This is a genomic window from Microbacterium sp. LWO14-1.2 (assembly GCF_038397715.1).
In the GTDB taxonomy this organism is placed as follows: Bacteria; Actinomycetota; Actinomycetes; order Actinomycetales; family Microbacteriaceae; genus Microbacterium.
Genome location: NZ_CP151633.1, coordinates 841,584 through 955,207, shown reverse-complemented (window position 1 = coordinate 955,207; position 113,624 = coordinate 841,584). Strand labels below are relative to the sequence as shown.

Annotated in this window: 104 protein-coding genes and 2 tRNA genes (2 of these 106 cut by a window edge); 80 read left to right on the top strand and 26 right to left on the bottom strand. The window is 69.8% G+C overall.

The annotated features are described in order from the left end of the window. The 5 genes from MRBLWO14_RS04575 to dinB form a co-directional block, all read left to right on the top strand. Positions 1–279 carry the final stretch of a M23 family metallopeptidase gene (locus MRBLWO14_RS04575; protein WP_341935273.1) on the top strand. It extends 939 nt beyond the left edge of the window, so only the last 279 of its 1,218 coding nucleotides appear in the window; its start codon lies off the left edge, out of view; it ends in the stop codon at positions 277–279. A 69-nt stretch (positions 280–348) separates the two neighbouring features. After that, positions 349–420, top strand: a tRNA-Thr gene (locus tag MRBLWO14_RS04570). Between the two features lie 34 nt (positions 421–454). Beyond that, positions 455–528, top strand: a tRNA-Met gene (locus tag MRBLWO14_RS04565). A 271-nt stretch (positions 529–799) separates the two neighbouring features. Further along, positions 800–2,911, top strand: a complete 2,112-nt coding sequence (locus MRBLWO14_RS04560; protein ID WP_341935272.1) for an endonuclease/exonuclease/phosphatase family protein — start codon at positions 800–802, stop codon at positions 2,909–2,911. Between the two features lie 124 nt (positions 2,912–3,035). After that, complete coding sequence (gene dinB / locus MRBLWO14_RS04555) at positions 3,036–4,232, top strand: DNA polymerase IV (protein WP_341936163.1); 1,197 nt, start codon at positions 3,036–3,038, stop codon at positions 4,230–4,232. Between the two features lie 25 nt (positions 4,233–4,257). Here the strand turns inward: dinB and MRBLWO14_RS04550 are convergent, their stop codons facing one another. Next, positions 4,258–4,749 carry a MarR family winged helix-turn-helix transcriptional regulator gene (locus tag MRBLWO14_RS04550; protein ID WP_341935271.1) on the bottom strand — a complete coding sequence of 164 codons (492 nt, stop codon included), beginning with the start codon at positions 4,747–4,749 and terminating at the stop codon, positions 4,258–4,260. A gap of 103 nt (positions 4,750–4,852) precedes the next feature. Between MRBLWO14_RS04550 and MRBLWO14_RS04545 the strand changes: the two genes are divergently transcribed. The 4 genes from MRBLWO14_RS04545 to MRBLWO14_RS04530 all read left to right on the top strand — a co-directional run bounded on the left by MRBLWO14_RS04545 (position 4,853) and on the right by MRBLWO14_RS04530 (position 7,602). Next, positions 4,853–5,644 (top strand): SDR family NAD(P)-dependent oxidoreductase, encoded by a 792-nt coding sequence (locus MRBLWO14_RS04545; protein ID WP_341935270.1) that lies wholly within the window; start codon positions 4,853–4,855, stop codon positions 5,642–5,644. 78 nt (positions 5,645–5,722) lie between these two features. Beyond that, positions 5,723–5,890, top strand: a complete 168-nt coding sequence (locus tag MRBLWO14_RS04540) for a hypothetical protein (protein WP_251586343.1) — start codon at positions 5,723–5,725, stop codon at positions 5,888–5,890. Positions 5,891–6,043: 153 nt separating this feature from the next. Next, positions 6,044–7,108, top strand: a complete 1,065-nt coding sequence (locus tag MRBLWO14_RS04535; protein WP_341935268.1) for a nucleotidyltransferase domain-containing protein — start codon at positions 6,044–6,046, stop codon at positions 7,106–7,108. A 2-nt stretch (positions 7,109–7,110) separates the two neighbouring features. Then, positions 7,111–7,602 carry a hypothetical protein gene (locus MRBLWO14_RS04530; RefSeq protein WP_341935267.1) on the top strand — a complete coding sequence of 164 codons (492 nt, stop codon included), beginning with the start codon at positions 7,111–7,113 and terminating at the stop codon, positions 7,600–7,602. Between the two features lie 49 nt (positions 7,603–7,651). On the opposite strand, the gene MRBLWO14_RS04525 is transcribed toward MRBLWO14_RS04530, so the two are convergent. Together MRBLWO14_RS04525 and MRBLWO14_RS04520 are read right to left on the bottom strand one after the other, a co-directional pair. Next, the gene (locus MRBLWO14_RS04525; protein WP_341935266.1) at positions 7,652–9,298 is read right to left on the bottom strand and encodes an MDR family MFS transporter; all 1,647 of its coding nucleotides are present in this window, start codon (positions 9,296–9,298) and stop codon (positions 7,652–7,654) included. Then, positions 9,298–9,903, bottom strand: coding sequence for a helix-turn-helix domain-containing protein (locus MRBLWO14_RS04520; protein ID WP_341935265.1), 606 nt, complete (start codon positions 9,901–9,903; stop codon positions 9,298–9,300). The genes MRBLWO14_RS04525 and MRBLWO14_RS04520 overlap by 1 nt, the downstream gene beginning before the upstream one ends. A gap of 290 nt (positions 9,904–10,193) precedes the next feature. On the opposite strand from MRBLWO14_RS04520, the gene MRBLWO14_RS04515 reads away from it, so the two are divergent. From MRBLWO14_RS04515 to MRBLWO14_RS04505, 3 genes are read left to right on the top strand one after another with little or no spacing between them, the layout of a single operon-like run. Then, positions 10,194–10,760: an RNA polymerase sigma factor gene (locus MRBLWO14_RS04515; RefSeq protein ID WP_341935264.1), complete on the top strand. Its 567-nt coding sequence runs from the start codon at positions 10,194–10,196 to the stop codon at positions 10,758–10,760. Further along, positions 10,757–11,380 carry an Asp23/Gls24 family envelope stress response protein gene (locus MRBLWO14_RS04510; RefSeq protein ID WP_341935263.1) on the top strand — a complete coding sequence of 208 codons (624 nt, stop codon included), beginning with the start codon at positions 10,757–10,759 and terminating at the stop codon, positions 11,378–11,380. The genes MRBLWO14_RS04515 and MRBLWO14_RS04510 overlap by 4 nt, the downstream gene beginning before the upstream one ends. Continuing rightward, positions 11,377–11,745, top strand: coding sequence for a hypothetical protein (locus MRBLWO14_RS04505; RefSeq protein WP_341935262.1), 369 nt, complete (start codon positions 11,377–11,379; stop codon positions 11,743–11,745). Before MRBLWO14_RS04510 ends, MRBLWO14_RS04505 begins: the two co-directional genes overlap by 4 nt. Positions 11,746–11,804: 59 nt before the next feature. On the opposite strand, the gene MRBLWO14_RS04500 is transcribed toward MRBLWO14_RS04505, so the two are convergent. Further along, positions 11,805–12,650: an SDR family oxidoreductase gene (locus MRBLWO14_RS04500; protein WP_341935261.1), complete on the bottom strand. Its 846-nt coding sequence runs from the start codon at positions 12,648–12,650 to the stop codon at positions 11,805–11,807. A 94-nt stretch (positions 12,651–12,744) separates the two neighbouring features. On the opposite strand from MRBLWO14_RS04500, the gene MRBLWO14_RS04495 reads away from it, so the two are divergent. The 10 genes from MRBLWO14_RS04495 to glmM all read left to right on the top strand — a co-directional run bounded on the left by MRBLWO14_RS04495 (position 12,745) and on the right by glmM (position 22,037). Beyond that, positions 12,745–13,110 carry a helix-turn-helix domain-containing protein gene (locus tag MRBLWO14_RS04495; RefSeq protein ID WP_096714321.1) on the top strand — a complete coding sequence of 122 codons (366 nt, stop codon included), beginning with the start codon at positions 12,745–12,747 and terminating at the stop codon, positions 13,108–13,110. 99 nt (positions 13,111–13,209) lie between these two features. Beyond that, positions 13,210–14,751, top strand: coding sequence for an APC family permease (locus tag MRBLWO14_RS04490; RefSeq protein WP_341935260.1), 1,542 nt, complete (start codon positions 13,210–13,212; stop codon positions 14,749–14,751). A 23-nt stretch (positions 14,752–14,774) separates the two neighbouring features. Next, positions 14,775–15,623: a tRNA pseudouridine(38-40) synthase TruA gene (truA, locus tag MRBLWO14_RS04485; protein ID WP_341935259.1), complete on the top strand. Its 849-nt coding sequence runs from the start codon at positions 14,775–14,777 to the stop codon at positions 15,621–15,623. Further along, positions 15,620–16,921: a hypothetical protein gene (locus MRBLWO14_RS04480; RefSeq protein ID WP_341935258.1), complete on the top strand. Its 1,302-nt coding sequence runs from the start codon at positions 15,620–15,622 to the stop codon at positions 16,919–16,921. Before truA ends, MRBLWO14_RS04480 begins: the two co-directional genes overlap by 4 nt. A 187-nt stretch (positions 16,922–17,108) precedes the next feature. Next, on the top strand, positions 17,109–18,002 hold the full coding sequence (locus tag MRBLWO14_RS04475; protein WP_341935257.1) for a hypothetical protein: 894 nt from the start codon (positions 17,109–17,111) through the stop codon (positions 18,000–18,002). Between the two features lie 43 nt (positions 18,003–18,045). Then, the gene (locus tag MRBLWO14_RS04470) at positions 18,046–18,714 is read left to right on the top strand and encodes an endonuclease/exonuclease/phosphatase family protein (RefSeq protein WP_341935256.1); all 669 of its coding nucleotides are present in this window, start codon (positions 18,046–18,048) and stop codon (positions 18,712–18,714) included. Positions 18,715–18,773: 59 nt separating this feature from the next. Continuing rightward, entirely contained in the window at positions 18,774–19,523 is a 750-nt protein-coding gene (locus MRBLWO14_RS04465) for an MBL fold metallo-hydrolase (protein WP_341935255.1), read from the top strand. 182 nt (positions 19,524–19,705) lie between these two features. Continuing rightward, complete coding sequence (gene rplM / locus MRBLWO14_RS04460; protein ID WP_096714317.1) at positions 19,706–20,152, top strand: 50S ribosomal protein L13; 447 nt, start codon at positions 19,706–19,708, stop codon at positions 20,150–20,152. Between the two features lie 26 nt (positions 20,153–20,178). Further along, positions 20,179–20,664: a 30S ribosomal protein S9 gene (gene rpsI / locus MRBLWO14_RS04455; protein WP_096714316.1), complete on the top strand. Its 486-nt coding sequence runs from the start codon at positions 20,179–20,181 to the stop codon at positions 20,662–20,664. A gap of 14 nt (positions 20,665–20,678) precedes the next feature. Continuing rightward, on the top strand, positions 20,679–22,037 hold the full coding sequence (gene glmM, locus MRBLWO14_RS04450; protein ID WP_341935254.1) for a phosphoglucosamine mutase: 1,359 nt from the start codon (positions 20,679–20,681) through the stop codon (positions 22,035–22,037). 23 nt (positions 22,038–22,060) lie between these two features. Here glmM and MRBLWO14_RS04445 read toward each other — a convergent pair whose 3' ends face one another. Next, complete coding sequence (locus MRBLWO14_RS04445) at positions 22,061–22,999, bottom strand: Ppx/GppA family phosphatase (protein ID WP_341935253.1); 939 nt, start codon at positions 22,997–22,999, stop codon at positions 22,061–22,063. 36 nt (positions 23,000–23,035) lie between these two features. Between MRBLWO14_RS04445 and coaA the strand changes: the two genes are divergently transcribed. The 11 genes from coaA to MRBLWO14_RS04390 all read left to right on the top strand — a co-directional run bounded on the left by coaA (position 23,036) and on the right by MRBLWO14_RS04390 (position 33,100). Next, the gene (gene coaA, locus MRBLWO14_RS04440; RefSeq protein ID WP_341935252.1) at positions 23,036–23,980 is read left to right on the top strand and encodes a type I pantothenate kinase; all 945 of its coding nucleotides are present in this window, start codon (positions 23,036–23,038) and stop codon (positions 23,978–23,980) included. A 79-nt stretch (positions 23,981–24,059) separates the two neighbouring features. After that, on the top strand, positions 24,060–25,907 hold the full coding sequence (glmS, locus tag MRBLWO14_RS04435) for a glutamine--fructose-6-phosphate transaminase (isomerizing) (protein WP_341935251.1): 1,848 nt from the start codon (positions 24,060–24,062) through the stop codon (positions 25,905–25,907). 124 nt (positions 25,908–26,031) lie between these two features. Continuing rightward, on the top strand, positions 26,032–26,391 hold the full coding sequence (locus tag MRBLWO14_RS04430; protein WP_341935250.1) for a holo-ACP synthase: 360 nt from the start codon (positions 26,032–26,034) through the stop codon (positions 26,389–26,391). Beyond that, the gene (gene alr / locus MRBLWO14_RS04425) at positions 26,388–27,494 is read left to right on the top strand and encodes an alanine racemase (protein ID WP_341935249.1); all 1,107 of its coding nucleotides are present in this window, start codon (positions 26,388–26,390) and stop codon (positions 27,492–27,494) included. The genes MRBLWO14_RS04430 and alr overlap by 4 nt, the downstream gene beginning before the upstream one ends. Positions 27,495–27,544: 50 nt before the next feature. Continuing rightward, positions 27,545–28,018 carry a tRNA (adenosine(37)-N6)-threonylcarbamoyltransferase complex ATPase subunit type 1 TsaE gene (tsaE, locus tag MRBLWO14_RS04420; protein ID WP_341936162.1) on the top strand — a complete coding sequence of 158 codons (474 nt, stop codon included), beginning with the start codon at positions 27,545–27,547 and terminating at the stop codon, positions 28,016–28,018. Continuing rightward, a complete protein-coding gene (gene tsaB / locus MRBLWO14_RS04415) occupies positions 28,015–28,635 on the top strand; it encodes a tRNA (adenosine(37)-N6)-threonylcarbamoyltransferase complex dimerization subunit type 1 TsaB (RefSeq protein ID WP_341935248.1) in 621 nt (206 codons plus the stop codon). The genes tsaE and tsaB overlap by 4 nt, the downstream gene beginning before the upstream one ends. After that, positions 28,632–29,123, top strand: a complete 492-nt coding sequence (gene rimI, locus MRBLWO14_RS04410; protein WP_341935247.1) for a ribosomal protein S18-alanine N-acetyltransferase — start codon at positions 28,632–28,634, stop codon at positions 29,121–29,123. The genes tsaB and rimI overlap by 4 nt, the downstream gene beginning before the upstream one ends. Beyond that, the gene (gene tsaD, locus MRBLWO14_RS04405; RefSeq protein WP_341935246.1) at positions 29,120–30,193 is read left to right on the top strand and encodes a tRNA (adenosine(37)-N6)-threonylcarbamoyltransferase complex transferase subunit TsaD; all 1,074 of its coding nucleotides are present in this window, start codon (positions 29,120–29,122) and stop codon (positions 30,191–30,193) included. The genes rimI and tsaD overlap by 4 nt, the downstream gene beginning before the upstream one ends. Further along, positions 30,190–30,699 (top strand): hypothetical protein, encoded by a 510-nt coding sequence (locus tag MRBLWO14_RS04400; RefSeq protein WP_341935245.1) that lies wholly within the window; start codon positions 30,190–30,192, stop codon positions 30,697–30,699. Before tsaD ends, MRBLWO14_RS04400 begins: the two co-directional genes overlap by 4 nt. Positions 30,700–30,702: 3 nt before the next feature. Beyond that, complete coding sequence (locus MRBLWO14_RS04395) at positions 30,703–31,797, top strand: hypothetical protein (protein ID WP_341935244.1); 1,095 nt, start codon at positions 30,703–30,705, stop codon at positions 31,795–31,797. Continuing rightward, positions 31,784–33,100, top strand: a complete 1,317-nt coding sequence (locus MRBLWO14_RS04390; protein ID WP_341935243.1) for a hypothetical protein — start codon at positions 31,784–31,786, stop codon at positions 33,098–33,100. The genes MRBLWO14_RS04395 and MRBLWO14_RS04390 overlap by 14 nt, the downstream gene beginning before the upstream one ends. Here the strand turns inward: MRBLWO14_RS04390 and MRBLWO14_RS04385 are convergent, their stop codons facing one another. Next, entirely contained in the window at positions 33,101–34,306 is a 1,206-nt protein-coding gene (locus MRBLWO14_RS04385; protein WP_341935242.1) for a class I SAM-dependent methyltransferase, read from the bottom strand. Positions 34,307–34,465: 159 nt separating this feature from the next. Between MRBLWO14_RS04385 and groES the strand changes: the two genes are divergently transcribed. The 3 genes from groES to MRBLWO14_RS04370 all read left to right on the top strand — a co-directional run bounded on the left by groES (position 34,466) and on the right by MRBLWO14_RS04370 (position 37,259). After that, complete coding sequence (gene groES / locus MRBLWO14_RS04380) at positions 34,466–34,762, top strand: co-chaperone GroES (RefSeq protein WP_017203655.1); 297 nt, start codon at positions 34,466–34,468, stop codon at positions 34,760–34,762. Between the two features lie 144 nt (positions 34,763–34,906). Beyond that, positions 34,907–35,842 (top strand): EamA family transporter RarD, encoded by a 936-nt coding sequence (rarD, locus tag MRBLWO14_RS04375; protein WP_341935241.1) that lies wholly within the window; start codon positions 34,907–34,909, stop codon positions 35,840–35,842. A gap of 157 nt (positions 35,843–35,999) precedes the next feature. After that, entirely contained in the window at positions 36,000–37,259 is a 1,260-nt protein-coding gene (locus tag MRBLWO14_RS04370) for an ABC transporter substrate-binding protein (RefSeq protein ID WP_341935240.1), read from the top strand. Between the two features lie 300 nt (positions 37,260–37,559). Here the strand turns inward: MRBLWO14_RS04370 and MRBLWO14_RS04365 are convergent, their stop codons facing one another. From MRBLWO14_RS04365 to MRBLWO14_RS04350, 4 genes are read right to left on the bottom strand one after another with little or no spacing between them, the layout of a single operon-like run. Continuing rightward, positions 37,560–38,330 carry an ABC transporter ATP-binding protein gene (locus MRBLWO14_RS04365; RefSeq protein WP_341935239.1) on the bottom strand — a complete coding sequence of 257 codons (771 nt, stop codon included), beginning with the start codon at positions 38,328–38,330 and terminating at the stop codon, positions 37,560–37,562. Next, positions 38,327–39,337, bottom strand: a complete 1,011-nt coding sequence (locus tag MRBLWO14_RS04360) for an ABC transporter ATP-binding protein (protein WP_341935238.1) — start codon at positions 39,335–39,337, stop codon at positions 38,327–38,329. The genes MRBLWO14_RS04365 and MRBLWO14_RS04360 overlap by 4 nt, the downstream gene beginning before the upstream one ends. Next, positions 39,327–40,304 (bottom strand): branched-chain amino acid ABC transporter permease, encoded by a 978-nt coding sequence (locus tag MRBLWO14_RS04355; protein WP_096714299.1) that lies wholly within the window; start codon positions 40,302–40,304, stop codon positions 39,327–39,329. The genes MRBLWO14_RS04360 and MRBLWO14_RS04355 overlap by 11 nt, the downstream gene beginning before the upstream one ends. 2 nt (positions 40,305–40,306) lie before the next feature. Continuing rightward, positions 40,307–41,656, bottom strand: coding sequence for a branched-chain amino acid ABC transporter permease (locus tag MRBLWO14_RS04350; RefSeq protein WP_341935237.1), 1,350 nt, complete (start codon positions 41,654–41,656; stop codon positions 40,307–40,309). Between the two features lie 264 nt (positions 41,657–41,920). Between MRBLWO14_RS04350 and guaB the strand changes: the two genes are divergently transcribed. The 13 genes from guaB to MRBLWO14_RS04285 all read left to right on the top strand — a co-directional run bounded on the left by guaB (position 41,921) and on the right by MRBLWO14_RS04285 (position 59,125). After that, a complete protein-coding gene (gene guaB, locus MRBLWO14_RS04345; RefSeq protein ID WP_341935236.1) occupies positions 41,921–43,423 on the top strand; it encodes an IMP dehydrogenase in 1,503 nt (500 codons plus the stop codon). Between the two features lie 88 nt (positions 43,424–43,511). After that, complete coding sequence (locus MRBLWO14_RS04340) at positions 43,512–43,826, top strand: DUF2277 domain-containing protein (RefSeq protein ID WP_341935235.1); 315 nt, start codon at positions 43,512–43,514, stop codon at positions 43,824–43,826. 171 nt (positions 43,827–43,997) lie between these two features. Continuing rightward, the gene (locus MRBLWO14_RS04335) at positions 43,998–45,041 is read left to right on the top strand and encodes a response regulator (RefSeq protein ID WP_341935234.1); all 1,044 of its coding nucleotides are present in this window, start codon (positions 43,998–44,000) and stop codon (positions 45,039–45,041) included. Then, a complete protein-coding gene (locus MRBLWO14_RS04330; RefSeq protein ID WP_341935233.1) occupies positions 45,041–46,030 on the top strand; it encodes an ATP-grasp domain-containing protein in 990 nt (329 codons plus the stop codon). The genes MRBLWO14_RS04335 and MRBLWO14_RS04330 overlap by 1 nt, the downstream gene beginning before the upstream one ends. After that, entirely contained in the window at positions 46,027–46,737 is a 711-nt protein-coding gene (locus MRBLWO14_RS04325; RefSeq protein ID WP_341935232.1) for a PHP domain-containing protein, read from the top strand. The genes MRBLWO14_RS04330 and MRBLWO14_RS04325 overlap by 4 nt, the downstream gene beginning before the upstream one ends. Beyond that, positions 46,737–48,224: a glycosyltransferase family 2 protein gene (locus MRBLWO14_RS04320; RefSeq protein ID WP_341935231.1), complete on the top strand. Its 1,488-nt coding sequence runs from the start codon at positions 46,737–46,739 to the stop codon at positions 48,222–48,224. The genes MRBLWO14_RS04325 and MRBLWO14_RS04320 overlap by 1 nt, the downstream gene beginning before the upstream one ends. After that, the gene (locus tag MRBLWO14_RS04315) at positions 48,221–48,361 is read left to right on the top strand and encodes a hypothetical protein (RefSeq protein ID WP_341935230.1); all 141 of its coding nucleotides are present in this window, start codon (positions 48,221–48,223) and stop codon (positions 48,359–48,361) included. Before MRBLWO14_RS04320 ends, MRBLWO14_RS04315 begins: the two co-directional genes overlap by 4 nt. Then, complete coding sequence (locus MRBLWO14_RS04310; protein WP_341935229.1) at positions 48,361–48,708, top strand: response regulator; 348 nt, start codon at positions 48,361–48,363, stop codon at positions 48,706–48,708. Before MRBLWO14_RS04315 ends, MRBLWO14_RS04310 begins: the two co-directional genes overlap by 1 nt. Beyond that, positions 48,705–50,486, top strand: a complete 1,782-nt coding sequence (locus MRBLWO14_RS04305; RefSeq protein WP_341935228.1) for an ATP-binding protein — start codon at positions 48,705–48,707, stop codon at positions 50,484–50,486. The genes MRBLWO14_RS04310 and MRBLWO14_RS04305 overlap by 4 nt, the downstream gene beginning before the upstream one ends. A 67-nt stretch (positions 50,487–50,553) precedes the next feature. Beyond that, complete coding sequence (locus MRBLWO14_RS04300; RefSeq protein ID WP_341935227.1) at positions 50,554–52,242, top strand: ATP-binding cassette domain-containing protein; 1,689 nt, start codon at positions 50,554–50,556, stop codon at positions 52,240–52,242. 62 nt (positions 52,243–52,304) lie between these two features. Continuing rightward, positions 52,305–53,420: a GuaB3 family IMP dehydrogenase-related protein gene (locus MRBLWO14_RS04295; RefSeq protein WP_341936161.1), complete on the top strand. Its 1,116-nt coding sequence runs from the start codon at positions 52,305–52,307 to the stop codon at positions 53,418–53,420. A gap of 58 nt (positions 53,421–53,478) precedes the next feature. Further along, positions 53,479–54,237: an SURF1 family cytochrome oxidase biogenesis protein gene (locus tag MRBLWO14_RS04290; protein ID WP_341936160.1), complete on the top strand. Its 759-nt coding sequence runs from the start codon at positions 53,479–53,481 to the stop codon at positions 54,235–54,237. A gap of 235 nt (positions 54,238–54,472) precedes the next feature. Beyond that, complete coding sequence (locus MRBLWO14_RS04285; protein WP_341935226.1) at positions 54,473–59,125, top strand: ExeM/NucH family extracellular endonuclease; 4,653 nt, start codon at positions 54,473–54,475, stop codon at positions 59,123–59,125. Positions 59,126–59,198: 73 nt separating this feature from the next. Here the strand turns inward: MRBLWO14_RS04285 and MRBLWO14_RS04280 are convergent, their stop codons facing one another. Further along, positions 59,199–59,999: a DeoR/GlpR family DNA-binding transcription regulator gene (locus MRBLWO14_RS04280; protein ID WP_341935225.1), complete on the bottom strand. Its 801-nt coding sequence runs from the start codon at positions 59,997–59,999 to the stop codon at positions 59,199–59,201. 228 nt (positions 60,000–60,227) lie between these two features. On the opposite strand from MRBLWO14_RS04280, the gene MRBLWO14_RS04275 reads away from it, so the two are divergent. From MRBLWO14_RS04275 to MRBLWO14_RS04250, 6 genes are all read left to right on the top strand, one after another. Continuing rightward, positions 60,228–61,520 carry a sugar ABC transporter substrate-binding protein gene (locus MRBLWO14_RS04275; RefSeq protein ID WP_341935224.1) on the top strand — a complete coding sequence of 431 codons (1,293 nt, stop codon included), beginning with the start codon at positions 60,228–60,230 and terminating at the stop codon, positions 61,518–61,520. Between the two features lie 83 nt (positions 61,521–61,603). Continuing rightward, entirely contained in the window at positions 61,604–62,527 is a 924-nt protein-coding gene (locus tag MRBLWO14_RS04270) for a sugar ABC transporter permease (protein ID WP_341935223.1), read from the top strand. A 2-nt stretch (positions 62,528–62,529) separates the two neighbouring features. After that, on the top strand, positions 62,530–63,393 hold the full coding sequence (locus MRBLWO14_RS04265) for a carbohydrate ABC transporter permease (protein WP_341935222.1): 864 nt from the start codon (positions 62,530–62,532) through the stop codon (positions 63,391–63,393). A 46-nt stretch (positions 63,394–63,439) separates the two neighbouring features. Beyond that, on the top strand, positions 63,440–64,303 hold the full coding sequence (locus MRBLWO14_RS04260) for a ketose-bisphosphate aldolase (protein WP_341935221.1): 864 nt from the start codon (positions 63,440–63,442) through the stop codon (positions 64,301–64,303). A 26-nt stretch (positions 64,304–64,329) separates the two neighbouring features. Next, on the top strand, positions 64,330–65,595 hold the full coding sequence (locus MRBLWO14_RS04255) for an ADP-dependent glucokinase/phosphofructokinase (protein WP_341935220.1): 1,266 nt from the start codon (positions 64,330–64,332) through the stop codon (positions 65,593–65,595). Continuing rightward, complete coding sequence (locus MRBLWO14_RS04250; RefSeq protein ID WP_341935219.1) at positions 65,592–66,575, top strand: class I mannose-6-phosphate isomerase; 984 nt, start codon at positions 65,592–65,594, stop codon at positions 66,573–66,575. The genes MRBLWO14_RS04255 and MRBLWO14_RS04250 overlap by 4 nt, the downstream gene beginning before the upstream one ends. 9 nt (positions 66,576–66,584) lie before the next feature. On the opposite strand, the gene MRBLWO14_RS04245 is transcribed toward MRBLWO14_RS04250, so the two are convergent. Together MRBLWO14_RS04245 and MRBLWO14_RS04240 are read right to left on the bottom strand one after the other, a co-directional pair. Beyond that, entirely contained in the window at positions 66,585–66,980 is a 396-nt protein-coding gene (locus MRBLWO14_RS04245) for a type II toxin-antitoxin system VapC family toxin (protein ID WP_341935218.1), read from the bottom strand. Then, the gene (locus tag MRBLWO14_RS04240) at positions 66,977–67,252 is read right to left on the bottom strand and encodes a type II toxin-antitoxin system prevent-host-death family antitoxin (RefSeq protein WP_341935217.1); all 276 of its coding nucleotides are present in this window, start codon (positions 67,250–67,252) and stop codon (positions 66,977–66,979) included. Before MRBLWO14_RS04240 ends, MRBLWO14_RS04245 begins: the two co-directional genes overlap by 4 nt. 89 nt (positions 67,253–67,341) lie before the next feature. Between MRBLWO14_RS04240 and MRBLWO14_RS04235 the strand changes: the two genes are divergently transcribed. From MRBLWO14_RS04235 to MRBLWO14_RS04215, 5 genes are all read left to right on the top strand, one after another. Then, entirely contained in the window at positions 67,342–67,812 is a 471-nt protein-coding gene (locus tag MRBLWO14_RS04235) for a DUF3817 domain-containing protein (RefSeq protein WP_341935216.1), read from the top strand. Continuing rightward, complete coding sequence (guaA, locus tag MRBLWO14_RS04230; RefSeq protein ID WP_341935215.1) at positions 67,809–69,395, top strand: glutamine-hydrolyzing GMP synthase; 1,587 nt, start codon at positions 67,809–67,811, stop codon at positions 69,393–69,395. The genes MRBLWO14_RS04235 and guaA overlap by 4 nt, the downstream gene beginning before the upstream one ends. A 155-nt stretch (positions 69,396–69,550) precedes the next feature. After that, a complete protein-coding gene (locus MRBLWO14_RS04225) occupies positions 69,551–70,489 on the top strand; it encodes an L-lactate dehydrogenase (protein ID WP_341935214.1) in 939 nt (312 codons plus the stop codon). Between the two features lie 112 nt (positions 70,490–70,601). Continuing rightward, entirely contained in the window at positions 70,602–71,027 is a 426-nt protein-coding gene (locus MRBLWO14_RS04220) for a YciI family protein (protein ID WP_341935213.1), read from the top strand. 1 nt (position 71,028) lies between these two features. Continuing rightward, positions 71,029–72,321 (top strand): RNA polymerase sigma factor, encoded by a 1,293-nt coding sequence (locus MRBLWO14_RS04215; protein WP_341935212.1) that lies wholly within the window; start codon positions 71,029–71,031, stop codon positions 72,319–72,321. Between the two features lie 65 nt (positions 72,322–72,386). Here the strand turns inward: MRBLWO14_RS04215 and MRBLWO14_RS04210 are convergent, their stop codons facing one another. Together MRBLWO14_RS04210 and MRBLWO14_RS04205 are read right to left on the bottom strand one after the other, a co-directional pair. Beyond that, positions 72,387–72,659, bottom strand: a complete 273-nt coding sequence (locus MRBLWO14_RS04210) for a GlsB/YeaQ/YmgE family stress response membrane protein (RefSeq protein ID WP_341935211.1) — start codon at positions 72,657–72,659, stop codon at positions 72,387–72,389. Between the two features lie 158 nt (positions 72,660–72,817). Beyond that, the gene (locus MRBLWO14_RS04205) at positions 72,818–73,747 is read right to left on the bottom strand and encodes a Bax inhibitor-1/YccA family protein (protein ID WP_341935210.1); all 930 of its coding nucleotides are present in this window, start codon (positions 73,745–73,747) and stop codon (positions 72,818–72,820) included. An 87-nt stretch (positions 73,748–73,834) separates the two neighbouring features. Here MRBLWO14_RS04205 and MRBLWO14_RS04200 point away from each other — a divergent pair, with 87 nt between their 5' ends. The 7 genes from MRBLWO14_RS04200 to ligD all read left to right on the top strand — a co-directional run bounded on the left by MRBLWO14_RS04200 (position 73,835) and on the right by ligD (position 85,387). Then, the gene (locus MRBLWO14_RS04200) at positions 73,835–74,821 is read left to right on the top strand and encodes a glycerophosphodiester phosphodiesterase family protein (RefSeq protein ID WP_341935209.1); all 987 of its coding nucleotides are present in this window, start codon (positions 73,835–73,837) and stop codon (positions 74,819–74,821) included. A gap of 186 nt (positions 74,822–75,007) precedes the next feature. Beyond that, entirely contained in the window at positions 75,008–76,021 is a 1,014-nt protein-coding gene (locus MRBLWO14_RS04195) for an ABC transporter ATP-binding protein (protein WP_341935208.1), read from the top strand. Further along, positions 76,018–77,043 (top strand): ABC transporter permease, encoded by a 1,026-nt coding sequence (locus MRBLWO14_RS04190; RefSeq protein ID WP_341935207.1) that lies wholly within the window; start codon positions 76,018–76,020, stop codon positions 77,041–77,043. Before MRBLWO14_RS04195 ends, MRBLWO14_RS04190 begins: the two co-directional genes overlap by 4 nt. Positions 77,044–77,180: 137 nt before the next feature. Beyond that, complete coding sequence (locus MRBLWO14_RS04185; RefSeq protein WP_341935206.1) at positions 77,181–80,279, top strand: lamin tail domain-containing protein; 3,099 nt, start codon at positions 77,181–77,183, stop codon at positions 80,277–80,279. Positions 80,280–80,367: 88 nt separating this feature from the next. Then, the gene (locus tag MRBLWO14_RS04180; protein WP_341935205.1) at positions 80,368–82,818 is read left to right on the top strand and encodes a UvrD-helicase domain-containing protein; all 2,451 of its coding nucleotides are present in this window, start codon (positions 80,368–80,370) and stop codon (positions 82,816–82,818) included. A gap of 26 nt (positions 82,819–82,844) precedes the next feature. After that, positions 82,845–84,158 (top strand): SseB family protein, encoded by a 1,314-nt coding sequence (locus MRBLWO14_RS04175; protein WP_341935204.1) that lies wholly within the window; start codon positions 82,845–82,847, stop codon positions 84,156–84,158. A 176-nt stretch (positions 84,159–84,334) separates the two neighbouring features. Then, entirely contained in the window at positions 84,335–85,387 is a 1,053-nt protein-coding gene (gene ligD, locus MRBLWO14_RS04170; RefSeq protein WP_341935203.1) for a non-homologous end-joining DNA ligase, read from the top strand. A gap of 24 nt (positions 85,388–85,411) precedes the next feature. Here the strand turns inward: ligD and MRBLWO14_RS04165 are convergent, their stop codons facing one another. Both MRBLWO14_RS04165 and MRBLWO14_RS04160 read right to left on the bottom strand, forming a co-directional pair. After that, positions 85,412–86,455, bottom strand: a complete 1,044-nt coding sequence (locus MRBLWO14_RS04165) for an ATP-dependent DNA ligase (RefSeq protein WP_341935202.1) — start codon at positions 86,453–86,455, stop codon at positions 85,412–85,414. 59 nt (positions 86,456–86,514) lie between these two features. Further along, on the bottom strand, positions 86,515–87,963 hold the full coding sequence (locus MRBLWO14_RS04160) for an NAD(P)/FAD-dependent oxidoreductase (RefSeq protein WP_341935201.1): 1,449 nt from the start codon (positions 87,961–87,963) through the stop codon (positions 86,515–86,517). 41 nt (positions 87,964–88,004) lie between these two features. Between MRBLWO14_RS04160 and MRBLWO14_RS04155 the strand changes: the two genes are divergently transcribed. Continuing rightward, entirely contained in the window at positions 88,005–88,490 is a 486-nt protein-coding gene (locus tag MRBLWO14_RS04155) for a hypothetical protein (protein ID WP_341935200.1), read from the top strand. A gap of 52 nt (positions 88,491–88,542) precedes the next feature. Here MRBLWO14_RS04155 and MRBLWO14_RS04150 read toward each other — a convergent pair whose 3' ends face one another. Together MRBLWO14_RS04150 and MRBLWO14_RS04145 are read right to left on the bottom strand one after the other, a co-directional pair. Beyond that, complete coding sequence (locus tag MRBLWO14_RS04150) at positions 88,543–89,778, bottom strand: acyl-CoA dehydrogenase family protein (RefSeq protein WP_341935199.1); 1,236 nt, start codon at positions 89,776–89,778, stop codon at positions 88,543–88,545. A gap of 94 nt (positions 89,779–89,872) precedes the next feature. Beyond that, a complete protein-coding gene (locus MRBLWO14_RS04145) occupies positions 89,873–90,535 on the bottom strand; it encodes a TetR family transcriptional regulator (RefSeq protein WP_341935198.1) in 663 nt (220 codons plus the stop codon). A 142-nt stretch (positions 90,536–90,677) separates the two neighbouring features. On the opposite strand from MRBLWO14_RS04145, the gene sucC reads away from it, so the two are divergent. Together sucC and sucD are read left to right on the top strand one after the other, a co-directional pair. Further along, entirely contained in the window at positions 90,678–91,844 is a 1,167-nt protein-coding gene (gene sucC / locus MRBLWO14_RS04140; protein ID WP_096714262.1) for an ADP-forming succinate--CoA ligase subunit beta, read from the top strand. Between the two features lie 18 nt (positions 91,845–91,862). After that, positions 91,863–92,765: a succinate--CoA ligase subunit alpha gene (sucD, locus tag MRBLWO14_RS04135; RefSeq protein ID WP_096714261.1), complete on the top strand. Its 903-nt coding sequence runs from the start codon at positions 91,863–91,865 to the stop codon at positions 92,763–92,765. A gap of 142 nt (positions 92,766–92,907) precedes the next feature. On the opposite strand, the gene MRBLWO14_RS04130 is transcribed toward sucD, so the two are convergent. After that, the gene (locus MRBLWO14_RS04130; protein WP_341936159.1) at positions 92,908–94,365 is read right to left on the bottom strand and encodes an NCS2 family permease; all 1,458 of its coding nucleotides are present in this window, start codon (positions 94,363–94,365) and stop codon (positions 92,908–92,910) included. 91 nt (positions 94,366–94,456) lie between these two features. Between MRBLWO14_RS04130 and MRBLWO14_RS04125 the strand changes: the two genes are divergently transcribed. The 3 genes from MRBLWO14_RS04125 to purH all read left to right on the top strand — a co-directional run bounded on the left by MRBLWO14_RS04125 (position 94,457) and on the right by purH (position 98,174). Next, positions 94,457–95,866, top strand: a complete 1,410-nt coding sequence (locus tag MRBLWO14_RS04125; protein WP_341935197.1) for a DUF6350 family protein — start codon at positions 94,457–94,459, stop codon at positions 95,864–95,866. Between the two features lie 43 nt (positions 95,867–95,909). Further along, positions 95,910–96,491, top strand: coding sequence for a phosphoribosylglycinamide formyltransferase (purN, locus tag MRBLWO14_RS04120; protein ID WP_341935196.1), 582 nt, complete (start codon positions 95,910–95,912; stop codon positions 96,489–96,491). Positions 96,492–96,566: 75 nt separating this feature from the next. Further along, a complete protein-coding gene (gene purH / locus MRBLWO14_RS04115; RefSeq protein WP_341935195.1) occupies positions 96,567–98,174 on the top strand; it encodes a bifunctional phosphoribosylaminoimidazolecarboxamide formyltransferase/IMP cyclohydrolase in 1,608 nt (535 codons plus the stop codon). A gap of 68 nt (positions 98,175–98,242) precedes the next feature. Here the strand turns inward: purH and MRBLWO14_RS04110 are convergent, their stop codons facing one another. From MRBLWO14_RS04110 to MRBLWO14_RS04090, 5 genes are all read right to left on the bottom strand, one after another. Beyond that, positions 98,243–99,010 carry an SDR family oxidoreductase gene (locus MRBLWO14_RS04110; RefSeq protein WP_341935194.1) on the bottom strand — a complete coding sequence of 256 codons (768 nt, stop codon included), beginning with the start codon at positions 99,008–99,010 and terminating at the stop codon, positions 98,243–98,245. A 79-nt stretch (positions 99,011–99,089) separates the two neighbouring features. Then, complete coding sequence (locus MRBLWO14_RS04105; protein ID WP_341935193.1) at positions 99,090–99,791, bottom strand: triose-phosphate isomerase; 702 nt, start codon at positions 99,789–99,791, stop codon at positions 99,090–99,092. After that, complete coding sequence (locus tag MRBLWO14_RS04100; protein ID WP_341935192.1) at positions 99,788–100,651, bottom strand: sugar phosphate isomerase/epimerase family protein; 864 nt, start codon at positions 100,649–100,651, stop codon at positions 99,788–99,790. The genes MRBLWO14_RS04105 and MRBLWO14_RS04100 overlap by 4 nt, the downstream gene beginning before the upstream one ends. Beyond that, positions 100,648–102,099, bottom strand: a complete 1,452-nt coding sequence (locus tag MRBLWO14_RS04095) for an FGGY family carbohydrate kinase (RefSeq protein WP_341935191.1) — start codon at positions 102,097–102,099, stop codon at positions 100,648–100,650. The genes MRBLWO14_RS04100 and MRBLWO14_RS04095 overlap by 4 nt, the downstream gene beginning before the upstream one ends. A gap of 1 nt (position 102,100) precedes the next feature. Continuing rightward, the gene (locus MRBLWO14_RS04090; RefSeq protein ID WP_341935190.1) at positions 102,101–102,598 is read right to left on the bottom strand and encodes a YjbQ family protein; all 498 of its coding nucleotides are present in this window, start codon (positions 102,596–102,598) and stop codon (positions 102,101–102,103) included. 118 nt (positions 102,599–102,716) lie between these two features. Between MRBLWO14_RS04090 and MRBLWO14_RS04085 the strand changes: the two genes are divergently transcribed. The 6 genes from MRBLWO14_RS04085 (at position 102,717) to MRBLWO14_RS04060 (ending at position 111,573) form a co-directional block, all read left to right on the top strand. Next, positions 102,717–103,625: a LysR family transcriptional regulator gene (locus MRBLWO14_RS04085; protein WP_341935189.1), complete on the top strand. Its 909-nt coding sequence runs from the start codon at positions 102,717–102,719 to the stop codon at positions 103,623–103,625. Between the two features lie 118 nt (positions 103,626–103,743). Then, positions 103,744–105,294: an amino acid permease gene (locus tag MRBLWO14_RS04080; RefSeq protein WP_341935188.1), complete on the top strand. Its 1,551-nt coding sequence runs from the start codon at positions 103,744–103,746 to the stop codon at positions 105,292–105,294. Positions 105,295–105,446: 152 nt separating this feature from the next. Further along, positions 105,447–107,015 (top strand): Ada metal-binding domain-containing protein, encoded by a 1,569-nt coding sequence (locus tag MRBLWO14_RS04075; protein ID WP_341935187.1) that lies wholly within the window; start codon positions 105,447–105,449, stop codon positions 107,013–107,015. Beyond that, a complete protein-coding gene (locus MRBLWO14_RS04070) occupies positions 107,012–107,506 on the top strand; it encodes a methylated-DNA--[protein]-cysteine S-methyltransferase (protein ID WP_341935186.1) in 495 nt (164 codons plus the stop codon). Before MRBLWO14_RS04075 ends, MRBLWO14_RS04070 begins: the two co-directional genes overlap by 4 nt. Before the next feature lie 321 nt (positions 107,507–107,827). Further along, positions 107,828–109,762, top strand: a complete 1,935-nt coding sequence (locus tag MRBLWO14_RS04065) for an ABC transporter ATP-binding protein (protein WP_341935185.1) — start codon at positions 107,828–107,830, stop codon at positions 109,760–109,762. Then, on the top strand, positions 109,759–111,573 hold the full coding sequence (locus tag MRBLWO14_RS04060) for an ABC transporter ATP-binding protein (protein ID WP_341935184.1): 1,815 nt from the start codon (positions 109,759–109,761) through the stop codon (positions 111,571–111,573). The genes MRBLWO14_RS04065 and MRBLWO14_RS04060 overlap by 4 nt, the downstream gene beginning before the upstream one ends. A gap of 120 nt (positions 111,574–111,693) precedes the next feature. Here MRBLWO14_RS04060 and MRBLWO14_RS04055 read toward each other — a convergent pair whose 3' ends face one another. Continuing rightward, a complete protein-coding gene (locus tag MRBLWO14_RS04055) occupies positions 111,694–112,542 on the bottom strand; it encodes a type IV toxin-antitoxin system AbiEi family antitoxin domain-containing protein (RefSeq protein ID WP_341935183.1) in 849 nt (282 codons plus the stop codon). 319 nt (positions 112,543–112,861) lie between these two features. Between MRBLWO14_RS04055 and MRBLWO14_RS04050 the strand changes: the two genes are divergently transcribed. Beyond that, positions 112,862–113,624 carry the 5' portion of a hypothetical protein gene (locus MRBLWO14_RS04050; protein ID WP_341935182.1) on the top strand. Its footprint extends 41 nt past the window's final position, so the window shows 763 of its 804 coding nt (coding positions 1–763); the start codon lies at positions 112,862–112,864; its stop codon lies beyond the right edge, outside the window.

Below are 113,624 nucleotides of genomic sequence, written 5' to 3'. Positions count from 1 at the left end.
GTGCGCATCGCGACCGAGCAGGGCGGCGCCTACGGCGTGACCGTCTACATCGACCACGTCATCGACGGTCAGGTCGTCACGAGCCACTACTCGCACATGCAGTACGGCTCGCTGCAGGTCAAGCCCGGCCAGACCGTGAAGGTCGGCGACGTCGTCGGCCACACCGGCAACACCGGCCGCTCCTACGGCGCCCACCTGCACTTCGAGATCATCATCAACGGCTCCACGATCGATCCGCTCCCGTGGCTCCGTGAGAACGCGGGTCGGTACTCGTACTGACCCGCCTCGATTTCATGAGGACGCCACAGTGATGGTATTCTCGTGTGGTTGCCCCGCGAGGGGCAGCACGCCCCGATAGCTCAGTGGCAGAGCACTTCCATGGTAAGGAAGGGGTCGTCAGTTCAATCCTGACTCGGGGCTCGCAGTATTCGCATCTGCAGTGCGGATGCCGTGCGGCAGGGTAGCTCAGTTGGTGAGAGCGCACGACTCATAATCGTGAGGTCGCGGGTTCAAGCCCCGCTCCTGCTACAGAACGAAAGCCCCGGATGATCCGGGGCTTTTGGCGTATCCGGGGGCGTTGTGCGCGGCGCCGGCCGCACCACCCGCTTCCGGTTCTGAACAGGTGCGCATCGTGGGCGCTCGACTTCGGTTCCTCCCGCGCGCATGTCCTCGTCCGGTCCCTTCGCGTTCACCGGTCGGTCACCTCGCGACGGTTCTCTCGCGTCGAGGGAGGTCATCCGAGCCTTCCGCCGGCTCCCGATGGGATGCCGATCGCGTCTCTGGAAGGAACATCGCAGACATGTCCTCGTCTCCCGCCCCCGGATCGCGCCGACGCCGGCGCATCCCACTGCTCGCGGCAGTCCTCGCCGCAGGCGTGCTCCTCGCCTCACCGCTGCTGGGTGCTGCTCCGGCCGCGGCCGCTGCGGCATCCGAGATCACCCTCTCGACGACCGAGGTGGCGCCGGGCGGCCCGATCTCCGTCGCCTTCACGACCGACCGACCGAGTGCGAAGAACTGGGTCGCGATCTACCCGGTATCCAAGCCGGAGCCGTGCGACGCCTGCGGCATGGCGTGGGCGTACGCGCCCGGCGCGTCGGGCTCCGTGCAGCTGCCGGCGAAGGACCGATCGGGCAACCCGCTCCCGGCGGGAGATTACCGCGTCGAGTACCTGTACGACGACGGCTACACACGGGTGAGCGAGCCCGTCGCATTCACGGTCGCCGAGGCGCCCTACGAGGGTCCCGCCGTCGACCCGACGAAGCCGATCGCGCTGTCGGTCGTGCAGCTCAACCTGTGGGGCAAGACCACCGACGCGACGATGCTCACCGAGATCGGCGCCGACCTGATCTTCGTGGAGGAGGCCCAGAGCGGCGCCGCGGCCATCGCGCGCGATCTCGGATTCGACTATCACTCGACGGGCGGCAGCGCCGGCGTCATCTCGCGCTACCCGATCGTCGACGCGGGCGTCGTGACCGTACCCGGCACTCAGGGCGGATGGATGAAGGCGATCGTCCAGGTCGGCGACACGCAGATCGCCGCCTACGGCGGCCACCTCGAGTACCGGTACTACGCGACGTACCTGCCCCGCGGCTACGCGGGCGATGTGCTCGCGGCCGGCTTCCCGACCGAATGGCGCGGCTGGAACAAGCTCAGCGCTCCGGTGACCGACGTCCCGCAGATCCTGGCAGCCAACGAGGCCTCCGGCCGCCCCGCCGCTGCGAGCGCACTGACCGCGGACATGGCGAGCGAGCGTGCAGCAGGACGCCTCACCATGATGGGCGCCGACATGAACGAGCCGTCGGCGCTCGATTGGACCGAGGCGACCGCGAACCTCTACGACCACAACGGCGTCGTCGCGCCGTGGCAGACCACCAGCATCCTGCGCGACGGCGGTCTCGTCGACGCGTACCGGGCGAAGTATCCCGATCCCGTCACCCACCCCGGGTTCACGTGGCCCGCGGACACGCCGAACGTCAGCGTCTCCCAGCTGGCCTGGGCTCCCGAGGCCGACGAGCGCGACCGGATCGACTACATCTTCTTCGCGCCGGACGAGCGTCTGACGCTGGAGAGCACGAGGATCGTCGGACCGAAGGGCGACATCGTGCGTGGCGCGCGTGCGCTGCCGGTCTCGGACGAGGAGATCTTCACCCCGCAGACGCTGTGGACCAGCGACCACAAGGGACTGCAGGCCGAGTTCGTGGTCTGCGGCGAGGCTTGCCTGGCCGCCGCTGAGCCGGGTGACCTCGTCGTCGGCACGCCGTCGATCGCCGGAGCCGCGACGGTCGGAGCGACGGTCGCCGCGCAGCCGGGGGAGTGGACGACGGGCACCGCGTTCACCTACCAGTGGCTGGTCGACGGCGAGGCCGTCGACGGCGCGACCTCTGCGGAGTTCACGATCCCGGCCGCTCTGGCCGGGCGCGCGCTCTCCGTCCGGGTCAGCGGCTCGCTCGACGGTTACCTGCCGGCGCAGGCGACGAGCGCCGCGGTGACGATCGCCGCGAGCGAGCCCGAGACGGGCAATCCGACGGTCGTGCTCGGCTCGCAGACGGTCGCGGCAGGTGGGTCGCTCCGTGTCTCGGGCACCGGCTTCGCCGCGGGCGCCCAGCTGCGGCTCGAGCTCCACTCGACGCCCGTGAGCCTGGGCGCGGTGACCGTCTCGGCTGCGGGTGGGTTCGCGACCACCGTGCGGATCCCGGCATCCGTCTCGGCGGGCGCGCATACGCTCGTCGTGATCCTCCCCGACGGCTCGCAGGTGCAAGCGGCCGTGACGGTGACCGCCGCCCAGGGCGCAGCGACCGACGGCCTCGCGCAGACCGGTGGTGAGCTGCCGCTCGTGACCATCTGGGTCGCCCTCGCGGCTCTCGGGCTCGGCGCGGTGCTGCTCGTGCGACGCCGTCTGCGCCGGCAGTAGCGGCAGGATCCTCGTCGTGGCCGCCCCGATCTCGATCGGGGCGGCCACGTCTGCATCTCCTCGGCGCGCGGATGTCGGGGGTCGGTGCGACGATTCTCCCGATCGGATGCCGAAGGGAGGCGTGATGCGCGATGAGGCGACCGTGCTGCACGCCGATCTGGACGCGTTCTACGCCTCGGTCGAGCAGCGTGACGCGCCCGCGCTCCGCGGGCGACCGGTGATCGTCGGCGGAGGGGTCGTGCTGGCGGCGAGCTACGAGGCCAAGGCCCGCGGAGTCCGGACGGCGATGGGCGGGCGTCAGGCTCGCGAGCTGTGCCCGGAGGCCGTCGTCGTGCCGCCTCGGATGGACGTCTACTCCCGGGCGAGCCGCGACGTCTTCGCGATCTTCCGTGACACCACTCCTCTCGTCGAGGGCATCTCGATCGACGAGGCGTTCCTCGAGGTGGGCGGTCTCCGCCGCCTCGCAGGCAGCCCGGAGCAAGTCGCGGTGCGTCTGCGCGAGCGCGTGCGAGCCGAGGTGGGCCTCGCGATCTCGGTCGGGGTCGCCCGCACGAAGTTCCTCGCCAAGGTCGCGAGTGCCGTGAGCAAACCCGACGGTCTGCTGATCGTGGAACCGGAGCGGGAGCACGCGTTCCTCCTCCCGCTCCCGGTCGAGCGACTCTGGGGTGTCGGAGCGGCGACCGCCGAGAAGCTCCACGGTCTCGGCATCCACACGGTGGGCGAGCTCGCCGAGCTCGAGGAGGCGACGGCCGAGCGGCTGCTCGGAAAGGCGAGCGGGGCGCACCTGCATGCACTGGCGCGGCTGCGCGACCCGCGGCCGGTCGACACGGCACGCCGGCGGGCATCGATCGGCTCCCAGCGGGCCCTGGGCTCACGTCCCCGGTCGGAGGAGGAGCTCGACGTCATCCTGACGCAGATCGTCGACGGTCTCGCGAGGCGGCTGCGCGAGCGGGATCGCGTCTGCCGCACAGTGGTGCTCCGCCTGCGGTACGGCGATTTCGCGAAGGCGACGCGGTCGAGGACTCTGCGCACGCCGACGGGCCGGACGTCGGTGCTGCTGGCATTGGCCCGCGGACTCCTCGTCGCGGCGCACGCGGAGATCTCGCAGCGGGGCATCACGCTCATCGGCATCTCGCTCTCTCAGCTCGCCAGTGCAGACCACGCACCGGCGGAACTCCCGTTCGACGACGAGGGAGGGCAGCGGCTAGACACGGTGCTCGACGCGGTGCGCGAGCGCTTCGGGTCGGCGTCGCTCTCGCGGGCGACCCAGGTCGGGCGGGATCCCGGATGGTCGACGCCCGTGCTGCCCGAGCACGAGTGAGACCTCGGAGGGCAGGCCGCGGACGTCAGGCGGCAGGCGGTGGGCTCCACGGCTCGCCGGGGCCGACGGCGGTCGCGATGCGGCGGCTGATCTCGCCGAGCTGACGCGTCTGTGCGGCCGTCAGCGCATCGAAGACGAGCTCGCGCACGAGCGCCTGGTGGCCGGGCGTGGAGGCGACGACCGCGCGATGACCGGCATCCGTGAGCACTCCGAGCGTGAAGCGTCCGTCTGTCGGATCGACCCGGCGCTGCACCCATCCCTTCTTCTCGAGACGGGAGACCGCACGGGACAGCCGCGACAGGGTGCAGCTCGCATAGGCGGCGATCGTGCTCAGGCGCAGAGTGCGCTCGGGTGCCAGATCGAGCGCCTGCAGGATGCCCTGCTCGAAGTGCGTCAGCCCGCTGTCCCGTTGCAACTGCGCGTCGAGCGCGGCCGGCAGACGCTCCAGCATCGATGCCAGTGGCGCCCAGATCGCGAGTTCGTCGGGAGTCAGCGCGGATCTCTGCGGGTCGGTCATGGTGACAGCGTAAGCGTGATGACTTGCTTGAGCAAGTAAAGGCGCGTAGCGTCACTTGCTCAAGCAAGTCATCACGGCGCGAACGCGTCCGGAAGGGAATGAGATGGATCTGCGACTGCAGGGCAAGAGGGCGTTCATCAGCGGATCGGGCCAGGGGATCGGCTTCGCCGTCGCGACAGCCCTCGCGGCGGAGGGAGCGGAGGTGGTGCTCAACGGGCGCGACGCGGGACGACTCGACGGGGCCGTGCAGCGGCTCCGGGGCGAGTGTCCCGGTGCGACGGTGTCGGGGCTCGCGGCGGACTTCGCCGATGCCGAGGCGGTCGCGCGTCTGATCGACGATCTCGGAGATGTCGACATCCTCGTCAACAACGTCGGACTGTTCGGCCTCGCCGAGTTCGCAACCATCGACGACGAGGAGTGGTCCCGGTACCTGGAGGTGAACCTGATGAGCGGCGTCCGCCTGTCGCGCGCGCTGCTGGACGGGATGCTGCGGCGGGGGTGGGGCCGCATCGTGTTCATCAGCAGCGAGTCCGGCGTGAACGTCCCCGGCGACATGGTGCACTACGGGGTGACGAAGGCGGCGGTGCTCGCGCTCGCCAACGGCCTTGCGAAGCTCACGCGCGGCACCGCCGTCACCGTCAACACGGTGCTCGGCGGCCCGACCTACTCCGAGGGCGTCGCCGCCTCGGTCGAGGCGATCGCCCAGGCCAGCGGCACGTCCGAGAGCGAGATGCGCGAGGCGATCATCGGTCAGAACCGCACCACCCTGCTGGAGCGCTTCATCGATCCCGGCGAGATCGCGAACCTCGTGACGTACCTCGCGAGCCCCGTCGCATCCGCCACCAACGGTGCAGCGCTGCGAGCGGACGGCGGCGTGCTCACCGGCATCCTCTGACCGGCTGTCAAGGGGTCGCCCGGATCCTCTGTCGCGACGAGACTGGAGTTCCTGTCCGCAGCAGAGATCGGAGTGATCATGTCAGACCCTCAGATGCCACCAGGTGACGAGGCCGAGATCGACGCGACCGGCGTGGACGCCGACTTCGTGACGAACGACCGTGATCCGGAGCCGGACGAGGCGACGCCCGGGGAGGGGCAGACCTCCGGCGACGACGACGAGGTCGACGTGGCCGACTTGCCCTGACAGGCGACCGGATGACAGAAGGGCCCGGGACTCCGAGGAGTCCCGGGCCCTTCTGCGTCCTCACCGGCCGCTGGGTGTGCGATACCGGTATTCCGCTCACAGCCCCGCCGCTGCAGCGGGCGCGCGAGCTACCCTGAATCGAGTCCGCTGGGGGTGACGCTGTTGGGATTGAAGCTCGACGAGGCCGACCGTGCGCAGTGGCGCGATGAGGTCTTCCGCGATCTGCGAGTGGATGACGCGACCCGAGCGCCGCTCGAGCGGGCCATGCAGCGGTCGCGCACGGCGATCCTCGAGGCGCGCCGGACGTTGGATGACGACGGAAGACTGCCCGACGGGCACGACATCGTCGCCTTCGGGTCGCTCGCGCGCTTCGAACTCACTCCACAATCCGATCTCGACTGGCTGGTCGTGACGTCGGAGCCCAGCTCGCTCGACGTGACGCCGCTCATCGAGAGCCTCAGATCGAAGCTCGTCGACGGAGTCACGCTCAGCGAACCGGGAGACAGCAGGCTCTTCGGTGAGACGATCGCCGTAGCGGACCTCGTGACCAATATCGGTCTGCAGGAAGACACGAACCATACGACCACACGGCGCATCCTGTTCCTCGAGGAATCGGTCTCCCTGGCGCGGCCCGAGATCCACATGAACGCCCTGAGGAGTGTCCTCGACGCATATGTGAAGGCCAAGGACGGGTCGGATCAGATACCCCGCTACCTCCTGAACGACATCATCCGATACTGGCGCACCATCGCGGTCGACTATCAGGCGAAAGCCACGCAGAAGAACCCCAAGGCGCTGCGGTATCTCAAGCTGCTGATACCCCGCAAGCTCTGCTACGTCGCCTCGATCGCCCCGCTGTACCTCCTGCACCGCAGCGACACGGGCTGCGACGACCAGCTCGAGTACCTGCTCGATCAGTACTCGACGCCGGCGCTCGAGCGTCTGCTCGGTCTGCTCGCTCACGTGGCGAGCGGCGGTGACGAGGCGGTGCGGGAGCGGTGCCGGCGCGTCGTGACCGCGTCGAGTCGGTTCATCGAGAGCTCAGGGCGTGCCGAGTGGCGCGCGACGATCGAGGCGGACTTCGTCGGCGACGACAGGAAGGAGTCCGAAGGCTTCGGGTCCATGCGTACACTGGGCAAAGAACTCCACGAGGATCTGTGCGGGATCTTCCACGCAGAACCCTTCGCCTCCTTCTCCCGCGAGTACATGGTGATCTGAAGATGTCTTCACTGACGAGCGCACTCGAGACAGACACGCCCTGCATGACGTGCGGGTTCGAGCTCTGGGAGCCGATCGCGACCTCGACGCACGGCAAGCTGGGGCTCTACAACGACGATCGCTTTCCCGGCCGGTGCATCCTCGCGTTCCCGCAGCATGCGGATTCCCTGGAGTCTCTGCCGATGGACTCCATGATGGGGTTCCTTCGCGACATCCAGATCGCCATGAGGGCGATCAGATTGGCGACCGGAGCTCGCCGTGTGAACGTCTCCATCCTCGGCAATCGCGATCCGCATCTGCATGCTCATCTCGTGCCGAGGTGGCCCGACCGCGAGGAGTTCCCCGACTGCTCGCCCTGGAACGATCGCCGCGAGAAGGGGCAGCTTCCGGCCGGTCGCGTTCGAGAACTCAAGGCCGACATCCTCGCCACGATGAGAAGTATCGACACGCGGACGACGCGATTCGCGACGCCGACGCCGATGTTCGAGACGTGAACGACAGAAGGGCCCGGGACTCGGAGGAGTCCCGGGCCCTTCTGCGTCGTCACCGGCCGCTGGTATCCCCGCCGTCGGTGCGGGCGGATGACCCGGAGAGTCCTCGCTGCTCGGCCTCGAGGCGCTCCGCCTCCTCGCCGCTGATCGCCTCGCCGCGCGCGACGAGCCCGGCCTGATCGGAGAGCGGGATCTGCTTCAGGAGGAGCGAGAGCAGGAGCGCCACCGCGATGAACGGCACGAGGTACCAGAAGACCGGCGCGAGAGCATCCGCATACGCCGTGACGATGCCGTCGCGCACCTCGTCGGGGAGGGCGCTGAGGGTCGCGGGGTCGATGGTCGACGCGGCTTGCGCGGCCTCCTCGGGCGAGGCGCCGGCTCCGCCGAAGACGCCCAGCAGATTCTCGGTGAGCCGCGTCGTGAAGAGCGTGCCGAACACGGCGGTGCCGAGCGAGGCACCCACCTCGCGGAAGTAGTTGTTCGTGCTCGTCGCCGTGCCGATCTCGCCGGCGGGCACGGCGTTCTGCACGACGAGCACCACGACCTGCATGATGAGACCGAGTCCTGCGCCGAAGAAGAACAGGAACACGCAGATCAGCCAGATCGGGGTCGACGCCGAGAGCGTCGTGAACGCCACCATCGCGAGTCCCGTGATGATCGTCCCGACGATCGGGTAGACCTTGTACTTCCCGGTCTCGGAGATCGCGATCCCCGAGAAGATCGACGTGCCCATGAGCCCGACCATCATCGGGATCATCAGCAGCCCGGATGCCGCCGCCGACGTGCCGGACGACATCTGCAGGAAGGTGGGGACGAAGCCGATCGCCGCGAACATGCCGATGCCGAGCACGAGGCCGATCGCCGTCGCGTTCACGAAGATCGGGTTGCGGAACAGGCTCAGCGGGATGATCGGGTCCTGCACGCGCGACTCGGTGACGATGAACGCCGCGGCGGCGACCACGAGCCCGGCACCCCACGCCCAGGTCGCGGCGGAGTCCCAGCCGAACTCGGCGTCGCCGCCGAAATCGGTGAAGAAGATCAGGCAGGTGGTGGCGATCGACAGGAAGATGACGCCGAAGACGTCGATCGGCTTCTCCGCCTTCTTGCTCGGCAGCTGCAGTGCGACGACGGCGATGATGAACGCCGCGATGCCCACAGGGATGTTGATGTAGAACGCCCACTGCCAGGTGAGGTGGTCCACGAAGAACCCGCCGAGCAGAGGGCCGGCGACGGCCGACAGCCCGAACACCGCGCCGAGCGGTCCCATGTATTTGCCGCGCTCGTTGGCGGGCACGATGTCCGCGATGATCGCCTGCGAGAGGATCATCAAGCCGCCGCCGCCGAGACCCTGCAGCGCGCGGAACACGACGAACTGCCAGAAGTCCGTGGCGAACGCGCACCCCACCGACGCGAGGGTGAAGAGGGCGATGGCGACGAGGAAGAGGTTGCGTCGCCCGAGCACGTCGCCGAACTTGCCGTAGATCGGCATCACGATCGTGGTGGCGAGCAGGTACGCGGTCGTGATCCAGACCTGGTGGTCGACGCCGCCCAGCTGCCCGACGATCGTCGGCATCGCCGTGGACACGATCGTCTGGTCGAGGCTGGCGAGCAGCATGCCCGCGATGAGGGCGCTGAAGATGATCCAGATGCGCCGCTTGGTGAGCAGGAACGGCGCGTCCTTGGTGGCGGTGGCGGACATCAGTCGGCTTTCTGTGCGAAGACGGTGCGGGCGGTGTCGAGACGGCGGGCGATGAGGTCGCCGAACGGCTCGGTGGACTGGTGGTGCAGCAGCTGATCCATGCTCAGACGCACGAGGGCTCCGACGGTGTGGACCATGACCTCGGCCTGCAGCGCGGCGCCCTCCGAGTCGCCGGTGCGCTCGAGGATGAGGTCCATGTCGCGCCGCTCGTTCTTGGCGAGCTGTTCGAACGCGGCCTTGAGCAGGCGCGGCTCCTGCTCGATCACCGTGAACATCGCCGGCGCGTCGTCCAGGGGGTTCAGCAGTGCGAAACGATCCACCGTGAGGCGGAGGAAGTCGTCGAGCAGATCGCCGTCGGCGCCGACGAACGCTCTCTCGAGAGTCTCCTGACGCGGATCGACCGCGGTGACGCCGAACACAGCGTTCTCCTTGCTCTCGAAGTAGTTGAAGAACGTGCGGCGCGAGACCCCCGCCTCGGTGCAGAGCTGCTCGACCGTGAACCCGGCGAATCCGTGCTCGACGGTCAGTCGTCGTGCGGCGTCGGTGAGGGCGCGGGCGGTTTCGCGCTTGCGCTGCTCGCGGGTTGATTCTGCACTCTCATCCATAGAGTGCAAGTATGCACCATCTCCCTGAAAGTGCAACTTTCGAGAATTCTCGAGAACTTTGTGACGTTTCGGAGGTGGGGTGCGTCTTACAGATGTCGCGACACTGCGACCCGTGCTGAGGGTTGTCGTGGGGACGACGACCCTCAGCGCGTTCGCGGTGCTGAGGCAGGGACTCCGCCGAAAGGCGGGAAGGGATTCACGATGGGCAGCGCAGGCGATCGGGTGAAGGCCGATCCGTTGCGCATTCTGCTCCGAATCCCCACTGGGGGAACGAACGAGGGGATGGACACATGGCGACGGGCCCTTTTCGCGGAGCTCTCGAACTCGCCGACGATCGGATCGTCGCAGGTCGAGCGATCGACGGGGATGTCGCTGCCTTCGCCGTACTCGTCCGGCGGTACACGCCGATGATGCGCGCGTACACGCAGCGGATGCTGAACGCCTCGGCCGATGTCGACGACATCGTGCAGGAGACCTTCGTCACGGCGTGGCAGCGGTTCTCCGAGCTCGAGGACCCCGGGAAGGTCAAGAGCTGGCTGATGCGGATCGTGAGCCGGAAGGCGGTCGACCGCATCCGAGCACTCCGTCCGACGGTCGACGTCGACGAGATCGAGCAGCCGGCGCCGTTCCACGCCGGGCCCGACCACGTGGTCGAGGCCCGGGCCGGCATCGCCGCACTGGGGGCGGCGCTGCAAGAGCTGCCGGCCGCGCAGCGGGAGTGCTGGGTGCTCCGCGAGATGGGCGGCTACTCGTACGACGAGATCGCCGAGGAGCTCGACATCCCGGTGTCAACGGCGCGCGGCCTTCTCTCGCGCGCGAGGAAGTACATGATCGTTCGAATGGAGGAGTGGCGATGAGCGACGATCAGGGAGCGCCCGAGGTGCGCCGGCTCGGACTCGAACCGGGCGACCTCGACGGGCACACGCTCGACGAGCTCGCCGACTATCTCGAGGCGGGCAGGACTCCGCGCGACCCTTCCATCGAGGGATCGCCCGGCTGTCAGCTCGCCCTCGACGCGCTCGCGCGGCTGCAGGGGCTCGGCGGGCAGCTCATCGACGCGGACGCTGCGGCGATGCCGCCGGTCGAGGACAGCTGGGTCGACCGCATTCTGAGCGGCATCGCTCTGGATGCTCGGGCCGGCCGCCGCGTACCTCTCGACGGGCAGGAGCCCGGTGTCGACTTCGGCATCACCGAGGGCGCCCTGCGCGGGCTCATCCGCTCGGCGGAGAATGCGGTCCCCGGCGTCCTGGTGGGGCGCACAGCGCTCGACGGCGACGTGACGACCGTCGGCACGCCCGTGGTGATCGGCATCGAGGTGAGCATGCTCTACGGCGAGCCCATCCCCGAGGCGGTGTCGCAGCTGCGGACGGAGGTCGCCGATCGCGTGCGGAGACACACCGACCTGCATGTGGCGTCCATCGATGTGACCGTCCGGGACATCCAGAGGGTCGAGAACTGGACGGAGGGGCGATCATGACCGACGTCACCCCGATGCTGACGGAGCGCATCGACGCCGCGGTGCGCGCAACCCCCGGCGTCCGCGACCTCTACCGTTCCGGATCCCTCGTGTCGAACATCGTCGGCGCGGGCGCTGCCGCGCTGGGACTGCGAGACGGCGCCGAACCGGTCGTCGCGGTGTCCTCCGAGGGATCGGGCGTGCGCGTCGAGGCCACCCTCGGCATCGACTTCCTGCCCGGTGCGCACGAGACCCTGCACGCAGTACGAGCCGCTGTCGGCGAGGTGCTGGAGGCGGAAGGGGTCTCGCTGTCATCCCTCGCCCTCACGGTCGCCTACGTGCACTCGCGGGAGAACTACGTGCGCTCGCGGGAGAACCTGGCCTGAGACCCCGGGTGCTGTGACGGAAGGGAGGGCGTCGGCTCCTCCGGCGCCCTCCCTCCCGCTCAGACGGTCGCGCGGAGACCGTCGACGAGCGGCGTCGTCGGGCGGCCGATCAGCCGGGCCAGCGTCCCGTCGGTGTCGGCGAGTGCGCCCCCGGCGATGCCCGCGTCCAGCGCGACGACGAAGCCGACGGTCCCCTCATCGAGGCCGGCCGCGCGCAGCGCCTCCGCCTGCTCGTCCGGGGTGAGGCGTCGGTACTCGACCTCGCGACCGGAGATCTCCGCGATGGCAGCGGCGAGATCGTCGTAGGTCCACGCGACATCTCCGCCGAGCTCGTAGATCTGGCCGATGTGACCGTCTTCGAGGAGCACGGCCGCCGCCGCATCCGCGAAGTCCTTGCGGCTCGCCGACGCGACGCGCCCGTCGCCGGCGCCGGCGGCGACGACGCCTGTGTCGGCCGCGCGTGCGAGATCGGCGGCGTAGTTCTCGGTGTACCAGTTGTTGCGGAGGATCACGGCCGGGAGGCCGGCTTCGGCGATCGCCTCCTCCGTCGCCTTGTGCTCGGGTGCGAGGACGAGGTCGCTCGTCGTCGCCTTCGGAGCGCTCGTGTAGACGAACTTCGACACACCGGCATCCTTCGCGGCGTCGATGACCGCCCGGTGCTGGGGGACACGCTGGCCGACCTCAGAGCCCGAGATGAGGAGCACCGAGTCGACGCCGTCGAGTGCTGCGGCGATCGAGCGGGGGTCTGTGTAGTCGAGGTGGGCGACGCGCACGCCCAGGTCGGCGGCCTTCGCGGTGTCGCGTGCGCCCGCGACGATCGACTGCGGGTCGGCGCCGCGCTCGAGCAGGCTCTGAACGACGAGGCGGCCGAGCTGGCCGGTGGCGCCGGTGACGAGGATGGTCATGGGGTGTCCTTTCGTTGCTGACATCTCGCTCAACCCGTCGCGCGTCCGCGAACATTCCGGATCGGGGGTACCCACTTTGAAGTAAGGTACCTACATGACGGTGAGTTATGCGCAGATCCGCGAGTCGATCCCACAGGTCTTCGAACCGGGATGCAGCACGCGCGTGATCCTCGACCACGTCATGAGCAAGTGGGGCGTGCTCGTGCTGTCGAGCCTGTCCGACGGCACCCGACGCTGGGGAGAGCTGCGCCGCGAGGTCGGCGGCATCAGCGAGAAGATGCTCGCGTCGACCCTGCGCACTCTCGCCGACGACGGGCTCGTGCATCGCGAATCGTTCCCGACGGTCCCGCCCCACGTCGAGTACAGCCTCACTCCGCTCGGACGCGATCTCATGCAGCGCATGCTGCCCCTGGTCGCGTGGGTCGCCGACCACGCGGACGGAATGCTCGACCGCGACTGACGCGACGGATTCCGTCGTCACTACGCCGATTCTGCCGCGAAATCCCTCGGTGCAAGAAAACGATTGACGCGATATGCGTTGAAGCCGTATCTTCTGAACATGTCAGCAACGACGCCCATCCACCTCGAACGCCCCGACGGCAAGGGGCTCGCCAGCGGCTCGCTGGGGCTCTGGGGATCGACTGTCATCGGTCTAGCCTCCACCGCCCCCGTGTACTCGCTCGTCGCGACCCTCGGATTCGTCGTGCTCGCCGTCGGCGCCCAGGCCCCGATCGCGTTCATCATCGCGTTCATCCCGATGCTGCTCATCGCCTTCGCGTATCGCGAGCTGAACAACGCGGTGCCCGACTGCGGCACCACCTTCACGTGGGGCACCAAGGCGTTCGGCCCCTGGGTGGGCTGGATGGGCGGCTGGGGCGTGGCGGTCGCCGGGATGGTCGTGCTCGCGAACCTCGCCCAGATCGCCTCTGTCTACTTCTGGTCGCTGATCGGCTTCGACCTCGAGAACAACGACTGGCGCATCATCCTCGTGGCCGTGTTCTTCATCGCGTCCATGACGTGGGTGAGCTGGCGAGGCGTCGAGATCGGCGAGCGCATCCAGAACATCCTGCTGGCGATCCAGTACCTCGCCCTCGCGATCTTCATCGTCGCGGCGCTCTGGCAGTTCTTCGCCGGTACCGCGCCGAACCCGACGCCGTTCGACATCGCCTGGCTGAACCCCTTCGCCTTCACGGACTACTCCGGGTTCATCGAGGCGATCCTGCTCGCGCTCTTCATCTACTGGGGATGGGACACCTGCCTCGCGCTCAACGAGGAGACGAAGGACCCGAAGCGCATCCCCGGCCGCGCCGCCCTGCTGACCACGATCATCCTCCTGTTCACGTACGTCGCCGTCACGATCGCCGCGATGATGTACGCGGGCCTGGGGGAGGACGGCACGGGTCTCGGCAACGAAGCGAACGCCGACGACTTCTTCCTCGCGATCAAGGACGGCCTGCTCGGCCCGTTCGGCTGGGTGCTGGTGGTCTCGGTGATCATCTCCGCGATCTCGTCCACGCAGACGACGATCCTGCCGACAGCCCGCGGCACTCTGGCGATGGGCGTGTACCGCGCCCTTCCGGCGAAGTTCAAGGACGTGCACCCCACGTACAAGACGCCCTCGTTCTCGACCATCGTGATGGGTGTCGTCGCCTCGGTCTACTACGTCGGCATGACGCTGATCAGCGACAACATCCTGCAGGACTCGATCCTGTCGCTCGGGCTCGCGATCGCCTTCTACTACGCGATCACGGGGTTCGCGTGCGTCTGGTACTTCCGGAAGGACCTCCGCAACTCCGCTCGCGACTTCTTCTTCAAGGGACTCTTCCCGCTCCTCGGCGGACTCATGCTCACCTACGCGTTCGTGCAGTCGGCGATCGACATGTGGGACGTCGACTACGGGTACACGGTGCTCTTCGGCATCGGCGGCACGTTCGTGATCGGCATCGGCTCGCTCGCGTTCGGACTGGTGCTGATGTTCCTCTGGTACCTGTTCCCGCGGTCGAAGCGGTTCTTCCGCGGCGAGAGCCTGAACCGCGACACCGAGGTCATGGTGCCCGACGAGCCCGGCGACCTCATCCGCTCGATCGACGGGGGCATCTGACCCGACGCCCGTAGGCTGGACGGGTGCGCATCCGGCTCGACATCGCCTACGACGGCACCCACTTCCGCGGGTGGGCGAAACAGCCCGCCCTCCGCACCGTGCAGGGCACGCTCGAGGCGGCGCTGGCCCGCATCGTCGGCTCAGACGTGCAGTTCGTCGTGGCGGGGAGGACGGATGCCGGGGTGCACGCCGCCGGACAGGTGGCGCACGTCGACCTCGACGACGAGCAGTGGGCGCGTGTGGAGTCGCGCCACGGCCGCGCCGCGCACGACCCTGCCGGCTCCATCGCCGGTCGCATGCGCGGGGTCCTCGGCGCCTACCCCGATGTGACGGTCACGCGCTCGTCGGTCGCCCCGCAGGGCTTCGACGCGCGATTCTCGGCCGTCTGGCGCCGATACCGCTACCGGCTCGCAGACGAGGCGTCGGGATACGATCCGCTGCGCAGGCTCGACACGACGACGCACCGCGGCACGCTGGACGACCGGGCGATGGATGCCGCGGCCCGCACTCTCATCGGACTCCACGACTTCGCGGCCTACTGCAAGCCTCGCGAGGAGGCGACGACGATCCGCACCCTGCTCGACTACCGGTGGTCGAGAGACGACGAGGGGGTGCTCGTCGCGGAGGTCAAGGCCGACGCCTTCTGCCACAGCATGGTTCGTGCCCTCGTGGGTGCGTGCGCGGCGGTCGGCGAGGGGCGGCTCGGGATCGACGACCTCGTCGTGCTCCGCGACGCCCTCACTCGCACGAGCGAGTTCAAGGTGCTCGCCGCCCGTGGCCTCACGCTCACCGAGGTCGGGTATCCCGCCGATGAGCTGCTGTCGACGCGCGCCGAGCAGACCAGGGCGCGGCGTCGGGTCGGGGAGGAATGATGAGGGAGTCGGATGCCGTCTTCGTCGAGGTGCGCTCTCCGGGGTGGGCCTTCTGGCGGGCGCTGCTCGACACCGGCGTCGGGCTGATCGTCGGTCTCCTGTACGCGTTCCTCGCCCTCCTCGTGTGCGGGATCGTGGGAGAGGAGGCCCTGACGACGCTGTACTCGCAGATCGACCTCGACCCGCTCCTCCGCGCCTGCATGGGCGTGATCCTGCTCATCGCCGCCGTCCTCGCGGTGACCGTGCCCTTCGTGCTCGTCGCCGAGCGCGCGGCTGCGCTGCGGCTCGTCGACAGGCTCGGGGAGGAGAACCCGTCGGCCGTACCCCCGCAGCGCATCCGCGCGGAGCTCGCGACGTCGCCCGGGCAGTACCTGCGACGCACGGGGCTCGCGGTCTTCTGGTCGATCGTCGGCATCGGGGGTCTGTTCGCGCTGATGGTGGTGTTCACGGACGAGTTCCGCGAGGACCCCGTGATGTGGGGTGCTCTGGGAGTCGTCGCGGTGCTCGCGCTCGCCGCCTCGCTCGTGGTCGGCGCCGGCGGACGCCTCATGCGCCGCGATGCGCCGCGGGTCGCCGCTCTGCAGGCGCGGTGGAAGGCGCAGGTGCCGCGGGCGGAAGACGCCGACCGACGCCGGCGGGAGGCCGCGCCACGGGCCGTGCTCCCTCGCTGGCTCGTCGTGCCGTCCGCCCGCGTCATCGCCCGGATCGCCGCCGTCCTCACGGTCGCGACGCTCGTGTCGCTCGGCGCCTTCATGCTCTCCGTCTACATGCGGCAGCAGTGTCGCACCTGCGACCCCGTGTACTGGGACGAGCCGATCGAGAACGGCATCGACGTGCTGAGCCTCGGCAGCGGTGCGGCCATCGCGCTCTGCGCGGCCCTCGGTATCGTGGCCTGGACCGGCGGGGTGGTGCTCCAGGCGGCGCGGGAGGTCGCGCTGACGCGATGGGTCGCGACAGGCGAGGTCAGGGCGGTCGCCCCCGAGTTCATCGCGCCCCTGCTCTCGGGCAATCGAGCGCTGGTGCGTCTGCAGCTGGGCCTCAGCACGCTGGGCGCGGGCGGGGTGATCTTCGCGACCGGCGCCGCCTGGGCGGAGTGGACCGTCCTCGACGTCGGCCCCGTGCTCGGGACGGCGCTCGTCCTCATCCTCGGGGGGATCGTGCTGGGCTTGATCGATTCGCCGCGCGCCCGGCGGGAGCGCCAGGCCGTGCGCGATGCGCTGCACCCCGGAGAAGCCGTGCCCCGACCGACCCCTCTGAAGACCGCGAGGGCAGCCGCCGCGAGCGGCTCCGACGACTGACGCGACCGAGAGGCTGCCGCTTCGTGGTCGCCCGCTACCCCCAGGGGGCGACCACGACGCGGATGCCGTCGCGGAGGCGCCCATCCCATCCGGGTCCGCGACGGCGACTGCCGCAGCCGAGGGGTGGTTTCTGCGGAGCCGTACACTGAGGCTACGAGACGCTTCTTCACATGACGGCGAGGGGACTGTGACGGAACGCAACGACGACCACGGTGGCGCGTTCGCCGCTGCCCTGCGCGCGGCGATCTCCGAACGCGGCATCACTCTCGCACGTCTCCAGCGCCGGCTCGTCGACGACGGCAACCCCGTGTCGATGGCCACTCTCAGCTATTGGCGGTCCGGCGCGCGCCAACCCGAGGGCGCGCAGTCGCTGAGCGTGGTCGAGGGACTGGAGGACCACCTCGGCATGAACCGCGGGCAGCTGACCAGCCTGCTCGGCCCGTCGGCGCGGCTGGGACCTCTGGCACCGCCGCGCCTGCCGTTCGACGAGGTGCGCGAGCTGCGCGAGACCGCCGAGACCCTGACAGCGCTGCGCGCGGCGACGCAGGATGCGCTCCGGGACCTCTCCACGCAGGTGACCGCGTTCGTCGGGAGGGACGGTGCGGTCGAGAGCATCACGATGCGCTCTCTCGTGCAGGCGACCAAAGGCGCGATCGCCGAGATCCCGCTGATCGACGTCGCGCCCGTCGAGACCGACGTGATGTCGGAGATCTCCGATGTGATCGGCGGTCGCGTCGACCGCGAGTACCTGCATCCCGGCGGTCTGCTCTCCGGTGTCGTCATCGCGCTCGACGAGCCGATCACGACCGGTGCGACGACGCTCTTCGAGTTCACCGAGAGGTTTCCGGCGGGCTATCCGCCGCGCCAGTCCGTCTGGCACGCGACGTCGCGGCCGGCGCGCGAGACGCTGATCTGGGTGCGGTTCCATCCGGATGCCCCTCCGACCTGGTGCGAGGAGTACTGCGAGACGTCCGACGAGTACGTGACGGCGATGCGGTCGGTCGCGCACGGGGCGGTCCACGTCGCGAAGCACGGGTTCGGCCCTGGCGTGCTGGGCATCCGCTGGGGATACGACGAGTGAACGGAGCCGGGGCACAGCCGCGGACGGTAACGTTGCCGAGGTCATGAAGGTCATCTCGTACAACCTGCGCAAGCACCGCGCTGCCGGTGAGCTCGCGGCGATCGCCGCGGCCCACGACCCCGACATCCTGTGCCTGCAGGAGTGCGACGTCGTGCACCTGCCGGAGCGGATCGGCGATCTGGCTCTCGCCGACGCCACGCAGGGCAACCGGCTCGGACTCGCGATGTTCTACCGCGAGAGCGCGTTCCGGCTGCAGGGCATCCGCACGATCGAGCTGAAGAAGTCGCTGCACGACCGCATCGCGAAGCCCGCGCACGAGCGGGTGCTCGGCGCTCGTCTGCGCGACATCGACGCGGGCCGCGAATTCATCGCCGCGTCGTTCCACGCCGCGCCGCTGACCGCCTTGAACTCGCTGCGGCGGCACCAGATCCGCGCCGCGCTCACCGAGCTCGCGACCCTCGGTGAGGGGCTGCCGCAGCTCATGGTGGGGGACTACAACTACCCGGTGTTCAAGGAGAACCTCGGCCACGCGGTGCGCGAGCAGGGCTACGCGCTCAGCCTGAGCGACGACCACACCTACACCCGGTACCGCGTGTTCCGCGGGCACTACGACTTCGCGACCTCCGCCGGCTTCGAGATCGAGCGCGTGACCACGCTCCCGCAGGGATCGAGCGACCACCGCCCGATCCTCGTCACGGCGCGTCTCGACTGACCGCCCGCTGTGCCGGCGCGCGCCTGGACCCCGACGAGCGGATACCGGAGACTGGTCGGATGACGATCTCCGCGCTGCTCGTGGGCGGCCCCACCCTGCACTTCTCCTACGCCGGGCTCTCGATCCTCACGGACCCCACGTTCGACGCGCCGGGGGAGTACCCGGGCGGCACCACGCTCTACAAGCTCACGGGTCCGGCCGTCCCCGCCTCCGCGCTCGGAGACATCGACGTCGTCCTGCTCTCGCACGACCAGCATCCCGACAACCTCGACGGCGCCGGGCGTGACGTGCTGGCGACCGCCGACCTCGTGCTGGGGACACCGGAGTCCGCTGACCGCATCCCGCACGTCACCGGCCTCGCACCCTGGGAGCGCCGTGACGTGGCATCCGTCGCTGTCACCGCCGTCCCCGCGCTGCACGGACCGGAGGGAGCCGAGGCGCAATCGGGCACCGTGACGGGTTTCGTGCTCGAATCCGAGGGCTGGCCGACCGTGTACGTGTCGGGCGACAACGCCTCGGTCGACGTCGTGCGCGAGGTCGTGTCGCGCTTTCCCCTGATCGACGTGGCCGTCCTGTTCGCCGGAGCCGCGAACGTCGGACGCTTCGGCGACGCCGACCTCACCCTCAACGCCAGGACCGCGCTCGAGGCGTCCGAGGTGCTCGGCGATGCGCTCGTGGTCCCCGTCCACACCGAGGGGTGGTTCCACTTCTCCGAGACCACCGAGCGGCTCGTCGGGATGTTCGCGCATGCGGGCCGCGACGACCGTCTGCGCGTGCTCGTGCCGGGGGAGCGCACCGTCATCGCCTGAAGCCCGGTTTGGGGGAACGGCCCGGATGACGTAAGCTGTCTCTTTGGTACTCGACTGCCGGGTGCCGCGAACGTGAGCCCTCCACTGGCGTGTTCCCCCTCCTGCGCATCGCGCGACAGGTCGGAACCACCCCGGAGTGGGATTCACGAACCTCTCCGTTCGAACAAGAAAGCAGCACTATCGTGACGCGCACTTTCACTCCCAAGGCTGGCGAAGTCCAGCGCGACTGGGTCGTCATCGACGCCACCGACGTCGTTCTCGGCCGCCTGGCCTCGCACGCCGCAGCGCTCCTGCGCGGCAAGCACAAGCCGACCTTCGCCAACCACATCGACTCGGGTGACTTCGTCATCATCGTGAACGCCGACAAGGTCGCGCTCACCGGTCAGAAGCTCCAGAAGAAGATCGCCTACCGTCACTCGGGCTACCCGGGTGGTCTCAAGGCCGTCAACTACGCCGAGCTGCTCGAGAAGAACCCGGTCCGCGCTGTGGAGAAGGCCATCCGTGGCATGCTCCCCAAGAACAGCCTCGGCCGTCAGCAGCTGTCGAAGCTCAAGGTGTACACGGGTGGCGAGCACCCGCACGCCGCGCAGCAGCCCCAGCCGTACACCCTCGACCAGGTCGCCCAGTAAGCGCCGTACAGACTAAGGACATACTCGTGGCTGACATCCAGGACTCCACCGAAAACCTCCAGAACTTCTCGACCTCGACCCCCGAGAGCGACGCTGTCGAGGCGGCCCCCCGCCCCGTGCTCAGCGTCCCGGGTGCCGCTGTCGGCCGTCGCAAGCAGGCCATCGCCCGCGTGCGCCTCGTCCCCGGTTCGGGAACGATCACGGTCAACGGCCGTACGCTCGAGGACTACTTCCCGAACAAGCTGCACCAGCAGCTGATCAACGACCCGTTCACGGTCCTCAACCTCGCGGGCGGCTACGACGTCATCGCGCGCATCTCCGGTGGTGGCCCCTCGGGTCAGGCCGGCGCGCTGCGTCTCGGCATCGCTCGTGCCCTCAACGGCATCGACGTCGAGAACAACCGTCCGACCCTGAAGAAGGCCGGCTTCCTGTCGCGCGACGCTCGCGTCAAGGAGCGCAAGAAGGCCGGACTCAAGAAGGCCCGTAAGGCGCCTCAGTACTCCAAGCGTTAAGGTCCACTGCTCCGATGCCGATCTTTGGCACGGACGGCGTGCGAGGACTTGCCAACGGCATCCTCACCGCCGACCTGGCGCTCACCCTGGCCCAGGCGACTGCTGTCGTCCTGGGCCAGGGCCGTACTGCGGAGGCTCGCAAAGCCGAAGGCAAGCGACTCACCGCAGTGGTCGCCCGCGACCCTCGGGTCTCTGGCCACTTCCTCGAGGCCGCGGTGTCCGCGGGTCTCGCGTCCTCCGGTGTCGACGTGCTCGAGGCCGGAGTCATCCCGACCCCCGCGCTCGCGTTCCTCGTCGCCGATCGTGACGCCGATTTCGGTGTGATGATCTCGGCGTCGCACAACGCCGCGCCCGACAACGGCATCAAGATCTTCGCCCGCGGCGGACGCAAGCTGCCCGACGAGGTCGAGCAGCGCATCGAGGCGGCGATGGCCGGCGAGATGCTGCGACCGACCGGCGCCGGCGTCGGCCGGATCATCCGATTCTCCGACGCCGAGGACCGTTACGTCGTGCACCTGCTCGGGTCGCTGCCGAACCGCCTGAACGGCATCAAGGTCGTGCTCGACTGCGCCCACGGCGCGGCCTCCGGCGTCTCGCCGGAGACGTTCCGCGATGCCGGAGCCGAGGTCACCGTCATCGGCGCCGACCCCGACGGCTGGAACATCAACGACGGCGTCGGTTCGACCCACCTCGACAACCTGGCAGAGGCCGTCGTCCGGCTCGGAGCCGACATCGGCATCGCGCACGACGGAGACGCCGATCGCTGCCTCGCCGTCGACGCGCAGGGCAACGTCATCGACGGCGATCAGATCATGGCGATCCTCGCCGTGTCGATGAAGGAGCGCGGCCACCTGACCGACGACACCCTCGTCGCGACGGTCATGAGCAACCTCGGTCTGCACCTCGCCATGCGCGAGCACGGCATCACCGTGCGTCAGACGGCGGTGGGCGACCGCTATGTGCTCGAGGACATGAACGAGGGCGGCTACGCGCTCGGCGGCGAACAGTCCGGGCACGTCATCATGAGCGACTTCGCGACGACAGGCGACGGCCTGCTCACCGGTCTGCACCTCGTGGCCGAGATGGCCCGCCAGAACAAGTCCATCGCGGAACTGGCGAGCGTCATGACCGTGTACCCGCAGGTGCTCATCAACGTGCGCGACGTCGACAAGGACGCGGTCGGCTCCGACGACGTCGTTCAGGCGGCGATCCGCGAGGTCGAAGCCGAGCTCGGCGACACCGGACGCGTCCTGCTGCGCAAGTCGGGTACCGAGCCTCTCGTGCGCGTCATGGTCGAAGCAGCCGACCCCGAATCGGCGCAGTCCTACGCCGATCGTCTCGCCGACGTGGTGCGCGAACGCCTCGCACTCTGACCTCAGGTCAGAGAGCAGCTGGGTCAGGGCCGGCCCTGACCCAGCTGCTCGATGTAGCGCAGCAGCACGCCCTCGCGGAGCGCCCACGGCGACACCTCGAGCTCGTCGACGTCGAGCGCCGACATCGCCGCGTGCAGCGCCACGGCCGCCGCGACGATCTGGAAGGTGCGATCCGCGGTGATGCCCGGCAGTTCCTGGCGGGCGGACGCGGGAAGGCGCGCGAGCCGGGGGATCCACGAGCCGAGCGCGGCGCGGGGGAGCAGCATCCGCTCCGACCCCGACCATCCAGGGACCGGGTAGCCGACGAGCTTCGCGAGCGAGCGGATCGCCTTCGACGAGCCGACCACGTGGTCGGGTCGGGGCAGCGCCGCGAATCGGGGGAGCACGGCATCCACCGTTGCTGCGGCATGCGTGCGCAGACGTTCGACATCGTCCTCGCCCGGCGGATCGCTCGGCAGGAACTGGACGGTCATGCGGCCCGCCCCCAGCGGGACGGATGCCGCGGCATCCGGCAGTTCCTCCCCGCCCGCGGCGATCTCGAGCGACCCGCCGCCGATGTCGAGCAGCAGGATCTGGCCGGCCGACCACCCGAACCAACGACGTACGGCGAGGAAGGTCAGCTCGGCCTCGGTCTCGCCGTCGAGGACCTGCAGCGGCTGACCCAGCGCGTCCTCGATGCGGGCGATCACCTCGGCGCCGTTCGTCGCGTCCCGCACCGCGCTCGTGGCGGTCGCGAGCAGTTCGTCGACGCGCTCCTCCTCGGCGACGCGGCGGGCGCGGCGCACCGCGTCGACGAGCGCTCGGACACCGTCGTCTGAGATCGCTCCGTCGTCGGTGAGATAGCGCATGAGGCGCAGCACCGTCCTGTCGCTGGTCGTCGCGAGCGGGCGTCCGCCCGCGCGCACGTCGGCCGCCAGCATGTGGACGGTGTTGGATCCGATGTCGAGGACTCCCAGGCGCACGGGAAGAGACTACCCGCGCCCCGATACGATGGTGCGGTGACCACCGTCGACCCCGCGCTGCCGCTGTCTCCGTACCGCGAGATCGGGCGCCAGGAGTGGGCGAGGCTCGCCGCAGGCCTCGATCAGCCGCTCACCGAGACCGAGGTCGTCGAGCTTCGCGGCATCGGCGACCGACTCGACCTCACCGAGGTCAGCGAGGTGTACCTGCCGCTGAGCCGTCTGCTCAGCCTCTACGCCACGGCCACCAAGCGCCTCGGCGCCGCGACGAGCGACTTCCTGCAGGAGGACGACTCGACCACGCCGTTCGTCGTCGGCGTCGCGGGATCGGTCGCGGTGGGCAAATCGACCATCGCGCGCCTGCTGCGCGAGCTGATGAGCCGGTGGCCGGGGACGCCTCGGGTGGAACTCGTCACCACCGACGGCTTCCTCTATCCCAACGCCGAACTCGAGCGGCGCGGTCTCATGGAGCGCAAGGGCTTCCCGGAGTCGTACGATCGCCGCTCGCTCATCGAGTTCCTCACCGAGGTCAAGAGCGGGGCTGCCGAGGTCCGTGCCCCGTTCTACTCGCACATGCGATACGACATCGTGCCGGACGCCCACGTCGTCGTGCGCCGCCCGGACGTCGTCATCGTCGAGGGGCTCAACGTGCTGCAGCCGCCGCCCGCCCCGAACGACGTCGCGGTGAGCGACCTGTTCGACTTCTCGATCTTCGTCGACGCCGACACCTCGCACATCGAGAAGTGGTACGTGGACCGGTTCCTCGCCCTGCGCCAGGGAGCGTTCTCGAACCCCTCGTCATACTTCAACGTCTTCGCGCACCTCACCGACGACGAGGCGATCACGACGGCTCTGGGCTACTGGAACGAGATCAACATGCCGAACCTCGTGGAGAACGTCATGCCGACCAAGCACCGGGCCCGCCTCGTGCTGAACAAGGGTGCGGACCACAGCGTCGAGAGCGTGCTCCTCCGCAAGCTCTGATCGTCGGCTTCCGCGTGGTGGCGCGGGTGCGTGGGTTCGTTCGGAACCTTCGCAAAATGCGGCGCTTACTCTGTATCTCATGTGTGGAATCGTCGGATACGTGGGCCCGCGGCCCAGCCAGGACATCCTTCTCGCGGGCCTCGCCCGCCTCGAGTACCGCGGCTACGACTCGGCCGGCGTCGCCGTCATCGATGAGGACGGTTCGCTCGGCATGCGCAAGAAGGCCGGCAAGCTGTCGGCGCTGCGCGACTCGCTCGCCGACGCCGCGCTGCCCGACGGCAGCACCGGCATCGGTCACACCCGCTGGGCGACCCACGGCGGCCCGACCGATGTCAACGCCCACCCGCACCTCGCGGACGACGACCGCCTCGCCCTGATCCACAACGGGATCATCGAGAACTTCGCGACCCTGCGCGACGAGCTCGCGGCCGACGGGGTGTCGTTCCGCAGCGAGACCGACACCGAGGTGGCCGCGGCCCTGCTCGGCCGTGAGTACCGCAGCAATGGCGGCGACCTGCAGCTCGCCTTCCGCTCCGTGGTGAACCGCCTCGAGGGTGCGTTCACCCTGCTCGCGATGCACCAGGACCACCCCGGACTCGTCGTCGGCGCTCGGCGCAACTCGCCGCTCGTGATCGGCCTCGGGGAGGGCGAGAACTTCCTCGGCTCCGACGTCGCCGCGTTCGTCGAGCACACCCGCAAGGCACTCGCGATCGGCCAGGACCAGATCGTCTCGATCACGCCGGACGCGGTGACCGTCACCGACTTCGCCGGAACGCCGGTCGAGGCGGAGCCCTTCGACGTGTCGTGGGATGCCGCAGCCGCCGAGAAGGGCGGATGGTCGAGCTTCATGGCCAAGGAGGTCGCCGAGCAGCCCGAGGCCGTCGCGAACACCATCCGCGGCCGCATCCAGGGCGATCAGGTGGTCATCCCGGAGCTCGACGGACTCGACGACCTGTTCACCGGCATCAACCGCGTGATCATCACCGCGTGCGGCACCGCCTCGTACGCGGCGCTCGTCGGCAAGTACGCGATCGAGCAGTGGGCGCGCGTGCCTGTCGACGTCGAGCTCGCGCACGAGTTCCGTTACCGCGACCCGGTGATCGGCGACGACACGCTCGTCGTGTCGATCAGCCAGTCGGGCGAGACCATGGACACGCTCATGGCCGTGAAGTACGCGCGCGAGCGGGGCGCCCGCACGCTGTCGGTCTGCAACACCCAGGGCGCGACGATTCCGCGGGAGTCGGACGCCGTGGTCTACACGCACGCCGGTCCCGAGGTCGCCGTCGCCTCGACCAAGGCGTTCTCCGCGCAGATCACCGCTCTGCTGCTGCTCGGGCTGCACATGGGTCGTGTCCGCGGTTCGGTCACCGATGCGTCGGTCGACGTCGCGGAGCTCGCCGCCCTGCCGGAGAAGATCGCCAAGGTGCTCGAGACCGAGAACGACCACGTCTCGCAGCTGGCCGGCTGGATGGCCGACACCCGCTCGGTGCTGTTCCTCGGTCGTCACGTCGGCTACCCGATCGCCCTCGAGGGTGCGCTCAAGCTCAAGGAGATCTCCTACATCCACGCCGAGGGCTTCGCCGCCGGCGAGCTCAAGCACGGGCCGATCGCGCTGATCGAGCCTGGGCAGCCCGTCTTCGTGCTCGTGCCGTCGCCGCGGCACTCCGCCCTGGTGCACTCCAAGGTCGTGTCGAACATCCAGGAGATCCGCGCCCGCGGTGCCCGGGTCATCGTGGTGGCCGAAGAGGGCGACGCCGCCGTGCTGCCGTTCGCCGACGAGGTCATCCACATCCCGCTCGCCGGTCCGATGTTCGAGCCGCTGCTCGCCGTCGTGCCGCTGCAGATCTTCGCGATGGCTCTCGCCACCGCGAAGGGTCTCGACGTCGACCAGCCCCGCAACCTCGCGAAGTCCGTCACGGTCGAGTAGCCCTCCGCGCGCGACCGGCTGACGACCTCCGATCCGGCTGGCTGGACCTGACCATCCGGCCAGCCGCGCGGAGAACGTCGGCCGCGCGGGCGGCGCCGGGGCGGCCCGCGACTAGGCTGAACAGGTGATCATCGGGACCGGCATCGACCTCGTCGACATCCCGCGGTTCGAGCGCACTCTCGAGCGCACTCCGCGGCTGCGCGAGCGGCTGTTCGCCCCCGCCGAGCGCCCCTTGCGCCTGCCGTCACTGGCCGCGCGCTTCGCCGCGAAAGAGGCGCTGATCAAAACGCTGGGCGGGTCGGACGGTGTGCACTGGACCGAGATCGAGATCGCCTCGGAGGCGTCCGGGCGCCCGCATTTCGTACTCTCCGGCACCACGGCCGAGGTCGTCGCCGAGCGCGGCATCAGCCGTCTGCACCTGACCCTCACCCACGACGCGGGACTCGCCGCGGCGTTCGTCGTCGCGGAAGGAGACCCCCTGTGAGCGCACCGTTCCGCGAGGCCAGGATCGAACTGGATGCCATCAGCGACAACGTCCGGCACTTCCGCCGTCTCACGGGGGTGCAGGTCATCGCGGTCGTCAAGGCGAACGCCTACGGGCACGGTGCGGCGGCCGCCGCCGTCGCCGCCCTCGCCGGTGGGGCGACGCGTCTCGGCGTGGCCGAGATCCCCGAGGCGCTGGAACTGCGGCGCCAGGGCATCACGGCCCCCATCATGGCGTGGCTGCACGCGCCGGGGGAGCGGTTCGAGCACGCTGCCGAGCATGACATCGAGCTCGGTATCTCGTCGTTCGACCAGCTCGAGGCCGCAGGCACGGCGGCGAGCGTCGACCGTCCGGTCGGCGTGCACCTGAAGTTCGAGACCGGCCTCTCGCGCAACGGCATCGCTCCGGCCGACTGGCGCCGCGTGCTCGCCGAGGCCGCGCGGCTCGAGCGCATCGGGCGACTGCGCATCGTCGGGCTTTTCAGCCACCTCTCCAACACCTCCCCGCAGGACGACCGGGAAGCACTCGCGCGCTTCGAGGAGGGCGTCGCCCTCGCCGCGTCGTTCGGCATCCACCCCGAGATCCGTCACATCGCCGCGACCGCGGCGGCCATCGACCTGCCCGAGATGCGACTCGATGCCGTGCGCGTCGGTGTCGGCATCTACGGGCTCTCGCCCTTCGAGGACCGGTCGTCGGCGGAGCTCGGCCTCCGTCCCGCGATGACCCTGCGCGGCGCGGTCGCGGCCGTCCGACGGGTACCAGCGGGAGCCGGGGTCTCCTACGGCTACGACCACCGCGCTCCGCACGACACGACTCTCGTGCTCGTGCCCCTCGGGTATGCCGACGGGGTGCCGCGGCACGCGTCGGGGCGCCTGCCGGTGTCGATCAACGGACGCCGCTACACGAACGTCGGCCGCATCGCGATGGACCAGTTCGTCGTCGACGTCGGCGACGCGGCGGTGTCGATCGGCGACGAGGTCGTGCTGTTCGGCGATCCGACCCTGGGGGTGCCGTCGGCTGCGGAGTGGGCGAACGCGGCCTCCACCATCAACTACGAGATCGTCACCCGCATCGGCGCCCGCGTGCCGCGGAGGTCGTCGTGAGCGTCGATCCGGCGCTCCTCGGACGCCACGACATCGAGACCTCCGACGCGATGGAGCAGCTCGGCCACCGTATCGGCGAGAAGCTGGAGGCCGGCGACCTGCTGATCCTCACCGGCCCGCTGGGCGCGGGCAAGACGACGTTCACCCGAGGCCTCGCCGAGGGGCTGGGGGTGCGGGGGCCGGTGCAGAGCCCGACCTTCGTCATCGCGCGCACGCATCCGTCCCTCGTCGGTCGCGCGCCGCTCGTGCACGTCGACGCGTACCGGCTCGGCTCGGGCGCGGAGCTGGAGGACCTCGACCTGGACCTCACCCGCTCCGTCGTCGTCATCGAGTGGGGTCGGGGAATGGCCGAGGAGCTCGCGGACAGCTGGTGGGACATCGAGCTCGAGCGGCCGGTCGGTGCCGACGGCGAAGACGACCTCGACCCGTCGGAGCTCGATGCCGACGCCCCGCGACACGTGACGATCACCCGCGCGTCGCGCTCAGGGACCGTCGACGGAGGGGCGACTACCCTGGAGGGGTGATCCTCGCCGTCGACACCTCCCTGGGTACTGCCGTCGCGGTCGTCGGCGACGACGGCGTCCGCTCCGAGGCGTCGACCGCCGATCCGCTCGGCCACGCCGAGGTCATCGGCGACCTGCTGCACCGCGTGATCGACGACACGGGCGCGGCTCCCGTGACCCACGTCGTCGCCGGCATGGGGCCGGGACCGTTCACGGGCCTCCGCATCGGCATCGCCGCCGCGCGCACGTTCGCACTGGGCCGCGGCATCCCGGTCGCACCCATCCCGAGTCACTTCGCCCCGGCTCTGCGCTCGATCGAGACGGATGCGGTGACCGGCCCCTTCGCGATCGTGACCGACGCGCGGCGCCGCGAGGTGGCCGTGACGGTCTTCGACGGGACGGATGCCGACGGCATCCCGCGAATCACCGCCGACACCGTTCTGGTGCCGCGCGTCGAGCTCGACTCCGTGCTCGACGGGGTGCGCGCGATGGAGGTGGCGACGCTGTCGGCCGCCGACCTCGCCGTCGTCGGGGCGCGAGCTCTGCGCGCCGGACGCACTCTCGCGGGCGACGAGCCGCTGTACATGCGGCATCCCGATGTCACGATGCCCGGCGCGCCGAAGAAGGTCGGACTGTGACCCTGCGCGCGGCGACGGCCGACGACCTGGATGCCATCATGACCATAGAGCACCGCTCGTTCCCGACCGATGCCTGGAGCCAGGAGGCCATGGCGCTCGAGCTGTCGAGTCCGCACGGGCTCTATCTGGTCGACGAGCACGAGGGCACGGTGATCGGATACGGCGGGGTGCGGGCGCTGCGCGGCTCGGCCGATGCCGACATCCAGACCATCGCGTTCGACGCCGAGTTCCGGGGTGCCGGTCGCGGTCGTGCACTGCTGCGGGCTCTGCTCGACACGGCCGCCGAACGGGGAGCCCGCGAGGTGTTCCTCGAAGTCCGCGCCGACAACCCCGGCGCCGAGGGGCTCTACCGGTCCGAGGGGTTCGAGGAGATCGGCCGGCGCCCCCGCTACTACCAGCCGGATGACGTGGATGCGATCGTGATGCGTCTCGTGCTGCAGCACGCGCGAGGCGCGGCGACGGATGCCGCAGAGGAGGCCACCGCATGACCGAGCCCCTGGTGCTGGGCATCGAGACCAGCTGCGATGAGACCGGGATCGGGATCGTCCGCGGTCGGACGCTGCTGTCGAACACGATCGCGTCGAGCATGGACGAGCACGCCCGCTACGGCGGCGTCGTGCCGGAGGTCGCCGCGCGGGCACACCTCGAGGCGCTGCAGCCGTCGATCGATGCGGCCCTCGCCGAGGCCGGGGTCTCGCTGCACGACCTCGACGCCGTCGCTGTGACGAGCGGTCCGGGGCTCGCGGGTGCGCTGATGGTCGGGGTCGGCGCGGCGAAGGGACTGGCGGTGTCGCTCGACAAGCCGCTGTACGCCGTGAACCACCTCGTCGGGCACATCGCCGCCGACATCCTCACCCCGGAGTCCGAGCCGCTCGAGTACCCGACCATCGCGCTGCTCGTGTCGGGCGGGCACACCTCGCTCCTGCACGTGCGCGACCTCACGACCGACGTCGAGATGCTGGGCGAGACCATGGACGATGCCGCGGGGGAGGCGTTCGACAAGGTCGCCCGGCTCCTGTCGCTCCCGTACCCCGGTGGTCCGGAGATCGACCGGGCGGCCGTGGACGGCGACCCCGACGCGATCCGCTTCCCGCGCGGGCTCTCGCGGGCGTCCGACATGGCGAAGCACCGCTACGACTTCTCGTTCTCCGGGCTGAAGACCGCGGTCGCGCGGTGGGTCGAACGGTGCGAGGCCGAGGGCACCGCGGTTCCCGTCGCGGATGTCGCGGCGAGCTTCCGGGAAGCAGTCGTCGACGTGCTCGTCACGAAGGCCCTCGCGGCCTGCGCCGACCTCGGGGTCCCGCGACTGCTGCTCGGCGGCGGCGTGATCGCCAACCGACGGCTGCGCGAGGTCGCTCTGGCGCGCGCCGAGGCCGCAGGCGTGACGGTGCGCATCCCCCCGCTGTCGCTGTGCACCGACAACGGAGCCATGATCGCAGCGCTCGCCGCGGAGCTGATCTCGTCGGGTCGTCGTCCGTCGACGCTCGCCTTCGGTGCGGACTCGACACTGCCCGTCACCGAGATCCAGGTGGCCGAGCGCGTGCCGGTGCCGTCATGACCGACGCCTCCCTGCCGCCCCGCAGCGGGCCCTCGGACGGGACGTCGGGTGAACGGCCCGTCCCGCGCACGACGGTCGAGGGGCCGAGTGGCGAGGTCGAACGTCCGGCGGGTTCGGCCCGGCTGCCGGGAGCGCGCCGCGACGGCTACGCGAAGCTGCCCACCGGACCGGTGAGCGTGGAACCTGTGGTCGCGACGGGTCCGATCGCCGATGACCCCCGACACGACGACGACTGGCAGCCGTCGACGGGCACCGCACCCGCCGACGACACCCGCCTCGCGCCGTGGGCGCTCACGGCGGCGATCGTCGCGCTGGGGGCGTCGTTCTTCGTGGGGTGGGGCATCCCGATCGCCGTGGTCGCGGTCATCGCCGCGATCATGTCGCTGCGTCGTCCCGTCGAGAGCCGCGCGATCGCCCGGTGGGCGCTCGTGCTGGGCCTCGCCGCCACGGTCTACAGCCTCGCGTGGCTGGTCTGGGCGGGCATGCAGTTCGAGCGGCTCGGATAGCGGATGCTGCACGCCGACGAGATCGAGGAGCTGCGCGCCCTGCAGGCGCGCGCCTACGGTCGCGGCGGCGGGCTCACCGATGCTGACGCCGACCGCCTTCGACATCTCGAGGACACACGGGCACCGGTGGCCCAGCCCGAGGCGGAGGCAGCGAGCGAACGGGACGTCGGCCCTGAGCCCCTCATCGACGCGGTGCCGCTGCGCACCACGCCGCCCGACGATCTCCGCACCGAGCCCGACGGGACGGCGCCGCCGCGCGACGCCGTCGCACCGGCATCCGACCGTCCGACGCGCCCCGACACCGTCCGGAGCGCGCTGCGCCGTCGCTGGCCGGTCGTCGCGGCCTCGGTCGCGGCGCTCGTCTGCCTCGGGGTGCTCATCGGCTGGCTCGTGTTCGCCGACCGGGGCCCCGAGCCGATCGCCCTCACGGCGGAGCAGCAGCAGTGGCAGAGCGAACTCGTGGCGACCGGCGTCTACGACCCCGGGTCGCTGCGCGCTCTTCGCGAGGAGGAGGGCGTGGTGATCTGGTTCGCCACGCAGAAGGGCGGCGAGAACGTCTGTCTCGTGCTCGCTGACGGGCAGAGCTCCGCGCCGGTGTGCTCGACGGAGGAACAGGTGCGCGCACAGGGGCTGTACGCGTCGATCACGTCGCCCGGAGAGGGCGAGCTGCAGAACGTCGTGGACGCGCAGATGTACCTCGCCGTCGACGGCGACCCCGCCGTCATCTCCTACAACTACATCACCTCCTCGCAGTCCAGCGGTGTGCAGTTCGCGTCGCCGGTCGAGGCGGAGATCGCCGTGCGGCTCGGCGACTCCGGATTCGATGAGCGCTCCCTCACGGTGGTCGGGTACGACGGCGAGGTTCCCGTCTGGTTCGCCACGGAGAAGAACACCCAGCGCGCCTGCCTGATCTACGACGGGTCGCAGCCCGATCCGCTTCAGGCGTGCGTGGACGGGCTCTGGAGCGCACCGGAGGGACTCGCGCTGGTGCTGGACCGCGTCGCGGACGACGGATCCACGACCAGATTCGAGTACCACCTCGGCATGGGCCGCCAGTACCTCACGATCTCGAAAGGCGCGGACGATGCGTCCGGATGACGAGTCGGAGCGGCGAGCCCTTCTCGCGCGGGCCTACGGCCGCGGAGGCGGGCTGACGGATGCCGATGCGCGGCGACTGACCGAGCTGGAGACGCTGCGGAAAGCCGCGCTCGCAGCCGCGGATCCTCGCGCTCAGACGACGCCCGACTCCGAGACCGCCGATTCCGACACGGTGGCCTCGGACGCGAGCGCCTCAGACACAGGCGCCACAGACCCGAGCGCCTCAGACACAGGCGCCTCAGACACAGGCGCCACAGACACAGGCGCCTCCGGCACAGGCGACTCCGGCACTGGCGCCCCCGAGATGACGGATGCCGCGCCCGGCAGCCGCGAGTCCGCGGGCGACGTCCCCGGTCCCTCCTCGGACGGGCCCGAGGAGCCGCGCGGGACGGATGCCCCCGTGCTCTCGGGGCTCGGCGCGGCGGTGCGTTCGCATGCGAAGGCCGCGGTCGCGGCATCCGCTGCACTGCTCCTCATCGGGGTGGCCGCAGGGTGGGCCCTGTTCGGTGCCAGGGGCGCGGAGTCGGCGCTCACCGCGGGACAGCAGGAGCGACGCCTCGAGCTGCAGGCCGAGGGGAAGTACGACGACGGCTCCGTACGCCTCGTCACCGAGGACGACGATGCGGTCGTCTGGTACGCGACCCGCGACGGCGCCGACGAGACGTGCGTGGTCCTCGACGTCCGAGAGGCCTCTGCGGAGCAGTGCCGGCCGACCGACGGCGTCGACGACATGGCGCTGAGCGTGTCGCTGTCGGTACCCGTCGACGATCCCGACGATCCCGCGGACGCGTACGGCGCGTCGGTGTCGGCGGTGCTCGCCCGTGCCACCACGGGCGAGCCGCTGGCGTGGGTGCAGCGATGGCGGCCGCAGGACTCGATGCTCGACCAGTTCGACGGCCAGGACCGCGAGCGTGCGGAAGAGCTCGTCGACCAGGGGTACCTCCCCGGCCTGTCGATCGTGGGGTACTTCCACGACCGGCCGGTCTGGATCGCCGAGAAGCCCGCCGACGGCACGCAGAGCGGCGGGATGCTGCGCTGCATGATCGTCGACGCCGCCGATGAGGCCGGCGCCTGTCAGGCGTCGCAGGACAGCGCCGCCGACATCCGGGTGCTGAGCGTCGAGACGGCCGCCGACGGCACCACCGTGACGTGGTCGCTGCACGTGCGGTTCACGAACTGGATGAATCCGTATCTGACCATCGAGCAGGGGGTGCCCGCCGACGCGGAGGGCGTGTCGATCGAGCTCGGCGGCGAGTACGGGGATCCGATCCTCGTCGAGATCCCCGCGGAGGGGGACGGCTGACTACTCCGCAAGGGGTACGCGGTCGGCGAGGATCGCGCGGCGGTGGTCGCCGATGCGCGTGAGGATGAGCGTCGCCGAGGCGTCTCCGCGCAGCGTGAGCTTCTTGCGGAAGGCGGCCGGGTCGACGTCCATGCCGCGCTTCTTGATCTCGACGGTGCCGATGCCGTGCGCGCGGAGGACGGCGCTGATCGCCTTGGGATTCGCGGGCATCGTCTCGCGCACCCGGAACGACTGCACGAACGGGCTGGTCAGGGCGGCGTCGGAGGTCAGGTAGGCGATGCGCTGATCGAGCATCCCGGCCTCGAGGCTCCGCGCGACGTCGCCGATCAGGCGGGCGCGGATGACGGCGCCGTCCGGCTCGTGCAGGAACGCGCCGAGCTCGCGTTCGGGGGCGTCCTCGGCATCCGCTCCGGCGGTCAGCTCGTGCGAGCGCTCGCCGCGGATGACGAGCGCGGCGCGGCGCACGCCCTCGCGAGCGAGGGCGCCGGTCCAGAGCACGAGCTCCACCACGCTGCCGTCGGCGCTGACCCACTGCGCCTCGGCGTCGGCGGGCAGCGCGTCGCGGTCGTGGCCGGGGCCGAGCTTGATGCCGGTGGGGCGCTCGGCCGCGACCGCGAACGCCCAGTCGAGCGAGGGCGAGTAGTCGTCGGCGGTCACCCGCCTGGTCTCGCTGTGGCCGGAGGTGCGCCGGGCGGGATCCATCCAGACGGCGAGTCCGTCGGCCGCCTGCGGCAGGTGCGCCTCCGCTGTTCCGTGCTGCACGCGCGCGGACTCGCCGAAAGGGGCGAGGTTGTAGGCGGCGATCGCGGCGGTGACCTCGTCGGCGTCGACGGCCTGGACGTCGAGGCCCGCGCCGGCGAACGCGAGCGCGTCGCCGCCGATGCCGCAGCCGAGGTCGGCCACGGACGTCATCCCCGCGCGGCGGAGTCGCTGCGCGTGCCGCGCGGCGACGCCGAGGCGCGTCGCCTGCTCCAGCCCGGCGCGCGTGAACAGCATCCGGTCGGCGAAGTCGCCGAACTTGGCGTGCGCCCTGGCGCGCAGCCGCACCTGTCCGACGACGGCCGAGACGAGATCGGGGGAGTGGCCGGCCGCTCGCAGGCGCGAGACGGTCCGCGCGACGTCGGCCACCTGGTCCACGGGGCCCAGATCGTCGAGGAGCCCGAGCCCTTCCGGGGTGAGCAGTGCACGCAACTCCGACATCTCCACGCCCTCAGCTTAGGCGGCCGACCGACGCGGGTCAGGCGGCCGTCGCTGGCACTCGCATTGCATGAGTGCCAGCCGACCGCCTACACTTGCAGTTAGCACTCTCGGGTTGAGAGTGCGAACAAGTCTTTCGTGTCAGCGTCAAGAAAGAAGAGGTAGACCGTGTCGGTTTCCATCAAGCCGCTCGAGGACCGCATCGTCATCAAGCAGGTCGAGGCCGAGCAGACCACCGCGAGTGGCCTGGTCATCCCCGACACCGCCAAGGAGAAGCCCCAGGAGGGCGAGGTCGTGGCGGTCGGCCCCGGCCGCATCGACGACAACGGCAACCGCGTTCCGCTCGACGTCGCCGTCGGCGACCGCGTGCTCTACAGCAAGTACGGCGGCACCGAGGTGAAGTTCGGCGCGGACGAGTTCCTCGTCCTGTCGGCTCGCGACGTCCTCGCGGTCGTCGTCCGCTGAGACAGCGTCTCTCGGAAGGGCCCGGATGCATCATGCATCCGGGCCCTTCCTGCATTCGGCCACAGCGCGTCCGAATCCTGCCATTCTCGTGAGGGGGCCGAGCAACGAGCAGGCGGCCCGCTCGGCCGGGACTAGGGTTGTGCGGTGACCTCGACGACCACCGCCCCGCGATCCAGCCAGACGGCGGGGGTCGCGTACGCAGGCGGCGCGTATCTCCTCTGGGGCGTGCTGCCGCTCTACTTCCTGCTGCTGACACCGACCGGTCCGTGGGAGGTCGTCGCCTGGCGGGTGCTGCTGTCGCTCGTCTTCTGTGTGATCCTGCTGACGGTGACGCGCGGGTGGCGGGCGTTCGGGGCGATTCTGCGCCAGCCTCGACTGCTCGGCTGGACGGCGCTCGCCGGACTCCTGATCTACGTCAACTGGCAGGTGTTCCTCATCGGCACGCTGTCGGACAATGTCATCGAGACGAGCCTCGGCTACTTCATCAACCCGATCACGACCGTCCTGCTCGGGGTGTTCGTGCTGAAGGAGCGCATCCGACGCCTGCAGTGGACCGCGATCGGCATCGCGGCGGTCGCGGTCGTCGTGATCATCGTCCTCTACGGCCACTTCCCCTGGATCGCGCTCTCGCTCACCGCCTCCTTCGGGCTGTACGGCCTCATCAAGAAGAAGATCGGGCCGGCGGTGGATGCCGTGAGCGGCCTCACCCTCGAGTCGTTCTGGCTGATCCCCATCGCCGTCGTGCAGCTCGTGCTCGTCGCGACGACCCCCGAGGGGCTCACCTTCGGCCAGAACGGCGCCTGGCACGCCGTCCTTCTCGCGTTCGCCGGAGTCGCGACCGCCGTGCCGCTGCTGCTGTTCGCCGCGGGAGCGCGGCGCATCGACCTCGCCGTGATCGGCATGATCCAGTTCATCACCCCGGTGATGCAGTTCGTCATCGGCGCCGTCGTGCTGGGCGAGCCGATGCCCATCGAACGCTGGATCGGATTCGTGCTCGTCTGGGTCGCGATCACGGTGTTCGTGATCGACCTGCTGCTGGCCGCCCGGCGTGGACGCCGCACGGCCGTCGCGCCGGTCTGAGAACGCCGGACCGACCCCGCTGCGCGCCTCGGAAGCGCGCGAGCGGATCGTTAACGCACCGAAACACTACCGACCCCTCCCGGAAGCGTTCTGCACCTAATGTGTAGATCATCCGACCGTGGTCCACAGTCCACGGCCAGTCACGCAAGGGAGCATCATGACCGTATTCACGCGCTCGCGCAGCGCCAAGATCATCGCAGGGGTCGCGCTCGTCAGCGCCTCCGCGCTGATCATCTCGGGCTGCAGCAGCTCGCCGTCGGAGGAGTCTTCGGGCGGGGGCGACAAGCCGGCCCAGGACCTCACCCTCAAGCTCGGCTCGCTGCTGCCGCAGACCGGATCGCTCGCGTTCCTCGGCCCGCCCATGGAGTCGGGCGTCGGCCTGGCCGTGAAAGAGATCAACGACGCGGACGCCGGTATCACCATCGACCTCACCGCCGAGGACGAGGGCGACACCGACACCAAGGCGTACGAGACCTCGATCACCAAGCTCCAGAGCGCGGGTGTCTCCGCGATCGTCGGCGCCGCGGCCTCGGGCGTCTCGAAGCTCATCCTCGACGGAAACGTCAGCGCCGGCATCCTGCAGATCTCCGCCTCGAACACGTCGCCGGACTTCACCACGTGGGACGACGACGGCCTCTACTTCCGCACCGCCCCGAGCGACCTGCTCCAGGGCGAGGTGCTCGGCAACCTGATCGCCGAGGACGGTGCGAAGTCGCTGGGCATCATCTACCAGAACGACGCCTACGGCACCGGCCTCGACGCCGCGATCAAGGAGACGTTCGAGGGCACCGGCGGCGAGGTCGTCGCCGAGGCGTCCTTCAACGTCGGCGACGCGCAGTTCGACGCGCAGGTCGAGACGATCAAGGCACAGAACCCCGACGCCGTCGCGATCGTGTCGTTCGACCAGTTCAAGACGATCGCGCCGCTGCTGGTGAACGCCGGCATCTCGGCCGACAAGTTCTACATGGTCGACGGCAACCTCTCCGACTACGGCGACGAGATCCCGGTCTCGCTCGAGGGCGCTCAGGGCACCAAGGCCGGACCCGCACTCGAGGACGACTTCACCGACCGCCTCCAGACGTACTGGACCGGTGAGGGCAACCCCGAGGTGAAGGACTTCACCTACGCGGCAGAGGCATACGACGCCGTCGTGCTCGTGGCTCTCGCTTCGCTCGCGGCCGGTTCCACCGAGGGTGCGGACATCGCGGCCAAGATGGAGGAGATCTCGGGCGGCTCGGGCGACGGTGAGAAGTGCACCACGTTCGCGGACTGCGCCAAGATCATCAACGACGGCGGCACGGCCGACTACGACGGCTACTCCGGCGAGGTCACGTTCGACGAGAACGGCGACCCGCAGGGCGCCACGATCGGCATCTACAAGTACAACGCCGAGAACACCATCGAGCGCACCAACTGATCGCACCAGCTCACGCTGACTGATCGCACGAAGGCCCCGGATGCAGCATCCGGGGCCTTCGTCATGCGCGCGGCGTGCGGAGGGGAGTGCGGCGCGTTTCGTCTCGCTTCGCTCGCTCAACGACCCGGGGGATGGCGCTCGCTCAACGACCCGGGGGATGGCGCTCGCTCAACGACCCGGGGGATGGCGCGCGCTCAACGACCCGGGGGATGGCGCTCGCTCAACGACCAGGGGGACGGCGCGCTCGGGCACGAGAGAGGGGCGGATGCCGCAGCATCCGCCCCTCTCGTCTCTGAGCCGTCAGGCGGCGTCCGTGCCCAGGGTGCCCAGGTACAGGCCGATGACCTTCGGGTCGTTCAGCAGGTCGCGTCCGGTGCCCTCGTACGCGTCGCGGCCCTGATCGAGCACGTAGCCGCGGTCGCAGATCTGCAGACAACGGCGGGCGTTCTGCTCGACCATGATGGTCGTGACGCCTGCCTTGTTGATGTCGGAGACGCGGATGAACGCGTCGTCCTGACGCACGGGGGAGAGGCCGGCCGACGGCTCGTCGAGCAGCAGCACCGACGGGTCCATCATGAGCGCGCGTGACATCGCGACCATCTGGCGCTCACCGCCGGAGAGCGATCCGGCTCGCTGCTTGAGGCGCTTGCCCAGCTCGGCGAAGATGCCCGTGACGAACTCCAGCCGCTCGGCGTACGCCTTGGGGTTCTGGTAGAGCCCCATCTGCAGGTTCTCCTCGATCGACAGCGAGGGGAAGACGTTGTTCGTCTGCGGTACGAACGCCACACCGCGCTTGACGAGCTTGTCGGCCTTGAGGCCGACGATGCTCTCGCCCTTCACGGTGATGTCGCCGTCTCGCACGTTCACGAGTCCGAAGATCGCCTTGAGCAGCGTCGACTTCCCGGCGCCGTTCGGTCCGATGATGCCGATCAGCTCGCCCTGCCTGGCGACGAGGTTCGCGCCGTTGAGGATGTTCACGCCGGGCAGGTAGCCGGCGTGCACGTCCTTCAGCTCGACGACCACGTCATCGTTCGCCGGGGCCGTTCCGTTCACGGATGCCGCATCGCTCATGCGCGTCCCTCCTCTGCCTCTTCGGCGGCCAGTTCCGCGTCGGCCTCCGCCTCGATCTGCTCGCGCAGCTTCACGGCCGCGGTGTCGGCCAGTACCGGGATGCGGCCGGTCACGGCGCCGAGATCGACGTCCTGATGCGCACCGAGGTACGCGTCGACGACAGCCGGATCCTCCATGACCTCCTCGGGCGGCCCCTCGGCGACGACGCGCCCCTCCGCCATCACGACCACCCAGTCGGCGATGTGCCGCACCATGTGCATGTCGTGCTCGACGAACAGCACGGTCATGCCCTGCTCCTTGAGGTCGAGGATGTGATCGAGCAGCGACTGCGTGAGCGCCGGGTTCACGCCGGCCATCGGCTCGTCGAGCATCACCAGCGTCGGGTCGCTCATGAGCGCCCTGGCCATCTCGAGGAGCTTGCGCTGACCGCCCGAGAGCGCTGCCGCGAAGTCCTTCTCCTTGGCGTCGAGCTTGAAGCGCCTGAGCAGCTCGCGCGCCTTGACCTCGATCTCCTTGTCCTGCTTGCGCCACAGGAACGGGAAGAGGCTCGACCAGAAGCCCTCGCCCCGCTGACCCGGGGCGCCGAGCTTCATGTTCTCGAGCACCGTGAGCAGCGACAGGGACTTCGTGAGCTGGAACGTGCGCACCTGGCCCATGCGGGCGACCTTGAACGACGGCACGCCGGACAGGTTCTTGCCGTCGAACGACCACGAACCGCTGTTGGGCTTGTCGAAGCCGCAGAGCAGGTTGAACAGCGTCGTCTTGCCGGCGCCGTTCGGGCCGATCAGCGCGGTGATGGCTCCGCGCGGGACCTCCAGGTGATCGACGTCGACCGCGGTGAGGCCGCCGAAGCGGCGCTGCACGGCATCCACCACGAGGATGGGGTCGACCTTGGCGACGCCGGGGGCGGCCGGGCCCTTCGTGAGGCCGGTCGTCTTCGGACGTCGGACGCTTCCCGTCGCGGGGGCCGATTCGGCGCCGGCGTCGGGGGTCAGTTCATTTGACAAAGGTCATCTCCCTCTTGTCTCCGAGGATGCCCTGCGGGCGGAAGATCACGAGCAGCATGAGGGCGATGCCGACGAAGATGAACACCAGCGTCGACGCCTGGCTGTCGGACATGGGCAGGAGGTCCGCCTTGGCCATGGCCGGGAGCAGGTTCGCGAGGAAGGCGAACACGACCCAGAACAGGATGGCGCCCAGCGTCGGCCCGAAGACCGTCGCGGCACCGCCGAGCAGGAGCACCGTCCACAGGAAGAAGGTGAGCGAGGTCGTGTAGCTGCCCGGCACCACGGCGGAGGGAAGGACGAACACGATGCCGCCCGCCGCGCCGATGATGCCGCCGACCACCAGGGCCTGCATCTTGTAGGCGAACACGTTCTTGCCGAGCGACCGCACGGCGTCCTCGTCCTCGCGGATGCCCTTGAGCACGCGGCCCCACGGGCTGCGCATGAGCGCCCAGACGACGAGCACGGCGAGAGCCAGCACGATCACGCCGAACACGCGGTTCCACAGGTCGTTCGCCGTGTAGGTCCACGGTCCGAAGCCGTACGTTCCGGTGGGGAAGGGGTTCGCGTCGCGGAACCCGCCGTTGTACTGGGCGAGGCCGTCGGCCGAGTTGGTGAACTCGTCGAACAGCTGCGTCGTGAACAGCAGACGCACGATCTCACCCGCCGCGATGGTCGCGATGGCGAGGTAGTCGGCTCTCAGTCGCAGCGTCGGGATGCCCAGGAGCACCGCGAACAGCGCTCCGCCGCCGAGCCCGATGAGCATTCCGACCCACCACGGGAGGCCGAAGGAGAGCACGGAGATCGCGTAGCCGTAGCCGCCGACCGCCATGAACGCCGCCATGCCGAAGTTCAGCAGACCGGCGTAGCCGAAGTGCACCGCGAGGCCGGTCGCCGCGAGCGCGTAGGCGATCGTGACCGGGCTGAAGAGGTAGACCGCGGTGTTGGAGAAGATGCTTCCGAAGTCCATCGTCAGCCCAACCTTTCCTTGCGTCCGAGCAGACCCTGCGGCCTCACCAGGAGGATGACGATGAGGACGACCAGCGCGCTGGCGTACTTGAGGTCCGACGGGATCCACAGGGTCGAGACCTCGACCGCGATCCCGACGATGAGCGATCCGACGAGAGCGCCGAAGGCGGTGCCGAGACCGCCGAGCGTGATGGCGGCGAAGATGAGCAGCAGCATCTGCATGCCCATGTCCCACTTCACGCCGGGGCGGAAGTACGCCCAGAGGATGCCGGAGATCGCCGCGAGCACACCCGCGAGGATCCACACGATGCGGATCACGCGGTCGACGTCGATTCCGGATGCCGCGGCGAGCTGCGGGTTGTCGGAGATGGCGCGTGTGGCCTTGCCGATGCGGGTGCGGGTGAGGAACCACGCGACCCCGAGGATCACGACGATGCTCACCGACATCGCGATCATGTCGATGTACGACAGCGAGATCGGCCCGAACTGGATCGGCGTGGGGCTCGCCCCGGGCAGCTGCCGCGTGCCGCCGCCGATGAAGTACTGGAAGACGTAGCGGAGGGCGAGCGAGAGTCCGATGCTGACGATCATGAGCTGCACGACGCCGAGTCCACGTCGTCGCAGCGGACGCCACAGCCCGGCATCCATCGCCCAGCCGAAGAGACCTCCTCCGATCACCGCCGCCGCGATGCCGAGCCACAGCGGCAGGTGCCAGAAGCTCGTGGTGACCAGGGCGACCAGGCCGCCCCACGTGACCATCTCGGCGTGCGCGAAGTTCGACAGGCGGGTGGTGCCGTAGATCAGGGCCGCACCCATCGACGCGAGTGCGAGCAGGAGGCCGAAGTTGAGCCCGCCGACGAGGCGGGAGAGGAGCTGGTCGATGAAGGTGACGGTGACCCGCTGCCCCTCGCCGAGGAAGAGGTTCGTGATCTTCGTGCCGGTGAGGCCGAACTCGACCTCGAACGACGCGGTCGTGCCCGCGATGGGCTGCGTGCCCTCCGGCAGCTGGGCCGCGTCGACGATCACCCCGTCGGGGAGCGTGTCCTCGTCGACCGTGAGCGTGTACTTCTCCTTCTCGGGGACGTACAGGCGCCACTTGCCCTCGGCGTCGGTCTCGGTCTCGCCTTCGAAGCCCTTGCCCTCGATCGTCATGACCACGCCCTCCACGGGCTGGTCATCGAACGTGATCACGCCGGCGAAGTAGAAATCGGTGATCTCCTGACCGTCGTCGGTCTCCTCCGCGGAGGCCGAGGCGGGTGGCTGCAGCCACAGGAATGCAAGGGCGAGGAGCGACGCGAGAAGGGGGATGACCCATCGCGTTCCGCTTCGCTTCGCCGAGATCGTCGGACTCACAGAACCTCCCAGTCCAGTACACAGACCAAGACAGGGTGTTCATCGGCCTTGATGTACGACGGTATGAGCGTAATGTGTCGGCTCTGTTTCGACCAAGGCACGATCTGCTCACGGTGAGCACGATCTCATCACGAAGGTGCATGCCCGACGACCGCCACGAGCGGCCGGATGACCCTCGTCGCCGCCGTCACCGGGAATTTCTCCAGCCGTCCGACGCTTAGAATTGGTACCACTCTCGCCAGTCAGCGCCCAGGAGGAGCATCCATGGATCAGCACGACCCCTTCGGATTCGTCGGACTCACTTACGACGATGTGCTGCTCCTCCCGGGGCACACCGACGTCATCCCCAGCGAGGCGGACACCTCGTCGCGGATCACGCGCCGGATCTCGGTCGCCACCCCGCTGCTCTCCAGCGCCATGGACACCGTCACCGAGTCGCGCATGGCCATCGCCATGGCGCGCGAGGGCGGCATCGGCATCCTGCACCGCAACCTCTCGATCGCCGACCAGGCCGCGCACGTCGACCGCGTGAAGCGCAGCGAGTCCGGCATGATCACCGACCCGATCACGACCACCGCCGACGCCACGGTCGAAGAGGTCGACGCGCTGTGCGCCAAGTACCGCATCTCCGGCCTGCCCGTGGTCGACGAGGACGGCCGTCTGGTGGGCATCGTCACCAACCGCGACATGCGCTTCGTCTCGGGCTTCGAGCGCCAGACGACGTTCGTGAAGGACGTCATGACCTCCGAGGGCCTCGTGACGGCCCGCGTCGGCGTCGCGGCGGGCGAGGTCATCGCGCTGTTCGCGAAGCACCGCGTCGAGAAGCTCCCCCTCATCGACGACGACGGCAAGCTCGCCGGACTCATCACCATCAAGGACTTCGACAAGAGCGAGAAGTACCCGCTCGCCACCAAGGACGACCAGGGGCGTCTGCGCGTCGGCGCGGCCATCGGCTTCTTCGGCGACGCGTGGGAGCGCGCCGAGGCACTGCGCGACGCCGGTGTCGACGTGCTCGTCGTCGACACCGCCAACGGTCAGTCGCAGGGTGTGATCGATCTCGTGAAGCGCCTCAAGGCCGACGAGAGCTTCGCCCACATCGACGTGATCGGCGGCAACGTCGCGACCCGCGAGGGCGCGCAGGCGCTCGTCGACGCGGGCGTGGATGCCGTCAAGGTCGGCGTCGGCCCCGGTTCGATCTGCACCACGCGCGTCGTCGCGGGCGTCGGCGTTCCGCAGGTCACCGCGGTGTACGAGGCGTCGCTGGCGGCCGGCCCCGCCGGCATCCCGGTCATCGCCGACGGCGGCCTGCAGTACTCGGGCGACATCGCAAAGGCCCTCGTCGCCGGTGCCGACGCCGTGATGCTCGGCTCCCTGCTGGCCGGCACCGACGAGTCGCCGGGCGAGATCGTGTTCCAGTCGGGCAAGCAGTTCAAGCAGTACCGCGGCATGGGGTCGCTGGGCGCGATGCAGACCCGCGGCAAGCAGACCTCGTACTCGAAGGACCGATACTTCCAGGCCGACGTGCCGAGCGACGACAAGCTGATCCCCGAGGGCATCGAGGGCCAGGTGCCCTACCGCGGCCCGGTCTCGGCCGTGGCGTACCAGCTGGTCGGCGGCCTGCGGCAGTCGATGTTCTACGTCGGCGCCCGCACGATCGAGGAGCTCAAGCAGCGCGGACGCTTCGTGCGCATCACCGCCGCCGGACTCAAGGAATCGCACCCGCACGACGTGCAGATCGTCGTCGAGGCGCCGAACTACAAGCGCTGAGCGCGCACCGACGACGGTTCATCGGAAGGGGCGGATGCTGCGGCATCCGCCCCTTCCGCATGTCGGCGGCGCGGCGTACCGTGCCGGTATGTGCCGCAACATCGTTCCGCTGAACAACCTCGAACCGGCCGCCACCGACGACGAGTGCCATGACGCCGCGCTGCAGTTCGTCCGCAAGGTCTCGGGGTCGAACGCCCCGTCCCGGGCCAACCGGGAGGTGTTCGATCGTGCGGTGGAGGAGATCGCCCGCGCGACGAGGGAGCTCATCGACGGTCTCGTGACTCCGGCCCCTCCCAAGAACCGCGAGCAGGAGGCGGACAAGCGCCGCGCGCGGTCCGCGGAGCGGTACGAGGCGATCCGGGTCTACCAGCAGGAGAAGCGCGCTGCGCGAGCGGCATCCTGATCCCTCCTCGAACGGAGCAGCACGCGGCGATGCGGTAGCGCTCCCACGTCTGCCATATGCCAATATTTAGGGATACTCGCTCGACTTCCCTCGGGCTCCCGGTGGAGAAGGCCTCCGGTGGCGCATCGCCGGTCCCCGCCGGCAGGGGGACATCCCCATGGAGAGCCGCATATGTCTGACGATGCACCCCGCGTCCTCGTCGTCGACGACGACCCCGACGTCGCCCTGCTGGTCAAGACCGTGCTCGAACGCCGGGCGGGCTGCGTCGTGCTCACCGCCGGCGACGGGCTGACCGCCGTCGAGCGCATCGCCGAGTTCGAACCCGACGTGGTCGTCACCGACATCGAGATGCCCGGCCTCGACGGCCTCGAACTCGTCGCGGAGCTGCGTCGCCGTGACCCCGTCGTGCCCGTGGTCGTGATGACCGCCCACGTCTCGGTCGAGTACGCCGTCTCGGCGCTCCGCGCCCAGGCCGACGAGTTCCTCACCAAGCCCCTCGACAACGTGCGGCTCGTGGAGGCCGTCACCCGTCTCGCTGCGGAGGGTCGCGCTCGACGGACCGCCAGCCGTGCGAAGCAGGTCGTGCTGGCGATCGGCGCGCACCCCGACGACGTCGAGATCGGGGTCGGCGGGATCCTCGCCGCGCACTCCCGCGCCGGCGACTCGGTCACGATCCTCACGCTGTCGCGCGGCTCGCGCGGAGGAGACGCCGACAGTCGGCAGCACGAGTCGCTCGCCTCGGCCGATCGGCTCGGCGCCCGCCTGTTCCTCAAGGACCTCATCGACACCGAGATCTCCGGCGGCGGGACGACCGTGCGCCTGATCGAGGAAGTGGTCAACGAGATCCAGCCGACCATCGTCTACACGCACTCCGAGCACGACCGTCACCAGGACCACCGTGCCGTGAGCGAGGCGACGCTCGTCGCGACCCGCAAGGTCGGCACGGTCGCGTGCTACCAGAGCCCGTCCGCCACCATCGACTTCCGTCCGACCCGGTTCGTGCGCATCGACGACTACCTCGGCGAGAAGCTGCAGCTGCTCGAGTGCTTCGCCTCGCAGACCGCGACGCGCGACTACCTCGACCCCGGCTTCGTCACCGCGACGGCACGGTACTGGTCGCGCTTCGGCGGGGGAGCGGCCGTCGAGCCGCTCGAAGTCGTGCGTGAGACCGCCGAGTTCATCGGCGCCCACGAGCTCACCAGGCAGGAGGGCTGATGGCCGCCCGCATCCTCGTCACCGGCGCCGGCGGTCCCGCCGGCGTCGCCGTGATCCGCTCGCTGCTGCGCCGCGACGACCTCACGGTGTTCGCCGCCGACATGGACGGCTGGGCCAGCGGCATCTATCTCGTCCCACCCGAGCAGCGACGGCTCGTGCCGCCCGGCCGGGCCGACGACTTCGTCCCGGCGATCGCGCAGATGGTGCGCGACGATCGGCTCGACCTCGTGGTCTCCACGGTCGACGTCGAGCTCGTGGCGCTCGCCGGGCGCCGGGACGAGCTCGCCCCGGCGGTGCTCGCCGCGCCCTCGGAGGACACGCTGCACGCCGCGCTCGACAAGTACGTCCTCGCGGAGCGGTGCGCATCGACCGGACGCAGCCCGCGGACGCTCCTCGCAGGGCCCGAGGCGCTGGCCGCCGAGTGGGAGTTCCCGGTGTTCGCCAAACCTCGCCAGGGGGCGGGGAGCCGCGGCATCCGTCTCGTCCCCGACCGCGCGGCGCTCGAAGCGCTGCCGGTCGACGAGGGGCTGATCGTGCAGGAGTTCCTCCCCGGCGAGGAGTACTCGGTGGATGTGCTCGCCGACGCCTCGGGCCGCGTGGTGGCCGCTGTACCGCGCACCCGCGCTCGCGTGGACTCGGGTGTCGCCATCGCCGGCCGCACGGTGCACGACGAGGAGCTGGAGCAGACCGCCGCGGCCGTCGCATCGGCGATCGGACTCGTCGGCGTCGCGAACGTGCAGCTGCGGCGCGACCGTTCCGGGCGCGCGATGCTGCTCGAGGTGAATCCGCGGTTCCCCGGTGCCCTGCCGCTCACGATCGCGGCGGGCGTCGACATCCCCTCGCTCGTGGCCGATCTGTTCCTCGGCGTCGACATCCCCGCATCCGTGCCGTTCCGCGAACTCGCCTCGGTGCGCTTCCTCGAAGACATCATCGTCGAGGTCGACGAGGTGCTCGTCTCCGAGCACGCCGGTCATCAGGACGAACTGTGAGCCACGACCTGCTGCGCGGCGACCACCACGTGCACTCCACGTTCTCCGACGACGCCGTGTCGACCCTCGAGGAGAACGTCGCGGCGGGTGCCGAACGGGGGCTGACGACGCTCCGGCTCGTCGACCACGTGCGCAGCGACACCGCCTGGGTCCCCGAGTACCTCGCGGCCGTGCGAGGGCTGCAGGTGCCGGACGGGCTCACGGTGCTCACCGGCGTGGAGGCGAAGATCCTCGACGTCTCTGGCGAGCTCGACATCCCCGTGCTCCCGCCAGGGATCGACCGCATCCTCATCGCCGACCACCAGTTCCCGGGAGACGACGGCCCGCTCGGACCGACCGCGGTGCGCGAGCGGATCGCCGCCGGATGGGCGACGGACGACGTCCTCGACCAGCTGGTGACCGCGCTGAACGCCTCGATGACGCGGTATCCGGGCAATCAGCTCGCGCACTGCTTCTCGATCCTGCCGAAGATCGGCCTGGTCGAGGACGACCTCGGCCCCGAGCGGATCGCCAGCTGGGCCCGCACCGCAGCCGAGACGGACACGCTCGTCGAGGTCAACGAGAAGTGGGGCTGCCCGGGCGGCGCGCTGCTCGATGCGCTGCGGGATGCCGGAGCCGTCGTCGTCGCGTCGACCGACAGCCATGAGGCCTCGGACGTCGGCCGCTACGACCGCGTCGTCGCCCTTCTCGACGGTCGGAGCCTCTGATGCCCGTGCTCACCGGTGCCGAGACCGCGCTGGTCGTCGTGCTCATCCTGTGCGTCCTGGTCGGGACGCTGCCCGTGATCAACACCGGGCTGCAGTTCCTGCTCCTGCCCGTGCACGCGTTCCGCAACCACTACGGCAAGGCCGCTCCGCACCATCCGCGCATCGCCGTCCTGATCCCCGCCTGGAACGAGGCGCTCGTGCTCGGCCCCGCGATCGAGAGGCTCCTGCAGCTCGAATACCCCGCCGACCGCCTCCGGGTCTTCGTGATCGACGACGCCTCGACCGACGACACCCCCGCGGTCGTGGCGGCCAAGATCGAGGCGCACCCCGGACGCGTGGTGCACCTGCGGCGCGAGCAGGGCGGGCAGGGCAAGGCGCACACGCTCAACCACGGGCTCGACGTCGTGCTCGCGGACGAGTGGACCGAGGCCGTGCTCATCATGGACGCCGACGTGATCTTCGCACGCGACTCGCTGCGCAAGCTCAGTCGCCACCTCGCCGACGAGAAGGTCGGCGCGGTCACCGCGTACATCGCCGAGGGCAGTCGCGACCGCAACTACCTCACCCGGTTCATCGCGATCGAGTACGTCATCGGGCAGCTGTCGGCACGCCGCACGCAGAACGTCGGGGGCGCGATCGCGTGCCTCGCCGGGGGAGCGCAGCTGCACTCTCGGGCGAACCTCGAGGCCATCGGCGGGCGCATCCCCACCGGCACGCTCGCCGAAGACACCATGACGACGTTCGAGGGGCAGCTCAAAGGACGCCGCATGGTGTTCGAGCCGCACGCTGTCGTGCTCGCGGAGGAACCGCGCACGATCGACTCGCTCTGGAAGCAGCGCCTGCGGTGGGCGCGGGGGAACGTGCAGCTCACGTCGATCTACAAGAGGCTCTGGTTCCGTCCCAGCGATCAGCACAACCTCGGCAGCTTCGCGTTCGGCCTCGCCTGGTTCACGATCCTGCTCCTGCCGGCCTTCATGCTCCTCGCAGCGGCCGGAATGCTCGCCCTGCTGCTCCTGCACAGCGACATCGCGGAGTTCGTGTTCCGCTTCATGTGGATCTCCGCCGCGTGCATCTACCTGTTCTCGATGCTCTTCGCCGTGCAGCTCGATCCGCGGATCGGCCGCCAGTCGTGGCGCGAGGCGCTCATGTTCCCCGGGCTCGGGGCCCTGCTCCTCATGGCGATCGCCCTGTTCCCGCAACTCTTCGAGGACGGGCTCGCCGCCCTCGGACTGCCGCTTAACGACGAGACGCGCATCCTCTGGGCGATCGGCTTCTATCTGTGGGGGCCGATCTCGATGCTCGGCATCTGGCTCGCCCGCGTGGTCGAGAAGCTTCCCGGCGGGCGCTTCTTCGCCGGCCTCCTGCTCTACGTCTGCGGGTACGGCTCCCTGCTGTGCGCCATCACCGTGGACTCCTACATCAAGGAGTGGCGTCGCGCCGACGCCGCCTGGATCAAGACCGAGAAGGTCGGACGGGTCGAGTCATGAGCGAAGCACTGCCGCGCGCCGACGAGGAACAGGAGATCGCGACGGATGCCCGGCGCGAGCGACGCCTCGTCTGGCAGGCGCTCCTCTCGCTGGCCGTCGTCGTGGTCGTCGTGATCGTGCGAGAGCTGCTCCTGTGATGAGCGGGCGGCCGCTCGCGCTCGTGGTCGAGGACAGCGCCGACCAGACGGAACTCCTGCGCCGCCACCTCGACCGGGAGGGATTCGACGTCTTCGCCGCGGCGGATGCCGAGAGCGCGATCAGCGCGTTCGACGGCATCTCGCCCGTCGTCGCCGTCGTCGATCTGCTCCTTCCCGGCATCACGGGCACCGAGTGCGCGCGACTCGTGCGCACGCGGTTCCCCGACTGCTTCCTCATCGTGAGCTCGGTGCTCGACGCGACGGACTACCCGGAGGCGGATGCTGCGCTGCCGAAGCCGATCGTCGGAGCCGATCTGCGCGGCATCCTCCGCGGGATCGCGCGGTGAACGCGACGCCTCTCCGCCGCGCGGAGAACAGCTGGTACGGCATCTTCGACAACCCGAGCCCCCTGATCAAGCAGGCGCCCACGGCGATCGCGGCCGCGCTCGCCGCCCTGTTCACGTGGCTCTACCCCGAGCTGCCGTTCTCCGACTTCAACGCCGCCCTCGCCGGGCTGCTGCTCGTGCTGTTCGCGACCGTGCACGCCGGCATCCTCAGCGCCCGCCGCGTCTACGACGGCTGGATCGTGCTCGTCATCCCGATGATCGACATCATCGGACTGGGCCTCTTCCGTGCGGGCACGGGCGGGCCGACGTCGGTGTTCACCTCGCTCGTGCTGCTGCCGGTGGTGTGGATCGCCGCGGCCCCCGGCATCCGCTACGTCTTCGCGGTGGGTGCGCTGACCTCCTTCGCCCTGCTCATGCCGTACATCACGGAGCCGCCAGGCAGCTCGGTCGAGTGGCTGCGCGGCGTCGTGGGCCCGCTCGTCTTCTCCGCGCTCGCCGCCGTCGTCAACGAGCTCTCCCGCCAGCAGCGCCTCCGCGTACGGCAGGCGGAGCTGCTCGTGGCCGAACGCACCTCGGCCCTCAGCGAGAACGTGGTGGTGCTCGAGAGACTGCAGGAGAAGGAGCGGGAGTACCGACAGCTGCTCGACTCCTTCCAGAGCCTGTGGGCGTCGATCACGGTGCAGGCGGTCGTGGCGGTCGACCTGACCGGACGCATCACGGAGTGGAACCCCGGAGCGGTGCGGCTGCTCGGCCTGTCGGTGGAGGAAGCGCTGGACGACGTGCGCGTCGACCGCTTCTTCACCGTGTCTGCGCTGACGCAGCTGGTCGGCGACGCCCCGTGCGCGGCGGCGGGAGCCGACCTCCCGTCGGGCCTCAAGGCGCTCTTCGCACGGGCCGAGGCCGAGCGCAGCGTCGAGGGCGACGTCGACGTCACGACGGCCGGCGGCACCGTCGTGCCCGCCCGCGTCACCATCAGCCCGCGTCGGGACGCGACCGGCGAGACCCAGGGGTACCTGCTCGTGCTGACCGACGAGACGCGTGCCGTCGAGGTCGCGCGCATGAAGGACGAGTTCGTCGGGATGATCTCGCACGAACTGCGGACTCCGCTGAGCGCGATCATCGGATTCCTCGACCTGTTGCGCAACGATCCGGGTCAGCCGCTCTCCGAGGAGCAGGAGGAGTTCGTCGGCATCATCGAGCGCAACGCGCAGCGGCTGCTGACCCTCGTCGGCGACCTGCTCTTCACCGCCCAGGTCGAGTCGGGGCGGTTCCCGCTGGATCGCTCCGAGATCGACCTCGCCGAGATCGTGCGCAACGCGGTGACGTCGTCGGGGCCGCACGCGCAGCGCGAGGGCGTCGAGCTCGTGGCGGAGACCCCGTCGACACCGGTTCGCGTGGTCGCCGATCCCGGCCGCATCGGGCAGGCCCTCGACAACCTGCTCTCCAACGCGATCAAGTTCACGCCGTCGGGCGGTCGGGTCACGGCGGCCGTCCGGCCGCGCGACGGGGGCGTCGAGCTGGCCGTCCGCGACACGGGCCTCGGCATCCCCGAAGACGAGCAGGGGATGCTGTTCACCCGCTTCTTCCGCGCATCGACGGCGACGCGCAACGCTGTGCCCGGGGTGGGCCTGGGGCTCACGATCACGCGGGCGATCGTGCTCGCGCACGGCGGGTCGATGGACGTCACGAGCAAGGAGGGCGTCGGCACGGAGTTCCGGATGTACCTGCCGACGTCGCCGCGCACCGAGGCCGTGCAGGTGGTCGCGAGCACGGTGTGACCGTCGGGGCGTCGCCCGCCTGATATTCTGGTCGGCTCGCCAGGCGGGCGGAAGGACGGCCCGCACCGTGGGATACATCGACATCGCAGGGGTCTCGCTGACTCTGCCCGACGGGAGACCGCTGCTCGACGAGGTGACGTTCCGCGTCGGCTCCGGGTCGACGAGCGCGCTGATCGGGCCCAACGGGGCGGGCAAGACCACGCTGCTGCGGATCATCCGAGGCGATCAGGCGGCGGATGCCGGAGTGGTGACCATCGACGGCGGCCTCGGCGTCATGGACCAGTTCGTGGGCCACGGCGAGGCGGGGGAGACCGTGCACGACCTGCTCGTGCGCGTCGCGCCGGCCCGCATCCGGCACGCAGCGCAGTCGCTCGAGGCGGCCGAGACCGCGCTGATCGAGCGCGACGAGCACGACACGCAGATGGCCTACGCGGCGGCGATCGCCGAGTACGCCGACGCCGGCGGGTACGAGCACGAGACCGTCTGGGATCAGTGCACCGTGGCCGCTCTCGGCGTGCCGTACGACCGGGCGCGCTACCGCGAGCTGACCACGCTCTCGGGCGGAGAGCAGAAGCGGCTCGCGCTCGAAGCGCTGCTGCGCGGCCCGGACGAGGTGCTGCTGCTCGACGAGCCGGACAACTACCTCGACGTGCCGACCAAGCGCTGGCTCGAGGAACAGCTGCGGCAGACGCCGAAGACCGTGCTGCTCGTGTCGCACGACCGCGAGCTGCTCGCCCGAGCCGTCGACCGCCTGGTCACGCTCGAACCGGGTGGGGCCGGTGCGACGGCGTGGGTGCACGGCGGGGGGTTCGCCACCTACCACCAGGCGCGCACCGACCGGATGGATCGCCTCGACGAGCTGCGCCGGCGGTGGGACGAGCAGCACGAGAAGCTGCTCGTTCTCGTCGCGACGCTGAAGGTGAAAGCGTCGGCGAACGACGGCTTCGCGTCGCGATATCAGGCGGCGCAGACGCGTCTCCGCCGGTTCGAGGACGCGGGCCCGCCGCAGGAGCGCCCGCCCGCGCAGGACTTCGACATGCGGCTGCGCGGCTCGCGCACGGGCAAGCGCGCGGTCGTCGCCGACCGGCTCGAGCTGACCGGGCTCATGCAGCCCTTCGACGTCGAGGTCTGGTACGGCGACCGGGTCGCCGTGCTCGGGTCGAACGGCTCCGGGAAGTCGCACTTCCTGCGGCTGCTCGCGCGCGGCGGCAGCGACCCCGACCCGAGTCTCGGACACGTCACCTCGACCGCCGAGCAGCTGTCGGAGGTCGCCCACACCGGAGCGGCGGTCCTCGGCGCGCGCGTCGTGCCCGGCCTGTTCGCGCAGACGCACGCCCACCCCGAGTTCGTCGGGCGCACCCTGCTGGAGATCCTGCACCGCGGCGACGAGCGACGGGCGGGGATGCCGCGGGATGCCGCGAGCTCGGCGCTCGACCGGTACGGTCTCGTGCGGCAGGCGCAGCAGACGTTCGAGTCGCTGTCCGGCGGGCAGCAGGCACGGTTCCAGGTGCTGCTGCTCGAGCTCTCGGGGGCGACGCTGCTGCTGCTCGACGAGCCCACCGACAACCTCGACCTGGAATCGGCCGAGGCGCTGGAAGACGCCCTGACCCGGTTCGAGGGGACGGTGCTGGCCGTGACGCACGACCGGTGGTTCGCGAGATCGTTCGACCGGTTCCTCGTGTTCGGGTCCGACGGTCGGGTGTACGAGGCCGACGAGCCGGTGTGGGACGAGCGCCGCGTCGTGCGAGCGCGGTGACGGCCCCGGCATCCTCCCCGCCGTCGGCCGCCGTGCGCGCCGGGTAGTCTGGTGGGGTGACCATGGAGATCGAGCTCGGCCGAGGCAAGCGCGCGCGCCGCGCATACACGTTCGACGACATCGCGGTGGTGCCGTCACGGCGCACACGCAACCCGGAGGACGTGTCGACCGCGTGGACGATCGACGCGTTCGGCTTCGACATCCCCGTGCTCGGTGCGCCGATGGACTCCGTCGTGAGCCCGCGCACCGCCATCATGCTGGGACAGCTGGGCGGTCTCGGGGTCCTCGACCTCGAGGGGCTCTGGACCCGCTACGAAGACCCCGAGCCGCTGCTCGCCGAGATCGCGGGACTCGCGGGCGACTCCGCGACCGTGCGCATGCAGCAGCTCTACTCGGAGCCGATCAAGCCCGAGCTGATCACCCGCCGCCTGGCCGAGATCCGCGAGGCCGGCGTCACGGTCGCCGGTTCGCTGACACCGCAGCGCACCCAGCAGTTCTACGACACGGTCGCCGCGGCCGGGGTCGATCTGTTCGTCATCCGCGGCACGACCGTGTCGGCCGAGCACGTATCGAGCGTCGACGAGCCGCTGAACCTGAAGAAGTTCATCTACGACCTCGACGTGCCCGTCATCGTCGGCGGTGCGGCGACGTACACGGCCGCGCTGCACCTCATGCGCACGGGGGCCGCCGGCGTGCTGGTCGGCTTCGGCGGGGGAGCGGCGTCGACGACGCGCGCGACCCTCGGCATCCACGCTCCGATGGCGACGGCCGTCTCCGATGTCGCTGCCGCGCGTCGCGACTACCTCGACGAGTCGGGCGGCCGCTACGTGCACGTGATCGCCGACGGCGGCGTCGGCACGTCGGGCGACATCGTGAAGGCGCTCGCCATGGGAGCGGACGCCGTCATGCTCGGCGTCGCGCTCGCACGAGCCACCGACGCGCCCGGCCACGGTTTCCACTGGGGTCCCGAGGCACACCACCCGCAGCTTCCGCGCGGTCGCCGCGTCGAGGTCGGCGGCATCGGCACGCTCGAGGAGATCCTCTACGGTCCTGCTCCGGTCGCCGACGGCACCGCGAACCTCATCGGCGCGCTGCGCAAGTCGATGGCGACCACCGGGTACTCCGACCTCAAGGAATTCCAGCGCGTCGAGGTCGTGCTCGCCCCGTACGAGGCCTGAGGTCCCGCGCATCACCGTGACGTCCCCCGCTCTGTTCCCGCCAACCCTCCGCGAGGTCATGCTCCGCGGGCGCTGGATCGGGATGCTCGTGCTGTGCCTGATCGTCGCCGGCGTGTTCGCGTGGCTCGGCCAGTGGCAGCTCGAGCGGGCGATCGAAACGGATCCGCCGCCCGCGGGAGCGACGGAGAACGTGCGTCCGCTCGCCGAGGTGGTCGAGCCGGGTGAGTACCTCGCGGAGCCGCTCGTCGGTCAGCGCGTCGAGACGTCGGGCTCCTGGGTCGCGGACGACTTCGTGATCGTGTCGAGCCGGTTCAACGACGATGTCTCGGGCTACTGGGTGACCGGCCAGCTGCGCGTCGCGGAGAGGACGTCGATCGCGGTGGCGATCGGTTGGACCGCCGACCGCGATGTCGCTCAGGATGCCGTCGACACCCTGAACGAGGACGCCGACGGCTCGGTCGTCGAGGTCACGGGGCGGATCATCTCCGACGAGGGACCGTCTGTGCCGCCGGAGGACGACCCCCATCGGATCGACCGCATGTCGCCGGCCGCCCTGCTGAGCGTGTGGCACGACGTCGAGGGGCTCGAGATGTACCGGCCCTATCTGGCGTCGTCGACGGCGTCGGCCGGGCTCACGGACATCGCGTCTCCCGCACCGGCCGAGCAGTCGCCGGTCAACTGGCTCAACGTGTTCTACGCCGCCGAGTGGGCGATCTTCGCGGGCTTCGCCTTCTACCTCTGGTATCGCCTGGCGAAGGATGCGTGGGAGCGCGAGGTCGAGGAGTTCGAGGACTCCGCGGCATCCGAGACCGCCTGACGGTCCGCGCATCCGCGCAGGCGCGACCGCGCATCCGAGCGACCGGCACTCCGATATTCCACCTTCGTCAGGGGTGTCTTCCGCCCATTCGGTTAGCGCTCGGTGACCAATGGGAAAACTCCGTTGATGATGTCGGAGGGCCTTCATAAGCTCGCATCATGTGCGCCGGCTGTGAGGGTGCGCAGTCATGGCTCCACGAGAGCCGTCGCCCGATGAAACCGAGGAGACAACACCGATGATGTCCGCTTCCGACGCCGCGAACCGCGAGGTTCCCGGGTCCGATCGCAGAAGCCGGGGGCGTCTCGGCGTCCTCGCCGCCACCTGCGTCGCAGCTCTGGGCGCCAGCGCCCTCATCGCGACGCCCGCCTCCGCCGACGTCGCGGGGACGGGGGTCGTCATCAACGAGGCGTACCTGTCCGGCGGCAGCGCAGGGGCCGCGTACACGAACAAGTTCGTCGAGCTCTACAACCCGACCGACTCTCCGGTCGCGCTCGACGGCCTCTCGCTGCAGTACCGGTCGGCGACCGGCACGGGCAACGCCAACGGCGTCGCGCCGCTCAGCGGCAGCATCCCCGCCCGGGGGCACTACCTCGTGCAGGGCGGTAGCAACGGCGCGAACGGCGCGGCACTGCCCGCACCCGACGCGACGGGCAACCTCAACCCGAGCGGAAGCGCCGGCACCCTCGCGCTCGTGAAGGGCACGGCGGCCGTCGCCCTCACGCCGGGATCCGTGACCGGTGTCGACGGTGTGATCGACGTGCTCGGCTACGGCACCTCGAACACGTTCGAGACCGCCGCGGCCCCGGCGCCAGCCGGCAACACCGACGTGAAGTCGCTGAATCGCACGAACGGCGCCGACACCGACGACAACAGCGTGGACTTCACGCTCTCGGCCACGATCACCCCGCAGAACTCCGGCGGCACCGACCCCGGCACCGATCCGGAGGACCCGGGCACCGACCCCGGCACCGACCCCGCGAAGGTGTCGATCGCCGAGGTTCAGGGCACGACCGACGTGTCGCCCCTGAACGGCCAGACCGTGACGGTCGAGGGCGTCGTGACGGCCGACTACCGCACCGGCGGCTACAAGGGAATCGTCATCCAGACGCAGGGCTCGGGCGGCGAGACCGACGCGACGCCGGGCGCGTCCGACGGAGTCTTCGTCTTCCTGAACGCTCTCGCCCCGACGCTCGCGATCGGCGACCTCGTCTCGGTCACGGGCTCCGTGAGCGAGTACTTCGGCCAGACGCAGATCAACTCGGCATCCCTCGCCGGCATCTCCGTCGTGCAGGCGGGCGTCGGCGTACCGGCCGTCACGCCGCTGCCCGACACCGTGGTCGGCGCCGACCGTGAGCAGTACGAGAGCATGCTCGTCGCGCCCGCCGGCACCTACCGCGTCGCGTCGAGCCACCAGCTCTACAACTTCGGCACGCTGTGGCTGAACGCCGGCGCCGACCTGAACGTGAAGAGCACCGAGCTCGCACGTCCCGGCGCCGATGCCGCGGCCATAGCGGCGGCGAACCGCGCGAACCGCCTGCTGCTCGACGACGGCTGGTCCATCCAGGTCACGAACAACGGCCACCCGAACGACCAGCCCTACTTCACGAAGGACCTCGTGGTGCGGAACGGCGACACCGTCGACTTCCGCGACAACGGCTACGTGCTGTCGTACGGCTTCGACGACTGGCGTCTGCAGCCGGTCGTCCCGATCGACAGCACCTCGCCCGAGGCGGCCAAGGTCGGCTTCGAGGCGACCAACCCGCGCGTCGAGTCGGCGCCGACGGTCGGCGGCGACGTGCAGGTCGCGTCGTTCAACGTCTTCAACTACTTCACGACGCTGAAGAGCCAGAACTCGAACGCGCGCGGTGCGGCGAACGCCGCCCAGTTCGCGATCCAGAAGTCGAAGATCGTCGCGGCCATCAACGGCCTCGATGCTGAGATCGTCTCGCTCATGGAGATCGAGAACTCGATCAAGCTGGGCGGGTCGCTCGACTCCGCGCTCGCCGATCTCGTCGACGGGCTCAACGACGCCCTCGGCGACGACGTGTGGGACTACGTCCGCACCCCGGCGGCCCTGGACGACGCGGCGACGACCGACTTCATCACGAGCGCCATCATCTACAAGAAGGATGATGTGTCGACCGTCGGCGACAGCCTCACCGTCACCGACGAGACCGTGTGGGGCAACGCCCGCGAGCCGATCGCCCAGGCGTTCGACGTCGACGGCCGCACCGTGACCGTGGTCGCGAACCACTTCAAGTCGAAGTCGGCCCCCGAGGGCGGCGGCGCGGAGCCGGCCGACGGCCAGGGCTTCTTCAACGCAGACCGGGTGGCCCAGGCGAACTCTCTCAAGGGCTTCACCGAGACGATCGAGGAGAAGACCGGCAGCAGCGACATCCTGCTGATCGGCGACTTCAACGCCTACGCCAAGGAAGACCCGATCGACGTCTTCACCAGCGCGGGCTGGAGCGACGTCGCACCCGAGAAGGCGCCGGGGCAGCACACGTACTCGTTCGACGGCGAGCTCGGCTCGCTCGACCACGTGCTCGCGTCGCCGTCGCTGGCCGCCTCGATCACGGGTGCGGGTGTCTGGAGCATCAACTCGCCGGAGTGGAGCGATCGCGGCTACGCGTTCGGCGCCACCGAGGCCGGCACCCCGTTCCGTTCGAGCGATCACGACCCGATCATCGTCGGCGTCTCCGCAGAGGTCCCGCCGGTGAGCATCGATGTCGTCACGATGAACGACTTCCACGGCCGCATCGAGGCCGACGGCGCCGCCGCCGGTGCCGCGGTGGTCGCCGGAGCCGTCAAGCAGTTCCGCGAGGCGAACCCGAACACGATCTTCGCCGGTGTCGGCGACCTGATCGGCGCGTCGACGTTCACGTCCTTCATCAACGACGACAACCCCACGATCGACGCGCTCAACGCGGCCGGTCTCGACGTCAGCGCGGCGGGCAACCATGAGTTCGACCAGGGCTGGGAGGACCTGCGCGACCGCGTGCAGGACCGCGCGGACTGGGAGTACATCTCGTCGAACGTGTTCCTCACCGAGACGGGTGAGCCCGCTCTCGCGCCGGCCTGGGTCAAGGAGCTCGACGGCGTGCGCGTCGGATTCGTCGGCGCCGTCACGGAAGACCTCGACTCGCTGGTCTCGCCGGAAGGGATCGCCGACCTCGAGGTGCGCAGCATCGTCGACTCGGTGAACGCCGTCGCCGACGACCTGCGTGACGGCGACGAGTCCAACGGTGAGGCGGACGTCGTCATCCTGCTCGTGCACGAGGGCGCGGCCAGCGTCGAGCTGTCGAGCATCACCCCGGAGTCGCCGCTGGGCGAGATCGTCTACGGCGTCGACGGCGACGTGGACGCGATCGTGTCGGCGCACACCCACCTCGCCTACAACCACGTGATCGACGGTCGCCCCGTGATCTCGGCCGGTCAGTACGGCGAGAACCTCGGGCTGATGAACATCCAGGTCGACCCGAAGACGAAGGAGCTGCTCTCGATCACCAACGAGATCAAGCCGCTCACCGCCAACGGCCAGCCGTTGTACCCGGCCGTTCCGGAGGTCGCCGACATCGTCGCCAAGGCGAAGGCCGACGCCGACGTGCTCGGCGCCGTCAAGGTGGGCGACATCACCGCCGACTTCAATCGGGCGCGTCAGGCGAACGGGTCGGAGAACCGCGGTGGCGAGTCGACGATCGGCAACTTCGTCGCCGACGTGCAGAAGTGGTCGACGGGCGCGGACATCGCGCTCATGAACCCGGGCGGGATCCGCGCCAACCTCACGTACGCGTCGTCCAACGCGAACGATCCGGCTGGCAACGTCACGTACCGTGAGGCGGCGACGGTGCAGCCGTTCGCCAACACGCTGGTCACGCTGACCCTCACCGGAACGCAGCTGAAGGGCGTGCTCGAGGAGCAGTGGCAGCCGTCGGGAGCGGCGCGTCCGTTCCTCAAGCTGGGTGTCTCGGAGGGGCTCGTCTACACGTACGACCCGACCGCGGCGCAGGGATCGCGCATCACCTCGATCACGCTGAACGGCACGCCGATCGACCCGTCGGCGAGCTACACGGTCGCCGCGAACTCGTTCCTCGCCGCGGGGGGAGACAACTTCTTCACCTTCCGCGAGGGCACGGGCAAGCGCGACACCGGCAAGATCGACCTGCAGTCGATGGTCGACTGGTTCGACGCGAACAAGACCGCGACGCCCGACCTCGCGCAGCGCGCGGTCGGTCTCACGGTGAGTGCTCCGGATGCCGACGGCTACACCGCCGGCGACCAGGTCACCGTCGCGCTCTCCTCTCTGGCGTTCAGCGGCGGAGAGGCGGCCCCCGGCGAGGTGACCCTGTCGCTCGGCGGCACCCAGGTCGCCGCGGGAGCGATCGATCCGACGATCGTCGACACGACCGACGAGGCCGGACGCGCGTCGCTCACGTTCACGGTCCCGTCCGGTGTGTTCGGCGAGCAGCCGCTCACCGTGACGGTTCCGTCGACCGGCACGACCGTGCAGGTGCCGTTCACGATCTCGGGTGAGGAGCCCGAGGAGTTCGCCGGCACGATCACGACCGATTCGAAGGTCGCCGCGGGCAAGAAGCTGCGCATCACCGGTGCGAACTTCGAGCCGGGGGAGACCCTGACGGTCGTGCTCGAGCCGAAGAAGGGCAAGCCGGTCCAGGTCGGCACCGTGCAGGTCACCGCCGACGGGACCTTCTCGACCAGCGTGACGGTGCCGAAGAACACGCAGCCGGGCAAGTACACGGTCGTGGTCTCGCAGGCCGACGGGGACGCGGCGACGGCCACCGTCACCGTGAACCGTGCCGGCGGCATCGGCGGCATCATCGGCGGCATCATCGACTGGATCTGGGACCTCATCACCGGGTGGTTCTGATCACAGCGCGCGCATGACGCAGGCGGAGGCCGTCGGGAGCGATCCCGGCGGCCTCCGTCGTCTATCCGCGTTATCAGGGGGTGAGGAGCTCGACCTCCGCCTGGGCGAGCGCGGTGGCGAACGCCGGGGCGGGCGGTGCGTCGGTCACGACGTAGTCGACGCGGTCGAGCGTGGTGACCTGGGCGAAGAGCCGACGACCGAACTTCGATGAGTCGGCGAGGATGGCAGTGCGCTCCGCCCGCTGGATCATCTCGGCCATCATCGTCGCGTCGCCCATGTTCGAGGTCGAGAACCCCTCCTCGTCGACCGCGCCGACGGCGATGAGGGCGAGATCGCAGCGGATGTCGACCTCCGGCCCGCCCGGCGTCATCGTGAACGCCACGGGTCCGGTGGTCGCCTGCGTGATCGCCCGCACTGCGCCGCCGAAGACGTACAGGTCGCGGAATGCGGAGGGGGAGATCTCCGCCGGGATGCGGAGGTTGTTCGTCGCGATCGTCAGGTCGCGGTGGTTCCGCAGCGCCCGGGCGACCGCGAGGGTCGTCGTGCCGGCGTTGAGCATGACCACCGCGCCGTCGTCGATCAGCCCGGCTGCGAGCCGCGCGATCTTCTCCTTCTCCTCCGTCTGCATCCGCAGGCGCACGTCGAGCGCGCGGTCCTTCAGCTGACCTTCCGCGCTCACGGCGCCGCCATGGGTGCGGATCACGACGCCCTCGCGGTCGAGCTGATCCAGGTCTCGTCTGATCGTGTCGATCGAGACGCCGAAGTGCTCGGCGAGCCCGCCCACCGTGACCTCGCCTTCGTGCTCGACGTAGGCGGCGAGGTCGGCCTTGCGGCCGGCGGGGAGGCGTCGTTTCGAGGATGCGCGTGCTTCCATGCCCCCATCTCTAGCACATTCGGCAGAAATAGCGGCAGATTTCGGCAGAAAGCCGCACATGGGACTTCGCCTGTATTTCGGGGTAGCGCGGGGCGCGGCCGAAGAACAAGCAGGTACAACCGGGGTGAAAACCCTTGCGCAACAGCAAAGCACGGCATAACATTGCTCAAAACCGCATGAACAAGCATTGACGCGCGTGATGCGGCACGATCTCGAAGAGGAGAAGTGATGATCACAGCAGGACGTGGGCGACGCACCCTGAAGCTCGCCGGCGCAGCGACAGCAGCCGTGACCGTTCTCGCCGTTGCGGGATGCTCGACGGGCGGCGGAGACGAGGGCTCCGACGGGGGCGACGTCACGATCGAGTTCGCCCAGTGGTGGGAGCCCGAGCTGCCCGACGGCGAGTTCCGAGCACTCATCGACAAGTTCGAAGACGAGAACCCCGGCATCACGGTCGATCTGGTCAGTGGACCGTACGCCTCCACCAAGGAGCAGCTCTTCGCCGGTGCGGCATCCGGCACCATGCCGGACGTGGTCGGTCTCGACGGCGCATGGGTCAACGACTTCGCGTCTCAGGGCGTGATCGCCGATCTGACGGAGCTCATGAAGGAGAACGACTACGACGACAGCGAACTGGCCAGCCAGATCCAGGTCGACGGCAGCACGTACATGATCCCCGTCGTCAACTTCGTCTACCCGATGTTCACGAACGACACCCTCCTCGCCGACGCCGGTGTCACGGCGCCGCCCACGACGCGCACGGAGTTCGCGGATGCCGCGGCCAAGGTCACCGCTCTCGGCGGCGACGTCTCCGGGTGGGTGCTCCCGCTCTCGCTCGAGGCGCCCAACGGCGTGCAGAACGACGTCATGTCGTGGGTGTGGGCCTCCGGCGGCTCCATGCTGAAGGACGGCCAGCCCGATCTCACGAACGACGACGTCACCTCGGCGATCGACTACATCGGCGGCCTGTGGGACGACGGGGTCATCGCGTCCGGCTCGTTCACCATGAAGGAGCAGGACAAGGTCGAGGAGTTCACCAACGGCCGCGTCGGCATGATGATCGACTCCCTCGCCCACATCAACCTGATCCGCGAGTCGAACCCCGACCTGAAGTTCTCGATCTCCGCGATCCCCGCGGAGGACGGCTACGACGGCGAGCGCGGCATCCCCTACGCATCCTGGGGCATCGGCGTCGCCGAGAACTCCGAGCACAAGGATGCCGCGTTCAAGCTCGTGGAGTTCCTCATGAGCGAGGACACGAACTCCGAGCTGTCGACCATGGCGAAGGCGTTCCCCGGCAACTCCGAGTCGGTGCCGGACTTCGTGAACGACGACGAGCTCTTCGCGAAGGCGTTCGAGATCTACCAGGCCGGCTACCCGGCCAACGAGTTCACGGGTCTGCCCGTCGCGGAGGACCTGATGCGTCAGCTCGGCGAGCAGCTGCAGTCGGCCTTCGACGGCCAGCAGTCGATCGACGACGCCTTGAAGAAGGCGCAGGAGTCGTGGCTGAAGGAGTTCTGACCCTCCTCGCGACTCCCGCATGAACGGGGTGCCGCACCGCTGCGGCGGTGCGGCACCCGACCAACCAAGGAGCACCGGTTCCCATGAGCCTGAAACTGTCCGACGACACCGAGGTGATCGTCACCGGCGCCGCCCCGTCGCGCCGCAGGCGGCAGCTGCGCAAGACCACCGAGTCGTACGGCTTCCTCTCGCCGACGATCATCCTGCTGTTCGTCCTCATGATCGTCCCGATCGTGATGGTCATCGGCTACTCGTTCCAGGACAACGTGATCCTGAACAAGTCGCCGGAGTTCGTCGGCATCGCGAACTACGTGGAGATCCTCTCCGACCCCGGGTTCTGGAAGGCCACGGGCAACACGATCCTCTTCACGGTGACGAGCGTCGCCGCGCACCTCGTGCTGGGCCTCGCCTTCGCGATGATGCTCAACAGCCCGCTGCTCGGCCGGTTCTCCCGCTCGATCTTCCGGGCGCTGTACGTGCTTCCGTGGCTGTTCACGGTCGCGGTCATCGCGGTCCTCTGGCGCATGCTCCTCGCGCCCAACGGCGTCGTGAACTTCCTGCTCAACACCGACATCGAGTGGCTGGCCTCCCCGCAGCTCGCGCTCGGCACCATCATCTTCATCAACATCTGGGCCGGGTATCCGTTCTTCATGGTCAGCCTGCTGGCGGGGCTCCAGGGCGTGCCGGCCGACCTGCACGAGGCGGCCCGCGTCGACGGCGCCAATGCCGTGCAGCGCTTCTGGAACGTCACGATCCCGCAGCTGCGTCCGATCATCATCAGCCTCGTGCTGCTCGACCTGATCTGGACCTCGCAGCAGTTCGCCCTGATCTGGATGACGACGGGCGGCGGTCCGATCGACGTCACCGAGGTGCTCAGCACCTTCACCTACAAGCTCGCGTTCGCCAAGTACGACTTCTCGCTCGCCGCCACCTCCGCGGTGCTCGTGCTGCTGATGTCGATGGTGCTCGCCGTCTTCTACGTCCGTCACCAGAAAGCGAGGGACTGATCATGGCTCTCACCGCCGACACCGTGCGCCGGCGCACCAGGTCCCACCTTCTCGCGAAGTCCGGTCTGATCGTCGCGCTGATCCTCGGAGCGGTGTTCGCCGCCGGTCCGGTGCTGTGGATGCTGTCGAGCTCGTTCAAGTCGAACACGCAGATCTTCGAGCTCCCGCCCAGGCTCATCACCGACACGTTCTCGTTCGACGCGTACGTCGCGATCTTCACGAACCCCGAGACCATGCGGTTCTTCCTGAACAGCTACGTCGTCGCCGGCTCCGTCACGATCCTCACGCTGCTCGTGGCGATCCAGGCGGCATACGCCTTCAGCCGCTTCGAGTTCCGCGGCAAGCGCATCCTCAACGTGGTCATCGTCAGCGTGCAGGCCGTTCCTCCGATCACGCTCCTCATCCCGTACTTCGGACTCATGGTGGCGCTCGGGCTGTACAACTCGTACGCGGGCCTGATCCTCACCTACATGGTGTTCACGCTGCCGTACGCGATCATCATGATGACCGGGTACTTCAACACGCTCCCGAAGGAGCTCGACGAGGCGGTCCGCGTCGACGGCGCCGGATCCATGACGGCGCTGTGGCGCATCCTCGTCCCGATTTCGGTTCCCGGCATCGTCTCGGTCGGCATCTACACGTTCATGATCGCGTGGAACGAGTACCTCTTCGCGCTCACGCTGACGCGGTCGATCGACATGCGCACGGTGCCGATCGGCATCCAGCTCCTGATGGGGCAGCACTCCTACGACTGGAACCAGATCATGGCGATGAGCGTGCTCGGGTCGATCCCGGTGCTGATCCTCTTCCTCTTCTTCCAGCGGTACTTCATCAGCGGACTCACGGCTGGGTCCGTCAAGAGCTGATCCCCGCTCGACCGTCCACGACCATCACGAAACAGGAGAAACACAAGTGCTCTACACCGGCAAATCCATCCTCGACGTCGCGAACGCGCACGACTTCGCCATCCCCGCCTTCAACATCAGCGACTGGGCGATGTTCACCGGCGTCATGGACATCAGCGAGGAGAAGGCCGCTCCGGTCATCATCGCGATCCACCCCGACGAGGTGTCGCACATCACGACCGACCTGATCCCCGCGATGCACTCCCGCGCCCACCGGTCGAGCGTGCCGGTGGCGATCCACTGGGACCACGGCGGCAGCTACGAGCAGATCATCCGGGCGATCCACGCCGGCTTCACGTCGGTGATGATCGACGCCTCGCTCGAGCCGTTCGATCAGAACGTGGCGATCACGCGCAAGGTCGTCGAGGCCGCGCACGCCGCCGGCATCCAGGTCGAGGGCGAGCTGGGCACCATCGGCGCGAACGACAGCTACGGCGAGTCGGGGGCGGCGGAGATCATCTACACCAACCCGGATGACGCGGTGCGCTTCGTCGAGGAGACCGGCGTCGACAGCCTGGCGATCGCGATCGGCACCTCGCACGGCCTGTACCCGAGCGATAAGAACCCGGAACTGCGCCACGACCTGCTCGAGCAGATCAAGGCGGCCGTGAAGATCCCGCTCGTGCTGCACGGCGGATCGTCGAACCCGGATGCCGAGCTGCGGCGCGCGGTGGAGCTCGGCGTCAACAAGATCAACATCTCGAGCGACATCAAGGTCTCGTACCACGACCGCATGCGCGAGGTGCTCGGCACCGACCGTCGTCTGCGAGAGCCCAACGCGATCCAGCCGGAGGCGCTCAAGGCCATGAAGGCGACGGCCGCCGAGAAGATCGAGCTCTTCGGCGCCGACGGCAAGGCGTCGCTGTACTGAGCGGCGGACGGGGGAGGATCGGCGTCGTGGACGAAACGGCTTCGCTCATGGGCGACGGGTCCGCCGGAGACGCGGGCGGCACGCTCGTGCTGGGGCTCGGCGGCACCGTCGACTACGAGCTCGCGTGGGATGCCGAGGTGATCGAGCGTCTCGCGCGCGAGCACGGCGTGCGACGCGGCGAGCTCACCACCTCGGCGCCGATCGTCGACGAGCGCTCGCTGCTCGTCACGGTCCTGGCGTTCGTCGCTTCGGGCGCGGGGGCTGAGCGGTTCGTCGCATCGTCCGAGATCGTCGAGCGCTTCGCCGCCCACTTCGCCTTCGCCGTGACCCTGGGCGGCACGGGGGTGCGGGCCGGCCTCGTGCTGGACGCGCTCGGCATCCCCAGCATCCAGCATCTGGTGAGCATCGACGACACGGTGCGCCGTCTTCTCCCGCCCGCGATCACGTACGTGTCGTCCGCGGCGGAGGACACCCTGGATCCGCATCTGATCGTGCAGTACCCGGCGGGAACCCGCGTGCAGCTCGACGACGCCGTCCTCGTCGCTCCGGCGTCGAACCGACTCATCTTCGCGAACGATCCGCCGAACCGCACGATGGCGATCGCTCCGGCGCTGGCGGACGAGCTCGCGCGGGCGCGCGTCTTCCTCGTCTCGGGATTCAACACGATGCAGGACCACGGCCTGCTCGAACAGCGGCTCGACGAGGTGAGGACGGCGATGGCATCGCTGCCGGCGGAGGCGCTCGTCTACTACGAGGACGCGGGTTTCTACACGCGTGAGTTCGCCGCCACCGTCCGATCGCGGCTGCTGCCGCTCATCGACGTGTACGGCATGAACGAGGACGAGCTGCAGGAGTATCTGGGACGCGGCGTCGACCTGCTCGACGCCGACGACGTCGCGCGGGCGCTCGCCGACGTGCGGGAGATCGTCCCCGCGGCGGCCCTGGTCGTGCACACCAGGTACTGGGCCATCGCGGTCGGGGAGGCGGCGCACCGTCATCGGTCCGCCCTCGTGAGCGCGGTCGTCGTGGCCGCGACGCGGTACCGGGTCGGCGACGCGCTGACCGTGCGAGACGTCGACGAGACGCGCGGGATGCCGCAGCACAGCGGCGGCGCGGCGGTCGTCGCCTCGGTCGAACAGCGTCTTGCGGGGGCCGTCGGTGTGGCCGCCTTCGACCTCGATGTCGCGACCCCCACCACCATCGGACTCGGCGACACGTTCGTCGGCGGCTTCCTGGCGGGGGTCGTCACCGATCAGAAGCACGAGCATGAGCAGAAGCAGGAGAGAGCATGATGCCCCGACCGGTGATCCTCCCGTCGAACCGCCCCGCCGAGCGGTTCTATCTCGGAGGAGCCCGCATCAGCGCGTTCCGCGGCGAGAGCGGCAGCGCCCCGCGCGAGCCCGAGGACTGGATCGGATCGACCACCAACGTCAACGGTGAGAGCGAGGTCGGGCTCACTCGTCTGCCGGACGGGCGACTGCTGCGGGATGCCGTCGAGGCCGACCCGGTCGGCTGGCTCGGCGAGGAACACGTCCGTCGCTGGGAAGCCGACACCCGCCTGCTCGTGAAGCTGCTCGACGCCGGGCAGCGGCTGCCCGTGCATGCGCATCCGCACGACGACTTCGCCGCCTCGCACCTGGGTCGCGCGCACGGCAAGGCCGAGGCCTGGTACATCCTGCAGGGCGGCACGGTGCACGTCGGGCTGCGGCGCGACGTCGGGTCCGCCGAGCTGGCCGACCTCGTGGAGAGGCAGGACGTGGACGCCCTGCTCGCACTCCTGCACGCGGTCGACGTGGTGCCGGGCGACGTCGTCTGGGTGCCGCCGGGCGAGCTGCACGCGATCGGGGAGGGCGTGCTGCTGCTCGAGCTCCAGCAGCCGGAGGATCTGTCGATCCTGCTCGAATGGCAGGGGTTCGCGATCGACGGCCCCGCCCTCGGACACCTCGGACTGGGTTTCGAGGTCGCGCTCGCCGCGGTGAACCGCGGGGTGCGAACCCCGCACGAGGTGCGCACGCTCGTGGGCGCCGCCCCGGCATCCGGATCCGTGTTCCCCTCCGACGCCGATCGCTACTTCCGACTCGAGCGGATGCCGGTCGATGGCGAGGCGGTGATCGACCAGGGGTTCTCGATCGCGGTGGTGGCGAGCGGTGCGCTCACCGTCGGCTCGGACGCGCTCGGCGCGGGGAGCACCCTGGTGGTGCCGCACGCCGCGGGAGCGCTGAGAGTCACGGGCGTGGGGGAGGTGCTGGTCGCGCGGCCGCCCACGCCATAGCGGTGGCGATCACGTCCACGCGGCGCACGACACCTCGGGGTACGCGAGGATCCGTTCGTCGGCGGTGACCAGGATCAGCCCGTCGAGCTGTGCCTGCGCCACCAGCATCCGGTCGAACGGGTCGCGATGCTCCCATGCGAGCTCGCCGGCGGCGCGCATGTGCGCGGCGCTCAGGGGGACCTCGGTCGCGAAGAGCAGCTGCATCAGAGGCTGCCATCGCGTCAGCACGCGGCCCCCGTGCGGAAGGCGCCCGAGCCGGGTCTTCTGCGCGATCTCGTGGGGGCTGGCCGCTGACACGTACACCGACTCGGCCTCGGTGAGCAGGGCGCGGAGGGCGCTCGGTACGCGCTCAGGGTCGGTCGCCAGCCACAGAAGCACGTGCGTGTCGAGCAGGTAGGCGCTCACGATCGCGCAGAGGTCAGCGGGTCGTCGGCATCATCGCCCTCCCAGTCGGCGAGTTCTGCTGCGGTGGCGTCGACGAGCAGGGCGTCCGCCGAGATCGGCGGGATCTCGGGAAGCAGCGCGGCATCGAGGGATCGCCGGGGCGGCGTCGCTGCGGTCATCCGCGCGATCGGCGTGCCTGCGCGCGCGATCACGATGTCCTCGCCCGTCTGGACCCGTCGGAGCAGTTCAGACAGCCGGGTCTTGGCATCCTGCACATTCACGGTCGTCGTCATCGTGCCAGGGTACCCTGGTCTGGTCAGGTTGACCAGACCAGCATCCTGGCCTCCGTCGGGCACCGGGCGACGCCGACTAGACTGGACCCATGCCCGAACCGAAAGTCGCCAGCTTTCCGGCGATCCGTGGTGCGCTGAAGTTCTACCAGATCGCCTCGATCATCACGGGAGTCATGCTGCTCCTGCTGGTCGCCGAGATGGTGCTGAAGTACACGCCGATCCACCTCGAGCTCTTCGCGGGCGGTTCCGGCGGGCCGCTGTGGTTCGCTCAGGTCGTCGACGGCCCTGAGGGCCTCGAGTCGACCGGTGACGGATTCAACCTCTCGCTCGGCATCCTCGTCGCTCACGGCTGGTTCTACGTCGTCTACCTCTTCGCATGCTTCCGCATGTGGAGCCTGATGCGGTGGCCGTTCCTGCGGTTCATCCTCCTCGCGCTCGGCGGCGTCATCCCGCTGCTCTCGTTCTTCATGGAGGCCATCGTCGCCCGCGACGTCAAGGCCTACCTCGCCACTCGGGAGGCCGCCGAGGCCTCCGCCCCTGCCACGGAAGGTGCCCGGTGACCGAACAGACCGAGACCCAGCAGCGCCCAGCGCTCGTCGTCGACTTCGGCGCGCAGTACGCGCAGCTGATCGCCCGCCGCGTCCGCGAGGCCGGTGTCTACAGCGAGATCGTGCCGCACACCGCGACCGCCGCCGAGATCGCCGAGAAGAACCCCGTCGCGATCATCCTGTCGGGCGGCCCGTCGTCGGTGTACGAGGAGGGTGCTCCGCGCCTCGACCCCGCGGTGTTCGAGCTCGGCGTCCCGACGCTCGGCATCTGCTACGGCTTCCAGTACATGGCCCAGACGCTCGGGGGCGAGGTCGCGCACACCGGCCTCCGCGAGTACGGCGCCACGGACGCCGTCATCTCGGGTGACGGCGGCACGCTGCTCGGCGGTCAGCCGAACGAGCAGAACGTGTGGATGAGTCACGGCGACCAGGTCGCCACGGCCCCCGAGGGCTTCGAGGTGCTCGCCACCACCGAGGCGACGAAGGTCGCGGCGTTCGCCGACGAGCAGCGCCGCTTCTACGGCGTGCAGTGGCACCCCGAGGTCAAGCACTCCGACCACGGCCAGCGCGTGCTCGAGAACTTCCTGCACAAGGGAGCGGGGCTGGCCTCCGACTGGAACCCCGACAACGTCATCGCCGAGCAGGTCGAGCGCATCCGCGAGCAGGTCGGCGACGCGCGCGTCATCTCCGCCCTGTCGGGCGGCGTCGACTCGGCGGTCTCCACGGCCCTCGTGCACAAGGCGATCGGCGACCAGCTCACCGCGGTGTTCGTCGACCATGGTCTGCTGCGCAAGGGCGAGCGGGAGCAGGTCGAGAAGGACTACGTCGAGTCCACCGGCGTGCGGCTCATCACGGTCGACGCGGCCGACACGTTCCTCGGCCACCTCGAGGGTGTGACCGACCCCGAGGAGAAGCGCAAGATCATCGGCCGCGAGTTCATCCGCGCGTTCGAGAAGGTGCAGCTCGACCTGGTCGCCGAGGCCAAGGCCTCGGGCGGCGCCCCGGTGAAGTTCCTCGTGCAGGGCACGCTGTACCCCGACGTGGTCGAGTCGGGCGGCGGCGCCGGCACCGCGAACATCAAGTCGCACCACAACGTGGGCGGTCTGCCCGACGACCTCGACTTCGAGCTCATCGAGCCGCTGCGTGCCCTGTTCAAGGACGAGGTCCGCGCGATCGGCCGCGAGCTCGGCATCCCCGAGGCGATCGTCGGACGCCAGCCCTTCCCCGGGCCCGGTCTCGGCATCCGCATCATCGGCGAGGTCACGAAGGACCGCCTCGAGATCCTGCGCGAAGCGGACGCGATCGCCCGCGAGGAGCTCACGAAGGCCGGCCTCGACCAGGACATCTGGCAGTGCCCCGTCGTGCTGCTCGCCGATGTGCGCTCCGTGGGAGTGCAGGGCGACGGCCGCACCTACGGGCACCCGATCGTGCTGCGTCCCGTCTCCAGCGAGGACGCCATGACCGCCGACTGGACGCGTCTGCCCTACGACGTGCTGTCGAAGATCTCGAACCGGATCACGAACAGCGTCCGCGACGTCAACCGCGTCGTGCTCGACGTGACGTCGAAGCCGCCGGGGACCATCGAGTGGGAGTGACGAAGGAGCTCCCGCTCGTCTGATGAGCGCTGGTGGCACTCGACCGCGCCAGCGGGCGAGTGGGAGTGAGCAGGACGCTCCTCCGCCGTCGACGACGAACGGGCACGGGCCATGCGGTCCGTGCCCGTTCTCGTGTCTTCGGGCAGGATGGCCGTATGACGACAGCGCGGACGAAGCTCACGGTGATCGGTGCGGGAAGCGTGGGGGTGAGCGTGGCGTACGCGGCGCTGATCCGGGGGAGCGCGGCGGAGGTCGCGCTGTACGACATCGACACGGCGAAAGTGGATGCCGAGGTGCTCGACCTCGCGCACGGCACGCAGTTCACCTCGGCGGCCGTGAGCGGAGGGTCGGATCTCTCGGTGGTGGACGGCAGCGACGTGGTCGTGGTGACCGCCGGCGCGAAGCAGCAGCCGGGGCAGACGCGGATGGAGCTCGCGAGCACGAACGCCCGGCTCCTCCAGCGCCTGCTGCCGCAGCTCGTCGAGCGGGCGCCGTCTGCGGTGTTCCTGATCGTCACGAACCCCGCCGACGTCATGACGGTCGTCGCGCAGCGGGTCACCGGGCTCCCGCCGCACCGGGTGTTCGGGTCGGGTACGGTGCTCGACACCTCGCGACTGCGATGGCGGCTCGCGCACCGCGCACAGGTGAGCACGTCGAGCGTGCACGCGGACATCGTGGGGGAGCACGGCGATACCGAGTTCCCGCTCTGGTCGAACGCGACGATCGGATCGGTGCCGATCCTCGACTGGCCCGCCGACGAGCCGTTCACCGCCGAGGAACTCGACCGCATCGCGATCGAGGTGCGCGATGCGGCGTACACGGTCATCCAGGGCAAGGGTGCGACGAACCTCGCGATCGGCGTGAGCTGCGCGCGCATCGCCGAGGCCGTGCTGCGCGACGAACGGGCCGTGCTGCCGGTCGCGACCGTGCTGGGCGGCGAATACGGCATCGAGGGCGTCGCCATGTCGGTGCCCTCCGTCGTGGGAGCGGCCGGGGCGGTGCCGCTCGGCGAGACGCCGATGGACGAGCGCGAGCTCGGGCTGCTGCGGGCCTCCGCCGATGCCATCCGCACGGCTGTCGACGCCCTGATCTGACCTCCGCGGAGAAAGTTCGAGAAAATCCCGGAGCGATGTCGATCCGCGTCGTTCCCGTTCGACGTCTTCAATGAGAGGGTCGAATCCCGGCCTCACCGAACAGGAGAACATCATGAAGTACATGCTGATCATGCGCGCGACCGACGAGGCCGTCGAGGCGTACAAGGAGATGCCGTTCGAGCAGGTCATCGCGGCCATGGGCGCCTACAACGAGTCCATGATGAAGGCGGGCGTGCTCGCGGCGGGCGAGGGGCTGACGGATGCCGCCGAGGGCTTCGTCGTCGACTTCAGCAGCGAGACGCCGCTCGTGACCGACGGCCCCTACGGCGAGACCAAGGAGCTGTTCAACGGCTTCTGGATCCTCGAGGTGTCGAGCCGTGAGGAGGCCGCCGAGTGGGCTCGCCGCGCGCCTCTCGGCAAGGGTTCGTTCCTCGAGGTGCGTCGCGTGACCGACGCCTCCGACTTCCCGGCAGACAACGAGTGGATCGAGAAGGAAGAGGGCTGGCGGCAGGAGCAGGCGCAGCGCGCCGATCAGTGACATGACCGTCCCCGACGACAGCGAGACGGCGCGCTCGGCTCACGACAGAGACGCAGCAGAGCGCGCCGTCGCCGCGGTGTGGCGCATCGAGTCGGCGAAGATCGTGGCCACGCTCACCCGTCTGGTCGGCGACTTCGGTCTCGCCGAGGACCTCGCCCAGGAGGCCCTGGTGGATGCGCTGCAGCAGTGGCCGCGTGAAGGGGTGCCGCGCAACGGTGCGGCCTGGCTCACGGCGGTCGCGAAGCGCAAGGCGGTCGACGGCTGGCGGCGCCGTGAACGACTCGACGACCGGATCGCGGTCATCGCGCACGACCTCGAGCGCGAGCAGGCGGAGGCGGCGGACGCCCCGCCGTGGGACCCGGATGCCGTCGACGACGACGTGCTGCGGCTGATCTTCATCTCGTGCCACCCCGTACTGTCGCGGGAGGCGCAGGTTGCCCTCACCCTGCGCGTCGTCGGCGGCCTGTCGAGCGAGGAGATCGCCCGCGCGTTCCTCGTGCCGACAGCCACCGTGCAGCAGCGCATCGTGCGGGCGAAGAAGACCCTCGCGGCAGCCGGCGTGCCGTTCGAGGTGCCGCCTCGGGAAGAGCATGCCGCGCGTCTCGGAGCGATCCTCGGCGTGCTGTACCTCGTCTTCAACGAGGGGCACTCGGCGTCGAGCGGCGCGGACTGGATGCGTCCGGAGCTCAGCGCCGAGGCCATCCGGCTGACCCGCGTGCTCGCCGCCCTGATGCCCGCGGAGCGCGAGGTGCACAGCCTGCTGGCGCTCATGGAGCTCACCGCAGCGCGCTTCCCTGCGCGCGTCGACAGGAACGGCGACCCCGTGCTGCTCGCCGATCAGGATCGCCGTCGCTGGGACCGCGGCCGCATCGCGCGGGGGAGAGCCGCGCTGGCGACGGCCGACTCTCGGGGAACCGGACGCGGCGCGTACGGGCTGCAGGCCGCGATCGCGGAGTGCCACGCGGTCGCGCCGTCGGTCGAGGAGACCGATTGGGAGCGCATCGTGCTGCTCTACGAGGCGCTCGGGCGCATAGCGCCGTCGCCCGTCGTCGAGCTCAACCGGGCGGCGGCCGTCGCGATGGCCACGGGGCCGGCATCGGCCCTCCGCATCATCGACGAACTCGCGGCATCCGGAGCCCTGCGGGGTTACCACCTGCTGCCGGCGACACGTGCCGAGCTGCTGCTGCGTCTCGGACGGGTCGATGAGGCGCGCAGCGAGTTCGCGACCGCTGCCTCTCTCGCCGGCAACGACCGGGAACGAGCGCTGCTCGAGGCCAAGGCGACAGGGGCCTGAACAAGAGAGAACCCCCTCGGAGCGATCCGAGGGGGTTCTCTGCGCCACCGCGTGCGCGGCGGGTGTCAGGCGCGCGACTTGCTGCCGCGTCCGGCGATGAGGCCGTAGATCAGCAGAACGATGATGGATCCGCCGATGGCGAGGAGCCACGTGCCGAGGTCCCAGAACTCCGTGAGCGGGCGGTTCAGGATCACGGAACCGAGCCAGCCGCCGAGCAGAGCTCCGACGACGCCGAGCAGAAGGGTCACGAACCAGCCGCCACCCTGCTTACCCGGAAGGATCAGCTTGGCGATGGCTCCGGCGATGAGGCCGAGAAGAAGAAAGCCGAGAAAACTCATGGTCAGCTCCTATAAATCGGGAGCCCCGGGGTGCCGGGGCTTCGTGTTAACCAGCGTGCCTTTGCTGGGAAATCCCTGCAACCCCTTGCGTTCTCCGGTTCGGATATGGCAAAAGGCCCGCCTCCCTGGGGAAGCGGGCCTTTCGTGGAGCGCAGCGGTCAGTTGTTGCCGCGGACGATCGCGATGATGCGCAGGATCTCGACGTAGAGCCAGACGACCGTGACCATGATGCCGAAGGCGCCGAGCCAGCCGTACTTGCGGGGAGCGCCGTTGCGCACGCCCTGCTGGATCTGGTCGAAGTCGAGCACCAGCGAGTACGCGGCCATGATGACGACGAGGACGCCGATGATGACACCGAGCGGGATGCCGAGGATCTCGACCTTGCTCAGCAGACCGAACGCCGCGCCTTCACCCAGCACGCCGGTCCAGGTCAGGATGACGTTGATGAGCGAGAAGACGAGGTAGCCGACCAGCGCGATCATGAAGATCTTCGTGGCCTTCTTCGTCGCGCGGATCTTGCCGCTCGCGAAGAGCGCGAGGGTCACGCCGACGACCGAGACCGTGGCGAGCGTGGCCTGGAAGACGATGCCCGGGTACAGGACCTCGAAGAACGCCGAGATGCCTCCGATGAAGAGACCCTCGAAGGCCGCGTACGCGAAGATCAGCGCGGGACGGACCTTCTTGCGCGAGGTGAACGAGATCACCATGGCGAGAACGAAGCCGCCGAGGGCGCCGACGATCCACGGCAGCATGTTCGGCTGGAACTGGTCGTACGGGTTCTGCACCGGTGCGCTGACGCCGCCGAGAGTCACGAACCAGCCGACGGCTGCCGTGACGAGGAGGATCGCGAAGAGACCGGCGGTCTTCCACACCGTGTCCTCGACAGACATGCGGTCGGTCTCGATGGCGCCGGCCGGCGGAGCGGCGTACATGCCCTCCAGCTGCGCGTTCGCGGCGGCATCCATCGTCCCGTGCTGGAACGAGGCGGCCTGCGCACCCTGAGCGCCCTGCGGAGCCCCGGGGTAGGTCGCGACGTTCCGCGGATCCTGCTGCTGGAACGCCGGGTTGTTGAAAGCGAAATTGCTCATGGTGGGCCTCACTCCAAAGGGGTTGTAGGTCGCTTTCCTCCACGATACCCGCCCTGGCGTGTCGCGCGCGTGTTCTACGCTGAGAGCGTGCCCAGGAAATCCCCCCTCGTCATCGGGCATCGCGGTGCCCCCGGCTACCGACCGGAGCACACGCGGTCCTCGTACGAGCTCGCGCTCGCGATGGGGGTGGATGCGGTCGAACCCGACGTCGTGGCCACGAAGGACGGCGTGCTCGTCGTCCGCCACGAGAACGAGATCTCCGGCACGACGGACGTGGCGCAGCATCCGGAGTTCGCCGACCGCAAGACGACCAAGCGGGTCGACGGCGAGGCGCTGACCGGCTGGTTCACCGAGGACTTCACATGGGAGGAGCTGTCGACGCTGCGCAGCCGTGAACGCCTCCCCGACGTGCGCCTCTCGAGCGCGAGCTTCGACGGCGCGCAGGCGATCCTGCGGCTCGTCGACGTGCTCGACATCGTGCGCGAGGGCTCGATCGAGCACGGCCGCGAGATCGGCGTGGTGCTCGAGGTGAAGCACGCGACCTACTTCGCGAGCATCGGGATGCCGCTCGCGCCGCTCATCGCCGCGGAGCTGCGGTCGGCAGGCTGGGGCGAGGGCGCGCTGCCGCTCATCGTCGAGTCGTTCGAGTCCACTGTGCTGGGCGAGCTGCGGGACCTCGGCATCCCCGCCTCGTACGTGTACCTGATCGAGGCGGGCGGACGCCCCTACGACCAGTTCGCCGCGCTCGGCACCCGCGCGCGGACGTACAAGGCGACGGTCGAGCCGAAGGGGCTCGACGAGCTGGTCGGATCCGTCGACGGAATCAGCGTCGACAAGAAGATGCTGCTGGCGCGGGGCAACACGATCGTCGCCGACGCGCACGCCACGGGCCTGAGGGTCTTCACCTGGACGTGCCGTCCCGAGAACCGCTTCCTGGCTGCCGAGTTCCGGGGCCAGGGCGGAAAGGACGCCTTCGGCGACTACGAGGCCGAGTGGGGCGTCATCGCCCGCAGCGGTGTCGACGGCGTCTTCGTGGACCACCCCGACCTGGGGGTCGCCTTCTTCCGCGACTGAGGGGGCTCAGCGCGGGCCGCGGACCTGGACGACGGCACCGTTTCCGCGGCCAGTGGCAGGTTCTGCGGCCATTGCCCCGCGGAATGGCCGCAGAACATGACAGAGGCCGCCGAAGTTCAGCGGCGACCCGAACACGCGGGGGCGGCCGTCCCCGCCGAGGCGCACTTCCGATGGCACACTGGCCCGATGACCGGAATCGTCGTCGACAACGTCAGCCGATCCTTCGGGTCCGTCCATGCCGTCCGCGGCGCGAGCCTCGAAGCGGCGCCAGGGCGGGTCACGGGCCTGGTCGGGCCGAACGGTGCGGGCAAGACGACGCTGCTGCTCATGCTCGCCTCGCTGCTCGCCCCGGACGCGGGCACGATCCGGATCGCGGGGGTCGATCCCTCGGTCGATCCGCTCGCCGCCCGTCGCCTGCTCGGATGGATGCCGGATTCGCTGGGCGCCTGGCCCTCGCTCACGGCCCGCGAGACGATCACGACGACCGGTCGCCTGTACGGGATGACGGCCGCCGACGCGGCCGCGAGAGCGCAGGAGCTGCTCGGGATCGTCGACCTCGTCGGCCTCGCCGATTCCCCCGCGAAGGTGCTGTCGCGAGGCCAGAAGCAGAAGCTCGGCCTCGCCAGAGCTCTCGTGCACGATCCGCAGGTGCTCCTGCTCGACGAGCCGGCCTCGGGTCTCGACCCCGAAGCCCGCATCCAGCTGCGCCTGCTGCTCCGGCAGCTCGCGGCCGACGGCCGCACCGTGCTGATCTCCAGCCATATCCTGTCGGAGCTGGAGGAGGTGGTGGACGACGCGGTGTTCCTCGTCGCGGGTACGGTCGTCGACGCCGCCCCGGCCGAGGCCACCGCACGCGCGTGGCGGATCCGCCTGGTCGGGTCCGATGCGGCGAGACAGTCGTCGCATGCCTGGCAGGTCGCGTCCGCGCTCGGCATCCCCGTCGAGTCCGTCGGGGTCGACCGGGGAGCCGTGCTCACCGCATTCGCCGACGAGGATCAGGCGGCGTCGGCCCTGCACGCGCTCGTCGCGGCGGGATTGCGGGTCGCGGAGTACGCCCCGGCGCAGAGTGTCCTCGAGCACACGTTCCTGCAGCTGCATCAGGGGACGACACGCCCGCCCGCCCCGCCCGCGTCCCCGTCGGGCGACGCGCCAGGGATGCCCACCGCTCGCGGCACCGAGGACCGGGAGGTCGGAGCATGAGCCTCACGAACATCGGCATCATCGCCCGCCTCGAGCTGACCCAGCGGCTGCGCAGCGTCGGCTGGTACGTGCTGCTGGGCGTCTTCGCCGTCATCATGATCGGCGTCACCGTCCTCGCCTTCGCCGTGTACTCGTGGGGCGACTTCGTCGGTGCAGGCGTGTACTCGATCGTCGTGAACATGGTGCTGCTCCTGGTCGTGCTCGTCTCGCCGACCCTGAGCGGCAACGCCATCAACGGAGACCGCGACGCAGCGACACTCGCCGCGGTGCAGGTCACCGCGGCATCCACCGGCGACATCATGCTCGGCAAGCTGCTCGCCGCCGTCGCGACGGGCGGGGCCTTCCTCATCGTGGCCGTGCCGTTCCTCGGCGTCGGACTGCTCGGCGGCGGCGCGAGCCCGCTCACCCTGCTCGTGTCCCTGCTCGTCCTCATCGCCGAGATCATCATCGTCGCGACGATCGGCGTCGCGCTCAGCGGCCTCATCGCCCGCCCGCTGTTCTCGGTCGCGACGACGTACCTCGTCGTGGCGGGACTGGTGCTCGGAACGGTCATCGCGTTCGGCCTCGGCGGGATGGCGGTGCGGACCCAGATGGAGGAGGAGCTGTACGCCTACGACGAGTCGGGACAGCCGCAGTGCGAGACGGTCACGGGGACGACCACCTACGAGGTTCCCCGCTTCGACCTCGTGTGGGGTGCTCTCGCGGCCAACCCGTTCGTCGTGCTGGCCGACGCGACACCGACCGACTACACGGTCCAGGGGTACCCGATCGACATGTTCGGGCAGATCAAATACGCCGTGCGGAGCGCGCAGCAGTCGCCGCAGCAGCGGTGGAATCCGTGCGACTCCGAGTCCGAGTTCACGCAGTACCCGACCCCGAAGCAGATCATCGACTCGACGGTACCCAGCTGGTTCGTGGGGCTCGGGGTGCAGGTCGTGCTGGCCGGCGGGCTGTTCGCCGGAGCGTGGGCGCGCACGCGCACGCCCGCGAAGACGCTGCCGCCCGGTACGCGCATCGCCTGACGCGGCGCGGGGCGCGGCCGTCCCCGCGGACGCAATGGCAACCCCGCGTTCACCCTCCGTGCACCAGGGGGATGCCGCGCGGCAAGGCGGATTCGGTGGTGTGGGGTGACACCCGTCTGCATCCCTTCAGGAGACCCATGTCCCGCCTGCGTTCTGCGGCGGCGATCATCACGGTCGGCGCGCTCGGTGCCGCCGCCCTGCTCGCCGTCCCCCTGTCCGCCTCGGGCGCCGAAACCGGCATCCGCATCAACGAGGTCGAGTCCGACGGGGGAATCCCCGGCGACTGGATCGAATTCCTCAACACGGCCGAGACCGAGGTCGATCTCAGTGGCTTCGTCGTCAAGGACAACAGCGACGGGAACTCCTACACGTTCCCGCAGGACACGGTGGTCGCGGCCGGTGCCTATCTCGTGATCGACCAGCGGGATTCCGGGTCGGGCGCCGGGCAGTTCGACTTCGGCCTCGGCAAGGACGACCAGGTGCGCCTGTTCGACCCGCTCGGCGCGCTCGTGGACGAGACCTCGTGGACCGGCCACGCCGTGACGACCCGGGGCGTGCGCGATGTCGACGGCGCCGTCGAGTGGGCGGTCACGGCCGAGGCCACCAAGGGCGCCGAGAACGTGTTCCCGTCGACGGAGCCGGTCGGCGGATCCCTCGTGATCAACGAGGTGGACTCGCAGCCGGCCGACTGGGTGGAGTTCTACAACCCGGGCGACGAGGCGCTCGACATCTCGGGGTACGAGATCCGCGACAACTCCGACGATCACCGCTGGCAGTTCCTCCCTGGCACGTCGATCGCCGCCGGCGGATTCCTCGTCGTGGACGAGGCGTCCGTCGGCCTGGTCGGCGGCGTCGAGGCGCCGTTCCGCGAGCCGATCGGCATCGGCAGCGCCGACCGCATCCGCCTGTTCGACGCTGCGGGCGCGATGATCGACGACACTCTGCCGTGGACGGGCCACGCCGCGATCGACGGCGACGCCGCCGCGGCCACCTTCGCGCGGTGCCCGGATGGGGCCGGCGTGTTCGCCCTCGCGTACGCGACCCAGGGCGCTCCGAACTCCTGCGTGGTCCCCGACGTGGTGATCAACGAGATCGAGTCGAACGGCGACACCACCGACTGGGTCGAGGTGCTCAACACGGGCAGCACGCCCGTCGACCTGTCGGGCTGGACCGTCATGGACAACGACCCCGTGGGTCACGCGGCGGAGGCGACGCCCCTCGCCGCGGGCACCGTGCTCGCTCCGGGGGCGTACCTCGTGTTCGACCAGCCGACGGACTTCGTCTTCGGGCTGGGCAACGGCGATACCGTGACCCTGCGCGACGCGAACGGCAACACGGTCGATGAGCACGTCTACACCGCGCACGCCGCAGGCGTCCTCGCGCGCTGCCCCGACGGCACCGGCGATGTCGTCGACATCGCGACCTCCACGAAGGGTCTGCGCAACGCGTGCGGCAACCCGGTGCGCATCAACGAGATCGAGTCGGACGGCGGAACGCCCGGCGACTGGGTCGAGCTCGTCAACCCGACCGATTCCGCGCTCGACGTGTCAGGACTCGTGGTGAAGGACGACGACGACGCGCACGCCTACGCGATCCCCACCGGCACGACGATCGTCGCCGGCGGCTACCTCGTGATCGAGGGCGCCGACCTCGGCTTCGGACTCGGAGCGGGCGACGCGGTGCGCGTGTTCGACGGCGACCTGCTCGTCGACTCGACGAGCTGGGGTGAGGGCCATGCGGCGACCACGTGGGGACGCTGCCCTGATACGACCGGCGTCTTCGGAGTGACGGAGCGCGCGACGAAGGGCGCGGCGAATGCGTGCGCCGGCGAGATCGCCGTGTCAGCGTGGCCCGGCTCGCCCGAGGTTCGTGTGCTCGACTCCGCGCCGACGTTCCTCGAGGACAGCTCGGGCCTCGACGTGCAGGAGACGGCGGACGGCGCCGTCCTCTGGGCCGTCGACAACGGCGAGGGGCGCATCTTCAAGCTGGCCGTCCAGGCCGACGGCTCCTTCGCCACCATCCCCGGCTGGGAGGCGGGCAAGCGCGTGCGCTTCCAGAAGGATGCCGCGAACCCCGCCGCAGCCGGCCCGGACACCGAGGGGATCACGGTCGACGGCGACGGGCTCGTCTACGTCGCCTCCGAGCGGGACAACAGCGCGAAGGGCGTGAATCTCAGCACGATCCTCAAGGTCGATCCCGAGGCGGCCCAGGGCGACCTCGTCGCGCAGCAGGAATGGGACCTCACGTCTCTGCTGCCTGCCGTCGGTGCGAACCTCGGCATGGAGGCTGTGCAGTGGGTGCCGGACTCGGCGCTCGACGGCAAGCTCTTCGACCGGAACACCGGTGCGGCCTACGACCCGACCGACTACGCCGGTCGAGGTGACGGCCTGTTCTTCGTCGCGGTGGAGGACAACGGCCACGTCTACGCCTTCGCGCTGAACGACGACGGGTCGGCGACCCTCGTCTCGGAGATCGCGCCGGGGCTCGCCGGGGTCATGGCGCTCGACTACGACAGCGTGCTCGGCGTGCTCTGGGCCGTGTGCGACGACGGATGCCAGGGACGCTCGGCGCAGATCACGCTGAACGGCACGGCCCAGCCCGGTATCGCCCACTTCGCGCGCCCCGCAGGCATGCCCGACATCAACAACGAGGGCTTCGCCACCGCGCCGGCCTCGCTCGCCGTGAACGGGCAGCGCCCCGTGTGGTGGTTCGCCGACGGATTCGCCTCCGAGGCTCTGCGCACCGGCACGCTCCCCGCGAACGTGGGCGGGAATCCCGGCGGCGGGAACCCCGGAGGCGGGAACCCCGGCGCGAACCCCGGCCAGACGCCGCCGCTTCCGGGCACTGCGCTCACGGATGGCAATCGCAACGGCGTCACGGTGAACCCGAGCGTCGCGAGGCGCGGCGATCGCGTCACGGTGTCGGTCGGCGCCGACCGCGCGGGCGAGGGCATCGCGGTGTGGATGTACTCCGACCCGGTGCTGCTTGCCAGCGGCGCGGCCTCGGCGGCCGGCACGTTCACCGTGACGATCCCGACCGACGCGCCGCTCGGCGCGCACCGGATCGCGATCTACACCGCGTCCGGCGAGCTCGTGGGCTGGGCGGACATCCGCATCACGGCCGGGGGAGCGCTCGCCGCGACGGGCGCCGAAGCGCCCACGTTCGGCATCCTGCTCGCGATCGCTCTGCTGGTCGCCGGCGCGGCAGCCATGCGCCGCCGGCGGCAGTCCGCGTAGCGTCATGCGACGGGAGGGGAGGGGCGCTCCGGCACCCCGCCCCTCCCCGGCTCCCGGTGTCGGTGGTGACGCCTAGACTCATAAGGCCATGACCGAAGCCCCCCTCATCGTTCCCGGATCCGTCGGCCCTCGCTCCACCGGGGAGCCGGGTCAGGACGACCTCCTCGCCGGACTCAACCCCCAGCAGCTCGAGGCCGTCACCTATCGCGGCCCCGCGCTGCTCATCGTCGCGGGCGCCGGGTCGGGCAAGACCAGTGTGCTCACCCGACGCATCGCCTCGCTGCTGCGCTCGCGCGAGGCGTGGCCGAGCCAGATCCTCGCGATCACGTTCACGAACAAGGCCGCCGGCGAGATGCGCGAGCGCGTCGAGGGGATCGTCGGCGAGGCGGCCCGCGGCATGTGGATCTCGACCTTCCACTCCGCGTGCGTGCGCATCCTCCGCCGAGAGGCGCAGCAGTTCGGCTTCACGAAGTCGTTCACGATCTACGACTCGGGCGACTCGCGCGCCCTCATCAAGCGCCTGGTCAAGGAGCACGAGGCCGACGCCTACGGTCTGACCCCCGCGTCGGTGCAGGGGCGCATCTCGAAGCTCAAGAACGAGCTGTCGGATGCCGAGGCGTACGCGCGCCAGGCGAACATGAGCGACCCCGCCGAACGCATCTTCGTCGAGCTCTTCACCGATTACCAGCGGCAGCTGCAGAAGGCGAACGCGTTCGACTTCGACGACCTCATCGGCCAGACCGTGTACCTGTTCCGCGCCTTCCCCCAGGTGGCCGACACGTACCGCCGGCGCTTCCGTCATGTGCTCGTCGACGAGTACCAGGACACCAACCACGCGCAGTACGCGCTCATCCACGAGCTGACGCGTCCCGTCTCCGGAGACGCTCCCGACCCGTATGCCTCGAACGGCATGATGATCTTCGAGCCGGAGACGACCCCCGAGCTCGAGGGCGCATCGCTGACGGTGGTCGGCGACTCCGACCAGTCGATCTACGCCTTCCGCGGCGCCGACATCCGCAACATCAGCGAGTTCGAGCGCGACTTCCCCGGAGCCAAGGTGGTGCTGCTCGAGCAGAACTATCGGTCGACGCAGAACATCCTCTCCGCGGCGAACTCGGTCATCGGCAACAACTTCGACCGCAAGGACAAGAAGCTCTGGAGCGACAAGGGCGACGGTGACAAGATCATCGGCTTCACGGGCTACTCGCAGCACGACGAGGCCCAGTTCGTCGCCGACGAGATCGAGGCGCTGCGCCGCGCCGGCATGCCCTACTCCGAGATCGCGGTGTTCTACCGCACGAACTCGCAGTCGCGAGCGCTGGAGGAGATCTTCATCCGCTCGGCCGTGCCGTACAAGATCATGGGCGGCACGAAGTTTTACGAGCGCGCGGAGATCAAGGATGCGCTCGCCTATCTCGTGACGGTCGCGAACCCCGCCGACGAGATGGCGGTCCGCCGCATCCTCAACAAGCCGCGCCGCGGCATCGGCGACGTGACCGAGACGGCGATCGCCCGGTTCGCCGAGGATCACGACATCACCTTCCGGCAGGCGCTGTCGGTGCCGGGCCAGCTCGGGGTTGGCCCGAAGATCCAGGCAGGCATCGCGCAGCTCGATGCGACCCTCGCCGAGGCGACCGAGATCATGCTCCCGGCGTCGGGGGAGGTGCCGCCGCCGACGTCTGTCGCCGACGGCCTCAGCGTGCTGCTGTCGAAGAGCGGGTACCTCGATGCTCTGCGCGCGAGCCGCGACCCCCAGGATGAGGCGCGGGTCGAGAACCTCGATGAGTTCGTCGCGGTCGCGAGGGACTTCGCGCGCAACAACCCGGAGGGCACGATCGTCGACTTCCTCACCGAGGTGGCTCTCGTGTCGGATGCCGACGACCTCGACGACGAGTCGGGCACGGTGTCGCTCATGACGATGCACACGGCGAAGGGGCTCGAGTACGACGCGGTCTTCGTGACGGGAGTCGAGGAGGACCTCATCCCGCACCGTATCTCGGCCGGTGAGCCGGGCGGTCCCCAGGAGGAGCGTCGACTCTTCTACGTGGGCATCACGAGGGCGCGGAAGCGTCTGCACCTGTCGCTCGCCATGACGCGGGCCCAGTTCGGCGAGGTGTCGGTCGCGATGCCGAGCCGGTTCCTGCAGGAGATCCCGGCGGGGCTCATCGACTGGCGGCAGTCGCCGGGCGACGTCAACTCGCGGGGAGGCACTCAGTCCCGGGCGTTGAACGCTCGCCGCGGAGGCGGCGGGTTCGGCGCATCGGGCGACCGTTTCGGTGTGAAGCCGCTGCCCGGCAGCGACTCGCTGAAGCCCCTGTCGACGGCGATGGACAAGTTCCCGAATCGCGTCACGGCGAAGATGCGCGACAACGGCGACCTCGAGCTGGCGGCGGGCGACCGCATCCGGCACTCCGACTTCGGCGAGGGGCGAGTGGATGCCGTGACGGGTGAAGGTGCGAAGCGGATCGCGCACGTGCGGTTCGACTCCGCCGGGCAGAAGAAGCTGCTGATCAAGGTCGCGCCGATCGACAAGATCTAGCGGGATCGCGGGTTAGGCTGGCTGATATGGCCCTGTTCTCCCGCCGCAAGAAGTCCGCTGACGACGTCGTCGCCGACCAGACCGAGGCAGACGCGACCGCGTCCACCGACGAGAGCGTCGGCACCGCGTCGCAGTCGGGCGACGCCGTGACGAGCGATCCGCAGAACCCCGCCGGCGCGGCATCCGATTCGGCTCCCGCATCCGAGTCGTCCGCATCCGAGTCGTCCGCATCCGAGTCGTCCGCATCCGAGTCGTCTGCTTCCGGCATCGAGGAGGCAGCTCCCTCCTCGACGGAGGCTCCCGTCGAGGAGGCGCCTCCGGCCGTCGGGATCTCGGTGCAGGCCTTCCGCGGTGTCGGCGCTCAGGCCGGGCCCGAGGTGTCGCTGCCCGATCCGAACGCCGCAGCCGCTCCCTCGACTCCGGCGTCGGCCTCCACGACGCCCGTCCAGCCGACGTTCGGGGGAGCACCCGCCCCGCGCCTCATCGACGCCCAGGCCGAACGCCGGCTGCCGCTCGCTCCCGCCCTCCCGCCGGAGCAGACCGAGACGGTCGCCGGCATGAAGGACAACGTGCTGCTGCGCGAGGCCCTCGCGCAGGTCGAGCAGGGTGCCACGAACGAGCAGCTCCTCGGCGTGCTGCGTCAGGCGCTGCAGGCGCACCTGTACATCCGTGTGAACGGCGATGCGCGCGCGCAGATCAGCGAGGGCAAGCCGCTCTCTGTCGCCGTCGTGCGCGATGGCGACCGCCAGTTCATGCTCGCCTTCAGCTCGGCAGGAGCCGTGCGCGACTCGGTGCAGCTCGAGAAGGATCCCACCGCGACCTCGGCCGTGGCCCAGCCGGTCACCTCGGTGCTGCAGCAGGTCGTCGCGGGCGATTTCGCCGGACTCATCGTCGACAACGCCTCGGCACCGCACCGCGTCGTCTTCCCCACCGAGCTCCTCGAGAAGACGCTCGAGCAGGCAGACGTCGAGATGACCGTCAAGTCTCTGCTCGCGCAGCCGCGTGAGCAGGACACGGCGGCGAAGATCGGTCAGGCGCTGGCGACCAAGCGCATGTGGGTGGCCGTGAACGACGGCACCGGAACGGGCCAGCCCGGCATCGCGGAGGCGCAGACGCCAGACGGCAAGCGGTTCCTGCAGCTGTTCTCGCACCCGCTCGAGGTGCTGGCACTCGGACGCGGCGACCGCCCGCTGCCCTTCGACCCCGAGCAGCTGGCCAAGCTCTTCGCCAGCCACCCGGAGATGGCGGGTGTGATCCTCGATCCCGCCGGTCCGACGCTGGCCGTCGACCGCGAGGCTCTCGCGCCGGTGCTGGTGCTCGCGGTCGACCTCGGCGACTGACGCACGACCTCGGCGACTGAGGCATGACCTGAGCGACTGACGCACGACCTCGGCGACCGGCGTGCGATCCGGCGGATGACGCTCGGCGACCGGCGCGCGGTCCCGCGGATGACGCTCGGCGCATGTCGCCCTTCGCGGGGGTTCCGCGCGTCTCGCTCGCGCTCTAGGGTCGGAGCATGGCCTCCGAACGCGTGACCCTGACCGTCGTCGATCCGGACGGAGAGCGCGAGGTCGCGCTGTCGAGCCCCAACCGCGTCGTGTGGCCCGAGGTGGGCATCACCAAGGCGGAGCTGGCCGAGTACTTCCAGCTCGCGAGCGTGCCGTTCCTCGCGGCCAACGGCAACCGTCCCGTCTCGCTGGAGCGGTTCCGTGACGGCGTGGGCAGCGAGGGCTTCTTCTCGAAGAACCCGCCGAAGGGCACGCCCGACTTCGTCGACGCGGTCACGCTGACGTACAACAGCGGGCGACGGCATCCGCAGATCGTGCTGAATCGACCGAGCGCGATCGTGTGGGCCGCCCAGATGAACACGATCGTCTTCCACCCGTGGGCGTCGCTCGCGACCGATCCCGACAACCCGATCGAGTTGCGCATCGACCTCGACCCCCAGCCGGGCACGGACTTCGCGGATGCCGTGACCGCCGCTCACGAGCTGCGGACGGTGCTGCGCGAGGCCGGTCTGGAGGCGTTCGCGAAGACGAGCGGCAACCGCGGCCTCCACGTCTTCGCGCCCATCGAGCCGACGCACGAGTTCCTCGATGTGCGGCACGCGGTGATCGCGGCCGGACGTGAGCTCGAGCGTCGGATGCCGGAGCAGGTGACCACGAACTGGTGGAAGGAGGAGCGCGGTCAGCGGATCTTCGTGGACTTCAACCAGGCGAACCGGGACCGCACGATGGCGGGCGCCTACAGCCCGCGCGCCCTGCCGAAGGCGACGGTGTCGACGCCCGTGCACTGGGACGAGCTGGACGATCTGGATCCCTCGCAGTTCACCGTGCGCAGCATCCCGAAACGGCTCGACGAGATCGGTGATCCGTGGGCGGACAAGCAGGCGTCGCCGGGGCGCATCGACACCCTGCTGGAGTGGTGGGAGCGCGACAAGGCCGACGGGCTCGGGGAGCTGCCGTTCCCTCCGGAGTTCCCGAAGATGCCGGGCGAGCCGCCGCGTGTGCAGCCGAGCAAGAAGGTCGCCGCGAACTGGGACGAGAACGGCGAGCCAACCGGGGAGTGAGGCGCCGGCTCCGGATGCCGCGCGTCAGCCGATCACGTCGGCGAGGTCGTACCCGGCGACCGTGTCGAGCTGGTCGTACGTGCACGAGCGCGCGTCGCGATCGGGGCGCCAGCGCTCGAACTGCACGGTGTGCCGGAAGCGGGCCCCCTCCAGCTGGTCGTAGCGCACCTCGAGAACGCGTTCGGGCCGCAACCGCACGAACGAGACGTCCTTCGACCCGCTGAACCGCGACCGCTCGCTCTCGCCGGTCACGGCCGCGCCGTCGTCGTCGCGCTCGACGAGGGGAGCGAGTTCGTCCACGAGTTCTGCGCGGCGCTTGTCGCTCCACGCGGCGACCCCGCCGACCTGGCGCAGCACCCCGTCGGCGTCGTACAGCCCGACCAGCAGCGATCCGACCCCGCTGCCCGACTTGTGGATGCGGTAGCCGAGCGCCACGACATCGGCGGTCCGCGCGTGCTTGACCTTGATGAGCGTGCGCTTCCCCGGCGCGTAGGGCTGGTCCAGCGGCTTCGCGACGACGCCGTCGAGTCCGGCACCCTCGAACTCGGCGAGCCAGCGGACGGCCGCGTCGCGGTCGGTGGTGGTGCGGGTGATGTGCAGCGGATGCTCGACCGTCGCCATCAGTGCTTCGAGGCGCTCGCGGCGCTCTCGGAAGGGCGTCTGCAGCAGGTCGTCGTCGCCCTCGGCGAGCAGATCGAAGGAGATGAACATCGCGGGGGTCTCCGCCGCCAGTCTCGCGACGCGTGACGCCGCGGGGTGGATGCGCTGACTCAGCGCCTCCCAGTCGAGCCGCTGTGCGCCCTCGCGGCCGGTGGCGACGACGATCTCGCCGTCGAGCAGGCACGGGCCGGGGAGGAGTTCCGGGATCGCCTCGACGAGCTCCGGGAAGTAGCGGGTGAGCGGTTTCGCGCCCCGCGACCCGATCTCCACGGTCTCGCCGTCCCACGCGATGAGCCCGCGGAACCCGTCCCACTTCGGCTCGAACAGCAGCCCGCCGGTCGTCTTCGCCGGGTCGGGGACGGATGCCGCCGCCTTGGCGAGCATGGGAGCGGGGATCTCGTAGCGCATGCACCCATCCTGGCCCCGGACGGGCGGGCGCAGAAGGGGGTGGACGGCGGGGGGAGGATTCAGAACAGGTCGGCGAGCGTGGCTCGTTCGCCGGCGTCCGCGAGCGCTGTGCGCGCGGCGTGCCACCCGGCCATGCCGTTGACGCCGGGACCGGGCGGGGTCGACGAGGAGGCGAGGTACACGCCGCGCATCGGCGTGCGCCACGGGGCCGCGCTCAGCACGGGCCGCCGGATGGCCTGCGGGATCGTGAAGGCGCCGCCGAGGATGTCGCCGCCGATCTCGGCCGGGTTGACGGCCTCGCGCGCCGAGGCCGGGACTGCGTGGTGCGCGAGGATGCGGTCGCGGAAACCCGGAGCGAACCTCTCGACCTGCCGGGTGACGAGCTCGGTCGGGTCGAGGTCGGAGTTCGCAGGCACGTGGATGTACGCCCACAGCACGGCCTTGCCCTCGGGGGCGCGCGTCGGGTCGAGAATCGACGGCTGCACGGTGAGCACATACGGACGGTCGCTGACCCGGCCGCGCGCCACGGCGTTCTCACTCGCGGCGACCTCGGCTCTCGTGCCGCCGAGGTGCACGGTGGGCGCCCGGGCCACGTCGGGGTTGGTCCAGGGGATGGGCCCGTCGAGGGCGAAGTCGACCTTCGCGGCGGCGGCGCCGTAGCGGTATCCCTGGATCGCCCTGGCGTAGCGGTCGGGGATGTCGGGGTGGGTGAGCAGCAGCCGCGGTGACGTGTTCAGCAGCAGCAGGTCGCCGGCATCCGGGTCGCCCCAATCGAGATCGCCGAGGTCGGTGACGTGGACCCCCGACTCGACCGTGCCGCCGTGCGCCTCGATGTCGGCGACCATGACGTCGGCGATGCGCTGGGCACCGCCGCGCGGGTACATCCAGCCGCCGGCGTGACCCGCGGCAGCGAGCAGCAGCCCCGCGGCGGAGGCGGCGAGCGACGGCATCCGCGCCGGCGCGTGCGCGAGCACGCCGGAGATGAGACCGGCGGCCTCGTCGGTCCGGAACGAGAGGGAGGCGAACGGCGTGCCCTGGTCGATCATGCGCAGGCCGAAGCGCAGGGCGGTGAGCGGCTCCCGAGGGATGCGCAGCATCTGGTTCCCGGTGAAGTCGACGACGCCCTCGATGTGCCGGCTCAACGGGCGCAGCAGCGCCAGCCAGGCCTTGCCGTCGACGCCCAGTCCCGCCGCGGTCTTCTCGATGTCGTGCCAGGCGACGCCCGCGCGGCCGCCGTCGAGAGGGTGCGCGTACGAGATGTCCGGCACGATCCAGTCGATGCGGTCCGCGAGCCCGAACGCCTGGAAGAACGGCGACGACAGTGCGGCGGGGTGCACGGCCGAGCAGATGTCGTGCACGAACCCGGGCAGCGTCGTCTCGGCGCTGCGGACGCCGCCGCCGATCGTGTCGGCCGCCTCCAGCACCCGCACCTCGTAGCCGGCGCGGGCGAGGGAGACCCCCGCCGCAAGGCCGTTCGGACCGGATCCGATGATCGTCGCGCGAACCATGCCGCCAGTCTTCCACGTCAGGACGTGAGATCCTGGAGGAGATGAACGAAGTCCAGGGCCCGACCCCCACCGGAACCTCCCGTCCGTACCGATCGCTCCGCGAGGCGCTCCGCGCCCACCGCATCGCCGAAGAGAACCACGAGTTCATCACGGCGATCACGGATGCCGTCGGCATCTCCTCCTACATCGACCGCGGCCGGTACATCGAGGCGATCCGTCGCGGTGAGGGCGCGAGCCTGCACATCGGGAAGACCTACACCAACGGCTTCGCCGAGGACGAGGTCATCGTCGTCGGATCGACGCCGCTGCGCCTGCGGGCGAGTGAGGGTCGCGCGCCGTACTTCTACGTCACGCACCCGAGCGAGTTCCGGCCGATCGCCCCGGTGAAGGCGAAGCGGTCCTCGACGCCCCGCGCGGCCGCCGCACCCCGCGTCGCGGCGACGCCCAAGCCGGTGGAGCGCGACTACGGCGTCTGCGACGTGTGCTTCATGGTGAAGACGCCGGCCGGCGGCTGCGGCTGCGACTGACCGGCACGTCCCGCGTCATCTCGGCGTTCACGCACCCGCGTCGCGGGAGCGCTCAGGCGAAAGCGCTCCTGCCGGTGATGTCGCGCCCGAGCAGCAGGGCCTGCACGCTCTCCGTCCCCTCGTAGGTGTGTATCGCCTCGATGTCGGCCATGTGCTGCATCACGCCGTACTCGAGCAGGATCCCGTTGCCGCCGAGCAGGTCGCGAGCGGTCGACGCCACCCGCCGCGCCGCGCGGGTGTTGTGGAACTTCGCGAGCGACGCCTGGGTGGGCCGCAGCAGGCCTGCGGTCTCGAGGTCGGCGAGGCGCCGGCAGTACAGCTGCATCGCCGTGAGGTCCTCAAGCATGTGGGTCAGTCGCTCCTGCACCATCTGGAAGCCGGCGAGCGGCTTGCCGAACTGCACCCGCTGCGTGGCGTACGCGAGGGCGGCCTCGTAGCAGGCGGTCGCGTGCCCGAGTGCCGACCAGGCGACTCCGGAACGCGTCGCGTACAGGACGATCGAGGCGTCCTTGAAGCTCTTCGTGCCCGGCAGCACCGCGTCGAGCGGTACGCGCACGTCGTCGAGGCGGATGTGTGCCTGGTGGATCGCCCGCAGCGACGCCTTGCCCCGGATCGCGGTGCCCGTGTACCCGGCGGTCTCCTGCTCGACGAGGAAGCAGCGGACGGCCCCGTGCTCGGCGGCGGTCTCGTCGTCGACGCGCGCCCAGACGAAGGTGATGCCGCCGGAGGCGCCGTTGCCGATCCACTTCTTCGCTCCGCGGATGACCCACTCCTCGCCGTCGCGCCGGGCGACCGTCTCGAGCGACACCGAGTCGGAGCCGTGGTCGGGCTCGGTGAGGGCGAAGGAGCCGAGGACCGAGCCGTCGGCGAGGGCCGTCAGCCAGCGCTCCTGCTGGGCGGGCGAACCGAACAGGGCGAGGGTGCGCAGGGCGAGACCGCCCTGCACGGCGAGCACGGTGCCGAGAGACCCGTCGCCCCGCGAGATCTCCATGTTGACGAGGCCGGCGGCGAGCGGCGAGAGGTGTGTGAGGGCCGGATGCTCGATCCCGTCGACGACGAGGTCCATCTCGCCCATGCGGCGGGCGGCGTCGAGGGGGTACTCGGCCCGGTCCCAGGCATCCGCCATCTGCGGCCCGACCTCGTCGATGTACGCCTTCGCGCGGTCCCACGCCGCACGGTCGGCCTCGGGGATGTCGGCGAACACCGCGTAGTAGTCGCTGTCCTGCCGGGCGGTGATGTCGTACGAGGCGATCCGCTCGCCGGGGACGGGGGAGGCTTCGGTGCTCATGGGGACTCCTTCGTGGACCTGAGTATCGTACTCCTCGGTACTCGGTTTCACGAAGGCGGGCGCGCGGACGGCTGTCGCCCGGGTCGGCGTGGGGTCAGTCCAGCTGCGACCGCAGGCGGCGGGTGATCTCCGCGACCGGCATCGACCGGGGGAACACGGCGACCACGACGTCGTCGGGGGCACCGGTCTCGGGCTCCGCCGGCACGCCGTAGCGGCGTCGCACATCGGCGAGGGCGGTCTGCAGGGTCGACAGCGGCACCTTCTTCTTGCCGCGGAGCAGCTGCCGCAGCACGTGGTTGTGCACCGCGGTGACCAGGGCGGCGAAGCCGACGGCATCCAGAGGGTCGACCCCGGGCAGCGCACTGCGCAGGTAGTCGTCGAAGAGGCGCTCGTAGCGGAACACCGTGATGATCTCGCGCTCGCGCAGCACCGGCACCTGGCGCACCACCTGATAGCGACGGCGGGCCAGCTCCGGGTCGCGTGCGAAATGCGCGAAGACCGACTCGGATGCCGCGCACACCGCGCCCCACGGGTCGTCATGCCCTTCGGCGAGGTACTCGCGCAGCTGGCCGAGCATCACCTCGTGGTCGGCGAACACGACGTCCTCCTTGCCGCCGAACTGGCGGAAGAACGTCGACCGCGAGACGCCGGCGGCCTTCGCGATCTGCTCGACGGAGGTCTGATCGAAGCCCTGGGCCTGGAAGAGCTCGAGTGCTGCGGCGACGACGGCGTCGCGCGAATCGGAGAAGTCTCGCATAGCGAAAGCCTAGAACCTCCGTGGCCTCGCGCCAGCGGTTCCCGCGCTCCGGGGCGCTCAGGCCGAGGTAGTAGGCTGGGGGACTGGTCGATGTCTCGACATCGAGAGAATTACCAGACAGCAGCCCAGTGAAGGAACCACAGTGGATCTGTACGAGTACCAGGCACGAGACGTTTTCGAGAAGTACGGAGTGCCGGTCCTCGCCGGCATCGTCGCGGACACCCCTGAGGAGGTGAGGGCGGCAGCCGAGAAGATCGGCGGAGTGGTCGTCGTCAAGGCTCAGGTGAAGACCGGCGGCCGTGGCAAGGCGGGCGGCGTCAAGGTCGCCAAGACCCCCGACGAGGCGTACGAGGCCGCGAAGGCCATCCTCGGCCTCGACATCAAGGGCCACGTCGTCAAGCGCGTCATGGTCGCGCAGGGTGCGCGCATCGCCGAGGAGTTCTACTTCTCCGTGCTGCTCGACCGCGCCAACCGCTCGTACCTGAGCCTCTGCTCGGTCGAGGGCGGCATGGAGATCGAGGAGCTCGCGGTGGAGCGCCCCGAGGCCCTCGCCCGCGTCGAGGTCAACCCGCTGACGGGCATCGACAAGGAGAAGGCCGTCGAGATCGCCCGCGCGGCGAACTTCCCCGAGGACCTCGTCGAGAAGGTCTCCGACGTCTTCGTGAAGCTGTTCGACGTCTACAAGGGCGAGGACGCGACGCTCGTCGAGGTCAACCCGCTCGTCCGCACCGAGGAGGGCGACATCATCGCCCTCGACGGCAAGGTCACGCTCGACGACAACGCCTCCGAGATCCGTCACCCGGAGCACGAGGAGCTCGAGGACAAGGACGCGGCCGACCCGCTCGAGGCAAAGGCGAAGAAGTCCGGCCTCAACTACGTGAAGCTCGACGGCGAGGTCGGCATCATCGGCAACGGCGCCGGGCTCGTCATGTCGACGCTCGACGTCGTCGCCTACGCCGGCGAGAACCACAACGGCGTCAAGCCGGCCAACTTCCTCGACATCGGCGGCGGCGCCTCGGCGGAGGTCATGGCCAACGGCCTCGACGTCATCCTCGGCGACCCGCAGGTCAAGAGCGTCTTCGTGAACGTCTTCGGCGGCATCACCGCGTGCGATGCCGTCGCGAACGGCATCAAGGGCGCCCTCGAGACGCTCGGCTCCGCGGCCTCCAAGCCGCTCGTCGTGCGCCTCGACGGCAACCGCGTCGAGGAGGGACGCGCGATCCTCGCGGAGTACGCGCACCCGCTCGTCACCCTGGCCGCCACGATGGACGAGGGCGCCGACAAGGCCGCCGAGCTCGCCAACGCCTGAGACTGAAGGACTAGAAGAATGTCGATCTACCTCAACAAGGACTCCAAGGTCATCGTCCAGGGCATCACCGGCGGCGAGGGCACGAAGCACACCGCGCTCATGCTGAAGGCCGGCACCCAGGTCGTCGGCGGCGTCAACGCCCGCAAGGCCGGCACGACCGTCTCGCACACCGACAAGGACGGCGCAGCCGTCGAGCTGCCCGTGTTCGGCTCGGTCGCCGAGGCCATGAAGGAGACCGGCGCCGACGTGTCGATCGCCTTCGTTCCCGGCGCCTTCACGAAGGACGCGATGATCGAGGCCATTGACGCCGAGATCCCGCTGCTCGTCGTCATCACCGAGGGCGTTCCCGTCGGCGACTCGGCCGAGGCCTGGGCCTACGCCCAGAGCAAGGGCAACAAGACCCGCATCATCGGCCCGAACTGCCCCGGCATCATCACCCCCGGTGAGGCGCTCGTCGGCATCACCCCGGCGAACATCACCGGCAAGGGCCCGATCGGCCTCGTGTCGAAGTCGGGCACCCTCACGTACCAGATGATGTTCGAGCTGCGCGACCTGGGCTTCTCGACCGCCATCGGCATCGGCGGCGACCCGGTCATCGGCACGACCCACATCGACGCGCTCGCCGCGTTCGAGGCCGACCCCGAGACCAAGGCGATCGTCATGATCGGCGAGATCGGCGGCGACGCCGAGGAGCGTGCCGCCGACTACATCAAGGCGCACGTCACCAAGCCGGTCGTCGGCTACGTCGCGGGCTTCACGGCTCCCGAGGGCAAGACCATGGGTCACGCCGGCGCCATCGTCTCCGGCTCCGCCGGTACCGCTCAGGCGAAGAAGGAGGCCCTCGAGGCCGCCGGCGTCAAGGTCGGCAAGACGCCGTCCGAGACCGCAGCCCTGATGCGCGAGATCGTCGAATCGCTCTGACGCGCTAAGCTGTACGAGAAGGCCCCGGGCTCCACCCCGGGGCCTTTCTCATGCCCGGCGACGGGGGTGTGCAGACACCGAGCCCGCTGCAGACACGAAGAGGGGCGGATGCCGCAGCATCCGCCCCTCTGTCGTGGTGCGATCAGGCGACGCCGAACAGGGCCTCGATGGGTCCGCGGGCGAAGAACAGCACGAAGCCGACCGCGACGACCCACAGCAGCGGGCTGATGCGCTTCGCCTTGCCGGAGAGGGCCTGCACGAGCACCCAGCTCACGAAGCCCGCTCCGATGCCGTTGGCGATCGAGTAGGTCAGGGGCATCACGGTGACCGTGAGGAACACCGGCAGCAGCACGCTGAAGTCCGTCAGGTCGATGTACTTGATCTGCGCCATCATCATCGCGCCGACGATCACGAGCGCTGCGGCCGCGATCTCGGTCGGCACGATCGACGTGAGCGGCGTGAGGAACATCGCCAGCAGGAACATCGCGCCCGTGATGACGTTCGCGAAGCCGGTGCGCGCGCCCTCGCCGATGCCGGCGCCGGACTCGATGAACACGGTGCTCGACGACGACGAGGTGCCACCGCCGACGATCGCGCCGACGCCCTCGACGACCAGCGCCGACTTGATGCGGGGGAAGTCGCCCTTCTCGTCGGCGAGGTTCGCCTCCTTGGCGAGGCCCGTCATGGTGCCCATCGCGTCGAAGAAGTTCGAGAACACGAGGGTGAAGACGATCATGACGATGGCGACGAGGCTGACCTTGCTCAGATCGAAGCCGAAGTCGACGGCGCCGACCAGGCTCAGGTCGGGAAGGCTGAACGGCACGCCGGAGAGCGCGGGGACCGTGAGGCCCCATCCGCCGGCGTTGCCCTCGGCCGCTGCGCCCAGGTGCCAGATCGCTTCGACGATCACGGCCAGCACGGTGCCGGAGACGAGACCGATGAGCAGGCCGCCCTTCACCTTGCGAGCGACGAGGATGCCGGTGATGATCAGCGTCACGATGAACAGCACGGTGGGCACGGTGGCGACGGATCCGCCGACGCCCAGGCCGACGGGCGGGGATGCCGAGCCGGTCGCGGTGACGAAGCCGGAGTTCACGAAGCCGATGAAGGCGATGAACAGGCCGATGCCGACCGTGATCGCGATCTTCAGCTGGAACGGCACGGCGTCGAAGATCATCTTGCGCAGGCCGGTGACCGCGAGCAGCACGATGACGACACCGTTGATCATCACGAGCGCCATCGCCTCGGGCCAGGTGACCTGGCCGACGACGGAGAACGCGACGAAGGCGTTGATGCCGAGACCGGCGGCGAAGCCGAACGGCAGGCGCGTGATGACTCCGAAGAGGATGGTCATGATGCCGGCGGTCAGGGCCGTCGCGGCGCCGACGGCGCTGAAGTCGAGCGTGTTGCCGTCGACGTCGGCGGAGCCGGACAGGATGATCGGGTTGAGGATCACGATGTAGGCCATCGTGACGAACGTCACCAGGCCACCTCGGATCTCGGTGCCGAGGGTGGAACCGCGCTTGCTGATCTCGAAGAAGCGATCGAGCGCGTTCGCCGGTTCGGTCTCTGAGGCGGTGGGGGACGGGGCAGTTGACATCGGGGAACCTCCGGAGGAGACGATATCGTGTCCGCCGCCTCGCGCGCGCCCGCGGGCGGCGACGGCCTTCTCGTCGTAGTCTCGAATCGTCATGCAACGCCTCCTCGTCGCGCTCCTCGCCGCTTTCGACGCCGCCATCGCGGCCGCCGTCGGGCTCGCTGTCCTGCTGGCGCCGCTCACCCTGCTGTGGACCCTCGCGTTCGGAGCGACGGCCGACTGGGGGGCGCTGTGGCCGCTGGCCGGCACCCTGTGGCAGTTCGGGCACGGAGCGCCTCTCGACATCGAGATCGGCACGGAGGTGCTGCGGGCGGCGGGCGTCGCTCCGGATGCCGCGGTCTTCACCCTGTCGGTGACGCCGCTCGCCTTCCTGCTGTTCACGCTCCTGTTCGCGGCGCGCTCCGGCGCCCGTGCTGCTCGGGCAGGGGCGTGGGTGCTCGGCGTCGCGTCGGGCACCGCGACGATGGCCGTGATCGCCGCAGCGGTCGCGTTCACGGGCCGCCTCGCCGCGGCCGAGACGCCCCTGCTCCTCGCGATCGCGCTGCCCCCTCTCGTGTATCTCGCCGGCGCGCTCGTCGGCGCGGTGCGCGTCGCCTGGCAGGACGGCGACGGCAGCGTCGTCGACCGCATCCACGACGTCGTGGACTCCTGGGGCGGATGGGGGCCCGTCCCGGCATCCGTCGCCCGAGGCGCCGCGTTCGCGATCACGACCACGGTCGCGATCGCCGGACTCGCGCTGGCGATCCTCACGCTCGTCAGGGGAGGCGAGGTGGTCGCCCTGTTCCAGGCGACGCGGGTCGACGGCCTGGGCGCGACGGTCATCACCCTCGGCCAGCTCGCCTACCTGCCCACGATGCTCGTGTGGACCGCGTCGTGGCTCGCCGGCCCCGGTTTCTCGGTGGGCGTGGGCTCCGCCGTCTCGCCGGCCGGGACGCAGCTCGGGGTCGTGCCCGGCATCCCCGTGTTCGGGCTGCTCCCCGAGCACACCACGATCTGGATGCTGATCGTCGTGCTGCTCCCGATCGGCGCCGGCGCGTTCGCCGGGTGGGCCGTCCGCTCGCGGCTCGTGTGGGAGGGGACGCCGCTCCACACCGCCCCACGCGCTGTCATCGCGGTCGGCATGGGCGCCGTCACGGCGATCGTCGCCGCGCTCGCCGCGGTCCTCGCCTCCGGGTCGATCGGGCCTGGCCGCCTCGCCGAGGCCGGCCCCGCGCCGCTCCCGTTCGCTCTCGCGCTCGGCGGCGAGGTGATGCTGGGCGCGGCGATCCTGCTGCTGTCTCCGCGCCACCGCGACGAGGTCGCCGAAGAGCGCACCGACCGGTGGATGGCCGCGATGACGGCATCCGACACCGCATCGGCCGGCGGCGTCGCGATCACGTGGGACGACGGCGACCGCCGGTCGTGGGAGGACCCGGAACGCTCGTCGTGGACGGATTCCGACCCGTCCGACCAGGCGACGGGATTCCGTCTGCCGCGCCGCGATCCGGCCGATCCGATCGCCTGACATGCGGTGCGGGCCGGCGCGCCGCCCCCGGTAGACTGGGCGCGTGCTCACGGTCGCCGTTCTCATCTCGGGCACCGGCTCGAATCTTCGTGCCCTTCTCGAGGCCGCTCGTGACCCCGATTTCCCCGCGCGGGTCGTCGTCGTCGGAGCCGACCGCCAGGCCGACGGGCTCGCGCAGGCCGAGGAGTTCGGCATCCCCAGCTTCACCGTGCCGTGGCACGAGCATGAGAGCCGAGAGGCATGGGGGGAGGAGCTGGGCAACCAGCTCGCGGTCTGGAACCCCGACCTCGTGGTGCTGAGCGGTCTGATGCGACTGCTGCCCCATGACCTGGTCGCCGCGTACTCGCCGCGCCTCATCAACACGCACCCCGCGTACCTGCCGGAGTTCCCCGGAGCGCACGGCGTCCGCGACGCACTGGCCGCGGGCGTCGCCGAGACCGGAGCGAGCGTCATCGTCGTCGACGACGGCGTCGACACCGGACCGATCCTCGCCCAGGAGCGCGTGCCCGTGCTCGACGGCGACACCGAGCACACCCTCCACGAGCGCATCAAGCCCGTCGAGCGGCGCCTGCTCATCGACGTGGTGCGCCGCATCGCGACCGGTGAGCTGTCGCTCACCTCCTGAAACCGCACCACGCACGACCTCTCGCAGCACCACGACCTCTCGCAGCACCACGACCTCTCGCAGAAGGAGCACTTCATGGCCGGCCCCCGCCACGACCACTCGCTGTACCGCGACCGCGACACCGTCCGGATCCGCCGTGCACTCGTCTCGGTGAGCGACAAGACCGACCTGCTGGTGCTCGCGAAGGCGCTCGCCGACGCCGGCGTCGAGATCGTGTCGACCGGCTCGACCGCCGCCGCGATCCGCGAAGCCGGCTACGACGTGACCGACGTCGCTGCGGTGACGGGCGTCGCCGAGATGCTCGACGGCCGCGTGAAGACGCTGCACCCGAAGGTGCACGGCGCCGTGCTCGCCGATCTGCGCCTCGAGGACCACGAGCGTCAGCTCGCCGACCTCGGCATCGAGCCCTTCGAGCTCGTCGTCGTCAACCTGTACCCGTTCGTCGAGACCGTCGCCTCGGGTGCCGAGGGCGACGACGTCGTCGAGCAGATCGACATCGGCGGTCCGGCGATGGTCCGCGCCGCGGCGAAGAACCACGCGAACGTCGCGATCGTCGTCTCGCCGCAGTCCTACCCCGGCATCATCAGCGCCATCGAGACCGGCGGCACCGGGCTCACGCAGCGGCGCGAGCTCGCCGCGCGCGCGTTCGCCCACACCGCGGCCTACGACACCGCGGTTGCCTCGTGGTTCGCGGAGGGCACGCTGAACGACGGCGGCGACCTGCCCGCGCACCTCACGATCCAGGCCGAGCGCCTCGCGACGCTCCGCTACGGCGAGAACTCGCACCAGCGCGGTGCGATCTACACGCGCTCCGGCGGCCACGGCATCGCCCAGGCGACGCAGCTGCAGGGCAAGGAGATGTCGTACAACAACTACGTCGACGCGGATGCCGCGCTGCGCGCCGCGTACGACATGGTGAAGCCGGCCGTCGCGATCATCAAGCACGCCAACCCGTGCGGCATCGCGACCACGGCGCCGAACGCCCTCGACCCGATCGCCAGCGCCCACCTGCGCGCCCACGAGTGCGACCCGGTCTCGGCGTACGGCGGAGTGATCGCCGCGAACGGCACCGTGACCCTGAAGATGGCCGAGAACCTCAAGGACATCTTCACCGAGGTCATCGTGGCTCCGTCGTTCGAGCCCGCCGCGCTCGAGGTCTTCAAGGCGAAGAAGAACCTGCGTCTGCTGCAGCTGCCCGCCGACTGGCAGCAGGAGCGGATGGACGTGCGCCTCGTCTCGGGCGGGCTGCTGCTGCAGGACGCCGACCGCTTCCCCGACGACATCGGTTCGGTCGCGAAGAACTGGGAGCTCGTGTCCGGCGAGCGTCCGAGCGACGAGGAGATGGAAAACCTCATCTTCGCGTGGAAGGCCTGCCGCGCCGTGAAGTCGAACGCGATCGTGCTCGCGAAGGACAACGCGACGGTCGGCGTCGGCATGGGTCAGGTCAACCGTGTGGACTCCTGCCGCCTCGCCGTGGAGCGCGCCGGCGACCGCGCGGCCGGGTCGGTCGCGGCATCCGATGCCTTCTTCCCCTTCGCCGACGGCCCCCAGGTGCTCCTCGACGCCGGCATCACGGCGATCGTGCAGCCGGGTGGATCGGTCCGCGACGAGGAGGTCGTCGACGCCGCGCGCAAGGCCGGCGTGACGATGTTCTTCACCGGGGAGCGTCACTTCTTCCACTGAGACCCTTCCTGCACCGAGACCCCCTCCCGCCGATGTCGGCAGGAGGGGGTCTCGCGCTTCGGGAGGACTCAGACGGCCGTGTAGCCGCCGTCGATGACGATCTGCTGCGCCGTGAGGTAGCTCGACGCATCGGACGCGAGGAAGATGACGAGACCCGTGAGGTCTTCCGGGGTCGCCATGCGGCCCTGCGGGATGCGGGCGACCCAGTCGGCTTCGAGCTCGGGCTCCCGCTCGAGGATCTCCTTCGTGAGGTCGGTGAGCACGTAACCGGGCGCGATCGAGTTGACGCGGATGTCGGAGGCGGCCCACTCGACGGCGAGCGACTTCGCGAGATGCGCGACCGCGGCCTTGGACGAGTTGTACGACGCCGCCCACTGCGGCACGTTGACGATCTCGCCCGACATCGACGAGATGAGCACGGCGCTGCCCGGCACCCCCGCGCGCAGCAGCCCGCGTCCGAACGCCTGCGCCGAGAAGAACGTGCCGGTGAGGTTCACGTCGATGACCTTGCGCCAGTTGCGCGCCGACACGTCGATCGAGTCCTCGTTGATCTCGATTCCCGCCGCCGTCAGCAGCACCTGCGGCACGCCCAGCTCGGCGGCGATCTCGTCGAAGACGGCGTCGGTCGCGTCCTGGTCGGTGACGTCGAGACGCCGTCCGATCGCCCGCACGCCGAAGTCGCGCGCGATCGCCGCAGCCGATTCGTCGACGACGTCGAGCAGGTCGAGCAGGGCGATATCAGCCCCTTCGGCGGCCAGTGATCGCGCGACCGCGAGTCCGATGCCTCGTGCGCCGCCGGTGATGACGGCGGTCCTGCCCTTCAGGCTGGTGTCCATGATGATGCTCCTTGTCCGGTGTTTCCGAGGTGGTGGTCGTAGGTGATGGTCGTCAGTGAGATGCGGGAGTGATCGGTCGTCAGGCGGCGGCGCGCGCTGCGTCCCAGCCGGCTCGTGCCGAGCGGATGAACTCCGCAGCGGCGACGGCGGGGTCCGTCGACGAGAGGATGCCGCTCGTCGACCCGGTCGCGTCGGCGCCAGCCGCCATGATGCGCAGGGCGACCTCCGGTGTCGAGACGCCACCCGCGTGCATGGCCAGCACCCCGGGAGCGGCCTCGTGGATCGCCCGTGTCGACGGAGCGATCCAGTCGCGGGCGCCCGAACCGTCTGCGCCGATCAGCGACGGCGGCTCGAAGAGCACGGCAGAGGGGTGCCGGCCGGCGAAGCGGCGGGCCTCGGCATCCGTCCCCGCGCAGACGATCGTGGCCAGGCCGACATCGTCCGCGCGCCGCAGGGCGCGTTCCAGGGCGTCGTCGTCGAGCGGATCGGCGTCGTGGTTGAGCATGACGCCGGCGGCTCCGGCATCCTTCAGCGCCTCCGCGGTCACCCGGTTCATGGACGGGCCGAGCGGCTCGGAATCCATCCCCTGCGCGAAGACGAGCACGCCGCTGTCGAGCGCGACGATCGGCGCGATCATGGCGGTGGGCACGGTGAAGACGACGGCGATGCCGTGCGCGCGTCCCGCGCGGCCGGCGGCGACGGCGAGCTCTTCGAGCTGCGTGCGCCGCAGCAGGTTCTTCGGCCCGATCTCGAAGAACGGCGCGCTCAGCGCCGGGCTCATGAGCCGATCAGCTCACGGAGGAATGCGGCGGTGCGGGGCAGGGTGACGGCAGGGTCTCCGTTCGTCGAGCACTCCAGGTTCAGCGAGCCGGTGTAGCCGACGTCGCGCAGAGCGTCGATGATGCCCGGCCAGTCGAGGTGTCCATCGCCGGGCAGCAGCCGGTTGTTGTCGCCGAGGTGCACGTGCACGATGCGGTCTCCGGCGTCCCGCAGGGCCTGAACGGGGTCGGACTCCTCGATCGACATGTGGAAGAGGTCGGGAAGCAGGCCGGCGTTCGGGTGGTCGACGGCCTCGATGATCCGCAGGTTGTCCGACACGCGGTTGAGGTAGCCGCTCTCGTAGCGGTTGATGGGCTCCAGCAGCACGCGCGCATCCGTGCCGGCGACGAGGTCGAGCATCTCGACGTAGAACTCCACGAAGGCGTCGGTCTGCGCGGCGCTCAGCTGGCGGTGCACGTCGAAGAGCGGCAGCGGATCCTGCGCCCCGTACTCGAACTCGATCTCCATGACCGCGCCGATCTCGGCGCACACCGACGCGCTCTCGCGGTACATCGCGCGGCAGCGCTCGCGCAGGTCCGCGTCGTCGGACATCGCCGTGCCGTAGATGTCGTCGACGAGCACGAACTCGACGGGACGCACCCCGGTGCGCTGCTCGAGCTGCGCGACCTCGCGGCGCACGGCGGGGGTCCAGTCGGCGAAGGGCTGGAAGACGGCGATCGCGTCGTACCCCCACTCGCGCAGCAGGTCGGCCTTCTCGGTCAGGGTGCTCCCCGGCACCATCGGGGAGGAGCAGCAGAGGTTCATGGTGGTCGTTCCGTTCGTGTCGTCTGTCGTGTCGAGAGGAGGAGGGGATGCTGTCACTCGCCGTACAGGCGGTGCAGAGCGCCGGCGAACCGGTCGTAGCGTGCGGCCCTGTCGATCCCACCGGCCCGAGGCCGGTACCGGGTCGATCGGGGAGCGTTGAGGGCTGCGACGTCGTCGAGCGAGTCGATCCGGCCGGCAGCGCGTAGGGCCAGGGCGGCCGCGCCGCGGCACGTCGCCTCGAGCTCGTCCGGCACGATCACCTCGACGCCGCACACGTCGGACTTCAGCTGGGTGAGGTAGGCGGATGCCGCGCCGCCGCCGGTCGACACCAGCTCGCGTGCCGCGGGGTCGAGGTACTCGACGTTCCGCCGAACCAGGTGCGCGATGCCCTCTTCGACGGCATAGGCGAGATCGATGCGGTCGTGCGACAGGTCGAGGTCGACGAAGGCGCCCTTGGCGCGCGGGAGGAAATCGGGCGGACTGATGCCCGACAGATACGGGAGGAACAGGGGAGGGTCGGCGAGCACCCGGTCGGCGAGCGCGGTTTCGAGGTCGGCGTACGGCATCCCTCCGAGTGCCTGCGCGCGGAACCATTCCAGAGCGATTCCGCCCGTGTCGGAGGCGTTGAAGAGCACGGTGTCGCCGTCGGAGAGCCCGCGATGGAACGACACCCGGCGTGCGGGGTCGAAGCGCCAGTCGCGCTGCAGAGCGGAGACCGACAGCACCGTGCCGGCGGATTCGCTCACGCTGCCCTCGACATATGAGCCGGTGCCGGCCATCGCGCAGAAGTGGTCGAGAGCGCCGATGTTCACGCGGTAGCCGGCGGCGGGCGGGAGCAGTGCGGCGACCTCGTCGGTCACCCGGCCCACGTCCGTGCCGGCGGGCACGACCTCGGGGAGCATCGTGGACGCGATGCCGCAGTGCTCGACCATATCCGACCAGTACCGGCCAGCCCGCACGTCCCACAGATAGGTGAACCCGCGGGTCGTGACCTCGCCGATCGGCGTGCCGACGAGGCGTCTTACGAGGTCGTCCTTGATCATCGACACCGAGCGGGTGCGGCGCAGGCTCTCGGGCTCGTGGGCGAGGAGCCAGCGCAGCTTCGCGGCCGGCCACGTCGCCGACGCCGCCGGCTCGCCGGTCACGGCGAAGGCCTCGTCGACGCCGAAGCGCTGCTCGAGCTCGGCGGCTTCGGTCGTCGCGCGATCGTCGAGCCACGACATCCCCGCCCGCACCGCGTCGCCGCGGCCGTCGGTGAGGACCAGCGACTCCGCCTGTCCGGTGAGCGCGATCACGGCATCCTGCCCGCTCGTGTCGACCTCGCTCGCGCAGCGGCCGATGAGGTCGAGCACCGCGGAGAGGATCCGTCGCGGATCGAACTCGACGCGCACGCCGTCGCGGTCGTAGTCGACGGATGCCGCGGCCGTCGCGAGACGGCGCAGCTCCTCGTCGTACAGCACGACCTTGAGGTTCGTGGTGCCGAGATCGACCGCGTAGATCAGCACGTCAGTCTCCGATGAGCTGGAAGTGCACGGTGCGGGTTCGGGCCCTGACCGAGTCGAGGTCGCCGAAGTAGATGCGACCGAACTCGCCGAGCACGAGCTCGCCGTCGACGATCGGCATGCTCTCGGACCGACCGAGGATCGACGAGAGGATGTGCCCGTCGGTGTTCAGGCCCCACTCCGGCAGCTCGTCGCGGAGCGCGGCCGCGTTGCGGATGTGGACGGGGCCGGGATGCAGGTACTGACCCTCGTGTCGGGTCGGCGGCGCGATCTTCGCCAGCACGTTCAGGGTGTCCTGCAGCAGCAGCTGCGTGCCGTAGTACGTCGTGTCCTCCGACTCCTCCTGCAGCAGCACGCAGCACGAGGTGTGGGCGGAGTAGGCGACGGCGATGCCGTCGCGCACGCCGGAGGAGCGCACGAACTCCAGCATCCGTTCGGTCACGTCGAAGAACTCCTGACGTGCCGGGGTCTCGATCGTGAACGAGTGGTGGTGGGCGGTCATGGGAGGCTCCTGTCTCGACCGTGGTGATGTCGGCATCAGTCTGGGTCGGGGGAGCGGCCGGGCGGAAAGACCGAACGGCGATGGTCACATAACCTGCACCTATCAATAGGATGTCCGCATGCGATCGCTGCCCGACGTGAACCTGCGTGCCCTGCGCTATTTCGCGGTGCTGGGCGAGGAGCTCAACTACCGGCGCGCGTCGGAGCGGCTGTTCATCAGCCAGCCGGCCCTGTCGGCCGCGATCCAGAGCCTCGAGCGGATCATCGGCGACCGGCTGTTCGACCGGGACACGCGCTCGGTCACTCTCACGGCGACGGGCCGGGAATGGCTGCCGCACGTCGAGAAGGCTCTCGCGGAGGTCGACGCGGCGCTCGAGGCGGTCGTCACGCTCATCGACCACGCCCACGTGCGCCTCGGCTACCTGATCGGCACGGGGGCCGACCTGCTGTTCGAGCTGCTCGACGGCGTCGAGGAGGCGCTGCCCGGCGTGACGATCGAGACGATCGAGTTCGACTTCTCCGACCCCACGGCGGGCCTCGCCGGCGGGCAGACCGACATCGCGCTGCTGCGCCCTCCGGTCGACGTGCCCGACATCGCGATGGCGGTGGTGGCGGAGGAGACCTGGGTCGCGTGCCTGCCGCGCACGCACCGGCTCGCCGACCGGGACGAGCTCCGCATCGACGAGCTGCTCGACGAGCCGATCATCGTCGCCCCCAAGTCGGCCGGCCAGTGGCGGGACTTCTGGTTCGCCGCCGACGCCAGGGGAGGGAGGCCGCCGCAGATCGCCGCCGAGGCCGCGACCTACGAGGCCGAGGTCACGCTCGTCGCCCGAGGGGTGGGCATCAGCTTCACGACGTCGTCGATGGTGCGGTTGTACGACCGACCGGGGCTCCGATTCGTGCCGATCGTGGATCGCCCGATCAGCTACACGGCGGTGGCGTGGCGACCCGACCGCTTCACGACACCGGGACGCCGCCTCGTCGAGCACATGCTCGGGAACGCGCCGGCGGGTGAGAGGTCGGACTGATCGACGGAGGTTGTCGGGACATAAGAGTCTCGACCTTCCGCCGTCCGGGGCGCGCTCGCTTCACTGGGCAACAGCGAACGGTCACCCACGACCTCAGCAAGGACGCTAGGAGAGCCCCATGGTCGATTCCCGAACACCGCAGGACCCGCCGGTCACATCGCTGACACCGCCGCCGCGTCGATCGGACGAGGACGAGGACGCCCGCCTCGCCGAGTTCGGCTACTCGCAGAAGCTCGACCGGTCGGTCGGCCGCATCGCGTCGTTCGCGATCGGCTTCTCGACGATCAGCGCGACGACCGCCGTCTTCACCGGCTTCTCGGCCGGCTACCTCAACGCGGGCGCCCCGTTCATCTGGACGCTCTTCCTCGCCATCCCCGTGTTCCTCATCTGGACGCTGATCGCCGCGGACGTCGCAGGCAAGATCCCGCTCGCCGGGTACGCGTACCAGTGGACGAGCCGACTCAACGGGTCGACCTTCGGCTGGTTCACGGGCTTCTGCGCGCTGATCGGCTGGATCAGCGGCATGACGAGCCTCGGTTACATCTTCGCGGGGTATCTCGGCAGCGTGTTCGGGTGGGAGCTCGAACAGCGCGAACAGATCCTCATCGCGGTGGCCGTGGTCGTGGTGTGCGTGCTCATCAACGCCTACAAGGTGCGTCTTGCCACGTTCATCAACAACATCGGCGTCGGGCTCGAGCTGGTCGTCACCGTCGTCGTGACGCTCATCATCGCGCTCGTGCTCATCTTCGCGCCCGAGAACGCCCAGCCGTTCTCGTCGCTCTTCGTCGGCAAGAGCCCCGACGAGACCGTGCCGTACATCGTCGCCTGGTTCACCGCCGCGCTCGGGCCGTTCTTCGGTCTGGTGGGCGTCGAGGCCGTCGCCGATGTCGCCGAGGAGACGAAGGACGCCCGCCGTGTCATCCCGCGCACGATGTTCTACGCCTTCGCGGTCTCGTGCGTCATCGAGTTCGCCATGTATCTGGTCTACGTGCTGGCGATCAAGGACGCGGATGCCGTGGCCGGATCCAGCGCGCCGATCGAGGAGATCATCAGTCAGCAGCTCGGCCCCGTGGTCGCCCGGATCGTGATCGCGATCGCACTCACGAACATCCTCGTCTGCCTGCTGTCGAACGTGCTCGTCGGCACCCGCCTGCTCTACTCGCTGTCGCGCGACAACATGATGCCGTTCTCCCGGACGCTGCGGCACGTCGCGCCCAAGCGCAAGACGCCGTCGACCTCGGTCATCACCCTCGGCGTCGTGTCGGTGCTGCTGCTGCTGTCGGCGCTCGTCAGCCCGCAGGCGTTCAACTACTTCCTCGGGATCGCGACGCTGGCGTTCTTCACGACGTACCTGCTGCAGACCATCGGCCTGCTCATCGCGGCCGTGCGGGGACGCATGCCCGCGCCGGAGAAGGGCGCGTTCGATCTCGGGCGGGCCAGGATCCCGCTGCTCGTGATCGGCGTCGTCGTCTTCGCCGGGGTGGACCTCGCGCTCGTCTTCCTCCCGCCGTTCGCGGGCAACGCCTACGTCTTCGCCGGCATCATGGCGCTGGCCCTGGTCTGGTGGCTGCTGGTGCTGCGGCGTCGGCTGCGCAATGGCGAGGCCGGTCCTCGCTATGCGCAGGACCACCCGGACGAGGAGATCCGCGCCGTCTCCGACGCGGTCTGACGCTCTCGCCTCGACCCCGGCTCGCATCCGGACCCCGGCCCGCTGACGTCAGCGGGCCGGGGTCTTCGGTGTGTTCTGGGGCCTCGGCCGCCGTCCACAGCCGTGTCCGATTTCCGCCAGCCGATGTCGGAGGCGCGTGACAGAGTGGAGGCATGAGCTTCCCCGTGATCGACTTCGACGAGCGGTATCGCGCGATCAGCGCGCGCGACACCCGCTTCGACGGCCAGTTCGTCACGGCGGTGCGCACGACCGGAATCTACTGCCGACCGAGCTGTCCCGCCCGCACGCCGAAGCCGGCGAACGTCACGTTCTATCCGACCAGCGCGGCTGCCCACGAAGCGGGCTACCGTGCCTGCAAACGGTGTCTGCCGGAGGCAGCGCCCGGCTCGCCCGCGTGGAACGTGCGCAGCGATGTCGCCGCGCGGGCCATGCGCCTGATCTCCTCCGGAGTCGTCGAGCGCGAGGGTGTCTCGGGCCTCGCGCAGCGCCTCGGGTACTCGACCAGGCACCTCACGCGTCTGCTGTCGGCCGAGCTCGGCGCCGGGCCGCTTGCACTGGCCAGAGCGCATCGGGCTCATACCGCGCGCATGCTGCTCGTCGGCACCAGCCTGCCGGTGTCCGACGTCGCGTTCTCGGCGGGCTTCGCGAGCATCCGACAGTGCAACGACACGATCCGCGAGGTCTTCGGTCTGACACCGGGCGAGCTGCGTGCTCGGCGGCGGGGGAGCATCACCGCCGCGCCGGGGTCCATCGACCTGATCCTGCCGTATCGCGGTCCGCTGGACTCGTCGGGCATCTTCGAATGGATGGCGGCTCGCGCGATCCCCGGTGCGGAGGAGGCAGGGGAGTCCTCGTTCTCCCGGCACCTGCGGATGGTCGGCGGACCGGCCTGGTTCGAGGTGCATCGGGATGCCGATGAGCGGCTGCACCTGCGCACGCGCGTCACCCAGCTGGGAGACCTCGCACCGCTCGTCTCGACGGCCCGGCGCCTCTTCGACCTGGACGCCGATCCGCTCGCGATCGACGAGGCGCTGAGCGCGCACCCCGAACTCGCCCCTCTCGTGGCGCGCACGCCGGGGATCCGGGTGCCCGGCTCCGCCGACCCGCACGAGATGCTGATCAGGGCGATGGTGGGGCAGCAGATCACGGTGGTCGCCGCGCGCACGGCGCTGACCGCGCTGACCGAGGCGCTGGGCGAGCGCATCGAGGGCGGCATCCTGTTCCCGACCATGGCGGCGATCGCCGAGCATGGCGCCGACGTGCTGCGCGGGCCCGCCGCACGCATCAGATCGATCGTGGGAGCGGCCGAGGCTCTCGCCGACGGATCGCTGCAGCTCACGGTCGGCGACGATGCCGGCGAGCAGCGCGCGGCGCTGCTCGCGATGCCCGGCATCGGGCCGTGGACGGCCGACTACGTACGGATGCGGGTGCTCGGCGACCCCGACGTGATGCTTCCCGGCGACGTCGCGCTGCGTGCCGGTGCAGCCGCCGCGGGACTGCCCGCCGAACCCCGCCCGCTCGTGGCGTGGGCGGAGCGCGTCGCGCCCTGGCGCAGCTACCTCAGCGCACACCTGTGGCGCGCAGCCCCGGTGCGCCCCCAGCGCGTGCGTGTCCCAGCCGTGCCGTCTGTCCCAGCTGCGTCACCTTCCTCGAACACGCCGCCTCCCGCGAGCCTCCCGCGCTCTGCGAGCGTCCCGTCCCCTGTAAAGGAGTCCTCATGACCGCCCTCATCCAGACCATCGACACTCCCGACGGGCCGTTCACGATCCTCGCCGACGAGCAGCAGCGCGTGCTCGCTTCCGGCTGGACCGCGGATCGCGAGGCCACCTTCTTCCGCCTCCCGGCCGCGCACCGCCCCGTCGACGTGCGAGACGGCGAGACGGATGCCGCAGCGGCCGCGCACGCGTACTACGCCGGCGACGTGACGGCGATCGACGCCGTGGCGGTGTCGCAGCACGGGACCGCGCTGCAGCAGCTCGGGTGGGCGGCACTGCGGGCGATCGCCCCGGGGGAGCCGCTGACGTACACGTCGTTCGCCGCTCGTCTCGGCAATCCCCAGGCCGTGCGGGCCGCCGCCTCGATCTGCGCCAGGAACGCTCCGGCGCTGTTCGTGCCGTGCCACCGCGTCCTGCGCACCGATGGAACCCTCGGCGGATTCGCCTGGGGTCTGCCCGTGAAGCAGAGCCTGCTCGCCCGCGAGGCCGCCGTCTGACCGGCTCCCGCGCGAGAGGAGAGGCGCCGACCTCTTTCTGCGGATCGGGAATCTCTCTTGCGCTCAGCTGGTTCTCAGGAATAGGCTGGTGGGCTGTCGCGCCGACCGGACGACACCGCCGAGCCCCTGAGGAGGACATCATGACATCGATCGTCACTGCGCCGATCGCCGCTCACGGCTCGACCCCGGCGCGTCCGCTCCGCTAGAGCCCACTCGGAGCCGCATCGCGACTCCATCGCTTCGGACGCCGGACTCCGAGAGTCTTCTCCGCGCCCGCCCCCGTTCAGTAACCGCTTTCCATACGAAACTCGTCTGAGAGACATGTCTTCCTCGCCTTCATCGTCGAACAGCTCACCGTCGTCATCCCTCTCCACACCGGCAGCCCTGTGGCGGCTCAAGCCGTTCGTGAAGCCCGTCCTCTGGCGGCTCGCGGGCGGCGCCCTCAGCGCGCTCGCCGCCGCCGTCATCGCCCTGATGATCCCGATCGTTCTCGAGCAGATCATCCGCGGGCCGGTGCAGACCGGAGCCATCGACGCCATCGTCTGGGGTGCGCTCGCCGTGTTCGGCCTCGCCCTCGGCGAGGCGCTCATGGTGTGGCTGCGCCGCCAGTTCGTGCTCAATCCCGCCACGCAGGTCGAGTACAAGATGCGCACCGAGCTGTACTCGCGGCTGCAGACGCTGCCCGTCGCGTTCCACGACCGCTGGCAGTCGGGTCAGCTCCTGAGCCGCATGATGCAGGACATCGGCCTGATCCGCCGCTGGCTCGCGTTCGGTCTCGTGCTGCTCGTCGTCAACGTCCTGACCATCATCATCGGCGCCGTGCTGCTCTTCCGCTGGCACTGGCTGCTGGGCACGATCTTCATCGTCACGGCCATCCCACTCTGGATCCGCGGCTACCTGTTCGAGAAGCGCTACGGCGCCCTCACCCGGCGCAGCCAGGACCAGGCCGGCGACCTCGCCACCAGCGTCGAGGAGAGCGTGCACGGCATCCGCGTGCTCAAGGCGTTCGGGCGCGGCAAGCACGCCCTCCGTCGGTTCAGCCGCCAGGCCGAGACGCTGCGCGAGACCGAGATGAGCAAGGCCGGAGCGATCTCGTCGATCTGGTTCTGGCTCGACCTCATGCCGCAGATCGCGTTCGGTCTGAGCCTCATGTCGGGCATCTGGCTGATCTCGCAGGGCGCCATCGAGCTGCCCGAGCTGTTCGCGTTCTTCGCCATGGCGACCGTGCTGCGGTGGCCCATCGAGTCGATCGGGTTCCTGTTCTCGTTCATGCTCGACGCGCGCACGGCGACGGACCGCGTGTTCGACATCTACGCCGAGATCAACACGATCACCGATCCCGAGAACCCGGTGCACATCGAGAACCCGCGCGGCGAGCTCGCCTTCGACGGTGCGCACTTCCGCTACCAAGACGCAGGGGCGCACGAGCGCGACCTGCTCGACGGCATCGACCTCGTGCTCCGGCCGGGCGAGACCATGGCGCTCGTCGGCCTGACCGGCAGCGGCAAGACGACCCTCACGACCCTCCCGACGCGTCTGTACGACGTGACAGGCGGCCGCGTGACCCTCGACGGCGTCGATGTGCGCGACCTGCCGCTCGCGGAGCTGCGTCAGCACATCGCGATGGCCTTCGAGGATGCCACGCTGTTCTCGGCATCCGTGCGGGAGAACGTTCTGCTCGGTCGCGCCGACCTCGACGTGCACAGCGACGAGGCCGAGCGGGTGCTGCGCGAAGCGCTCGAGGTCGCACAGGCGTCGTTCGTCGACACGCTCCCCGAGGGCGTCGAGACGATCATCGGCGAGGAGGGGCTGAGCCTGTCCGGTGGGCAGCGTCAGCGACTCGCCCTCGCCCGTGCCGTCGCCGCGAAGCCCAAGGTCCTCGTGCTCGACGACCCGCTGTCGGCGCTCGACGTCGACACCGAAGCACTCGTCGAAGAGGCGCTGCGCCACGTACTGGCCGACACGACGGCGCTGATCGTCGCGCACCGTCCCTCGACGGTGGCGCTCGCCGACCGGGTCGCCCTGCTCGAGGCAGGGCGCGTCACGGCGGTCGGCACGCACTCCGAGCTGCTGAAGTCGAGCAGTCACTACCGGCACGTCATCTCGAGCCTCGAGGCCGAGGAGGCCGCGCGCACCGGCGCGATCCCGATCATCCGCGACGAGCAGGACGAGATCGAGGATGCCGTGCGCGAGGGCATCCGCGAGGAGACCCCCGACGACGAAGACCTGTTCACCGAGAAGGAGGTGCAGCGATGAGCTCCGCGATCACCGGAACCCAGGACGAGGACCGCTCCCGCTACACACGCGAGGAGAGCAGGGCGATCCGCCGCAGATCGCTGCGCCTGCTCGGGTCGCTCGTGCGCCCGCTGAAGCCGCAGATCGTGCTCGCCGCGGTCGTGCTCGTGATCTCCACCGCGCTGCAGGTGTCGGGACCCATCCTGATCAGCATCGGCCTGGACCGCGCCCTGCCCGCCGTGATCGAGCGCGCCGACTGGATGCCGACGTTCATGATCGGCGGCGTCTACCTGCTCGCGGGTGCCGTCGCCGCGGCCATGATCGCCTGGTACGTGATCATCGCGGCGAAGCTGACCCAGGCGGTGCTGCTCGACCTCCGCAAGCGGATCTTCCTGCACACCCAGCGTCTCAGCCTCGAGTTCCACGAGTCGTACACGTCCGGGCGCATCATCTCGCGGCAGACGAGCGACCTGGACTCGATCCGCGAGCTGCTCGACGGCGGTCTCAACGAGCTCGTCTCCGGAGTCCTGTTCGGCCTGTTCACGTTCATCGCCCTGTGCGTGTGGGACTGGCAGTCGGGACTGATCCTCGCTATCGGCGGTATCCCGCTGTTCTTCCTGATGCGGTGGTTCTACTCGCGATCGCAGCTCGTGTACCGGGAGTCGCGCGTCATCAGCGCGAAGGTCATCGTGCAGTTCGTCGAGACCATGACGGGCATCCGCGCGGTCAAGGCGTTCCGGAAGGAACGCCGCAACGACGACTCGTTCCAGCAGATCGCCGGTGAGTACCGAGACGTCAACCGTCGCTCGATGCTGCTGTTCGGCACCTTCGAGCCCGGGCTCATGGGCGTCGCGGCGCTCGTGCTCGGCATCGTCGTGCTGTGGGGCGGCATCCGGGTGTCGGCCGACGCGCTCACCGTCGGCGTGCTGCTGTCGGCAGTGCTGTACGTGCGCAACTTCTTCGCGCCCATGCAGGAGATCGCGATGTTCCTCAACTCGTACCAGTCGGCGACGGCTGCACTCGAGAAGGTGTCGGGCGTCCTCGAAGAGGTGCCGACGGTGCCCGACCCCGAGAAGCCGGTCGACCTGTGGGAGTCACGCGGACACGTGCGGTTCGACGAGGTCACCTTCGGGTACAACGGCGAGAAGACGATCCTGCCGAACTTCACCCTCGACATCCCCGCGGGGCAGACCATCGCGCTCGTCGGCACGACGGGTGCGGGCAAGTCGACGCTGGCCAAGCTGATCTCGCGGTTCTACGATCCGTCGCTCGGCACGGTCACGCTCGACGGCGTCGACCTGCGCGACCTGCACCCGAAGGATCTGCGGCGTGCGATCGTCATGGTCACGCAGGAGGCGTACCTCTTCAGCGGGACGGTGGCCGACAACATCGCGCTGGGCAAGCCCGACGCATCGCTCGACGAGATCCGTGCCGCGGCCCGTGCGGTCGGCGCCGACGAGTTCATCTCGTCGCTGCCCGACGGCTACAACACCGACGTGAACAAGCGCGGCGGTCGGGTGTCGGCGGGACAGCGGCAGCTCATCTCGTTCGCGCGCGCGTTCCTCGCCGACCCCTCGGTGCTGATCCTCGACGAGGCGACGGCGTCGCTCGACATCCCGTCGGAGCGTCTGATCCAGGATGCCCTGCAGACGCTGCTCAAGGACCGCACGGCCATCATCATCGCGCACCGCCTGTCGACGGTCGCGATCGCCGATCGGGTGCTGGTCATGGAGCACGGCCGCATCATCGAGGATGACAGCCCCGACGCGCTCATCGGCGGCACGGGCAAGTTCGCGCAGCTGCACGCGGCCTGGCAGGAGACCCTCGTCTAGCTCGCAGAGTGCGCGCACGCCCTCGGGTGCGCGCAACTTCTGCGGCCCTTGTCGCCTTCTGCGGCCGCGACCCTGCGTCGTGGCCGCAGAAGTCGCTCATGGCCGCAGAACATGCTCCTGTCAGGTGCGACGTCCGGGCGGCAGGTGCAGGCCGCGCGCGATGGCGGCCTGCAGAGTGCGCTCCACCTTCGGCCAGTCGTGCACGATCTGGCCGAAGGTGAACCGCAGCACCGTGTAGCCGCGGAGTCTCAGTTCCGCATCGTGGGCGACGTCGGAACCACGCTGCGCCGACGACGAGTGGTGCGCGTACCCGTCGATCTGGATCACCAGGTGCGAGCCGATCACGATGTCCACTCGTCTTCCTGCCAGCCGCACTTGCTGCCGCACCGGTACGCCCCACCCGCTGAGTCGCACGACGACGATGGTCTCGAGACCGGAATCGGACAACCCGACGACCTCGTCGGCGAGACCGCGCGAGCGCTGGTCGCGCCACCGCACGAGCCGGAGGGCCTCGACGTCGAGGCCCTCCACACGGATCGCCGACTCCCAGATCACCCGAGCCTCTTCGTGGGAGCAGCACACCGCGATATGCGCCAACGCGTCTTCGACGGAGGCCGTGAGTTCTCGGGCGCCGCGATCGATGAGCGGCGCGCCCCAGTGCAGCCTCGCATCGTCGCGATGCCGATGCGCGTTCGCACCGACCTGGAGGTGCAGTCCGGCATCCACGCGATCGGGCATCCACCATCCGCGGCGCCGGGCGAGCGAGACGCAGGTCAGCCGGCCGGATGCGGCGGCGGCCGCGGTGAGGTCGTCGGGCGCGGAATCGAGCGCCACCCATTGCGCTCGTATGCGCCGCACATCACCCGCCCGGATCGCCGCCCGCACGTGGCGAGGCGAGAAGCCGTGCGCTGCGGCATCCGATCGGTGAGCGATACCGCCGTGCGCGGCGAGCCATGCGGTCAGGTCCATCGACCAAGGATGCGGCGTCGATGCCCCCGGGAATGCCGCCCGCAACCCGATCGGGGGAGAATCGGGCGCTGGCCCGCGGTGTGCAGAAGGGATGAGCGCGTCACCTTCTGCGGCCACGGCGAACTTCTGCGGCCACAGGCCTCCGTGATGGCCGCACAAGGTGGCAAAGGCCGCAGAAGTTGCGGGGCAGGAGGGCAGGGGCAGGAGGGCACGGGCAGGGGCAGGAGGGGAGGGGCAGGGGCAGGAGGTTAGGGGCAGGGGCAGGAAGGGCAGGGGGCAGGCGGGGGACAGAGTCGTGGGCACTGGGTAGCATCGAAGCATGGATCCGCTGCTGCTCATCGAGTGGTGGTGGATCGCGCCCGTCGCGGCCGGAGGAGTCGCCGCGGGAGGCATCGGGATGCGGAGGCGGAGCATGAAGAGCGGACGCCGGCTCGCGGTCGACGCCGCGCGGCACGACCTCAGACAGGCGCAGCAGCTCGCGACCGAACGTCGCATGGCCGCCCGACTGGCCAGGGCCGAGTACGCGCGCGTCTCGGCCGAGCGCAGCGCGCGGCGGGCGACGCCCGAGCAGGTCGCCGGAGCCAAACGGATGCTGCGCGAGAAGGAGAACGACGCGAAGGCCGCTGCGGCCGACGTCCGAGCCAAGCAGGTGCGGCTCAGCGCTGCGCGGGCGGCGTTGCCCGCGGCATCCGCTCCTCGACCGCTCGAGCGGCTGCAGGCCGAGCACGAGGCGATCACCGCGCGGTGGATGCGGTACGAGACGGATGCGTCGCTGCAGATCGCCTATCCGGCGATGACCGACGTCAAGCAGCCCGAGACGGCGGCCTACCTGCGGGCGGCGGGCGCCGCGGTCGACGCGCGCCGCGCTGCGGGCGGGAAGGTCACGACGCCGGCGGAGTTCGCCGCCTATCGCGACGCGGTCGCCGATCTGGAGCGGGCGTTCGAGGCGGCGGAGCACGCGGCGCGGGTGCAGGCCGGGGAAGCCCCTGCGGCGCCGACCTGGCAGGATGCCGCGCAGGACATGATCTCGCGGTCGGCGGAGGCCTTCGACCGTGCGGCCGGAGCCGCCGCCTCCGCGTTCG

Bases quoted from the DNA above. Each gene is read 5' to 3' on its own strand.
- MRBLWO14_RS04540 (WP_251586343.1), top strand. From the start codon at position 5,723: ATGTCAGACCCTCAGATGCCACCAGGTGACGAGGCCGAGATCGACGCG.
- MRBLWO14_RS04190 (WP_341935207.1), top strand. From the start codon at position 76,018: ATGAGCCTCACGAACATCGGCATCATCGCCCGCCTCGAGCTGACCCAG.
- MRBLWO14_RS04175 (WP_341935204.1), top strand. From the start codon at position 82,845: ATGGCCCTGTTCTCCCGCCGCAAGAAGTCCGCTGACGACGTCGTCGCC.
- MRBLWO14_RS04110 (WP_341935194.1), bottom strand. From the start codon at position 99,010: ATGGACACCAGCCTGAAGGGCAGGACCGCCGTCATCACCGGCGGCGCA.
- MRBLWO14_RS04465 (WP_341935255.1), top strand. From the start codon at position 18,774: ATGACGATCTCCGCGCTGCTCGTGGGCGGCCCCACCCTGCACTTCTCC.
- MRBLWO14_RS04265 (WP_341935222.1), top strand. From the start codon at position 62,530: ATGGCTCTCACCGCCGACACCGTGCGCCGGCGCACCAGGTCCCACCTT.
- MRBLWO14_RS04195 (WP_341935208.1), top strand. From the start codon at position 75,008: ATGACCGGAATCGTCGTCGACAACGTCAGCCGATCCTTCGGGTCCGTC.
- sucD (WP_096714261.1), top strand. From the start codon at position 91,863: ATGTCGATCTACCTCAACAAGGACTCCAAGGTCATCGTCCAGGGCATC.
- MRBLWO14_RS04330 (WP_341935233.1), top strand. From the start codon at position 45,041: ATGGCCGCCCGCATCCTCGTCACCGGCGCCGGCGGTCCCGCCGGCGTC.
- MRBLWO14_RS04315 (WP_341935230.1), top strand. From the start codon at position 48,221: ATGAGCGAAGCACTGCCGCGCGCCGACGAGGAACAGGAGATCGCGACG.
- MRBLWO14_RS04060 (WP_341935184.1), top strand. From the start codon at position 109,759: ATGAGCTCCGCGATCACCGGAACCCAGGACGAGGACCGCTCCCGCTAC.
- MRBLWO14_RS04395 (WP_341935244.1), top strand. From the start codon at position 30,703: ATGCTGCACGCCGACGAGATCGAGGAGCTGCGCGCCCTGCAGGCGCGC.
- MRBLWO14_RS04275 (WP_341935224.1), top strand. From the start codon at position 60,228: ATGATCACAGCAGGACGTGGGCGACGCACCCTGAAGCTCGCCGGCGCA.
- MRBLWO14_RS04210 (WP_341935211.1), bottom strand. From the start codon at position 72,659: ATGAGTTTTCTCGGCTTTCTTCTTCTCGGCCTCATCGCCGGAGCCATC.
- MRBLWO14_RS04090 (WP_341935190.1), bottom strand. From the start codon at position 102,598: ATGACCGCCCACCACCACTCGTTCACGATCGAGACCCCGGCACGTCAG.
- MRBLWO14_RS04240 (WP_341935217.1), bottom strand. From the start codon at position 67,252: ATGACGACGACCGTGAATGTGCAGGATGCCAAGACCCGGCTGTCTGAA.
- MRBLWO14_RS04205 (WP_341935210.1), bottom strand. From the start codon at position 73,747: ATGAGCAATTTCGCTTTCAACAACCCGGCGTTCCAGCAGCAGGATCCG.
- MRBLWO14_RS04320 (WP_341935231.1), top strand. From the start codon at position 46,737: ATGCCCGTGCTCACCGGTGCCGAGACCGCGCTGGTCGTCGTGCTCATC.
- tsaD (WP_341935246.1), top strand. From the start codon at position 29,120: ATGACCGAGCCCCTGGTGCTGGGCATCGAGACCAGCTGCGATGAGACC.
- MRBLWO14_RS04510 (WP_341935263.1), top strand. From the start codon at position 10,757: ATGAGCGACGATCAGGGAGCGCCCGAGGTGCGCCGGCTCGGACTCGAA.
- MRBLWO14_RS04310 (WP_341935229.1), top strand. From the start codon at position 48,361: ATGAGCGGGCGGCCGCTCGCGCTCGTGGTCGAGGACAGCGCCGACCAG.
- MRBLWO14_RS04520 (WP_341935265.1), bottom strand. From the start codon at position 9,903: ATGGATGAGAGTGCAGAATCAACCCGCGAGCAGCGCAAGCGCGAAACC.
- MRBLWO14_RS04560 (WP_341935272.1), top strand. From the start codon at position 800: ATGTCCTCGTCTCCCGCCCCCGGATCGCGCCGACGCCGGCGCATCCCA.
- dinB (WP_341936163.1), top strand. From the start codon at position 3,036: ATGCGCGATGAGGCGACCGTGCTGCACGCCGATCTGGACGCGTTCTAC.
- MRBLWO14_RS04290 (WP_341936160.1), top strand. From the start codon at position 53,479: ATGCTCCGCGGGCGCTGGATCGGGATGCTCGTGCTGTGCCTGATCGTC.
- MRBLWO14_RS04105 (WP_341935193.1), bottom strand. From the start codon at position 99,791: ATGAGCCCGGCGCTGAGCGCGCCGTTCTTCGAGATCGGGCCGAAGAAC.
- MRBLWO14_RS04215 (WP_341935212.1), top strand. From the start codon at position 71,029: ATGACCGTCCCCGACGACAGCGAGACGGCGCGCTCGGCTCACGACAGA.
- MRBLWO14_RS04155 (WP_341935200.1), top strand. From the start codon at position 88,005: ATGAACGAAGTCCAGGGCCCGACCCCCACCGGAACCTCCCGTCCGTAC.
- MRBLWO14_RS04545 (WP_341935270.1), top strand. From the start codon at position 4,853: ATGGATCTGCGACTGCAGGGCAAGAGGGCGTTCATCAGCGGATCGGGC.
- MRBLWO14_RS04490 (WP_341935260.1), top strand. From the start codon at position 13,210: ATGTCAGCAACGACGCCCATCCACCTCGAACGCCCCGACGGCAAGGGG.
- ligD (WP_341935203.1), top strand. From the start codon at position 84,335: ATGGCCTCCGAACGCGTGACCCTGACCGTCGTCGATCCGGACGGAGAG.
- MRBLWO14_RS04280 (WP_341935225.1), bottom strand. From the start codon at position 59,999: ATGGAAGCACGCGCATCCTCGAAACGACGCCTCCCCGCCGGCCGCAAG.
- MRBLWO14_RS04235 (WP_341935216.1), top strand. From the start codon at position 67,342: ATGCCCGAACCGAAAGTCGCCAGCTTTCCGGCGATCCGTGGTGCGCTG.
- MRBLWO14_RS04075 (WP_341935187.1), top strand. From the start codon at position 105,447: ATGAGCTTCCCCGTGATCGACTTCGACGAGCGGTATCGCGCGATCAGC.
- MRBLWO14_RS04085 (WP_341935189.1), top strand. From the start codon at position 102,717: ATGCGATCGCTGCCCGACGTGAACCTGCGTGCCCTGCGCTATTTCGCG.
- MRBLWO14_RS04525 (WP_341935266.1), bottom strand. From the start codon at position 9,298: ATGTCCGCCACCGCCACCAAGGACGCGCCGTTCCTGCTCACCAAGCGG.
- MRBLWO14_RS04335 (WP_341935234.1), top strand. From the start codon at position 43,998: ATGTCTGACGATGCACCCCGCGTCCTCGTCGTCGACGACGACCCCGAC.
- MRBLWO14_RS04340 (WP_341935235.1), top strand. From the start codon at position 43,512: ATGTGCCGCAACATCGTTCCGCTGAACAACCTCGAACCGGCCGCCACC.
- MRBLWO14_RS04365 (WP_341935239.1), bottom strand. From the start codon at position 38,330: ATGAGCGATGCGGCATCCGTGAACGGAACGGCCCCGGCGAACGATGAC.
- MRBLWO14_RS04285 (WP_341935226.1), top strand. From the start codon at position 54,473: ATGATGTCCGCTTCCGACGCCGCGAACCGCGAGGTTCCCGGGTCCGAT.
- purH (WP_341935195.1), top strand. From the start codon at position 96,567: ATGGCCGGCCCCCGCCACGACCACTCGCTGTACCGCGACCGCGACACC.
- MRBLWO14_RS04530 (WP_341935267.1), top strand. From the start codon at position 7,111: ATGTCTTCACTGACGAGCGCACTCGAGACAGACACGCCCTGCATGACG.
- guaB (WP_341935236.1), top strand. From the start codon at position 41,921: ATGGATCAGCACGACCCCTTCGGATTCGTCGGACTCACTTACGACGAT.
- glmM (WP_341935254.1), top strand. From the start codon at position 20,679: ATGCCGATCTTTGGCACGGACGGCGTGCGAGGACTTGCCAACGGCATC.
- MRBLWO14_RS04505 (WP_341935262.1), top strand. From the start codon at position 11,377: ATGACCGACGTCACCCCGATGCTGACGGAGCGCATCGACGCCGCGGTG.
- MRBLWO14_RS04400 (WP_341935245.1), top strand. From the start codon at position 30,190: ATGACCGACGCCTCCCTGCCGCCCCGCAGCGGGCCCTCGGACGGGACG.
- MRBLWO14_RS04185 (WP_341935206.1), top strand. From the start codon at position 77,181: ATGTCCCGCCTGCGTTCTGCGGCGGCGATCATCACGGTCGGCGCGCTC.
- MRBLWO14_RS04130 (WP_341936159.1), bottom strand. From the start codon at position 94,365: ATGTCAACTGCCCCGTCCCCCACCGCCTCAGAGACCGAACCGGCGAAC.
- MRBLWO14_RS04550 (WP_341935271.1), bottom strand. From the start codon at position 4,749: ATGACCGACCCGCAGAGATCCGCGCTGACTCCCGACGAACTCGCGATC.
- MRBLWO14_RS04370 (WP_341935240.1), top strand. From the start codon at position 36,000: ATGACCGTATTCACGCGCTCGCGCAGCGCCAAGATCATCGCAGGGGTC.
- MRBLWO14_RS04250 (WP_341935219.1), top strand. From the start codon at position 65,592: ATGATGCCCCGACCGGTGATCCTCCCGTCGAACCGCCCCGCCGAGCGG.
- MRBLWO14_RS04125 (WP_341935197.1), top strand. From the start codon at position 94,457: ATGCAACGCCTCCTCGTCGCGCTCCTCGCCGCTTTCGACGCCGCCATC.
- MRBLWO14_RS04080 (WP_341935188.1), top strand. From the start codon at position 103,744: ATGGTCGATTCCCGAACACCGCAGGACCCGCCGGTCACATCGCTGACA.
- MRBLWO14_RS04515 (WP_341935264.1), top strand. From the start codon at position 10,194: ATGGCGACGGGCCCTTTTCGCGGAGCTCTCGAACTCGCCGACGATCGG.
- MRBLWO14_RS04055 (WP_341935183.1), bottom strand. From the start codon at position 112,542: ATGGACCTGACCGCATGGCTCGCCGCGCACGGCGGTATCGCTCACCGA.
- MRBLWO14_RS04270 (WP_341935223.1), top strand. From the start codon at position 61,604: ATGAGCCTGAAACTGTCCGACGACACCGAGGTGATCGTCACCGGCGCC.
- MRBLWO14_RS04165 (WP_341935202.1), bottom strand. From the start codon at position 86,455: ATGCGCTACGAGATCCCCGCTCCCATGCTCGCCAAGGCGGCGGCATCC.
- tsaE (WP_341936162.1), top strand. From the start codon at position 27,545: ATGGAGCAGCTCGGCCACCGTATCGGCGAGAAGCTGGAGGCCGGCGAC.
- MRBLWO14_RS04160 (WP_341935201.1), bottom strand. From the start codon at position 87,963: ATGGTTCGCGCGACGATCATCGGATCCGGTCCGAACGGCCTTGCGGCG.
- MRBLWO14_RS04220 (WP_341935213.1), top strand. From the start codon at position 70,602: ATGAAGTACATGCTGATCATGCGCGCGACCGACGAGGCCGTCGAGGCG.
- glmS (WP_341935251.1), top strand. From the start codon at position 24,060: ATGTGTGGAATCGTCGGATACGTGGGCCCGCGGCCCAGCCAGGACATC.
- MRBLWO14_RS04065 (WP_341935185.1), top strand. From the start codon at position 107,828: ATGTCTTCCTCGCCTTCATCGTCGAACAGCTCACCGTCGTCATCCCTC.
- MRBLWO14_RS04145 (WP_341935198.1), bottom strand. From the start codon at position 90,535: ATGCGAGACTTCTCCGATTCGCGCGACGCCGTCGTCGCCGCAGCACTC.
- MRBLWO14_RS04470 (WP_341935256.1), top strand. From the start codon at position 18,046: ATGAAGGTCATCTCGTACAACCTGCGCAAGCACCGCGCTGCCGGTGAG.
- MRBLWO14_RS04180 (WP_341935205.1), top strand. From the start codon at position 80,368: ATGACCGAAGCCCCCCTCATCGTTCCCGGATCCGTCGGCCCTCGCTCC.
- MRBLWO14_RS04150 (WP_341935199.1), bottom strand. From the start codon at position 89,778: ATGAGCACCGAAGCCTCCCCCGTCCCCGGCGAGCGGATCGCCTCGTAC.
- MRBLWO14_RS04295 (WP_341936161.1), top strand. From the start codon at position 52,305: ATGGAGATCGAGCTCGGCCGAGGCAAGCGCGCGCGCCGCGCATACACG.
- MRBLWO14_RS04500 (WP_341935261.1), bottom strand. From the start codon at position 12,650: ATGACCATCCTCGTCACCGGCGCCACCGGCCAGCTCGGCCGCCTCGTC.
- MRBLWO14_RS04480 (WP_341935258.1), top strand. From the start codon at position 15,620: ATGATGAGGGAGTCGGATGCCGTCTTCGTCGAGGTGCGCTCTCCGGGG.
- MRBLWO14_RS04495 (WP_096714321.1), top strand. From the start codon at position 12,745: ATGACGGTGAGTTATGCGCAGATCCGCGAGTCGATCCCACAGGTCTTC.
- MRBLWO14_RS04225 (WP_341935214.1), top strand. From the start codon at position 69,551: ATGACGACAGCGCGGACGAAGCTCACGGTGATCGGTGCGGGAAGCGTG.
- MRBLWO14_RS04390 (WP_341935243.1), top strand. From the start codon at position 31,784: ATGCGTCCGGATGACGAGTCGGAGCGGCGAGCCCTTCTCGCGCGGGCC.
- MRBLWO14_RS04355 (WP_096714299.1), bottom strand. From the start codon at position 40,304: ATGGACTTCGGAAGCATCTTCTCCAACACCGCGGTCTACCTCTTCAGC.
- MRBLWO14_RS04070 (WP_341935186.1), top strand. From the start codon at position 107,012: ATGACCGCCCTCATCCAGACCATCGACACTCCCGACGGGCCGTTCACG.